The organism is Sphingobacterium sp. Lzh-3 (assembly GCF_046764375.1).
Taxonomy (GTDB): Bacteria; Bacteroidota; Bacteroidia; order Sphingobacteriales; family Sphingobacteriaceae; genus Sphingobacterium.
The window spans coordinates 57672-173014 of the sequence record NZ_CP177226.1; the positions used below are offsets into that span (position 1 = coordinate 57672).

At 39.6% G+C, this 115343-nt stretch carries 89 protein-coding genes and 2 tRNA genes (2 of these 91 cut by a window edge); 61 read left to right on the plus strand and 30 right to left on the minus strand.

Annotated elements, in window-relative coordinates; all coding sequences use genetic code 11:
- Window positions 1–1968, minus strand: the 5' portion of a protein-coding gene (locus ACLCDV_RS00305) for a TonB-dependent receptor plug domain-containing protein (RefSeq protein ID WP_411972593.1). The gene continues 717 nt to the left of window position 1, outside the view; the window shows 1968 of its 2685 coding nt (coding positions 1–1968); its start codon is at window positions 1966–1968; its stop codon lies beyond the left edge, outside the window.
- Window positions 1969–2091: 123 nt separating this feature from the next.
- Here ACLCDV_RS00305 and purD point away from each other — a divergent pair, with 123 nt between their 5' ends.
- The gene (purD, locus tag ACLCDV_RS00310) at window positions 2092–3366 is read left to right on the plus strand and encodes a phosphoribosylamine--glycine ligase (RefSeq protein ID WP_411972594.1); all 1275 of its coding nucleotides are present in this window, start codon (window positions 2092–2094) and stop codon (window positions 3364–3366) included.
- 89 nt (window positions 3367–3455) lie between these two features.
- Window positions 3456–3527: transfer RNA gene (locus ACLCDV_RS00315), tRNA-Glu, on the plus strand.
- A 65-nt stretch (window positions 3528–3592) separates the two neighbouring features.
- On the opposite strand, the gene ACLCDV_RS00320 is transcribed toward ACLCDV_RS00315, so the two are convergent.
- Genes ACLCDV_RS00320 through ACLCDV_RS00330 form a run of 3 tightly spaced genes read right to left on the minus strand, consistent with a single transcriptional unit; the run spans window position 3593 to window position 7641 of the window.
- The gene (locus tag ACLCDV_RS00320) at window positions 3593–5122 is read right to left on the minus strand and encodes a TlpA family protein disulfide reductase (protein ID WP_411972595.1); all 1530 of its coding nucleotides are present in this window, start codon (window positions 5120–5122) and stop codon (window positions 3593–3595) included.
- Complete coding sequence (locus ACLCDV_RS00325; protein ID WP_411972596.1) at window positions 5112–5879, minus strand: LytR/AlgR family response regulator transcription factor; 768 nt, start codon at window positions 5877–5879, stop codon at window positions 5112–5114. The genes ACLCDV_RS00320 and ACLCDV_RS00325 overlap by 11 nt, the downstream gene beginning before the upstream one ends.
- A 4-nt stretch (window positions 5880–5883) precedes the next feature.
- Window positions 5884–7641, minus strand: coding sequence for a sensor histidine kinase (locus ACLCDV_RS00330; protein WP_317668955.1), 1758 nt, complete (start codon window positions 7639–7641; stop codon window positions 5884–5886).
- A gap of 644 nt (window positions 7642–8285) precedes the next feature.
- Here ACLCDV_RS00330 and ACLCDV_RS00335 point away from each other — a divergent pair.
- The 8 genes from ACLCDV_RS00335 to ACLCDV_RS00370 all read left to right on the plus strand — a co-directional run bounded on the left by ACLCDV_RS00335 (window position 8286) and on the right by ACLCDV_RS00370 (window position 18703).
- The gene (locus ACLCDV_RS00335; RefSeq protein WP_317668954.1) at window positions 8286–9737 is read left to right on the plus strand and encodes an IPT/TIG domain-containing protein; all 1452 of its coding nucleotides are present in this window, start codon (window positions 8286–8288) and stop codon (window positions 9735–9737) included.
- A gap of 11 nt (window positions 9738–9748) precedes the next feature.
- Window positions 9749–12865: a SusC/RagA family TonB-linked outer membrane protein gene (locus ACLCDV_RS00340; RefSeq protein ID WP_411972597.1), complete on the plus strand. Its 3117-nt coding sequence runs from the start codon at window positions 9749–9751 to the stop codon at window positions 12863–12865.
- A 10-nt stretch (window positions 12866–12875) separates the two neighbouring features.
- On the plus strand, window positions 12876–14933 hold the full coding sequence (locus tag ACLCDV_RS00345) for a RagB/SusD family nutrient uptake outer membrane protein (protein ID WP_411972598.1): 2058 nt from the start codon (window positions 12876–12878) through the stop codon (window positions 14931–14933).
- A 15-nt stretch (window positions 14934–14948) separates the two neighbouring features.
- A complete protein-coding gene (locus ACLCDV_RS00350; RefSeq protein WP_317668951.1) occupies window positions 14949–15932 on the plus strand; it encodes a DUF4973 domain-containing protein in 984 nt (327 codons plus the stop codon).
- Between the two features lie 56 nt (window positions 15933–15988).
- Window positions 15989–16735 carry an aspartate/glutamate racemase family protein gene (locus tag ACLCDV_RS00355; RefSeq protein WP_317668950.1) on the plus strand — a complete coding sequence of 249 codons (747 nt, stop codon included), beginning with the start codon at window positions 15989–15991 and terminating at the stop codon, window positions 16733–16735.
- A 99-nt stretch (window positions 16736–16834) separates the two neighbouring features.
- Window positions 16835–17548, plus strand: coding sequence for a pirin family protein (locus tag ACLCDV_RS00360; RefSeq protein ID WP_411972599.1), 714 nt, complete (start codon window positions 16835–16837; stop codon window positions 17546–17548).
- Window positions 17549–17633: 85 nt separating this feature from the next.
- The gene (locus tag ACLCDV_RS00365) at window positions 17634–18278 is read left to right on the plus strand and encodes an MgtC/SapB family protein (protein WP_317668948.1); all 645 of its coding nucleotides are present in this window, start codon (window positions 17634–17636) and stop codon (window positions 18276–18278) included.
- A 47-nt stretch (window positions 18279–18325) separates the two neighbouring features.
- On the plus strand, window positions 18326–18703 hold the full coding sequence (locus ACLCDV_RS00370) for a hypothetical protein (protein WP_153845333.1): 378 nt from the start codon (window positions 18326–18328) through the stop codon (window positions 18701–18703).
- Here ACLCDV_RS00370 and xseB read toward each other — a convergent pair.
- Together xseB and xseA are read right to left on the minus strand one after the other, a co-directional pair.
- Complete coding sequence (xseB, locus tag ACLCDV_RS00375; RefSeq protein ID WP_411972600.1) at window positions 18695–18925, minus strand: exodeoxyribonuclease VII small subunit; 231 nt, start codon at window positions 18923–18925, stop codon at window positions 18695–18697. The two genes, ACLCDV_RS00370 and xseB, sit on opposite strands and share 9 nt — an antisense overlap.
- Before the next feature lie 42 nt (window positions 18926–18967).
- Window positions 18968–20254 carry an exodeoxyribonuclease VII large subunit gene (xseA, locus tag ACLCDV_RS00380; RefSeq protein ID WP_411972601.1) on the minus strand — a complete coding sequence of 429 codons (1287 nt, stop codon included), beginning with the start codon at window positions 20252–20254 and terminating at the stop codon, window positions 18968–18970.
- Window positions 20255–20449: 195 nt separating this feature from the next.
- Here xseA and ACLCDV_RS00385 point away from each other — a divergent pair, with 195 nt between their 5' ends.
- From ACLCDV_RS00385 to radA, 3 genes are all read left to right on the plus strand, one after another.
- Entirely contained in the window at window positions 20450–22174 is a 1725-nt protein-coding gene (locus ACLCDV_RS00385) for a serine hydrolase domain-containing protein (protein WP_411972602.1), read from the plus strand.
- Window positions 22171–23331 carry a dipeptidase gene (locus ACLCDV_RS00390; RefSeq protein WP_411972603.1) on the plus strand — a complete coding sequence of 387 codons (1161 nt, stop codon included), beginning with the start codon at window positions 22171–22173 and terminating at the stop codon, window positions 23329–23331. Before ACLCDV_RS00385 ends, ACLCDV_RS00390 begins: the two co-directional genes overlap by 4 nt.
- 241 nt (window positions 23332–23572) lie before the next feature.
- Complete coding sequence (gene radA / locus ACLCDV_RS00395) at window positions 23573–24958, plus strand: DNA repair protein RadA (RefSeq protein ID WP_333575972.1); 1386 nt, start codon at window positions 23573–23575, stop codon at window positions 24956–24958.
- A gap of 151 nt (window positions 24959–25109) precedes the next feature.
- On the opposite strand, the gene ACLCDV_RS00400 is transcribed toward radA, so the two are convergent.
- On the minus strand, window positions 25110–25793 hold the full coding sequence (locus tag ACLCDV_RS00400) for a TlpA disulfide reductase family protein (protein ID WP_333575970.1): 684 nt from the start codon (window positions 25791–25793) through the stop codon (window positions 25110–25112).
- Window positions 25794–25865: 72 nt separating this feature from the next.
- Here ACLCDV_RS00400 and ACLCDV_RS00405 point away from each other — a divergent pair, with 72 nt between their 5' ends.
- From ACLCDV_RS00405 to ACLCDV_RS00415, 3 genes are all read left to right on the plus strand, one after another.
- Window positions 25866–27014: a methionine aminotransferase gene (locus ACLCDV_RS00405; protein ID WP_411972604.1), complete on the plus strand. Its 1149-nt coding sequence runs from the start codon at window positions 25866–25868 to the stop codon at window positions 27012–27014.
- A 141-nt stretch (window positions 27015–27155) separates the two neighbouring features.
- A complete protein-coding gene (nagB, locus tag ACLCDV_RS00410) occupies window positions 27156–29084 on the plus strand; it encodes a glucosamine-6-phosphate deaminase (RefSeq protein WP_201669845.1) in 1929 nt (642 codons plus the stop codon).
- 162 nt (window positions 29085–29246) lie between these two features.
- Window positions 29247–31736, plus strand: coding sequence for a TonB-dependent siderophore receptor (locus tag ACLCDV_RS00415; RefSeq protein ID WP_411972605.1), 2490 nt, complete (start codon window positions 29247–29249; stop codon window positions 31734–31736).
- Between the two features lie 189 nt (window positions 31737–31925).
- Here ACLCDV_RS00415 and ACLCDV_RS00420 read toward each other — a convergent pair whose 3' ends face one another.
- Window positions 31926–34442: a family 20 glycosylhydrolase gene (locus tag ACLCDV_RS00420; RefSeq protein ID WP_411972606.1), complete on the minus strand. Its 2517-nt coding sequence runs from the start codon at window positions 34440–34442 to the stop codon at window positions 31926–31928.
- Between the two features lie 140 nt (window positions 34443–34582).
- Here ACLCDV_RS00420 and ACLCDV_RS00425 point away from each other — a divergent pair.
- From ACLCDV_RS00425 to ACLCDV_RS00435, 3 genes are all read left to right on the plus strand, one after another.
- Window positions 34583–34654 (plus strand) — tRNA-Glu (locus tag ACLCDV_RS00425).
- A 103-nt stretch (window positions 34655–34757) separates the two neighbouring features.
- Window positions 34758–35744, plus strand: a complete 987-nt coding sequence (locus ACLCDV_RS00430; RefSeq protein ID WP_317668934.1) for a phosphotransferase — start codon at window positions 34758–34760, stop codon at window positions 35742–35744.
- 82 nt (window positions 35745–35826) lie between these two features.
- Window positions 35827–36462, plus strand: a complete 636-nt coding sequence (locus ACLCDV_RS00435) for a carbonic anhydrase family protein (RefSeq protein ID WP_120335688.1) — start codon at window positions 35827–35829, stop codon at window positions 36460–36462.
- Window positions 36463–36660: 198 nt separating this feature from the next.
- Here ACLCDV_RS00435 and ACLCDV_RS00440 read toward each other — a convergent pair whose 3' ends face one another.
- From ACLCDV_RS00440 to prfB, 4 genes are all read right to left on the minus strand, one after another.
- Window positions 36661–38304, minus strand: coding sequence for a PQQ-binding-like beta-propeller repeat protein (locus ACLCDV_RS00440; protein WP_411972607.1), 1644 nt, complete (start codon window positions 38302–38304; stop codon window positions 36661–36663).
- The gene (locus ACLCDV_RS00445) at window positions 38301–38690 is read right to left on the minus strand and encodes a metallophosphoesterase family protein (protein WP_411972608.1); all 390 of its coding nucleotides are present in this window, start codon (window positions 38688–38690) and stop codon (window positions 38301–38303) included. Before ACLCDV_RS00445 ends, ACLCDV_RS00440 begins: the two co-directional genes overlap by 4 nt.
- A 205-nt stretch (window positions 38691–38895) precedes the next feature.
- Complete coding sequence (locus ACLCDV_RS00450) at window positions 38896–40341, minus strand: glycosyltransferase family 2 protein (protein ID WP_411972609.1); 1446 nt, start codon at window positions 40339–40341, stop codon at window positions 38896–38898.
- A gap of 453 nt (window positions 40342–40794) precedes the next feature.
- Window positions 40795–41878 (minus strand): peptide chain release factor 2 gene (gene prfB, locus ACLCDV_RS00455; RefSeq protein WP_157625830.1). Its coding sequence is split into 2 segments (ribosomal slippage): window positions 40795–41817 and window positions 41819–41878, totalling 1083 coding nucleotides; the frame shifts between segments, so codons are not numbered across the junction.
- 218 nt (window positions 41879–42096) lie between these two features.
- Between prfB and pgi the strand changes: the two genes are divergently transcribed.
- Complete coding sequence (gene pgi / locus ACLCDV_RS00460) at window positions 42097–43767, plus strand: glucose-6-phosphate isomerase (RefSeq protein WP_411972610.1); 1671 nt, start codon at window positions 42097–42099, stop codon at window positions 43765–43767.
- A gap of 111 nt (window positions 43768–43878) precedes the next feature.
- Here the strand turns inward: pgi and ACLCDV_RS00465 are convergent, their stop codons facing one another.
- On the minus strand, window positions 43879–45795 hold the full coding sequence (locus tag ACLCDV_RS00465) for a heavy metal translocating P-type ATPase (protein ID WP_411972611.1): 1917 nt from the start codon (window positions 45793–45795) through the stop codon (window positions 43879–43881).
- A 44-nt stretch (window positions 45796–45839) separates the two neighbouring features.
- On the opposite strand from ACLCDV_RS00465, the gene ACLCDV_RS00470 reads away from it, so the two are divergent.
- The gene (locus ACLCDV_RS00470) at window positions 45840–45983 is read left to right on the plus strand and encodes a hypothetical protein (protein ID WP_411972612.1); all 144 of its coding nucleotides are present in this window, start codon (window positions 45840–45842) and stop codon (window positions 45981–45983) included.
- 62 nt (window positions 45984–46045) lie between these two features.
- On the opposite strand, the gene ACLCDV_RS00475 is transcribed toward ACLCDV_RS00470, so the two are convergent.
- Window positions 46046–46387: a phage holin family protein gene (locus ACLCDV_RS00475; RefSeq protein ID WP_317668926.1), complete on the minus strand. Its 342-nt coding sequence runs from the start codon at window positions 46385–46387 to the stop codon at window positions 46046–46048.
- A 392-nt stretch (window positions 46388–46779) separates the two neighbouring features.
- On the opposite strand from ACLCDV_RS00475, the gene ACLCDV_RS00480 reads away from it, so the two are divergent.
- The 4 genes from ACLCDV_RS00480 (at window position 46780) to typA (ending at window position 52170) form a co-directional block, all read left to right on the plus strand.
- On the plus strand, window positions 46780–47205 hold the full coding sequence (locus ACLCDV_RS00480; RefSeq protein WP_411972613.1) for a DUF2147 domain-containing protein: 426 nt from the start codon (window positions 46780–46782) through the stop codon (window positions 47203–47205).
- A 154-nt stretch (window positions 47206–47359) separates the two neighbouring features.
- Entirely contained in the window at window positions 47360–48607 is a 1248-nt protein-coding gene (locus tag ACLCDV_RS00485; RefSeq protein ID WP_317668924.1) for an ABC transporter permease, read from the plus strand.
- A 488-nt stretch (window positions 48608–49095) separates the two neighbouring features.
- On the plus strand, window positions 49096–50286 hold the full coding sequence (gene kbl, locus ACLCDV_RS00490) for a glycine C-acetyltransferase (protein WP_075990514.1): 1191 nt from the start codon (window positions 49096–49098) through the stop codon (window positions 50284–50286).
- A 78-nt stretch (window positions 50287–50364) separates the two neighbouring features.
- Window positions 50365–52170: a translational GTPase TypA gene (gene typA, locus ACLCDV_RS00495; RefSeq protein ID WP_317668923.1), complete on the plus strand. Its 1806-nt coding sequence runs from the start codon at window positions 50365–50367 to the stop codon at window positions 52168–52170.
- A 95-nt stretch (window positions 52171–52265) separates the two neighbouring features.
- On the opposite strand, the gene ACLCDV_RS00500 is transcribed toward typA, so the two are convergent.
- Window positions 52266–52772 carry an ecotin family protein gene (locus ACLCDV_RS00500; protein ID WP_075990516.1) on the minus strand — a complete coding sequence of 169 codons (507 nt, stop codon included), beginning with the start codon at window positions 52770–52772 and terminating at the stop codon, window positions 52266–52268.
- 420 nt (window positions 52773–53192) lie between these two features.
- On the opposite strand from ACLCDV_RS00500, the gene uvrA reads away from it, so the two are divergent.
- From uvrA to ACLCDV_RS00525, 5 genes are all read left to right on the plus strand, one after another.
- Window positions 53193–55994 carry an excinuclease ABC subunit UvrA gene (gene uvrA, locus ACLCDV_RS00505; RefSeq protein WP_411972614.1) on the plus strand — a complete coding sequence of 934 codons (2802 nt, stop codon included), beginning with the start codon at window positions 53193–53195 and terminating at the stop codon, window positions 55992–55994.
- Window positions 55995–56135: 141 nt separating this feature from the next.
- Window positions 56136–57779, plus strand: coding sequence for an alkaline phosphatase PafA (gene pafA, locus ACLCDV_RS00510; RefSeq protein ID WP_317668920.1), 1644 nt, complete (start codon window positions 56136–56138; stop codon window positions 57777–57779).
- 90 nt (window positions 57780–57869) lie between these two features.
- Window positions 57870–58310, plus strand: a complete 441-nt coding sequence (locus tag ACLCDV_RS00515; protein WP_046673766.1) for an RrF2 family transcriptional regulator — start codon at window positions 57870–57872, stop codon at window positions 58308–58310.
- A gap of 217 nt (window positions 58311–58527) precedes the next feature.
- Window positions 58528–61317, plus strand: coding sequence for an outer membrane beta-barrel protein (locus ACLCDV_RS00520; protein ID WP_317668919.1), 2790 nt, complete (start codon window positions 58528–58530; stop codon window positions 61315–61317).
- Between the two features lie 8 nt (window positions 61318–61325).
- Window positions 61326–62108 (plus strand): GLPGLI family protein, encoded by a 783-nt coding sequence (locus ACLCDV_RS00525; protein WP_317668918.1) that lies wholly within the window; start codon window positions 61326–61328, stop codon window positions 62106–62108.
- A 75-nt stretch (window positions 62109–62183) separates the two neighbouring features.
- On the opposite strand, the gene metG is transcribed toward ACLCDV_RS00525, so the two are convergent.
- Window positions 62184–64253, minus strand: coding sequence for a methionine--tRNA ligase (gene metG / locus ACLCDV_RS00530; protein ID WP_333575942.1), 2070 nt, complete (start codon window positions 64251–64253; stop codon window positions 62184–62186).
- A gap of 323 nt (window positions 64254–64576) precedes the next feature.
- Here metG and ACLCDV_RS00535 point away from each other — a divergent pair, with 323 nt between their 5' ends.
- Entirely contained in the window at window positions 64577–65479 is a 903-nt protein-coding gene (locus tag ACLCDV_RS00535; RefSeq protein ID WP_333575941.1) for an LD-carboxypeptidase, read from the plus strand.
- Between the two features lie 39 nt (window positions 65480–65518).
- Here ACLCDV_RS00535 and ACLCDV_RS00540 read toward each other — a convergent pair whose 3' ends face one another.
- Window positions 65519–66349: a universal stress protein gene (locus ACLCDV_RS00540; protein WP_333575940.1), complete on the minus strand. Its 831-nt coding sequence runs from the start codon at window positions 66347–66349 to the stop codon at window positions 65519–65521.
- A gap of 241 nt (window positions 66350–66590) precedes the next feature.
- On the opposite strand from ACLCDV_RS00540, the gene ACLCDV_RS00545 reads away from it, so the two are divergent.
- The gene (locus ACLCDV_RS00545) at window positions 66591–66998 is read left to right on the plus strand and encodes a DoxX family protein (RefSeq protein ID WP_046673771.1); all 408 of its coding nucleotides are present in this window, start codon (window positions 66591–66593) and stop codon (window positions 66996–66998) included.
- Between the two features lie 171 nt (window positions 66999–67169).
- On the opposite strand, the gene ACLCDV_RS00550 is transcribed toward ACLCDV_RS00545, so the two are convergent.
- From ACLCDV_RS00550 to ACLCDV_RS00560, 3 genes are all read right to left on the minus strand, one after another.
- Window positions 67170–68000: a universal stress protein gene (locus ACLCDV_RS00550; RefSeq protein ID WP_317668914.1), complete on the minus strand. Its 831-nt coding sequence runs from the start codon at window positions 67998–68000 to the stop codon at window positions 67170–67172.
- Window positions 68001–68243: 243 nt separating this feature from the next.
- A complete protein-coding gene (locus ACLCDV_RS00555; RefSeq protein WP_317668913.1) occupies window positions 68244–70364 on the minus strand; it encodes a carboxy terminal-processing peptidase in 2121 nt (706 codons plus the stop codon).
- Window positions 70365–70572: 208 nt separating this feature from the next.
- On the minus strand, window positions 70573–71676 hold the full coding sequence (locus ACLCDV_RS00560; RefSeq protein WP_411972615.1) for a tetratricopeptide repeat protein: 1104 nt from the start codon (window positions 71674–71676) through the stop codon (window positions 70573–70575).
- 314 nt (window positions 71677–71990) lie between these two features.
- Between ACLCDV_RS00560 and ACLCDV_RS00565 the strand changes: the two genes are divergently transcribed.
- On the plus strand, window positions 71991–73271 hold the full coding sequence (locus tag ACLCDV_RS00565) for a replication-associated recombination protein A (RefSeq protein ID WP_317668911.1): 1281 nt from the start codon (window positions 71991–71993) through the stop codon (window positions 73269–73271).
- A 71-nt stretch (window positions 73272–73342) separates the two neighbouring features.
- Here the strand turns inward: ACLCDV_RS00565 and ACLCDV_RS00570 are convergent, their stop codons facing one another.
- Genes ACLCDV_RS00570 through ACLCDV_RS00590 form a run of 5 tightly spaced genes read right to left on the minus strand, consistent with a single transcriptional unit; the run spans window position 73343 to window position 79511 of the window.
- Window positions 73343–75199 carry a PepSY-associated TM helix domain-containing protein gene (locus ACLCDV_RS00570; RefSeq protein WP_333575932.1) on the minus strand — a complete coding sequence of 619 codons (1857 nt, stop codon included), beginning with the start codon at window positions 75197–75199 and terminating at the stop codon, window positions 73343–73345.
- 11 nt (window positions 75200–75210) lie between these two features.
- Window positions 75211–75486 (minus strand): hypothetical protein, encoded by a 276-nt coding sequence (locus ACLCDV_RS00575; RefSeq protein ID WP_317668909.1) that lies wholly within the window; start codon window positions 75484–75486, stop codon window positions 75211–75213.
- Between the two features lie 3 nt (window positions 75487–75489).
- Window positions 75490–75846, minus strand: a complete 357-nt coding sequence (locus ACLCDV_RS00580) for a hypothetical protein (RefSeq protein WP_317668908.1) — start codon at window positions 75844–75846, stop codon at window positions 75490–75492.
- A 57-nt stretch (window positions 75847–75903) separates the two neighbouring features.
- Complete coding sequence (locus ACLCDV_RS00585) at window positions 75904–77145, minus strand: DUF4374 domain-containing protein (protein ID WP_411972616.1); 1242 nt, start codon at window positions 77143–77145, stop codon at window positions 75904–75906.
- Between the two features lie 11 nt (window positions 77146–77156).
- Window positions 77157–79511: a TonB-dependent receptor plug domain-containing protein gene (locus ACLCDV_RS00590; protein ID WP_411972617.1), complete on the minus strand. Its 2355-nt coding sequence runs from the start codon at window positions 79509–79511 to the stop codon at window positions 77157–77159.
- Window positions 79512–79775: 264 nt separating this feature from the next.
- On the opposite strand from ACLCDV_RS00590, the gene ACLCDV_RS00595 reads away from it, so the two are divergent.
- A complete protein-coding gene (locus ACLCDV_RS00595) occupies window positions 79776–81275 on the plus strand; it encodes a S41 family peptidase (protein ID WP_333575927.1) in 1500 nt (499 codons plus the stop codon).
- 72 nt (window positions 81276–81347) lie between these two features.
- Here ACLCDV_RS00595 and ACLCDV_RS00600 read toward each other — a convergent pair whose 3' ends face one another.
- From ACLCDV_RS00600 to ACLCDV_RS00620, 5 genes are all read right to left on the minus strand, one after another.
- Window positions 81348–82262, minus strand: coding sequence for a hypothetical protein (locus ACLCDV_RS00600; RefSeq protein ID WP_411972618.1), 915 nt, complete (start codon window positions 82260–82262; stop codon window positions 81348–81350).
- Between the two features lie 190 nt (window positions 82263–82452).
- Complete coding sequence (locus tag ACLCDV_RS00605; RefSeq protein ID WP_411972619.1) at window positions 82453–84081, minus strand: ABC transporter ATP-binding protein; 1629 nt, start codon at window positions 84079–84081, stop codon at window positions 82453–82455.
- The gene (locus tag ACLCDV_RS00610) at window positions 84078–84347 is read right to left on the minus strand and encodes a PqqD family protein (RefSeq protein WP_317668902.1); all 270 of its coding nucleotides are present in this window, start codon (window positions 84345–84347) and stop codon (window positions 84078–84080) included. Before ACLCDV_RS00610 ends, ACLCDV_RS00605 begins: the two co-directional genes overlap by 4 nt.
- Window positions 84348–84676: 329 nt before the next feature.
- The gene (locus ACLCDV_RS00615) at window positions 84677–85135 is read right to left on the minus strand and encodes a S24 family peptidase (protein ID WP_411972620.1); all 459 of its coding nucleotides are present in this window, start codon (window positions 85133–85135) and stop codon (window positions 84677–84679) included.
- Window positions 85136–85138: 3 nt separating this feature from the next.
- A complete protein-coding gene (locus ACLCDV_RS00620) occupies window positions 85139–86050 on the minus strand; it encodes a DUF5106 domain-containing protein (RefSeq protein ID WP_411972621.1) in 912 nt (303 codons plus the stop codon).
- 365 nt (window positions 86051–86415) lie between these two features.
- Between ACLCDV_RS00620 and ACLCDV_RS00625 the strand changes: the two genes are divergently transcribed.
- From ACLCDV_RS00625 to rfbB, 27 genes are all read left to right on the plus strand, one after another.
- Window positions 86416–88956, plus strand: a complete 2541-nt coding sequence (locus ACLCDV_RS00625) for an SLBB domain-containing protein (protein ID WP_411972622.1) — start codon at window positions 86416–86418, stop codon at window positions 88954–88956.
- 10 nt (window positions 88957–88966) lie between these two features.
- Window positions 88967–90046 carry a lipopolysaccharide biosynthesis protein gene (locus ACLCDV_RS00630; RefSeq protein ID WP_411972623.1) on the plus strand — a complete coding sequence of 360 codons (1080 nt, stop codon included), beginning with the start codon at window positions 88967–88969 and terminating at the stop codon, window positions 90044–90046.
- Window positions 90047–90054: 8 nt separating this feature from the next.
- Window positions 90055–91242 (plus strand): UDP-N-acetylglucosamine 4,6-dehydratase, encoded by a 1188-nt coding sequence (locus tag ACLCDV_RS00635; RefSeq protein ID WP_411972624.1) that lies wholly within the window; start codon window positions 90055–90057, stop codon window positions 91240–91242.
- Window positions 91243–91244: 2 nt separating this feature from the next.
- Window positions 91245–92387 carry a LegC family aminotransferase gene (locus ACLCDV_RS00640; RefSeq protein WP_411972625.1) on the plus strand — a complete coding sequence of 381 codons (1143 nt, stop codon included), beginning with the start codon at window positions 91245–91247 and terminating at the stop codon, window positions 92385–92387.
- Window positions 92388–92431: 44 nt separating this feature from the next.
- On the plus strand, window positions 92432–93436 hold the full coding sequence (gene neuB, locus ACLCDV_RS00645; RefSeq protein ID WP_411972626.1) for an N-acetylneuraminate synthase: 1005 nt from the start codon (window positions 92432–92434) through the stop codon (window positions 93434–93436).
- Window positions 93437–94591 (plus strand): UDP-N-acetylglucosamine 2-epimerase, encoded by a 1155-nt coding sequence (neuC, locus tag ACLCDV_RS00650; protein WP_411972627.1) that lies wholly within the window; start codon window positions 93437–93439, stop codon window positions 94589–94591.
- Window positions 94588–95637 (plus strand): nucleotidyltransferase family protein, encoded by a 1050-nt coding sequence (locus ACLCDV_RS00655; protein ID WP_411972628.1) that lies wholly within the window; start codon window positions 94588–94590, stop codon window positions 95635–95637. Before neuC ends, ACLCDV_RS00655 begins: the two co-directional genes overlap by 4 nt.
- A gap of 2 nt (window positions 95638–95639) precedes the next feature.
- Window positions 95640–96347 (plus strand): cytidylyltransferase domain-containing protein, encoded by a 708-nt coding sequence (locus ACLCDV_RS00660; protein ID WP_411972629.1) that lies wholly within the window; start codon window positions 95640–95642, stop codon window positions 96345–96347.
- Window positions 96340–97635: a glutamate-1-semialdehyde 2,1-aminomutase gene (locus ACLCDV_RS00665; RefSeq protein WP_411972630.1), complete on the plus strand. Its 1296-nt coding sequence runs from the start codon at window positions 96340–96342 to the stop codon at window positions 97633–97635. Before ACLCDV_RS00660 ends, ACLCDV_RS00665 begins: the two co-directional genes overlap by 8 nt.
- Window positions 97636–97683: 48 nt before the next feature.
- Window positions 97684–98436, plus strand: a complete 753-nt coding sequence (locus ACLCDV_RS00670; protein WP_411972631.1) for an SDR family oxidoreductase — start codon at window positions 97684–97686, stop codon at window positions 98434–98436.
- 44 nt (window positions 98437–98480) lie between these two features.
- Window positions 98481–99653 carry a hypothetical protein gene (locus ACLCDV_RS00675; RefSeq protein WP_411972632.1) on the plus strand — a complete coding sequence of 391 codons (1173 nt, stop codon included), beginning with the start codon at window positions 98481–98483 and terminating at the stop codon, window positions 99651–99653.
- A complete protein-coding gene (locus ACLCDV_RS00680; RefSeq protein ID WP_411972633.1) occupies window positions 99643–101178 on the plus strand; it encodes a lipopolysaccharide biosynthesis protein in 1536 nt (511 codons plus the stop codon). The genes ACLCDV_RS00675 and ACLCDV_RS00680 overlap by 11 nt, the downstream gene beginning before the upstream one ends.
- Window positions 101179–101190: 12 nt before the next feature.
- On the plus strand, window positions 101191–102153 hold the full coding sequence (locus ACLCDV_RS00685; RefSeq protein ID WP_411972634.1) for a hypothetical protein: 963 nt from the start codon (window positions 101191–101193) through the stop codon (window positions 102151–102153).
- 6 nt (window positions 102154–102159) lie between these two features.
- A complete protein-coding gene (locus tag ACLCDV_RS00690; RefSeq protein ID WP_411972635.1) occupies window positions 102160–103356 on the plus strand; it encodes an O-antigen polymerase in 1197 nt (398 codons plus the stop codon).
- Window positions 103357–103406: 50 nt separating this feature from the next.
- On the plus strand, window positions 103407–104195 hold the full coding sequence (locus ACLCDV_RS00695) for a glycosyltransferase family 2 protein (protein ID WP_411972636.1): 789 nt from the start codon (window positions 103407–103409) through the stop codon (window positions 104193–104195).
- A 50-nt stretch (window positions 104196–104245) separates the two neighbouring features.
- Window positions 104246–104842, plus strand: a complete 597-nt coding sequence (locus tag ACLCDV_RS00700) for an acetyltransferase (RefSeq protein WP_411972637.1) — start codon at window positions 104246–104248, stop codon at window positions 104840–104842.
- A 137-nt stretch (window positions 104843–104979) separates the two neighbouring features.
- Window positions 104980–106110 carry a UDP-GlcNAc--UDP-phosphate GlcNAc-1-phosphate transferase gene (locus ACLCDV_RS00705; protein WP_411972638.1) on the plus strand — a complete coding sequence of 377 codons (1131 nt, stop codon included), beginning with the start codon at window positions 104980–104982 and terminating at the stop codon, window positions 106108–106110.
- 125 nt (window positions 106111–106235) lie between these two features.
- Window positions 106236–106757, plus strand: coding sequence for a 3'-5' exonuclease (locus ACLCDV_RS00710; protein ID WP_411972639.1), 522 nt, complete (start codon window positions 106236–106238; stop codon window positions 106755–106757).
- Window positions 106758–106862: 105 nt separating this feature from the next.
- A complete protein-coding gene (locus tag ACLCDV_RS00715) occupies window positions 106863–107327 on the plus strand; it encodes an adenylyltransferase/cytidyltransferase family protein (RefSeq protein WP_411972640.1) in 465 nt (154 codons plus the stop codon).
- Window positions 107328–107392: 65 nt separating this feature from the next.
- Window positions 107393–107815, plus strand: a complete 423-nt coding sequence (locus ACLCDV_RS00720) for an adenylyltransferase/cytidyltransferase family protein (RefSeq protein ID WP_411972641.1) — start codon at window positions 107393–107395, stop codon at window positions 107813–107815.
- Between the two features lie 5 nt (window positions 107816–107820).
- Window positions 107821–108819 carry a mannose-1-phosphate guanylyltransferase gene (locus ACLCDV_RS00725; RefSeq protein ID WP_411972642.1) on the plus strand — a complete coding sequence of 333 codons (999 nt, stop codon included), beginning with the start codon at window positions 107821–107823 and terminating at the stop codon, window positions 108817–108819.
- A gap of 268 nt (window positions 108820–109087) precedes the next feature.
- Complete coding sequence (locus tag ACLCDV_RS00730; RefSeq protein ID WP_411972643.1) at window positions 109088–109564, plus strand: hypothetical protein; 477 nt, start codon at window positions 109088–109090, stop codon at window positions 109562–109564.
- 397 nt (window positions 109565–109961) lie between these two features.
- Complete coding sequence (locus ACLCDV_RS00735) at window positions 109962–111782, plus strand: acyltransferase family protein (protein ID WP_411972644.1); 1821 nt, start codon at window positions 109962–109964, stop codon at window positions 111780–111782.
- A 150-nt stretch (window positions 111783–111932) separates the two neighbouring features.
- Entirely contained in the window at window positions 111933–112451 is a 519-nt protein-coding gene (locus ACLCDV_RS00740; RefSeq protein ID WP_411972645.1) for an ArsR family transcriptional regulator, read from the plus strand.
- A gap of 15 nt (window positions 112452–112466) precedes the next feature.
- Window positions 112467–113435: an SDR family oxidoreductase gene (locus ACLCDV_RS00745; protein WP_411972646.1), complete on the plus strand. Its 969-nt coding sequence runs from the start codon at window positions 112467–112469 to the stop codon at window positions 113433–113435.
- Window positions 113436–113465: 30 nt separating this feature from the next.
- Window positions 113466–114749 (plus strand): nucleotide sugar dehydrogenase, encoded by a 1284-nt coding sequence (locus ACLCDV_RS00750; RefSeq protein ID WP_411972647.1) that lies wholly within the window; start codon window positions 113466–113468, stop codon window positions 114747–114749.
- Between the two features lie 14 nt (window positions 114750–114763).
- Window positions 114764–115343 carry the 5' portion of a dTDP-glucose 4,6-dehydratase gene (rfbB, locus tag ACLCDV_RS00755; protein WP_411973957.1) on the plus strand. 473 nt of this gene lie beyond the right edge of the window, so 580 of the gene's 1053 nt are visible here — the first part of the coding sequence; the start codon lies at window positions 114764–114766; its stop codon lies off the right edge, out of view.

Sequence of the window (115343 nt, forward strand, 5' to 3'; positions counted from 1 at the left end):
TTCGCCAAGGAATTTTTGGCTATTTTTTAGTTGTGTTAGTAGCGTGGTATTGATGTCGTTAATCAGCAAGGGTTGATCTTTACTCGGATTTGGAGGAGGAGTGAGTGCGTTGTCGATAACGATATCAACTCTTTTTTTCTCTTTGGGGCCATCACCTGTCACAATAAACTTGACACTATCTGCAAATAAAAGTTCGTCAAATGAAAATCGGCCATTATTGTCTGTCAGTGTATCCACACTCAGCAACATATTGCTCGTCGGTATCAGCGTTACTTTGGCATTTGGCACCACAGCCTTTCGGGCCGTTTTCTTGATTGTCCCAGCGATCGTAAGTCCTTTTTCAGGAAGGAACGAAGTTGTTGATGTACTGGTATAATTCTTCCAGTCCAACTTGCGCCAACCTTGGATCAACATAAGATTGTCCAGTTCTGTCAGTTTAATGTTCGTTAAATCCTCAAAGTAATAGTTGGGGCGTTCAATAAAGCCACGAAGATCAGATTTCAATAGGAGCTCCGAGACAATAGATGAATAATAACGATCTGTCGTGGAATCAACCTTGCTGAGGTTTACCACAGAGGCCGAGAGGGCTGCAAATCTCGACGTGTCACTATCGTCATATTTGACGGAAAGATCTGCCATCACTTTCTCGCGTGTTGTGAAGCTGGATTTGTTGAGTGCTACGGAAACAGGAAGTAAGGTCGATGTCGTATTGTAGTTAAACACCAATCTTTCCGCAATAGGAACCATTTGATCTGTTAAGATAGATAATTGTAAAACTCCAGAAGGTAGGTTTTTTTTGGGGATATTGAATAAGATGTCTGTGCCATTCAATTTCTGCTTTGCGGCATGGAATACAAGGCCGTTATATTGAGCTACCAGATATATATCTTTGCCGTTGACCAGATCCGCTGTCGCGGATAGTTGTGCTGCAATCTTATCCTTTAGTCCGGAATTTACCGTAAGAACATATCCGGAATTCAGCACTGGCGGTAAGGCTGTGCTCGTGGAAGACCCGTCTTCGAAAAGGGCTGTAGCGACGTATTTTTTTCCTGCCTGTAGGACGAGCGGGATACTTCCCATCCCCAGTGAATTTGTTTCAAAGTCCGCAATAGTCGTTTGATTTTCTTCCACCACGATTATTTTGGCTTTTTTCCCCAATCCAGCAGGAGTAAGGATTTTGAAACCTGTTTTGCATAATATGTTGCTGATCAGTTCGCCACTTTCGGGGAAAATTTGAATGCTATTTTGGCTTTTTGGATCGGGGATAACAAAACTTTTTAGGATACGTCTTTTATCCAAAGAAAGAAATTGTAAAGACAGTGTTCCACCTTTAAAGTCATCTTTCAATTCCAAAGCTATTGTTCCATTATCGTTTGATTTTAATCGGCCGGATTTTTCTTTATTATTGTTTGGTTGTAGGGTATAATTGATGCTGTTATTAATTAGCGGGGCTCCCTGAATGGTTTTGAGATTAATCTGGAACATGTTTTCTGTTCCGTTTTTGACCAGTTCACTTTTGGTTATGATATTATCGGATCGGCCATTCGTGATCGGAATAACGCGTTCATAAAAATTCGCTATAGAGTCATTTTGCATCCACCTGGTAAATGATCTAACGCGATAGGAGCCTTCTTCCAAGGTGTCCGGCAGATTGAAGTCGCCAATACTTAGACCGAGTGTAATTGGAATTTTGATACTTTTAATGATCTTATTGGTTGGAGAAATCAATTCGACATTCGCAATTTTACTCATGTTGCTCAAATAATTAAAAGGGGCGGTGCTGCAGTATAATTTAAACCAGATGGTTTCTCCAGCCGAATAATCATTTTTGTCCAAATGGAGATAGATTTTTTCCTTAATGTGCTGGCTATGGTAAGTATCCAGTTTCTGCAACGTCTGATCGATCTGGGCCGATGCCAACAAAGCGAATAGGAGGCAGTTTACTAAAAGCAGTAATTTAGGGTACATATGACTAATGTTTTATGAAAATTAGAAAATATTTTCCTTTAATCAATTTATAAATCAAAATATTAGTCTCATTTTAAACGATCTGATACCTTAAAATTAGCATAAAAAAAATATCTTTGTCTTATGAATATCCTAATAATCGGTTCAGGAGGTCGTGAATCAGCCTTCGCCTATAAGTTGTCGAAAAGTCCACGTTTAGATCAGTTGTTTATTGCTCCAGGAAATGCTGGAACAGGTGCGTATGGTCAGAATGTAAATATTAAAGTTACCGACTTTGCCGCTATTGCTACCTTCGTTTTGGAGAATAACGTGCAAATGGTGCTCGTTGGTCCAGAAGAGCCTTTGGTAAAAGGTATTCATGATTACTTTTTAAATCGGGAAGATTTAAAGCATATCCCCGTAATAGGGCCACAACAGGAGGGCGCTCAATTGGAGGGTTCGAAAGATTTTTCAAAGCAATTTATGGATCGCCATGGCGTACCTACAGCCGCTTCAAGGTCGTTTGATGTGACATCATTGGAAGACGGATTGGCTTACCTTGAAACGCAAAAATTGCCGATTGTGCTTAAGGCTGATGGCTTAGCAGCAGGTAAAGGAGTGTTGATCTGCGAGACGCTGGAAGATGCTAAAGCTGAGCTAAAAGCGATGATTGCAGATTCAAAGTTTGGAGAAGCTAGCCGGGTTGTGGTTGTTGAAGAATTTTTAAAAGGAATTGAATTGTCTGTTTTTGTTTTGACCGATGGTAATTCATATAAAGTGCTTCCTTCTGCAAAAGATTATAAACGTATTGGGGAAGGTGATACAGGCCTAAACACGGGTGGTATGGGATCTATATCTCCGGTTCCTTTTGCCGATGAGACATTTTTAAATAAAGTAGAAGAGCGTATTATCAGACCAACAGTTGAAGGACTTAAAAAAGATGGTATTCCGTATAAAGGATTTATTTTTATCGGTTTGATGAATGTGGAAGGGGAACCTTATGTCATCGAGTATAATGTTCGTATGGGGGATCCGGAGACTGAATCCGTATTGCCACGTATTGAATCGGATCTGTTGGATTTACTGGAAGGTGTTGCACAAGGCAATTTGGATCAACGTTCCTATACAGTATCTCCTAAAACAGCCGTGACGGTGATGTTGGTTGCCGGAGGTTATCCTGGAGATTACGAGTCGGGAAAAGAGATCGCCAATATTGAAAACGTGAAAGAATCCATCGTATTTCAAGCAGGTACGAAGGAGGTGGATGGTAAGATTGTTACTGCAGGCGGACGTGTAATTGCTGTTACTACATTGCAAGATACGCTGTTTGAAGCCCTTCAACAGGCCACAGCAGATGCTGGGAGGATCTATTTTGAAGGAAAATACTTCAGAAGAGATATCGGTTTTGACCTTATTTAAAAAATATTTAATTTTTTTTTTGGAATACTGATTTTAAGATCTATATTTGCAACTCCAAAAACAACAATGTTATTGGAGTTGCATAAAAAGGCCCGTTCGTCTAGGGGTTAGGACGCAAGATTTTCATTCTTGAAACAGGGGTTCGATTCCCCTACGGGCTACTAAAGATAAAACCTGCAAATATTTTTGCAGGTTTTTTTGTTTTTAATGAATGCTGGCGGTTACACTATAAGAGCTTTTGCTTTAGCAGATCCAAACTCAATCCCTGTATGCTCGAAATCGACTTGTAGTCATATTGACCTCTAGGGGTAAGTAGGATATATGAGGGGAACCCTCCTTTGTCGAAGATATTCATGATCTCAGTCACAACTTTTGAATCAACAAAAATATGTGTGCCCGGCTGATTTAATTCCAATACTTTATTTTGCCATTTTTGTTCATTTGATCCCGAGGAGGTACATAGATATACAAATTCAATTGGTAATTCGGCGACTTGTGATTCAGCATGTAATTTTTTACTAGAGGGCATAGCTTGAATGCATGGAATACACCAAGTCGCCCATAGATCAATAATAACCAATTTTTCTGCGAAGACAGCCTTTAATGTCTTAAGAAGGTCCTCTCCAGACTTATGTTGATCAATATAAAGACTGCTGCCAGAGCCCGTCTTTATAATTAATTTTCCCAAAGTAGAATTCTTAGGTTGAAGAATTGCAGATGCAGCACTGATAGAATCAATTTGAGCGATTTTTCTTGCTAATGCCTTAATTTGTGAATCTAAATAATCTTTGCTCCAATCAGTATGTAGCGTCGGTCTTAATTGTTCATAGAGCTTACATTGTTCTTTGATATCTCTATCTTCAAATTGTATCTTTAGCAAATCTGCATAAAAGGAGGGCAGCACTTCGTCGTAATATAACGCTAGATTTATGAAACTAAATTTTTTCTTTGTTTTCTTAAAGCCTACACCTTGCATGTAATAATTCAGAAACTGGAAGTATTCATGCGAATCATTTGATATGGAATAGACAGGAGTGAGCAATTCACTGATTGTATCTACTTGTATTGAATTCCGAAATAAATATTTAAGCTTCTTTGCGTAGTAGCTTGATTTTGTTTCCCCATCAATCAATGTTTGATAAGTGTTGCTAAATTCAGTATAAAATTTCTTATTGATCTGTTGTTGAAAGGCAAAAATGCTATCTAATTTTGCTATATAGTCATTATCTTCAGTAGCGAGTGAACTTATTTTACCGGAAAAATTTTCATTATATCTTTTATTGAACAGGATATACTCATTCATAATCCGATTTTTATCACCATCTTTTCCTCCGAATTTTAGCCCATCACCTGTCATATAAACAGGTTTCTTCTTTAATTTATCTAGATCAAAAGTGATTTCAAGGTATTCATCACTATAGAGGCAGGTATATACATAATCACCAAATGTAAACCAGATCTGACGATTTGGAAGTTTATCGGGTAATGTAATAAGAAAGGATCCATCTTGATCTAGCTTGATGTTATAGGATGATTGCATTGGATTTCCGATATTTACAAGACTGTACTTTATCTTTATTTCCTGTAGATCATTAGCGGACCAATTGACTACGCGACCCTTAATTTGAGGGTATGACCTTTTCAAAGAATATTGACTATAATTAGGGTCCGTTATTGGAAAATCATCCGATTTCGTTTGCCCTAAGGTTCTTAAAGGGATAATAAACATGAGTAGGTAAAATAGATTAATTTTCATAATTTGTTTTTGATTTACTTAAAATCCGAAATACGTATTCCTTCTTTTGTCTTGCGATAGGCACTATTGAATTATCTTTCATTAAAATATAGGCGGATTGCGCCTTGTTGATCGATAAAATATGTTCTGAATTTATAAGATGGCTTTGATGTGTACGGATAAAACCGTATGCATACAACATATCATCATATTCTTTAAGTGTCTTACTGATAATGATCGGTCTACGGTCAGTAAGATATATTTCTGTGTAATTATTGTCTGCCTTACAGCGGATGATATTCGAAATAGAAACATATAGCGTTTCTCTTCCTGAAGGCAGAGCTATTTTGTGGGTCTTTCGCTGTTTGTTCGTAAGATTTTGAATCAGGTTTTCTAGACTTAAATTGTATTTTTTTAATTTAATTTTCGATATGGCTTTCTCTAATGCAGTTTCTAACTCGATAAAATTAAGTGGCTTTAAGAGGTAATCCAATGCTGAAAATTTAATTGCCTGAATACCAAATTTGTCATAAGCTGTGACGAAAATAACTTCGAAATCTCTGTTCTCTAGCGCTTGTAATAAATCAAAGCCATTTTTATCTGGCATTTGGATATCAAGAAAAACCAATTCAGGTTTTTGATCATTAATCAAAACAGTTGCCTCTTCAGCGTTTATTGCGGTGCCTACTAAATGTAAAATACCCTCAAATTTATCTAAGTATCTTTTTAATATCTCGATGTTGTTGATCTCATCGTCTACAATTATATAGTCAATCATGGTATTACATGTTAGTTATCCAATGGGAAATGACAATACAGATTTCTGTAATGTTTGAACTTGCTGTGATTTGTATTTGGAAGGAGTTTTCAGGATAAAGCTGTTCCAAAAGAGCCAATCGTTGTTTTGTTAATCTTAGGCCATACCCACCGGAGGCTTCGGTGGTCTCCGAATTAAATTTCGCTCCGTTGTCAGCTACGCCGAGTACTAGATCCTGCCCTTGTTGGTCGATTGTGATCACAATTCTTCCCTTAGAACCTAGCGTTGAAATGCCATGTTTTACAGCATTTTCTACAATTGGCTGAAGTAATAAGTTTGGAATGTCAATCAAATCGTTATGGATTTTTAAATTATTCAATATGTCATACTGGAACCCAAATCTCAATTGCTCCATCTGTAAGTAGTCATCTAGTAATTGGAGCTCTTCGCTGAGTGTATTCATTTCTTTTTCGGCATTCTCTAAAGTGGCCCTGGTTAATGAAGAGAATTTAGTCAGGTAATGATTGGTCCCTTTGAAGTCATTTTTTTGGATTAAGTTCTGTATAGAGTTAATGGCATTAAACATAAAATGAGGATTTAGTTGAGATTGTATATTTTTGATTTGAAGAGTAAGCGTTTGTCGTTTTTGCTCAACCTTTGCAAGACGTTTACGCGTTCTATATCGAAGTGTAAAAAAAACAATCGCAATGACTGTTAGGCTAATGAGAGTTGTCGGCCATAAGACGGGCCAGAGTGTGGAGGAAAATTGTTGTGGAGCCTGAACAATATGATAGGGTATTCTCAGAATCTCATTGGTATTATAGGTATTAATGTCCCCTGTTTTATGGATCAGCAATTCGTATTCCCCTATTTCATTCAGATATTTATTGGACACTTCAAAATTTTTAGCTTGTGTCCACCATTCAAGCTGAATGGTGTCAGCGCCGTTTTTTATCTTTTTGATCAATTGGATGGAATAAGGAGTCGTAGCATGGTTCTCAAATTCGAGATTCAGCGAAGTAATACTGTCTTTATTGAAAGTAAGATCTAACGGCGCGCCGGTATATTCGTCGTATTGATGTACATAACCTTTATTAAATGATCGATCGAGCAGATTGAAATAACCATATTCACTCGGTCCACGAGCAATGATTTGCTCGAGTATAGGGCGCTTGTTTTTCCGCCAATCCAAGATGTAGCCGTCTCTAATGCCGTAAATTTTCCTGTGTCTGACCTCAACTAAAATTAACTTTCCCGGATAATTGAATGTGCCAATTGAGCCATAGGGGACTTTGGCGCCATACTTCATAGAAAGTGTGGAGATAGGAGTCCAAGGTGTGAGTTCGATGCTATCATTTTCTACAACTCGATAAAGAAAATCCTTATAATTGTCCTTGTTGATACCCATAGCTATGATTGTAGCATCAGAACTGTCTGGTATAAAATAGCTATGATAGGTCTTAGAAAGATTTTGAACCTTAGGCGAGATAAAGTTTTTAAGCTTCGGGTTTAGTTTTATGCCTAAAAGAATCGGTGAATTAGGCATTTGCTTTAAGCCTTTGCCCGGCAGTGTTTTGTTGTTGTCAAAGTCCTCGAAGATATGCGATATATATTTATCAGATATTACAAAGACAATATCGCTTCTTACCATCATCCGCTTATCTGTAGAATAGCCATTAAAATGAAAATTTTCTCCAAAATAATAGTCATTGCCCTGAGAGTCTTGTGCTGAAGCGCTGAAAATGTGAATGAATAAAAATATTAAAAGCAACCTTTTCATCATTTATAGTTTATAAACCGAAAGTCCTCAAAATATATTGAAACTGCGAATAAGATTGAGGGATTGGAATGATTTGCTGAGTATTTGGAAAATAAACAGTTCAATAGCATCACTTTATTGATACAAATAAGCAGTTTATTGAGATAATTTTATAGTATCAGAATCTTTACAATCCCTAAATTTGAGTAATCAATTATAGAAAGAAAACCTTAGAGAAGCATTTAGAACGTCAAGATAAAATTTATCCATTCATTTCCTCGGTAAAAAGAAGAGCAGACAAACCGTCGAAATGAAAAAGGATTAAGGTCGACAGCTATTGTGAGTTTAAAACAGAAAATAAGTAGAAAAGTAATTTTAAAACCGGAAGACTTTGAAGCAATTGTCCTAAAGTCTTTTTTTAGCTAAAGATAGCTAATACCATTTAGCTATATATAAAAGTAACCAATTATGTGGAAATTAAAACCAAGCGTTCGCTCTATGATGAGACGGGTGTCAATTCGTTCATCCTAAAAATTATCCGATGAAATTGCTGTTATGCTGACGAAATTTTAATGGATATCACGCGATCAATGAGTTTGGGATTCACTGACGGTGATATAGTAACATTTATAGAATAAATTCTAACCAATTAAATAAACCTTATGATAATGAAACAAATAGCGACTAATAGTTGGTCTGTAAATCGGATGATTTGGGCCGTTATGGTGCTTATTTTGGGCATTGGAGGCTGTAAGAATGACAATCTTGGCAGTATTCCAGAAGGTGTGCCCTTTGATCCATCGCAACCTGTGATCGTTTCTGATTTCGCTCCCAAATCAGGAGGCATGGGGCAACGACTTGTAATCTATGGAAAAAACTTCGGCAACGACCCAAAAAATGTGGCTGTTTTTATTGGCGGGAAAAAGGCTGTTGTCATTAATGCTCTAGGGGAGTCGCTCTATTGTCTTGTGCCCAAACAGGCTTTCAAAGGTGATATTGAGGTGCGTGTTGGGGGCGAGGCCAAACCTGTCATCGGCAAGGCGGAAGCACCTTTTGATTATCAGCGTAAACTTGTTGTATCAACCTTGGCTGGTTATAGAAATTCACGTGGTGATGAGCCTTGGAAAGACGGAAAGTTTAAAGATAATGACCAAAACAAAATGGCCAGTGGTTTTTGGCTTTCTTCCTTCATGAAGTTTGATCCCCTTAATCCAAAGCATCTTTGGGTCACTTTTGATAATAATAATGGCCTTTATCTGATTAATTTCGAGGATAGTACCATCACAAAAAAACGTTCTGACTTTGATCGTCCGCGTAGTGTTGACTTTTCTTTAGATGGCAACTATATGATTGTGGCCCAAGATCGCGGTGGAGAAAATGATGAATCTACCTTATTATTTTCGCGCGCAAGAAATTTTCTGGATAAAGAAGTCCTGACACGAAGTAAACAATGTAATGGCGCTTCGATTCATCCGGTCAATGGTGAAATGTACTTTAATAGTTATGCGAAAGGGGAGTTTTACCGTTTTGACTTGAATCAATATTTCGTAGATAAAACGACTAAATCAGAGTTTCTTTACGTTATTCAGGATCCGGAATGGGAGTACCGCGCATTAATTCATCCGAGTGGAAATTACGCTTATATTTTAGTCATCAACCAGGGCTATATTATGCGTGCCGATTACAACTGGGAGAAAAAAAGGTTTAACCAGCCTTATCTTGTTTGTGGGAAAGTAAGGGAATCGGGTTACAAAGATGGTGTTGGTTCCTCCGCTCGTGTCAATCAACCTTATCAGGGGGTGTTTGTAAAAAATCAAGCCTATGTATTAGCAGGTAAGCCAGATCAGTATGATTTCTATTTTACAGACCTCATGAATCATGCGATCCGTGTGCTTACACCGGAAGGGGCTGTAACAACATTTGCTGGTAGGGGAAGCTCAAGTCTTAACAACAACCCTTATGGTTATGTCAATGGTGACTTGAGAGAAGAGGCGAGGTTTGACCGACCGTCGGGTATCGCATACAACGAGAAAGAAGGTGCTTTTTATATTGGGGATCGCGAGAATCGACGTATCCGCAAAATAGCATTGGAAGAAATGGATGAAAATAACCAAGATTAACCTGTGATAAGATGATGAATAAAATAGTACTTACCTGTATGTTACTCTTCTGTGCCACTTTCGGTGCACTGGCACAGGATATTTTGGAAGTAACGGGTGTTATTGTTGATGCGCAAAAAACACCAATTGTTGGTGTCAGCATCTTTGTTAAGGATGCGCCGGGTTTGGGAACAACAACTGATAATAAAGGAACTTATAAGATCAAAGTGGAGCGTTACAAGACGCTCGTGTTCTCTTCAGTCGGTTATAAAAGGCAGGAAATACTTGTGAAAGATAATCGCATAATCGATGTTACACTTAAAGAATCAGAGACCAGTGTGCTCGATGAAGTTGTCGTAACGGGTACAGGCACACAAAGAACACTGACATCTACTGCTGCAACCAGTAGTGTTGATGTCGGCACTATGAAAGGAAATCCAACGTCGAGCATAAGTAATGCATTGATTGGAAATGCACCCGGAGTTTTAGGGATGATGCAGTCCGGCCAGCCGGGGAAGAATATTACCGAGTTCTGGATCCGTGGTATTTCTACCTTTGGTGGAGGAGCGTCGGCTCTTGTATTGGTTGATAACATTGAACGCGATATTAACGATATAAATATTGAAGATATTGAGACCATTAATATCCTTAAAGATGCCGCTGTAACGGCAATCTATGGTTCGAAAGGTGCAAATGGTGTCGTTTTGATCACAACCAAGCGCGGTAAAGACGGTAAAATCAATATTAATTTCAAAGATGAAAATATTTATAATACACGTACCATTACACCTGAATTTGAAGACGGTGTTACCTATGCCAATCTCCTGAATGAAGCGCGTATTACGCGGAATTTTGCTCCAATTTACCAACCTGAGGAATTGGAAATATTGCGCTTGGGACTGGATCCTGACCTTTACCCCAATGTCAACTGGAAAGATTTATTGCTCAAAGATGGAGCGATGACTTATCGTGCCAATCTGAATATGACAGGTGGTGGGGCGACAGCGCGTTATTTTCTGTCTGGAAGTTATATCGATGAAGGCGGGATGTACAAAACGGACGAAACGTTACGGAACGATTATAATACGAATGCAAATTACAAAAGGTATAATTACCGCCTGAATACAGATATCAATGTAACCAAAAGTACGGTCTTAAAAATAGGCGTTGCCGGCTCCCTTGATAAAAGGAACAGTCCGGGGTTGGGAGATAATGATTTTTGGGGTGTATTATTCGGTTATTCGCCAATCCGTACGCCAGTGATGTACTCGAATGGTTATGTTCCAGCAATCGGTACAGGAAATCAGACCAATCCTTGGGTCGTTGCTACGCAGACCGGGTATAATGAAAATTGGCAAAACAAAATACAGACAAATATCTCTATTGAGCAAAATTTTGATTTTATAACCAAAGGATTGCGATTTAGGGGAATTATTGGTTACGATACAAATAATGATAATAGTATTTCCCGTCGAAAATGGCCTGAACAATGGCGGGCTGAACGAGCAAGGGATGAGAATGGAAATTTGATCTTCACGCATATTTCCAACCCGCAGGAGTTGTATCAGGCTAGTAGTGCAAGTGGCGAAAGGCGCGAATTTTATGATATGATGTTTAACTATGACCGCAGTATAGGAAATCATAATATTGGTGCAGTTGCCCGTTTTACGCGCGATGCGCTTATTCGGACAGTTAATCTTGGCGATGATATAAAAAATGGTATAGCAAAAAGAAATCAGGCCCTAGCCGGCCGCCTAACCTATAACTGGAAATCACGTTATATCGCCGATTTTAACTTTGGATATAATGGTTCGGAAAACTTTGCTCCGGGTCGACAATATGGTTTTTTCCCGGCGGTTTCAGCAGCCTGGAATATTGGCGAAGAACCCTTTGTGAAGGAAAATATTTCCTGGATGAACATGTTTAAGATTCGGTATTCCTGGGGTAAGGTAGGTAACGATCAATTAGCCGGAGGAGCACGATTCCCTTATTTATCTACAATTAGTGAAATCGGACATTTTAACAATGAAGGTATTTGGGTTCCTGAAGGCGGTTATCAATGGGCGGATTACGGCTTCAATCGATACTATGGGGGAATGAAATACAGTCAGGTATCCTCATCAAATGTGACCTGGGAGATGGCAACCAAGAAGAATCTGGGTTTTGACCTAGCACTCTTTAAAGATAAGATCATTGCTAATTTGGATTTCTTTAATGAAAAACGTACTGGCATATATATGGCACGAAATTATCTGCCGGCGCTGGTCGGATTGGAGTCCGTACCAAGCGCGAATGTGGGAGCGGTAAAGTCAAAAGGTTTCGATGGTCGTCTATTGTATAATCAGAAATTGGGGGAAGTGAATTTAACTGCCAGAAGTAATATTATCTATAGTAAAAATGAAATTACAGAGATCGATGAGGAATACAACGTGTATGGTTATCAAAACCAAAAAGGATATCGGGTGGATCAGGCGAAAGGGCTCATAGCTTTGGGATTGTTTAAAGATTATGATGATATACGTAATAGTCCCAAACAAACATTTGGTACTTATCAGCCGGGAGACATCAAATATAAGGATGTGAATGGCGATGGTATCATAGACGACGGTGACCGTGTTGCTATAGGTGCTACGCGACGTCCTAACCTGGTTTACGGTGTGGGGGCATCAGCGAGCTGGAAAAATCTTGATATCAGTGTTCATTTCCAAGGATCTGGTAAATCGACTTTCTTTACTTATGGAAAGACTGTCTATGCTTTTAGCGAAGGGGAATGGGGACAAGTATTGAAAGGAGTAATGGGCGATAACCGTTGGATTTCATCAGATATATCTGGCGACCCATCAACAGAAGATCCCAATGCTTCTTATCCAAGATTAAGCTATGGCGCAAATCCTAATAACTTTAGGGAGTCAACATTTTGGTTGAAGAATGGTCAATATCTTCGTTTGAAAACTTTAGATATTGGGTATACGTTGCCAAAACAATTAACCAATCAGATTAAGATTAATAGCATTCGTTTGTTTTTAGTTGGTTCAAATTTGCTGACCTGGTCTAAATTCAAGCTTTGGGATCCGGAATTGGCGACTCCAAGGGGCGAAGATTATCCATTGCCTAAGTCGTTTACATTTGGTATCAATGTCAACCTTTAAATTAAAAAAGATGCAAAGAAATAAAATATGCATTGCAATGCTGCTTGTGTTGGGAGCAAGTTTTGCTTTGTCCTGTAAAAAGGATTATCTGAAGTCCGACCAATATTTTAAGGATCGGCTTAACATAGAGAAGACCTTTAAAAGTAAAGTATATTCAGAGGAATGGTTGGCGCATGTCTTTGAAGAATTCCGGGGCGAAAATGCAGATGTTGCCAGTAAGGGGAATACGCCTCATTGTTTCGCAGATGATATGTATTATGGTGACCGGGATCGGGATTACGATCCTTCAAAAAATGAATTGTCCTACAATATGTTCAAAATGGGGCAGTACACCGAAAATGATAAGCAAGGAACATGGACTCAATCTTATCGCGGAATTCGCAATGCATCAACCTTTATTCAGAATATTTATATGAATGGCGAGATGTCTGCAGCTGAGATCTCAGACTATCGGGGACAGGCGCGTTTTGCAAGAGCTTATCTTTACTGGTTGTTACTCCGGAAATACGGCCCGGTTCCTTTATTGCCTGATGAAGGGTTAGATTATACCGAGAGTTATGATGATCTGGCAATCCCGCGAAGTACCTATGAGGAATGTGCAACCTATATAAGCGATGAGCTGTTACAGGCGGCCAAAGAAATGGAAACCTTGGGGATGAAGCGTGGGCAGGACGGTTCCGCACGGCCAACTGTTGGTGCTGCATTGGCTGCACGTGCCAAAGTACTACTGTATGCGGCAAGTCCATTGGCTAATGGCAATAATTCAGGGTATGCGGCACTGTTGGTAGATAAACAGGGTAAACGATTACTTTCAGCAGACTTCAAGGAAGAGAAATGGGCCAAAGCTGCTGCTGCTGCCCGAGATGTGATCGAACTAGGGGTGTATAAACTTTATACAGCGCCTTTTCAGGAAACAGGAGGCGATGCGACAGTAAAACCACCTGAGGATCATAATTTTTCCGATAAAAACTGGCCGGAAGGATGGGCAAATATTGATCCAATGAAATCCTATGCACAGGTCTTTGACGGTACATTATCTGCCTCGGGTAATCCTGAGCTTATATTTACACGTGGTAGTAATCAGCCCAATGAGGGGATTGACCAAATGGTTATCCATCAGTTGCCACGCTCTGCAACAGGGTGGAATACACATGGGCTTACGCAGAAACTGGTCGATGCTTATTACATGAATGATGGGACTGATGTACCGGGTAAAGATAAAGAGATAGGACGTGGTAATGGCTCTAACAGAAGTATGGGATATGTTACCCAGGAGGATTATGATGCAAAAAGATATAGACCATTACGCCCTGGCGTGTCCCTGCAATATGCAAATCGTGAGCCTAGGTTTTATGCGTCCGTTTCGTATAGTGGTAGTTTTTGGACTTTGCTCAATGAAACCAAGGAAGAAAATCGCAATAAACAAATTTTTTATTATAGTGCAGATCCAAAAGGCAATGGTTTTAACTCGGCCAATGGATATTGGTTACGCACAGGATTTGGGGTTAAAAAATTTGTTCACCCAAGTGATACTTATGAGGGCGGTGTGGGATCGCGTGTCGTCCCCAAAGCAGAACCCGCGATACGTTATGCCGATATACTACTGATGTATGCCGAAGCATTAAATGAACTAAGTAGTTCTTTTACGATTCCGTCCTGGCGAGGTGGAAGTTATACGATAAACCGCGACATCGCTGAAATTAAAAAGGGTATTCAGCCTGTTCGCATTCGGGGTGGAGTTCCTGATTATTCCGCGAGTGTATACGGAAGTAAGAATGAATTACGTAAGTCTATAAAGCGTGAACGGTTTATAGAGCTTATGGGTGAGGGACAACGCTACTATGATTTGCGTCGTTGGATGGATGCTCCGGTTGAAGAAGCTTTGCCGGTTTATGGGTGTAATGTCTTGATGAATGAAAAAGAACGTGATCTTTTCTACCAACCAGTCGCGATCTGGACATTGAAAACGATCTTTGCGGATAAAATGTGGTTCTGGCCGATTAGCCATACGGAGCTTAAACGCAACAAGAATTTAACACAAAACCCTGGTTGGACTTATAACGATTAATCAACTATGCAATTTATGAAAAAGTCATCTATACAGCTTTTGTTCCTGATGGTGTTATTCGTTTGTAATGCTTGCAACGATGAATGGAAAGAGGAACAATTTGAACATTACGTTTCATTTAAAGCCCCTCTGGAAAATGAGGGTGTAGCAAATATTTATGTCCGTTATAAAGAGGGGCAAAAAACTACATTTCTACAGCCGTTGGAAGTAAGTGGATCGACCACAAATAATACGGACCTTTCAGTACGTGTTGCGGTAGATCCGGACACATTGGGCATACTGAATTATGAGCGTTTTCAGACTAGAGAGGACTTCTACTACAAACAGCTGAATAACAGTTATTTTTCAATTCCCCAGACCGTGAATATTAAGTCAGGAGAAAACACGGCATTAATGGCGATTGATTTTTCGCTTAAAGGGATTGATATGGCCGAAAAATGGGTGCTGCCACTGACTATTTTAGAGGATCCGGCGGCCAAATACAAAATAAACCCCAGGAAATACTATAAGAAAGCATTGCTGCGTGTAAATCCTTTCAATAATTATTCAGGTACTTACAGTGGGACAGCCCTAAAAGTTGTGATGGATGGGCATGAAAGTGAGACTCCGATCGTCAAGAGTCAAATAAGAAGCTACGTGGTTGATGAAAACACAATTTTCTTTTATGCAGGGAACATTGACGAAGATCGTAAAGACAGGAAAAATTATAAAGTATTTGCAACGTTTAATGAAACAGGAGGGGTTACATTTCGGGCTGAAAATCCAAATATGAAATTTGCTGTTAAAAAGGATGCAAGTTATACTGTTTCTGAACAGATGGATGCTGTACGTCCATACCTATTGCATCGTTATATTACGGTAAATAATGTGGATTATGAATTTACGGATTATACCTTGGTTTCAACGACAGCCATTAAATTTAAGGTTTCGGGCTCATTGATCTTGGAACGGCAATTGAACACGCAGATTCCTGACGAAGATCAGTCCATAGAATGGTAATTTCTACAAACCATTTGTAAGGCTATTGGTTATATCTATGATATAAAAATAGTTTTATGATTGGAATAGTAGGTGGACTAGGCCCTTATGGCGGCTTGGATATTACAAAGAAAATTATAGATGAGACGGCGGCAAGATCCGATCAGGAACACTTGCCGCTATTGTTATTCTCATGTCCAAATTTAATCCCTGACCGAACGGCGTATTTATTGGATAAATCCAAGGTTAACCCTGGTAAAGCTATCGCTGCAATTTTAAGGCAGCTTGAAATGGCCGGTGCGACCATTGCGGCGATTCCGTCCAATACGGCACACGCAGAACCTATTTTTTCTGTTGTTCAAGATGAGATGGCTCGTATGGGGAGTGCGTTGAAAATAGTGCATATCGTTCATGAAACGGTCCGGTTTGTGGACGAAAACTATCCCGATACGGCAGTAGGTATTTTGTCTACTGCTGGCGAGCAGATCTGCAGTTTATATCGGGAAGCATTTATTCGAAAAGGTTTCGTTGTTGTCGAGCCAGAAGGGGCGCAGCAAGAAAAGGTAAATAATGCAATCTATGATGCGGACTATGGCATAAAAGCACAGCCGGTACCGATCGCGAATAAAGCAAGGGAGGATTTATTGTTGGTCATCGATGACCTGAAGAAAAAGGGTGCACAGATCATTATTTTGGGTTGTGCAGAGTTGCCTTTAGCTATTCCGGAACGGGATTATAATGGTATGATTGTTATTGATCCGAATAGAATTCTTGCGCGTGCACTCGTTCATTCGCTTGCTCCAGATAAATTAAAGCCACTATAGTCCTCTCTTTTGACAAATTGTCAGATTTTGGGTTTATATTCCTGTTGGTATGGGTTTTGTCTCCTGATAGTTAGAAGCTTATGCAGTAAGGAGGACAACATGCAAAAGATTATACATCGGGAAAGTGATCGTGGCCACGTCGATTTCGGCTGGCTGAAAAGTGCGCATTCATTCAGTTTTGGACAGTATCTTGATCCCGAAAGGATGAATTTTGGTGCCCTGAGGGTATTGAATGATGATCAGGTGGAAGGTGGTCAAGGTTTTGATCGGCATGGACACGACAATATGGAAATTGTTAGCATACCACTGGAGGGGGCACTGGCACATCAGGATAGTATGGGCAATGGCCGTACGATCCAAACAGGTGATGTGCAGATTATGTCTGCAGGTACCGGGGTGCAGCACGCCGAGTTTAATAGCGATCAGAAGGATCTTGTTAAATTTCTACAAATTTGGGTAATCCCCAACGAAATAGGGTTGGAGCCCAGATACGATCAGAAATCCTACCTTCAATTAGATCGGCACAATAAATTTGCAACGATTGTTTCTCCGGATAAAATGGATCACAATGCTGTACACATACATCAGGATGCATATTTTAACTTGGCAGACATAGAGGCGGGTAAAAAGATACAATATACCGTTCATTCAGAGAAAAATGGGCTTTATCTTTTTGTTTTGGAAGGAAAGATCGCTGTAGCAAATGAAATGCTTTCAAGAAGGGACGCCATTGGTTTATACGAAACAGAAAAAATAGCGATTGAAGCTTACTATGATACATCATTACTGCTAATTGAAGTACCAATGTATTAGGTCGAAGAAAAATCATTCTTTAATAGGGAGGTCATTTGATAGATCTCCCTATTTTTCTTAAATTGGATGAAGAAGAAATAAACTCATGGATAACCTATTACAGCCCTTCCAATCGCGCGACGTCTTACTGATTATGTTATCAGTCTTAATAGGTCTGCTGATTGGGATTGAACGTGAATATCGCAATAAATCCGCAGGTCTGAGGACGTTTATATTGGTGAGTTTTGGATCTTGTCTTTTTACTATTCTTTCGTTAAAAATTGGATTGGCAAATCCAGATCGATTGGCAGCAAATATTATTACTGGTATCGGTTTTCTAGGAGCAGGTGTGATTTTCAAAGAAGACAATAAAGTAAGTGGTATAACGACCGCTACGACAATTTGGGCTGCAGCTTCTTTGGGCATGTGTGTTGGTGCCGGATATATATTTTTAGCGTTTATTGGTGTAGGGTTGGTTTTGGCGATTTTGGCATTGTTAACGTATTTACAGACCTATATTGACAATTGTCACAAAATAAAAGACTATGAACTGCAGACCTCATCTGAGGCAGATTTTGAACATACCGAGCAGTTAATCAGACGGATGGGTTTTAAGGCAGTCATTGTCAGTCAACGCTATAATAAAGAAAGTTTGAATACCATTTGGCGATTGACCGGAAATGTGACCAAACATCGGGAGTTTGTAGAAACAGTACGCCGTGATAGGCAGGTCGTGGCTTATCAATATTAACAAGCTTTAGGATAAGCTGAAATGTATTAGGAAATGATAGCTATATTATGAGTACAGTTAAAATTGAAAAAGGACAGGCTTTTTGGTTAGCGGATCCCCAGGAACATGACTTCCCCGCAGCTTACGATTATTTGGAGCTTTTATTTGTTCCGGAAGAATGTAAGGCCTTTGTTGACAAACTTAGACGAGCAACTACGATAAAAAAGAAATCCAAGGATATTTTGCGGGCTAGTGCACTTCCGCTGCTTCCTGATACCAATCGCCACGTCAAGGAAAATCTAAGAAAGATCAAGAAGAAAGAAAAGCTATCTCCAATTCTGTTGGTTCGGGCAAATGGGAAACTTATCATAGCAGATGGTTACCACCGCTTATGTGCCAGTTATTATTTTACCGAGGATCTTGATGTGCCTTGTCGTTTAGTTTAACGATTCGTCATCATCCGTTTCCTGAGCAGGGGATATTTGCTGTAATAAACTGTTTACTTCGTCCTCTGTCGCTGTTAACTTGGCTTTGCAGACTTGAATGAGGTCTGAAGCTCTCCTGATTTTTCCAGCGAGCTCATCAATATTTGTTGTGCCATTCTCAATTTCCTTTACGATTGTTTGCAACTCGTTAAAGGCATCTGTATAGGTATAATTCTGTTCCATTATGATATGCTTTCTTTAAAATTTTGTGTACCGATGGCCGGATTAAGCCTGGTCCGCATCCAAACCTTCTTTCGGAGATTTATCCGTTACAGTACTGGTAAGTTCGCCATATTCGAGTATCGTCTGTATCACATCGCCCGGTGATACCTGTGTCACCGACTGCAGTAGTTTTCCGTTAACCTTAGTAATTGAAAAACCTTGTTTCAATAACCGAATTGGATCAGAGAGCTGAATAATTCGTTCGGTATGAGCCAAAGCTGTTTTGTGCTCGTAAAACCGCAATTTTATCAAGGAGTTCAGCTCACGTTGAAATTGCTGAACAGCGGTTCTCGAGGTCTGAATTTCTCTTTTTCCGATCCATTGTATATGCGTTGCGAGCTGAGATAGTACATTGCGCTCTTCTTTAAACCGAGAATGAATAAGTTGCTGTATACTTTCCGATGCCTTATCGACCGGAATAGCAAAGTTATGAAACTTCTGAATCAGAAAATCGGCCAGCTCACTGGGCGTAATCGCGTTTTTATAGGCGACCATTTCACTAACCGTGTAATTCGTCGAATGCCCAATGCCCGTCAATACAGGGATTGGGAAGATAGCGATAGCACGTGCCAATAAGTAGTTGTTATAACTGGAAAGCCCGACCTCACCACCCCCTCCACGTATGATGGCGACGACATCGTACGTGTCGATTTTTTCAGCAATAACTGCAAGCTGATTGATAATAGAAGGTACTGACTTGTCTCCTTGTAATAATGCCGGAAAGAGCGTGCATTCTATGCGGTAACCCCAAGGGTTTTGATTAATGATTTTGTAAAAATCAGAAAGTCCCTTACTTGTTTCTACCGAAATAATCGCCAATCTTTTGGGAACCACCGGAAAGCCCAATAATTTATTGGACTCATATATGCCCTCTGCTTTCAGCTTTCGAATACTGTCCAACTTCTCCTTTTCAAGTTCACCTAAGGTAAAAGTCGGATCAATATCAACAATGCGCAAGCTTAATCCGTACATGGGGTCATAGGAAATACTTGCCTGAAATAACATTGTAATCCCTTCCCGCAAAGGTTCTTGGGCGACTTTAAGAAAATTGTTGTTGATACGATTGTAATCCGCTTTCCATAAGATAGACCGAATTTCAGCGACAATTTTACCATCCTGTTTTTCAACCAGTTCAGGATAACAGTGGCCAGAATGCGTATAATGATTGAGCTTGTTCATTTCGGCTTTGATCCAATACAAACTCTTATACCGCTCTGCAAGTGTCTTTTGGATACTGCGGCTGACTTCCAGCAGGGAAAATATTGTTTTATCTTGAATCAATTCTGGCATTAGTCAAACTTACAGAAAAAACCTACATGATGCAATCCGGGGATAGTTGAATCTGCAATGACCAAGGGAGACAGAATTTATTAACCCAGATAGTCAAGTCGGGTAACAAAATTGATTTTTTTTCTAGTGGTCATACTCCTTCGTTATTTAATTCGTATTTTTATTTGATAGAACCTAAAAAACGATAAAAGCAGAATGAAAAAACGATTTTTTGGGGCTTTATTTGCAGGTTTGTTCTGTATTAGCCCCCTGTTTGCTCAATATAAGTCGACGATCAAAAACGAAACAATACTGTTTAATAACCTCGATCAAGTGTTGCCTTTAAAGAATCTGGATCAACACCACATTGCAGTTGTCGTTCCTAACGCTGCAAAATATGCGATGTTCACAGAACAGTTGGCCCGCTATGCAAACACCAAAATCTTTGATTTTAATAAATTTGATGAGGACATCAAATATTATAACACCATTATTGTGGCTGGAAAGGAAGATGACTTAGATGCAGATTGTCTAGCACAGTTGAAGCAGGCCGTATTAAACAATAAAAAAGTTATCCTTTGTCATTTTTTTGAAAACGAAAAGAACAAAAAGAGTTTATCGGAGCACCCACAGTCTGATTTGATCGAATTACTTGCTCCTTTTTCAGAAATGGGACAGCGTCAGATGGCAATGTCTATTTTTGGTGGGATTCCTATAACCGCCGGTCATGTCAAAACCACACAGACAAGGCTGCAATATGGCGCTGCATCAAGTTCTAATCTGAACCTGACCAAATTGACGAAGAAAATTGATGCCATTGCACAAGAAGCCATCGATAAGCAAGCAACACCGGGGGCTGTTGTCATGATTGTGAAAGACGGGCAAGTACTCTTGGAGAAATCTTACGGATTTCACACATATTCCAAAGATGTTCCCACCAAAACAACTGATATTTTTGATCTCGCATCTGTGAGTAAGATTGCCGGCACCACTCCTGTCATTATGCGTCTTGCCGAGCGGAATATTATTAATTTGGATAGTACCATGGGACATTACCTATGGCAGGCAAAGTATACCAATAAAAAGGATATCAAGCTTCGTTCCGTGATGTTGCATGAAGCAGGATTTACACCTTTTATTCCCTTCTATAAATATCTGAAAGCAGGAGACGTTGTTTCAGTGCGCGATGATAACCATCAAGTAAAAATGGCAGACAATAGCTATATCCTCAACAATTATTACCGCGATGTTATGTGGCCCGAGATGCTAAAATCGCCTGTAAAACCCACTGGAAATTATGTGTATAGTGATATCAGTATGTACGTGATGAAGGAAGTTGCAGAACATCAGACCGCTGAACCTCTGCAAGATTATGTGCAGGAGAACTTTTACAGGCCATTGGGGATGACGCGCGCGGGGTACCTTCCCCGAGAGCGTTTTGCAAAGGATGAAATCGTTCCTACCGAGCAGGATACCTCCTTTCGGAAAACATTGCTAGAAGGCTATGTCCACGATCAGGGTGCGGCAATGGCTGGCGGTATTGCTGGGCATGCCGGATTATTTGCTACAGCAAACGATTTGGCAATCTACGGTCAATTGCTATTGAATAGAGGAGAGTACGGGGGGGAGCGCTACTTTAAAACCGAAACAGTAGATTTATTTACCTCCAGGCAATCGACAAGCAGCCGCCGGGGCTTAGGTTTTGACCGTTGGGATCCAAACCCAAAAAATGAATATCCATCTAAGTTAGCGAATAGCTCTGTATTTGGACATACTGGCTATACAGGAACGTGCATCTGGATTGATCCGCAGAATCAACTGATCTATATCTTCTTGTCTAATCGCGTACATCCTCAGGTGAGTACCAAGCTGTTGGACCTGAATATCAGAAGCAGGATTCAGGACGCAATTTATGAAACGATCAATGAAAGTCAAAAATGATAAAAAGCCTGCTATTACTTGGACTAACAATGACGACACTCAACAATGTTGGATATAGTCAAGACTATAAACAGATACACCAAGATTTGGTGGTCGTCGACGGACACAATGATGTGATTTATGAATCCATTTTCCAGGGGAAAAATATCGGCCAGCGAATAAGTACAGGAGCTACAGATTTACCGCGACTGCGGGAGGGAGGTGTCGATGTACAGGTGTTTGCTGTTTGGTCTGATGATGCGAAATGGAAATCCGGGGCATTTAAGCACGCCAATGACCAGATCGATGCATTGGAAAAGGTGATTGCAGAAAATGCCGATAAAATAAGCTTGGCAAAATCTTCACGTGACATTGAGGCTATATTGAAATCAGGTAAAATAGTTGCTTTAATCGGTGTGGAAGGTGGAAATATGATTGAAGGAAAAATCGATAATCTCGTGCGACTCTATACGCGTGGTGCCAGATACCTCACTTTAACCTGGAACTACAATTTGTCTTGGGCGAGTTGCGCTGCAATGGAATCAGGGCGTATGAATCCCAAGGATAAAGGGCTGACAGTAGAAGGTCGAGCAATTATTCGGAAGATGAACGCATTAGGGATGATGGTTGATCTGTCCCATGGCGGAGAGCAGACTTTCTATGACGTGCTGGCGACAACGACCAAACCGATCTTGGTTTCCCATAGCAACGCCTATGAATTATGTCCACATTTCCGCAATCTGAAAGATGCACAATTGGAGGCATTGAAAAAAAATGGCGGCGTTGTTGGTGTCAATTTTTATTCAGGTTTTTTGGATCCATCCTATGAAACAAGACTTAAGGATTTGTATGTAGGCAAATTTGGTGATAAGGGGGATACAACATTGAGTACCTGGTCCATGTATGAAAAGTTGCCAAAAGAACTTCAACGGCAAGCCGATGCTCCACTTTCGAAACTATTGGATCATATCGACTATCTGGTCAAAAAAGTAGGTATTGATCATGTGGCTGTAGGCTCGGACTTCGATGGCATAGAATCCTCACCGCAAGGTCTGGAAGATGTTTCTAAATTTCCGCTACTGACCAAAGCGCTGTTGGAGAGAGGTTATACAAAAACGGATGTTGCGAAGATCATGGGACAAAATTTTTTGCGGATCTTAAAAGAAAATGAAGAATAAACACTTCGGTTTTTTTAAGGTTTGTGAGTAAGGTTCCAGTATACACGCAGCATTGTTCACGTATTGTTAAAATAGTGATGTGGTAGCTAGTAATACGTAATATACTGTATATTGACTTAAGCCGCCATAGGAGTAGCATTATGGAAAGGCTGATCAGTCCTTGCGTAATATCCTGGGTAATATAATAGGTATGGGGCATGATATTACGCTTTTAACAGCTATAAATTTGTAATTTCGTAGCATGGCAAAATCAAAATCAGCATACTTCTGTCAAAACTGTGGCTACGAGTCTCCCAAATGGATGGGACAATGCCCTTCTTGTAAGCAATGGAATAGTTTTGTTGAGGAAGTCGTCGAAAAGACGAGCTCAAAAGTGCCCGAATGGCGCAGTTCTACCACAGGTGGAAGCACGAAAAGAGCGAATAAAGCTGCAATCATCCACGAAATTGTCTATCAGGATGAATTACGGATATTGACTCCTGATCAGGAATTTAACCGGGTTCTTGGTGGTGGTATCGTTCCGGGATCCTTGGTACTTATCGGAGGCGAACCCGGTATTGGGAAATCTACGTTGATGTTACAGCTCGCTTTATCAATCCCCCAAGTCAAGACACTTTATATATCTGGGGAAGAAAGCGAACAGCAAATTAAGATGCGGGCCGAGCGATTGTCACAATCTTCTAAAGCAAATTGTTATATCCTTACCGAGACATCGACTCAAAATATTTTCAAGCAGATTGAGACTGTACAGCCGAATGTCATTGTCATAGATTCTATACAGACTTTACATTCCGCACAAATTGAATCGGCGCCAGGGTCGGTTTCTCAGGTGCGCGAATGTACCGCAGAATTGCTGCGGTTTGCAAAGGAAACCAGTACACCAGTTTTTATTGTAGGGCATATTACCAAGGACGGATCTATTGCAGGGCCAAAGGTTTTAGAACATATGGTAGATACGGTGCTTCAATTCGAAGGGGATCGTCATCATGTATACCGAATTTTACGGGCTGTAAAAAATCGCTTTGGATCTGCTTCAGAACTCGGCATTTATGAAATGCAGGGGTCGGGGCTAAGGGAAGTGTCGAATCCTTCGGAGATTATGATTTCCCAGCGCGATGAACCTGTTAGTGGCGTTTCCATTGCGGCGATGCTCGAAGGAATGCGCCCTATGATGATTGAAGTACAGGCACTGGTGAGTAACTCGGCGTTTGGAAATGCCCAACGCTCTTCTACAGGTTACGATACGAAGCGATTAAATATGCTGTTGGCTGTTTTGGAGAAACGCTTTGGTTTTAGGTTAAGTGCACAGGATGTGTTTTTGAATATTGCCGGTGGGTTGCGTGTTGAAGATCCTGCGATCGATTTGGCTGTTGTTGTTGCAATTATTTCTTCACAACAAGATATCGCGATTCGATCCAATCTGACTTTTGCCGGTGAGGTTGGTTTATCGGGCGAGATAAGGGCCGTAAATCGCATTGAACAGCGTATACAGGAGGCCGAGAAGTTGGGCTTTGATGGTATTTTTATTTCTAAATTCAATACCAAAGGATTGGATGCTAAAAAATATGATATTGCCATTCGTCCGGTTGCCAAATTGGAAGACATCTTCAGTGCTTTGTTTGGCTAAACGAGAAAAAGGGGCAATCAATCGTTTAATATCCTAATTTACTGGGATCATCTTAAAATAGATTTTTAAAGAAAAATGGGTTTTCCAAAGAATGAAAATAAAAAGACCATGCTTTTACTAAAGCATGGTCTTTTTATGGTTCGTCTATAGTTTATTTTTTCAGGACTTCTTTCAATTTCGCGCGTAAAGCATCACCATGTAAATTCTTGGCGACGATTTTCCCATTGGGATCGATCAGTACATTCTGAGGAATAGATTTTACGCCGTATAATGTTCCGACGTCATTTTGCCAACGTTTAAGATCCGAAACATGACGCCAGTGCAATTTATCTGCATGGATGGCTTTAATCCAGGAATTGCGATCCTTGTCAAAGGATATACCCAATATTTCAAAGTTTTCACCTTTAAATTGTTGGTATGTTTTTACAAGATCTGGGCTTTCGACACGGCAATCGGGACACCAAGATGCCCAAAAATCAAGGAGAACATACTTTCCTTTAAAGTCCGAAAGCTTTACAGGGTTACCAGTAGTGTCATTTTGCTTAAACGCGGGTGCTATTTTCCCAATTTGAACCGTTTCCAACGTATTTAAGTAGTCTTGGAACTCTTTTCCTTCACTTGAATTCTTGACATTTTTACCCAAGGTATTATAGAGCGCCTGAAGCTCGGTATATACTGGGTCATAACCGCCGACTCTACGCAAGTCAACCAATGTCGATATAGAATCCGGAGCAGCCTTAACGCGTGCAATATACTCCTCTTTGGTAAGTTCTTTTTTTTGTGCAGAACCAAAGAATGGCAGAACTAAAAAAAGTAGTGTGATGTATTTTATCATGTTATTATTCTTATATATATTTACAAATATAAGAAAATCCACTAATTTAGTAGATTAATAAAATGTCAAAAAATGAACTTCAACCTAACTTCTAAACTTCCACATGTCGGCACGACGATCTTTACCAAAATGACGATGCTTGCCAATGAGCAGCAAGCCTTAAATCTGTCGCAAGGTTTTCCGGACTTTGAGACCGATCCGAAGTTGGTTCAATTGGTGTCTAAGGCAATGGAACAGGGGTATAACCAGTATGCGCCAATGATTGGGGCACAGATATTACGTGATACTATCGCCAAAAAATATCGTGAAGTTTATGACGTGTCGGTTGATGCTACAACGGAGCTTACTGTGACGTCTGGCGGCACACAAGCAATTTTTACAGCTATTGCCACAGTTGTTAGGCCACAAGATGAGGTTATTATCTTTGAACCGGCATACGATTGTTATGCGCCGACGATCGAGTTGTTCGGAGGTAAAGTTATTCCCGTGCGATTATTAGCTCCGGATTTTCAGATTGACTGGGATTACGTAGCTACGTTAATTAATTCCAAAACCCGTTTAATCATCATCAATAATCCGAATAATCCAACAGGCAAAGTACTTGGTAAAGAAGAATTGTTTAAACTTGGAGATTTGTTATCAGGTACCAACGCACTGTTGCTGAGCGATGAGGTATACGAGCATATTGTTTTCGATGGTGTTTCGCCCCAATCGGTACTGGAGATACCCACCTTGCGGGAGCGAAGTTTTGTTATTGCTTCCTTTGGAAAGTTATTGCATACAACAGGTTGGAAAATTGGTTATTGCATTGCCCCGGCGCAATTAACGCAAGAATTTAGAAAAGTACATCAGTTCAATGTGTTTAGCGTAAATACGCCCATGCAATTCGCTATCGCAGCATATCTGGAGGATATAAGCTATGTCAAAGGCCTATCGGATTTTTTTGAGCGGAAAAGGAATTTGTTGAAGGATGGATTAAAGGGATCCCGGTTTAAGATTCTTCCTTGCGAAGGAACTTATTTCCTTAATATAGATTATAGTGCTATCAGTCAGGAGAAGGAATTTGAATTTGCATGCGCGTTAACCAGGCAGCACAAAATTGCAACAATCCCACTTTCTGCGTTCTATAAAGAAGCTACAAATCAACAAGTTTTGCGGGTCTGTTTCGCTAAAAAGGATGAAACGCTATTAAAAGCCGTCGAGATTTTGAATAAGGTATAACCCTATTATTGAGCTAATAGAATAGCTAAAAGGTTTTATTTAAAATATCGCTAAGAAAGAACGACTTTATTAAAATTTTACTTCAACTTGAGGTACTAATTTTATAAATTTGTAATTCACGTTTATCAACATACCCATAAAATGGCTAGATTAAATTTATTGGAAGAAACGCGCTTCGAAAAAGTCCCTGTGAGCGTCTATCCAGATCAAAATTCAGCTTCGAAAAACGTTGCAAATCGTATTGCTGAAATTATTCGTGCAAAGCAAGAGAAAGGTGAGAAAGCTGTTCTGGGCCTTGCTACTGGTGCCACACCGGTAAAAGTCTATCAAGAATTGATTCGTTTGCATAAAGAAGAAGGTTTAAGCTTTAAGAACGTGATTACCTTCAATCTTGACGAATACTACCCGATGCAACCTGACGCTGATCAGAGCTATGTGACCTTTATGAACAAAAACCTGTTCGACCACGTAGATATTGATGCAGCCAATGTAAATATTCCAGATGGTACCTTAGCTCCTGACCAAGTAAATGCATTCTGTGAGGCTTACGAACAGAAAATTACAGCTGCTGGAGGTTTAGATATTCAATTATTAGGTATTGGCCGTACCGGCCATATCGGTTTCAATGAGCCAGGTTCTGCACCTAACTCAGGTACACGTGTCGTAACGTTGGACGATTTGACCCGTCGCGATGCTTCACGTGCTTTTGGTGGAAAAGAAAATGTACCAACAAAAGCGATTACCATGGGTGTAGGTACAATTTTTAAAGCGAGAGAGATTATTTTGATGGCTTGGACCGAGACAAAGGCTGAGATCATTAAAAAAGCAGTTGAGGGTGAAATCTCCGCAGAGATTCCTGCAACTTATCTTCAATTATCAGATAACGTTGAATTTATTCTTGATGAAGCTGCTGCTTCATTGTTGACACGTTTTGATCTTCCTTGGTTGGCTGAAGATGTTACCTGGACACCTTCTTTAATTAAAAAAGCAGTTGTTTGGTTAGCTTTAGAGATCAAAAAACCAATCCTGAAACTTACCGACGAGGATTATAATGCACACGGGATGGCCAAGTTGGTTACAGAAACCGGTCCGGCATATAATATCAACATCCGTATATTCAACGAACTCCAACATACCATCACAGGATGGCCGGGAGGTAAACCCAATGTTGACGATTCACAACGTCCTGAACGTGCAAATCCAGCGAAGAAAAATGTGATTGTATTTTCTCCACACCCAGATGATGATGTCATCTCAATGGGGGGTACATTTATTCGTCTGGCAGACCAAGGACACAATGTCCATGTTGCTTACCAAACTTGTGGTAATACAGCTGTTTGGGATGATGATGTGGTACGTTATCTGGAGTTTGCTGAAGATTTAGCAAAACAAATAGGGGCAGAGGCGGAAGCTTCTCAGATCGGTCGAATTTATGATGAGGAAAGAGCAATTTTTGCGACAAAAAAACCAAATCAGATCGATACTGAACTTGTCCGTAAAATCAAAGCATTGATCCGTAAGGGTGAGGCGATCGCAGGAGCTCGTTTGGTTGGTTTGCCCGATGAAAATATCCATTTCCAGGATCTACCCTTCTATGATAGACAGAAGTTTTCAAAAAATGTATCTTTTGAAGATGATATTCAACAAACAATGGAATTGTTGCGTCAGGTAAAACCACACCAGGTATTTGCTGCAGGTGACTTTGCTGACCCACACGGTACGCATAAAGTATGTTTCGATATCTTGTTTGAAGCATTGAGCAGATTGAGCAAAACAGATGAGTGGACCAAAGATTGTTGGTTATGGTTATACAGAGGAGCATGGCATGAATACCCAATCCACGAGATCCAAATGGCCGTTCCGTTATCTCCACAAGAAGTTTATCGCAAACGTTTAGCCATCTTCAAACACCAATCTCAAAAAGATTTACCTGTATTCCCTGGAGATGATCCACGTGAATTCTGGGTACGTGCTGAAGACCGTACAAGCGAGACCGCAGCTTTATATGACCAATTAGGTCTTGCAAATTATGAAGCTATTGAAGCGTTCGTAAGATGGAAATTTGACTAGAATAATTGTCTGACTATAAAATAACTGTCTGACGACATAAAAAAGTCCTGAACCTGAGGTGGTTCAGGACTTTTTTATTTTTAATCATTCTAAATAGGTTATTTTTTATACCTTTGCGGTGTTATTTAGAATAATTAAAAATAATTACCCAAAATTATTAACATGGACAAACACTTACTAGCTCTTGCTTCTACATTTTTAATCGGAGGTGCAGTATATGGTCAAACCTCGGGAATCGTCAAAGGTAAAGTCGTCGATACACAAAATAATCCCTTAAGTTCAGTAACCGTTTCAATCGGAGATAAAAAGGTCCGTACAGACCATAGAGGTCATTTTAGACTACATGGCATCGACCAAAATACGGTGATTAAATTCACTTATATGGGCTACCAAACAACCGTTATCGATTATGTTTTTAGCACGAAGAGCCCTGAAGTGATTATTGATCCAATCATCCTGGTGAGCAATGAGCAGGCAATTGATGAGGTAGAAGTGTTTGGTGAACGCAACAAAAAGCCAAAAGGCTTGGAAATGATTACACGTATGCCATTAAAACCTTCGGATCAAATTCAGAGTATTTCTGTCATCTCCAATAAGGTCATTCAAGATCAGGGTATTCTGACGTTGACAGACGCTGTAAGAAATATTCCGGGTGTAACTTTGTTTGGTTCTTATGGGGGTGTTAAAGAATCTTTGTCAACACGTGGTTTCAGAGGGGTTCCTGTATTAAAGAACGGTGTGCGGATGGACTCTCAATTTCAGACTGCATCTGGAGTCGTTGATATGCAAGGTGTGGAGTCTATTCAAATGATTAAAGGGTCTGCTGCGGTTACACAGGGTGTTATTACGGATATTGGTAATGCTGGTGGGGTAATTAATGTGGTCACTAAAACTCCTAATTTCACTAATTCTGGAGAGATTGGTGTCCGTGCAGGAAGCTGGGGGCAATTCCGCCCAACCTTTGATTTCCAAACGGTACTAGATAAGAAAGAGACCGTTGCTTTTCGAATGGATGGCGCTTATGAACGTAGCGATAGCTACCGCAAAAGTGTATCCTCCAACCGTGTTTATCTAAATCCATCCTTAGCTTGGAAACCAACGGATAAGACGACAATTACTTTGGAGGGTGATTATTTTAACGATAATCGCACGCCGGTTAATTCTGCAGTCAATTTAAATCCTTCGCAAGGCGTGAATGCGTTATATGTTATCCCGAACAATAAGTTTTTGGGCTTCAATTCCGATAATAATAATACAGAGATGAAGAGCTTTATGGCTCAGATCAATCATGAATTGACCGATCGCTGGAGCATCAGAGCTTCTATTGCAACATCATCTTATCAGGTTGATAACCAATCATCTTCTTCCTCATTGATTAAAGACGATGCAAAACAATATAATACATTCTCGCGCTCAATGAGCAAAAACCTGCGCGATGACAAGAATAAAACTTTTCAGTTTGACTTGATCGGAAAAGATCTTTATACGGGCAAAGTAAAACATTTGGTTCAGGCTGGGGTGGACTATCGTATTGCTGATGCGACAACAACATCTTTTGCAGGAAAATTAAGTCCACTGGAGAAAAATATTCTTTTGAAAAAAGCCGATCAAAATAGTTCTGTAATTGATATTATTGATATTCACGGCGATTGGGTAAATGATCTATCCGAGGTTGTCTATGTCGATTCATTGGGTAACCAGCGAAAAGGAAAGCAAATTGCTTATACGGCAGGAACTCCCGTACGAAGTTATTATTCTTCTATCGGATTTATGGGGCAGGATGTTATTGAATTTAATAAATACATTAAGGCTGTATTAGGTTTACGTTATTCCGAAATTACAACAAAAGATTTCACATCAAACGGTAATAAAAGGGAGTCTGCATGGAATCCAATGGCGGGGGTGATTGTTACGCCATTTGAGAATTTTAATGTATTTGGGTCTTATACAAACTCAACGAATTTAAGGAATGCTGCGAATCCGTTAACCGATGGTACAGCAGCAGGTGCTTCTAAAACCGAACAATTTGAGGGGGGAATTAAATCCGATTGGCTGAATAATCGGTTACGTTTCAATTTAACCTATTTCCATATTTATACCTCTAACTTGACCAATGCGGAGTATAAGGCCGGAACCAATGATCCTACAGGATTATACTTTAAGGCTGGGGATTTGGTACGCGATGGTATTGAGGCTGAGTTGAACGGTCGCGTATTGGAAAATTTGACTGTGATGTTGGGCTATGCCTATTTAGATGCACGATATAAAAATTCACCATCTTATATGGATGGATCGGCACCGATGAATGCGCCAAAACATACGGCAAATGCATGGATACAATATGTATTTGATCAAGGAGCTCTTCGGAACCTGAGTTTAAGTGCGGGCGTTTATTATGTTGGAGACCGACCTGTCAATGAATATAGCTTAACGCCAAATGGACATGGCGAATATTATGGTACAGAACCTTTCAATATGCCAGCTTATACCACATTAAATGCACAGGTGGGATACAAATGGCGCAAATTTGATGCGAAAGTCTTTGTGAATAATATCACCAATGAGATTGGATTGAATTCATACTTCCGAGGTGGTTTTATTAATCAGATCGATCCAAGAAATGCTGCTGTTGCATTGAGTTATAAGTTTTAAGGATACAATATCTATATAAAACAGAAGGGCTGCCCAAAGAAATTGGACAGCCCTATTTTTATTCTATTTTGCCTTTATCAGCTTAAGTGCCAGTTCAAACAGTCGATTTTTGAAGTGACTGATGTTATTTTAGGCAGCTTTTTTTTATTGTCAACGCCAATAGCGTTTATCATTTTGCGTCCCAATGAATTAATAGCTGATTACATCACCTGATCGTCCTTTGGCATCAAATACCTTAAATAAGTATTTCTTTCCAGTCTGGAATGGTATTGGACCGTTCACAAGTTTAGATTTCAAAGTTGGCGTAGTGCCGTTGTCACTGTAATAAACTTTGAAACCGGGATAATCGGTATTGATAAGGAGTTGGCTACCCTCTTTCTTGATTCCAATTTTAGGAAGTCGATAGGTATAGCCTCCATTTACCCGATCCAGTTTTCTCAATTCATCCTCACCTAATTTTTTGATAAAGGAAGTATACGATTTACGATAAGTGGCCTCGTCAAAAGAGTTTCCTTTTTCCCAGGTTTGTTCAGGTGCCCACGCGCGATCAGCAATCGCTATTAAACGTGGAAATATCATTTCTTCAAGACGTTGGTCAGTAGATACCTTTTCTGCCCATAAGGCGCCTTTGATACCGAGGAGGTTTTTCTTCCCTTCCGCTGTGAGCTGTTCTTTATTGGTGTATGCCTCAGGTCTAAGATCTTTTCCGGTGTCATCCTTGCGCAGATTGATGAAGAAATTTTCAGGAGAAAATGAATATGTTCTATTTAGATTAACGGTACCGACCCAACTGTGCCCAGGATCAGCGAAGTCACGGTCCCAAGACATATCCAGGTAGTTGTTTGCAGCGCTCGTGTAAACAACTTTATATCCTGCATTTGCCAATCGATAAGCGAGGTCTTCCTGTCCTTGGCCAGGGAGATTGTTCCAAACGTTCAAATGGATGCCGGATTTTCCTAGATCGGCATTGACAACCATGCCTTTTCCTTTATTGCGCATACCCATTTCTTCCCATCCAGACATCGTCAACCCTTTTTCTTGAACAAGGGTATTAATTTTGGTAATATACAGTGGCCATACATCGAGTACATTAGCGATATTATTTTCCTTCATAAAGGCCAATACCTTTGGCGATTTTTCCCAAACACCACTTGGCGTCTCGTCGCCTCCCAAATCGATAATTTTCAACGGAACTCCAGCTTGATCATGCATCGCTTTGATTTCATCGATCACCTTGCTCAGGAAGTGATAGGTTGAAGGTAGGGCAGGGTTCATGACATTGTCATTCCAGTTTTGTGCAGAATTGTAAACGGATTTGTCCTCTGCATCGTCCAGCAGGAATTCCTCCGCCTTTTGTTTATCGCCAAGTTTTGAGTAATGTGCAAAACGCGCGCGCATTGCTTTGATCGCTGCGCGGGCATGACCAGGAGTTTCTACCTCTGGTATGACGTCTATATGTCTTGCCTGAGCATATTTTAAAATTTCGATATAGTCAGCAACACTGTAGAATTGATGCGGCTTAGCGGTAGCGCCAGATCCATAAGCAGACTGTATTGCCTTTCCATCTTCAAAATTAGCCGAACGGTTGGCTCCGATAGCCGTTAATTCAGGTAAAGATGGGATTTCCAGTCGCCAACCTTCGTCGTCAATGAAGTGGAAATGGAACTTGTTCAATTTGTAGGAAGCCATGAGATCCAATATTCTTAAAACCTCGGCTTTGCTATGGAAATTACGGGCAGCATCAAGCATAAATCCACGGTAACCATAGCGCGGGCTATCTTCAATGTTACCGAATGGTAATGTGATCGATTTTGTGGCTTTATTCCATTGGCTGTGATTGATCAACGATTTTAACGACTGTATGGCATAAAATGCACCCGCTTTATCAGAAGCCTCTATTCGTATACCTTTAGCACCAATCGTCAAGTGATAGGATTCGGGCTTTAAGTTGTTTGTTTTGACAATTTCAATGCCGCCTTGTGGACTGGATGAAGCTACTAGCTTAACGCCTGAATAGCTGGTCAGGAAATCTGTCAGAAAGCCTCCTTCGCTAGCAAATTCATGGTCAACAAACAGTTTTGTACCCGCCGATAGGTTGAATTTCTCGTTATTATTGATGCTGATATTGCTTGGTAAAGGGATGATATGCTGTGCTACTGCACCCTCTACCAGCTTGTTTTGGTCGTATTTATAAGCAAAGTAAGCTGTTTTTTCAGCTTCCGACTGGGGAGCAATTTTAACCGCAGAATAATCCGAAATATTTGTTGCAAGCCCAGTCTTATTATTTTTTAGGTATAGACCAATTGGCCCATCCGTATAATTGACCAGTCCAGTCGTGATAAAATCGATGTGGACTGTATCTTGCGCATTTAATAAAAAGTTATTTTTCTTAAAGCTAACCTGAAAGAGATCTCCGTTTCGGTGGTCTATCGCAAAACGTTTGTCGACCTTATCGGGATCAATAGAGCGAATAAAATTAAACCAGAGGCTCCAGTCGTTGAGTTGAACAGCACTTTTCCCCTTGTTTTTTAAAATTAGGGTGGATACCGGATTTTTACGGATATTCTGTCCGTCTTTGACCTTCCAGGTGAGTTGCAGTTGATCTGCGATAGCACTCGATTTCTGGGCATAGGCTTCCTGACTTAATAAAGCCAAGCCTAGTCCGGCATAGAGTAGCGGTTTTTTGATTTTTTTAAAATTAGTCATGTTGGTTACTTTTTCAATGACTCTAAATATAGCTATTCTAGAGGGTTTTATGATCTATTTTAAAAAATATGAATAAAAAAAAGATAAAAATTTTGACACATTTATAAATATTTCTATATTTGCACACCGAAACAGAAAACGGCCCGTTCGTCTAGGGGTTAGGACGCAAGATTTTCATTCTTGAAACAGGGGTTCGATTCCCCTACGGGCTACAGATCGAAAGATTAAAACTTAAAAAAAGCTTGCAATTCATATTGCAAGCTTTTTTTGTCTTTTAGTATCTAAAAAAACCAATACTAACTTCCAGAAAAAAAAATGACAACATTTCCGGTTATAGCCTCTACTCTTTCTGCCAAACAATTAGGAGATTTTGTGAAAGATAGATATGGCCTAGACGACAAATACAATTGTACCCTATTCAGAACAGGAATGAATCACACGTATTTTCTTTCCAATACCGAAACGAAATATGTTTTGCGCGTTTATAGTCATAATTGGAGGTCAAAAATCGAAATTATTGAAGAGATTGAACTTTTGAAGTCATTGAAGAATAAAAATTTAAGTGTTTCTTTTCCAATTGAAGATAAAGACGGAGCATTCATTCAAGAAATAAATGCACCTGAAGGAATCCGATATGTTGTACTTTTTTCCTTTGCTCAAGGTGAGAAAATTCGATTTATGGACAAGGAAACTTGTTTTCGAATAGGTGTTCTAATGGCGAATATGCACAACCATACCGAAAACAAGAACATTAACCGAGTATCTTATCATAAGACGTCTCTTATAGAACTACCTTATGCGTATTTAAGACAATTCTTTTCAGACAACTTGCCAGAAATGGAATTCATTAGGGAGTTTGGAGAAAATTTTCAAAATTCAGATTTCGATAATACGAAAACCGGAATTATACATATGGATATATGGTATGATAATATGGCCATTACAGACGAAAAGGAGATTACGATTTTTGACTTTGACTTTTGTGGAAATGGATGGCAAATTTTAGATGTTGGATATTTCTGTAAACAACTGTTTTTCATAGAATCAGATAAAGCGCAGTATGAATTAAAAATGCAAAGCTTCTTGCGGGGGTACCAGAGCACTAGATTTTTATCTGAAAAAGAGCTCAGCTTAATACCAAAAGCCGGCGCTTCTATTTTTATTTTTTATCTGGGCGTACAGGCACAAAGATTTGATTGGTCCAACATATTTTTGACAGAAAACTATCTTAAAATGTTTGTTGGAAGAATTAAAGCTTGGATGGATTATTACACAAAGAACGAAATCACTGGGGCTATGTAAGAAATTACAGGTATTTTCTCCTATTGGTAATTAAAATGTAACGTATTAATTTTACCTTTAATATTCCAAATAATAAAATTTTATGAAGGCACATACGTACGAAACACAATCGACGATTACACCTGAAAAAGCATTAGATTTCCTGAAGGAGGGAAACCAGCGCTTTGTTAATAATCTGAAAGCTAACCGCGATCTACTCGAACAGGTGAACGCTACGCGTGAGGGACAATGGCCATTTGCCGTGGTGCTAAGCTGCATCGATAGCCGTACTTCAGCTGAACTTATATTTGATCAGGGATTGGGCGATATCTTCAGTATCCGGATTGCCGGAAATTTTGTCAACCAGGATATTTTAGGTTCGATGGAGTTTGGTTGCAATGTGGCCGGTTCTAAACTTGTTGTCGTTCTAGGGCATACCAAATGTGGAGCATTAAAAGGAGGATTGGATGCGGCACAGATCGAGGGCATGGGAATGGATAACCTAAATCATTTGATTAATCATTTCGACCCGATCATTAATGAGGTGATCGATCAGGGGGAAGAACGTTCTTCTAAAAATAGTGTGTTGCTTGAAAAACTAAATCAACAGAACATTAAACATGCGATCCGTGACATTCGCAGACAAAGTTCAACGCTCCGTAAACTTGAAGAAGAGGGTAAAATTAAGATTGTTGGTGCAAACTATGACGTTGAGACCGGTAGCGTAAGTTGGTTGTAAGTTGTAGAAACTGACAAGCAGGTTTTGTCGCTTATAAAAGATGAACAACCGTAGCTAACTTTAGGTAAGATTAGGTATCCCAAGATTCGCTGATCATAAGTCGAATGGGAGTGTACACTTTTTAAGAATAAAAGAAAAAGGGAGGTGCTAACTCATTTTAAAGTTAGCACCTCCCTTTTTTGGTTCTATGTATAAATGTTAGAGTTTAAAGCACGAAACATTTCCTGCGAAATCAGCCACATAAATCAAATCGCCATCCACTGTGATGTCTGAAAATATAGGCGAACCCAGGTTGAATTTTGATAGGAGTTTACCCGCTTTATTAAGGACGTAGACATAGCCGTCTGAAGCACCAAAAACTAACTTGTCTTTGACTTCAATAACTGCAGATTCAACTGTGCCGACCAGTTTATGGTTATCAGGACTACTGTATGCAGAAGAATAAACTAGCGCTTCTCCAGTGGGAAAATGCCACTTCTCTTCCAGAGTCTGTAGATCATAGGCTTTTATTCCGTTGGTGGAAGTTGGCATAACCAAAAGGTTTTCACTGATCTTTGGAGCAGTCATCACCTTAAAATCGTCGGTCTTAATGCTCTTCTTTAGGATTTCTCCCGTTTTTAGATCGATCTTAAAGATGCCATTGAGGCCGGTCGTATAGATGTAATCCTTTTGAGCTGTTACCCCGCCACTTCTAAAACGTAAACCATCTTCCTGACGTTTCCAGAGCAGTTTTCCGGTATGGATATCATAAGCACAGAGTGCATTCCAGTTGTATCCAGCTAAAAGAACTTGACCGACAACCGATAGCTCTGCTGGAGTAGCCTCTCCGCCTGACGGTTCTACACCTTCCCATAACGGTTTTCCTGTATGAATATCAATCGCAGACATTCGTTTTCCTAATCCAGTATAATAGATCCCGTTGTCAAGCGCAGCGCCAGAAACAAAGGTCGGGAGGTTTGGAGCCGAAGGTTTCTTTGTCCACAGGATTTTACCTGTATTTGCATCTATCGCATAGACATTGGTTTCAACATCGGTGGCCAACAATATACCATCACTGAAACGTAATTTATGCTTAATGGAATTTATCGTTGGCAGAGACCATAATACTTTTCCACTCCGTCTATCCAGGGCTTTGATTGCATGATTGGTTCCTATGCCATCATCCATTGTGGCTATAAAAAGTTTATCGCCAACTACCAGAGGGCTTGTTTTCCAGATATTTCCATTGACTGAAGTGGACCACTGTAGTTTGATCTTATCATGTTCTGCTGGCGCGAGGCTAAACGTTTCTTTCTTTAAGGTCTGTTCGCCATTCTCGTAGCGAATCGTGATAAGTGCATCGTATTGTCCTTTGTGATTTTGTTTTTGGAAAGGAACATTTGCTTGCCATGTCCAATCTTTGGAGGCTTTCAGCGAAATCGAGCTTATGCGATTTCCGGTCTCATGTGCGTATACCGTGAGGTCTACGCCTTGTATTTGTCGCTCACTATCGTAGGCGTTGACCAGTATAGGCAGCGTTTGGTCAGCATTTAACGACTGATTGCCCACGGGCCGTACCAACTGGACGTGATCACGTAGGTTTGTGTAGATCGGCTTGATATTCTTGATACCTTGTTTGTCAATATCGACGACAACAAACTGTGCGGCAGAATTATCAATACCACCTTTGTTAGGGGCATTGGAACAAACCACATAGACACCATTTTGTTTGAAGACGAAATTGTTGTGCCAGTGTCCATAGAACCAAGCCTTAAGGTTATATTGCTTTAAATCGATCTGTTCTTTTTCTCCTTTAAGGACAAAGTCAGGCCCTACAAAGTAGTCATGGTTAATAAAGATCACACAAAGTGAGCCGGCCCGGCATCGAACGAGTAATAAGTAGGTCCAAATAGATCTTCAAATAGCTTGTCGCCATATTCACCTTTGACAAGATCATGATTGCCGACGGTATAATAGGTCGGTCTGCCCATGAGTTTACTGTTGACCTGCTTGGCATGAAAAAGCATACCCGGTTCGTAGCAGATGTCTCCGGTATGCATGATCAAACTTGCACGCTGTTGTTTAGCGTAATTTCTGACATTATCAATCCAAGGTCCATACAACGGCGTTTCTGTATCCGTAATTTGGATAAAGCGTAGAAAATCGTTTTGTTGAACCGCATCTTTGACTAAAGCGAAGTCTAGATTTTTGGCATCCGCGCGCAATGGAATATAATGTGTTTTCGTCACCTTGTAACCACTGGGTACAGTGACAGACAAAAAGCGGGCATTGGGGTTATAAGGTAGTGTGTATTAAGTTAGTATTAAAAACAAAAAATATGATAATGTTTTTTTAATCAACGATTGCATTGGATTTTTAATATAAAAAAAACGGCGGTTTTCCTGTTACATATCATAGAAAGTAACAGGAAAACCGCCGCGTGGTCTTATCATTTTAACCCCTTGTCAACCAACCTCTGCGTCCAGCTGTTGCAATGGCATAAGGTGTAATCCAAAATAAACTGAAGGCATAAAATATACTGTAACTATAAGCCCAGAAAGCTTCTTTGGCGTCGGAGTTTTTCGAAGCAAAGAAATAGGCCTGAATGCTGGAAAATATTAAGATACCGACCAACGTTGAGCTTAAGAACATCAATGGATAATGAAATACTGTCCATAGCATCAATAACATCATTGGGTAAGACAATAATACTTTTTTCCATTGCATAAGCAATAAGATACGGGCTCCCCATTTAGGTCCTTGACGGAAATTCTTAAACGCAAATTTACTCATTGCGATATTTTCGCGCACGTTGCTCCGTTCCCAACGGATAAACATCTTGTACAGATTTTTGTAACGTACAGGAGTGTCGGTATAAACGTATGCATTGGATTGAAATAACACATGATAACCTTGTTTTAGGATCATATTTGTCATCGCGCGATCTTCACCGATATCAGACGGTTGCCCCATAAAAGTCTGGTTGATCCAATCCTCCAAACAGTTCATGACAGCCTCTTTGCGATAGCCTGACAAAGCTCCTGGTGTACACATGACCGTGCCCAACATACTTTGCGCAGAACGTACAAACTCAAAGCTGAATACGAAGCTAACATTCAACATACGGGGTATAATCGCTTTTTTAGTATTCAAAACACGCACGTTACCCGCAACTGCTCCACATTCCTTGTTTGTTACAAAAGGACTCGCCATATTACGTATGGTATCCTTCCGTACAATAGAATCACTATCAACCGTAATAAAGATTTCTCCCGTACCTAATTTAAATCCACGGTACAAAGCATGTCTCTTACCCATATTCTTGGGCTGCTGATAAATTTCAACACGATCGCCCAATTCCATTTTGGCACGTTGTATCCAGGCAAAGGTATTGTCCTTACTACCGTCGTCAATAGCAATGATCTGAAGTTTCTTCTCCGGATAATCGCTGCTAGCCAAACTATGTAAGGTATCATAGACTAACTGTCCTTCGTTATATGCCGGAACAATAATCGTACAAGTAGGTAACTCATCGTCCGATACAGAAGCAATGGGCTTATATTTACGGTGAAGTACAATTAAAAAAATCAAAAAACTGATGGCAATAGCCGCTAAAAGTATCCCGAAAACAATCAAAAATGTTCCGCCAATACTGTCCAAACGTTGGAAACGTAACGCATCAAAATCAGGTTGAAGCATGTATACGCCAAAAACAGACGCAAATAGTATAAAAAAAGTCGCTCCAAAAATACCATATTCTCTTGGACCAAAGTTGCTTTCCTCGTTTTTGCTCACTGTATGATCAGATCGCTTTTCTCCTGCATTTACATCGTATACCGCAGGCTGCCATTGTTTGGTCATCTGCTTGGATACGATCGAGTTTTCTTTCATGTAATTCATAACCGTTCTATTTTAGATACACATTCGTTCATTCTATATTTAATCGATACCGCAATCGGTATCATTTGTAATGAAAATATTACGATTGCATAAACGCAAAACACATGCCTTTATTTTGTGCCAAAAATGACCCCACTGTTTAAATTGTAACGTTCTTGATACAAAATAATACTGAGTAAGTCATTCTTTTTCAGTGTTTTAATTTTATTTTGCAATAAAAATCGATTAAAATATAATAACGATATGGGCAGTAGACTTTTAAGGTTTTTTAACATTTGCCTGTTGAATGTTAAGAGAAATTGACAATTTTTGTGACAAACTGTGTAGGAAAGGGGGCAATCGGTCAGGTGAAGAATTCGGCTGAAACCAAATAAAAAAATGCAAGGGATGGAGAAAAAAAAAGACGCTCCCAAAAGAGAGCGTCTACACTATGATTGAGTTTCTAAATCGTCTTTATCCGCCAAATTCCATCAGATAATTTTTTAGAAAATCATTCAGATCACCGTCCAGGACAGCTTGTGTATTGGATGTTTCGTAATTGGTCCGTAAATCTTTAATTAACTTGTAAGGATGTAGGACATAATTTCGAATTTGGGATCCCCATTCTATTTTCTTTTTGTTTCCTTCAATAGCAGCGGTAGCTTCCTGGCGTTTACGCATTTCAATCTCATATAACTGCGATTTCAATAAGCGCATCGCATTTTCTTTATTTTGTAATTGCGATCTGGATTCCTGATTTTTAATAATAATGCCAGTAGGTTTGTGATGTAATCGAACAGCTGTTTCCACCTTATTTACGTTCTGGCCACCTGCACCACCTGATCGGAAAGTATCCCACTCGATTTCGGAATCCTTCACATCAATCTCAATATTATCATCAATCAAGGGATAGACATAAACAGACGCGAAGGAGGTATGGCGTTTTGCATTGGAATCAAACGGAGAAATCCGAACGAGCCTGTGTACACCGTTTTCTCCCTTAAGGTAGCCATAAGCAAAATCGCCTGATATCTGTAAAGTTACACTCTTAATGCCTGCAACATCACCTTCCTGCGAATCTTGTTCGGTCACTTTATACCCATTTTTTTCGCCCCACATAATATACATACGCATCAGCATGGCAGCCCAGTCACAACTTTCAGTCCCGCCGGCACCAGCTGTAATCTGTAAAATTGCATCCAGCTGATCTTCTTCGGCGCTAAGCATGTTTTTGAATTCGAGCTCCTCGACTTTCTCTAGAGCTAGTTTATATTGGTCGTCCACTTCCTTTTCATTTGCGTCGCCAGATTGGAAGAATTCATACATGACATAGGCGTCTTCAACCGCCGCTGCAACTTCGTCGAAGTGGTCTGTCCATACCTTTTGGTTTTTTATGGCCAAGAGTATTTTCTCTGCAGCTTTGGAATCATCCCAAAAGCTCGCTTCAAGCGTAATAGCTTGATCTCTTTCTATTTCTTCTTTGCGTGCATCGATGTCAAAGATGCCTCCTCAGGGAAGTAACACGATCCCTCAAGTCTTGAATTTGTTCTTTTGTCATAGCTGCTAAAGTAGAAATTTTAATTAACAAATTCGTGCTTCTATCGAATAACTTCGCACCCAATATAGATTGCCCAATAGGGATAATTTGACCTTTTTTTTTTAGTTTTGGTATTGTCAACGGAATAAACCTTCATTTAAGGATCTACACGATGTGTAACAATGAAATACTGAAGGCTCTTATTGATGTTTAAAACAAATAATTTCAGTAAAAACAGTATGTTCCCAAAAATTAATTTTACAAAGACTGAGGCCTATAAGAATCTAGCGCAGCATTTTGGTTCTTTTTCAGGCCTATCTAACAATAGCGAAAAAAATGATCTACGCGCACTTTTTGCCGCAGATCCCGCACGTTTTGAGAAGTTTTCGATCGCTTTCGAAGATATACTTTTGGATTACTCCAAAAATCGGATTACTGCAGAAACAAAGGCGCTCTTGGTCCAGCTGGCGAAAGAATGTGGCCTCGAAGAAGCGATGGCAGCGATGTTCTCGGGCGAGCGCATCAACGTAACCGAAAACAGACCGGTGTTACACACCGCTTTGCGAAATCAATCCGATCAGCCCGTTTATGTGGACGGAAAGGATGTCATGCCCGACGTTAAACGCGTGCTGGCACAAATGAAAGCCTTCACGGAAAAGATTATATCTGGTGAGTGGAAAGGATATACGGGTAAAGAAATTACAGATGTGGTGAATATCGGTATCGGTGGTTCAGACCTCGGTCCTGTGATGGTAACTGAAGCATTAAAAGCGTATAAAACGCGCTTAAATGTACATTTTGTCTCCAACGTAGACGGTACACACATTGCTGAAACATTGAAAGCTGTGGATCCTGAAACAACCTTGTTTCTGATTGCCTCAAAAACTTTCACAACGCAGGAAACGATGGCCAATGCGCATACAGCTAAAGACTGGTTTTTGGCGAGTGGAGCCCTTCAGGAGGATGTCGCTAAGCATTTTGCAGCATTGAGCACGAATACAGAGGCAGTACGTGCCTTTGGCATAGATACTCAAAATATGTTTGAGTTTTGGGACTGGGTAGGCGGACGTTATTCCCTGTGGTCTGCTATAGGTCTTTCCATTAGCTTGGCAATAGGCTTTGATAATTTCGAGGAACTTTTGAAAGGTGCCTACGATGCGGACGTTCATTTTAAGGAAACTTCCTTCGAATCCAATATTCCCGTGATATTGGCTTTGCTTGGTGTATGGTACAATAATTTTTTCCAGGCCGAGAGCCATGCAATTCTCCCTTACGATCAATACCTTCACCGTTTTGCTGCATATTTCCAGCAAGGGGATATGGAGAGTAATGGAAAATATGTTGACCGTAATGGCCAACAGGTGGACTATCAGACCGGACCGATTATATGGGGTGAACCTGGTACGAATGGGCAGCATGCCTTCTATCAGTTGATTCACCAGGGAACCAAATTGATTCCTTGTGATTTCATTGCGCCTGCCAATAGTCTGAATCCGATCGGAAACCACCATCAATTGCTATTGTCCAACTTTTTTGCACAGACTGAGGCTTTGATGAATGGCAAAACGGAGGAAGAAGTAGTTGCCGAATTCAAGAAAGCAGGCAAATCGGATCAAGAAATAGAAGCGCTTAAAGCCTACAAAGTCTTTGAAGGTAATCGCCCGACGAATTCCATCCTGTTCAAAATAATGACACCACGTACTTTAGGACGACTTATCGCATTTTATGAGCATAAGATTTTTGTGCAGGGTGTGATCTGGAATATTTATAGTTTTGATCAATGGGGGGTGGAGCTGGGTAAACAATTGGCCAATCAAATCCTTCCGGAATTAAGTGACGCCAATACGGTTACGAGTCATGACTCTTCTACCAATGGATTGATCAATGCCTATAAAGCTTGGCGGGATTAAATTTCTAACTAGGATCTAAAAGAGATTCTTGATACAACAGGACTGCCCTCAGAAAGTATCTAACTTTTTGGGGGCAGTGCTTTTTTGGGGCATAACATGATCGCTCGGTTTTTAAACTTTTTTATGCTGGATCCGAATGGCATTTAAAATCGCCAGAAGAGCTACCCCCACATCAGCAATGACTGCTTCCCATAGTGTTGCAATACCTCCGGCGCCCAGGATCAACACAATGATTTTTATTCCCATCGCCAGGATGACGTTCTGCCAGACAATGCTTCGGGTTATTTTACCGATTTTTATAGCAGAAAGGATCTTGTGGGGCTCATCGTTTTGGATCACAACATCAGCAGTTTCAATGGTTGCATCAGCTCCCAGTCCACCCATAGCAATACCTACATGTGCTAAGGCAACTACAGGGGCATCGTTTACGCCATCGCCGGCAAAGGCAACGCGGCGTCCTTGGTCAATCAGCTGCTGTACATGGCTTACTTTATCCTCAGGAAGAAGATCGCCATAGGCTTTGTCGAGTCCAAGTCCTTTGGCGACTTCATCCACCACCGCTGTTTTATCTCCAGATAACATGACTGTATACAAACCTTGAGCATGCATGGCTTGGATCACAGTCCTGGCATCTGGTTTAATTCGATCCGCAACAGTAATATAACCCGCATATTGACCTTCGATGGCAAGTAATACTATGGAGTAGGCCATTTGCCTTAGATCTGCCGGATAGCCAATATCGAATTTGTCCAGTAATTTACTGTTGCCCGCGAGTGTGGGCTTTCCGTTAACAGTGGCGAAAAGTCCGTGGCCTGCTATTTCCTGGATTTTCTCAGCTTGCAATGCGGCACTGCCGGGATGATAACTGGCGATCGCTTTCGCAATGGGGTGTGTTGAATGTGCCTCAATGGCTTTCGCATAGTTCAGTAATTCCTCTGGATCTCCATTGACGGCAAAAACTTCCGTTACCTCAAAGACACCGGCTGTAAGCGTGCCCGTTTTATCCATAACAACGGTATCGACCGTGGTAATGGCATCGAGGAAGTTCCCGCCCTTAAATAATATGCCATTTCGGGACGCTAAGCCTATACCACCAAAATAACCCAGGGGAATAGAAACGACCAGGGCGCAGGGACAGCTGATCACCAGGAAGACTAAACTCCGGTAGAACCATTCCTTAAAACTATAGTCATGAACAAAAAATAGGGGTACAATAAGAACTAAAAGCGCAAGGCCGAAAATAATAGGAACATATATCTTAGCAAATCTGGCGATAAACAATTGTGTTTTGGATTTTCGTGCCGTGGCGTCCTGAACCATTTCGAGAATTTTGCTCAACTTGCTGTCTTCAAATACGCTGGATACCTCGATTTCAACAACTGTTTCCAAGTTGATCATACCTGCAAAAACAGCATCACCAGAATATTTTGTATCGGGTTTACTCTCCCCAGTCAAAGCAGCAGTGTTAAATGCCGCTTTCTCAGTTTTAAGTTTGCCGTCCAAAGCCACTTTTTCTCCAGCTTTTACAAGGATAGTTTCGCCAATTGTGACAGTTTTTGGATTTACCTGATCTTGTTGCCCATTGCGTATGACCGTTACTGTGTCAGGGCGGATATCCAATAGCGATTTGATTGATTTCTTGGCATTGTCGACGGCAGTATCCTGAAACCATTCTCCGATTTGATAGAACACCATCACTGCGACACCCTCTTCAAATTCTCCAATGGCGAAAGCACCCAAGGTCGCTACCGTCATCAAAAAGAACTCATTGAAAATATCGCCACGGCTTGCCTTACGGAATGCCATTTGAATAACGGGGATACCGGCGAGAAGATAGGCGATGCTATTTACGGTCAAGTTGATGCCAAAGGGAAGGCTGATCTTAAAAGCATATTTCAATAGGAGCAACGTAAGTAGGATGAATAGAGCTATAATGAGCTTACTTTGAGCGATCCACCAAGGGCGATTCTTTGTCGAATGACAGTGCTCCTGTGTGTCATGGCTATGCTCGTGGTTGTGTTCACACATATATCAGCGGTTCTTTTAAAGAATTAAATTTAGCGAATTCTGCTGTGAAAAGCGAGGAAAATGAGGAGAAAATCACCCATAAGGACGATTATTTTAAAGGAATTGGAACAGTAAACAATCTATTTTTCAAACGACAGATGATGTCAACAGGGGAAGATGATGCCAGCAAGGAAGGGGACAATCGCTGAGCAATGAAAAGGCGTCCACATGTATTGATGTGGACGCCCGCTGCTATTTTATGAATGTATTTCTAATCTTTTGAAGTACTGCCAATGATCATTTCCAATATGGCGACAACAATAGCAAACAGCGCTGCAGTCCAGAATCCATCGACATCAAATTTCGAACCGAGGAGCGAATCAGACAACAAGACCATCAATACGGTAATAATAAAGGAAACCAGGCCGAGGGTAAGCCAATTCAACGGGAACGTAAATAACCTTAAAATCGATCCCACAGTCGCATTGACAAATCCAATGACGAGTCCTGTAACGATAGCCCAACCGAATCCAGCAACATGAGCGCCGGGGACAATCCAGCACGCAACAGCGACGACCACACCAGTAAGTAAAAGACTAATAATAAATTTCATAATATGTGCTAATTTATAAAGAGTAAATAAAGTAATAATATAATAACTATCGTGCAAACCCGATGCCAAACTTTGTTTAGATTTTGAATTTAAGTCTTTTGGAAAAATGGGCTTGGAGCAGCCTTCAATGTGAATTATTAGGGGCTGTCTGATCGGGAAGGACCAGTATTTTGAAATAAAATATATGCAAGCATAGTAAATATTTTGTATATTTATTCAGAAGTTATGTTGCTCTTGTCGTTTGGTTGTCAGTCATTATGCTTGTTAAGTAGGGCGACTGCTGCTGTCGGAAAAGTGTTGCCAAAAGGTGCTTGCTGAGGCGTTTGAACGAACGGTCAGATCGACAGTAACGTGAAAAATGGAAAGAATTAAGTTCATAAAATAATAGACCCATGAAGAAAATTATGATGTCATTCATAATGCTGCTGACTACAGTAGCATTATTTGCGCAAACAGATCCCATCATCGGAAAGTGGGAAAACCCAAGCGGTGAAGGTCGTGTTGAAATTTACAAAAAAGGAGATAAGTTTTTTGGCAAACTCTATTGGCTGAAATTTCCAAATAACGAAGCCGGTCAGCCCAAGAAAGATATAAAGAATCCAGATAAAGCGCTCCAAAGCAGAAATGTACAAGGACTCGAAATCCTGACTAATTTTGATAAAGATGGCAATACCTATGCTGATGGAAAGATCTATGATCCGAAGTCGGGCAAAACGTATAGCTGTAAGATGACCTTAAAAGGGGATAAACTCGACATAAGAGGCTACGTCGGTGTGAGCTTGCTTGGACGCACCGAGACCTGGAAAAGAATCAATTAAGAAGGAAAATGACCGCAAAATTAGCATAGTCCGCTTGCATGGATCGGTCTGGTTCCACCAAAAAGGCAATTTATTTCTACGAAGTAAATTGCCTTTTTGGTTTTGTGCTGGAATTACAGTATTTTCATCCCTACAAATTATAAATACCAGCTCTATGGCCGTAAAAATGTCTTATGTTGAAAATGTCAAGCTTGCGCTACAGTCCATTGTAGGGAATAAGCTGCGGACATTTTTAACAGCACTGATCATTGCCATAGGGATGATGGCATTAATAGGGGTGTTGACCTCCATCGATGCCATGAAAAACTCACTGACAGATTCCTTTTCATCGATGGGATCAAACTCCTTCAACATCCGCAACAGGGGGTTGAATGTTCGGATCGGCAATGAAGGCACCCGCTCAAAAGTCTTTGCTAATATCACCTATGCACAATCTGCAAGATTCAGACAGGATTTTCACTTTAATGCACTGACATCAATTAGTGCCAATGTGAGCTGGAATACAACCGCAAAATTTCAATCCAAAAAGACAAACCCCAATATCGGCCTGATCGGAACCGATGAAAATTATCTGCAGACATCAGGGTATGTTGTCAGTGAAGGCCGTAATTTTTCTACGCGAGAGGTAGAAACAGGTAGTGGCGTGATCATCATCGGTAGTGAAGTGAGTAAAATGCTTTTCAACGAAATTATTGATCCAATAGGACAGTTTATTACTGTTAACAATATCCGCTATTTGGTGATAGGAGTCTTAAAAAGTAAAGGTTCTTCTGCGGGTATGGGTGGAGATAGAGCCTGCTTTATTCCGCTGGTCAAGGCCCGGGCTGTGATGCAGGGTACAGAGCCCTCTTATGTAATAACCGTATCGTCGAATGATCCAATGCGATTGGAGGCAGCAATCGGAGAAGCGACAATCGTATTTCGAAATATTCGCGGACTGTCATCACGGCAGTCAAATGATTTTGAAATCACCAAATCAGATGCGGTTGCCCAGATGCTGATGCAAAATATGGCTATGGTTACTTTGGGAGCAGTCGTGATCGCTTTTATAACCCTTGTGGGAGCCTCAATCGGATTGATGAATATTATGCTGGTTTCTGTTACCGAACGTACCCGAGAGATCGGTATACGCAAAGCAATCGGTGCAACGCCGAGTGTTATACGTAAGCAATTTCTGATGGAAGCAATTGTGATCTGTATGATGGGGGGGATCGCAGGGATATTTATTGGTATCCTGATTGGTAATATTCTGGCGCTACAGCTCGGGACATCGTTTATTATACCTTGGGGGGCAATTATACTTGGTTTTGCCGTCTGTGGACTGGTCGGAATGCTGTCAGGTTATTACCCGGCCTCAAAAGCATCTAAACTGGATCCGGTCGATGCGCTTCGTTACGAGTAGTTCCTATTGGCGCATCTCGCTATATCGCTCCATCTTTACGAAATTTTTGTGGATAAAGTCTTTTGTTAGGCTATGGCTTGAGTCCGTTGGCTTTCGCTCCGATCTGTTATTAAAATTCCGGCACTTTTCATTTAAAATGCGAGAGCCCAAAGTTTAGATAAGGTTATACCAACTTCGGACTGCAGGCACAATGAGTCCACCTTGAGTCCACGTTGAGTCCACCTTTTTCATGTGGATTTACTATTGAGGCACCGCGCAAGCACCCTGCTTGCAGGGCGAAGATGTCTAGGGCTTATCGCCCAGTTGGTCGCTATCAAAGCAAGAGGAAAAATAGATCGATTGAAAAAAGGAATTTTATGCAATCGGTTTAATGTTACCAAATCATTGATTTGGGGTGAATTCTCCGTGAATAGCCCTTTTCTCGAAAGGTAAAGCAACTTATTCCAATGAAAAAACTGTAATATTGTATAAAAAAATAAAATCGAATTATGTACAATACATTACAACCAGTTTTAGAAAAGGAATTGGAAGCAATCAAAGAAGCGGGATTGTATAAACAAGAGCGGGTGATCGTTACTCCACAAGGAGCAGACATCAAAGTAAGCACAGGACAGGAAGTTGTCAATTTTTGTGCGAACAATTATTTGGGACTTTCTTCACATCCAAAAGTAATCGAAGCTGCTAAGAAAGCGATTGATACACACGGTTATGGAATGTCTTCCGTACGTTTCATCTGCGGTACCCAAGATGTGCATAAAGAATTAGAAGCAAAAATATCTACGTTCCTCGGAACAGAAGATACTATTTTATATGCGGCAGCATTCGACGCGAATGGAGGGGTGTTTGAGCCTTTATTTGGTGCCGAAGATGCCATCATTTCCGACGAATTAAATCATGCTTCTATCATAGATGGCGTTCGTTTATGTAAAGCACAACGTTTCCGTTATAAAAATGCGGATATGGCTGATCTGGAAGCGCAATTACAGGCCGCATCCGGTGCTCGGCATAAAATCATTGTTACAGATGGAGCGTTTTCGATGGATGGATCTGTAGCTCCATTGGACCAGATCTGTGATCTAGCCGATAAATACCAGGCGTTAGTGATGATCGATGAGTCGCATTGTACAGGATTTATCGGTGCAACTGGACGTGGTACACACGAGCTTTTCAATGTAATTGATCGTGTAGATATTATTACAGGTACCTTGGGTAAGGCGCTAGGTGGTGCTTCCGGTGGTTTTACTTCTGGTAAAAAAGAAATCATCGATTTGTTACGTCAGCGTTCTCGGCCCTATTTATTTTCAAATACCTTAGCACCCGCAATTGCAGGCGCTTCTGTTGCGGTCTTGGATATGCTGAGCGAGACAACAGCATTGCGTGATAAACTGGAATCCAATACGATCTACTTCCGTGAAAAAATGACAGCTGCTGGATTTGATATCAAACCCGGTTTCCATCCAATCGTGCCTGTGATGCTGTATGACGCGAAATTAGCGCAGGAGTTCGCAGCCAAGATGTTGGACGAGGGAATTTATGTGATCGGTTTTTACTATCCTGTTGTACCTCAGGGAAAAGCCCGTATCCGTGTGCAGATTTCGGCAGGACATGAAGTTGCTCACCTGGATAAAGCAATCGCCGCCTTTACCAAAGTAGGTAAAGAATTAGGTGTAATTAAATAAAATACACATAGTTATAAATTTTATGGTGCAAAATGTTTATCTTTGCACCCTAAAATTTTATAAAAATATTCTTGCTCAATGCAAAACATTAGAAACATTGCGATCATCGCTCACGTCGACCACGGTAAAACTACGCTTGTAGACAAAATTTTATATTTTACCAATCAATTCAGAGAAAATGAAAATGCTGGTGAATTAATCCTAGACAATAATGATTTAGAGCGTGAACGCGGGATCACTATTGTATCTAAGAACGTATCAGTAACATATAAAGGTGTTAAAATCAACATCATCGATACACCCGGTCACGCCGATTTCGGTGGTGAGGTTGAACGTGTATTGAAGATGGCCGATGGTGTAGTACTATTGGTCGATGCTTTTGAAGGCCCAATGCCTCAAACACGTTTCGTTACAGGTAAAGCTTTAGGTTTAGGTATCAAACCTATTGTTGTTGTCAATAAAGTCGATAAAGAAAACTGTCGTCCTGAGGAAGTTTACGAACATGTTTTTGACTTATTCTTCAACTTGGGCGCTACTGAAGAGCAATTGGATTTCCCAGTATTGTACGGTTCTTCAAAACAAGGTTGGATGTCTACCGATTGGAAAAATCGTACTGAAGACTTCACTGACTTATTGGAAGCTATCATCAAATATATCCCTGCACCACAAGTATCTGAAGGTACTTTGCAAATGCAGGTAACATCGTTGGATTACTCAACTTTCGTAGGACGTATCGCTATCGGTCGTGTTGCCCGCGGTACAATCAAAGAAAACCAACCGGTTTCTTTGGTAAAACGCGACGGAAAAGTTGTGAAATCAAGAGTTAAAGAGCTACAGGTATTTGAAGGCCTTGGTCGTATCAAAGTATCTGAAGTACATGCAGGTGATATCTGTGCTGTAGTAGGTATCGAAGGTTTCGATATCGGTGATACAATCGCAGATTTCGAAAATCCAGAGCAATTGGAAGTTATCAGCATTGATGAACCAACAATGAACATGTTGTTCACGATCAATAACTCTCCTTTCTTCGGTAAAGAAGGTAAATTGGTAACATCACGTAACATTTACGATCGTTTGCAAAAAGAGTTGGAGAAAAACTTGGCACTACGTGTAGTTCCTACAGAATCTCCAGATGCTTGGTTGGTATACGGACGTGGTATCCTTCACTTGTCCGTATTGATCGAAACAATGCGTCGTGAGGGTTATGAATTGCAAGTAGGCCAGCCACAAGTTATCATCAAAGAAATCGATGGTCAAAAATGTGAACCTATCGAAGAACTTGTTGTTGATGTACCTTCTGATGTCTCAGGAAAAGTAATTGAGTTGGTTACGCAACGTAAAGGTGAGTTGTTGATTATGGAAGCTAGAGGAGATATGCAACATCTTGAGTTCTCTATTCCTTCTCGTGGTATCATCGGTTTACGTAACAACGTGTTGACAGCAACAGCGGGTGAAGCTGTTATGGCGCATCGTTTGAAAGGTTACGAACCTTGGAAAGGTACAATTCCTGGTCGTTTGGCAGGTGTATTGATCTCTTTGGATACAGGTTCAACAACTGCGTACTCCATTGATAAATTACAAGACCGTGGTCGTTTCTTCGTAGATCCAGGTGTGGATGTATACGAAGGACAAATTTTAGGTGAGCACATCCGTGATAATGATTTAACGATCAACGTTACTAAAGGAAAACAGTTGACAAATATGCGTGCTTCTGGTTCTGATGATAACACACGTATTGCACCGGCAATCAAATTCTCATTGGAAGAATGTATGGAGTATATTCAAGCTGACGAGTATATTGAGGTTACACCACAATCAATGCGTCTACGTAAAATCTATTTGACGGAAAACGAGCGTAAAGTTAACGCGAAGAAATTTCAATAGTCAATAGCGAAACGCGATATAAAAAAAAGCCCTCGAACATTGTTCGAGGGCTTTTTTATTGCCTAGCTATTTGATGCGCCAAATAGCTTAGCAGTTTATTTTTTTGTTCTTACCTCTGCTGCACGGTAGGTGTCACCGTCAGTTGTATAGATTTTGAATTGCACATCGTAAGCTTCAGGTACATAAATCACAATCGGCATTCTGCCATTGTAACGTACAGTCTCCGGTTGAGCTGAAACAAAAAGGTTTCTTTTTTCTTTGTTTGGGCAAGCCATCATGGTGCTGGCGACATTGCCATTTGTTTTGAATACATAATAGTCATAACCCCAGCCTTGAAGATCCTTCTTCTCTAAAGTGCCCGATAAATTAAAGGTATTACATCCGTCTACTTCCATCCATTTTCCTACCGAAAACTCTATTTTTTTGTTTTTGTCACTTTCTGAATAGGGAACTTCAATCACCATTTTTTTATACCCTTTTTCAGGGCTAGGAAAAATGCCTAAGTCAATTTTGTCGATAACCATTTGCGCTTTACTAATAGTTGTTGAGGATACTAATGCGATCATCAATAGCATCATTACTTGAAATACATTTTTTTTCATATATGCAATTATTTAATTTTAATGGCCATGAAATATTCCGGTTTTGTATGTGTTTTAAACTCCAATATTCCATTTTCTTATTTTTATTTGTTTTTTAAACGCGCTATCTGCAAAAAATGCTACACGCTTATAACAGATATAACACCTATAGGACTGTATTGTTTTTGGAAGGATTAATCGTAAATCGCAAAATGTTAAAAAATAATTGTTTGGGAAACTAAATTGTTTGATGTATTTCATTTTATAGCTGGTCCTAGATTTGCCTGTTTGCCGTGTATGAAGCCTTTCATCAAAATTTTGCCGACTTTGGAACAGTTTCTCTTTTTTTGAAATTCAGGTGATAGAAAACCGAATTGCTTTTTAATTCGCAGGAATATAATCAGCCAATAATACGTAACTTTGTGTGAGATAAGGATTATTATGAGTAAACAGGTGGAGCACACTCCAAAAGAATATATTCAGATAAAGGGCGCAAGAGTTAATAACTTAAAGAATATTGACGTTGATATCCCTAAAAATAAATTAGTTGTTATCACTGGAATGTCGGGCTCAGGAAAATCCTCCTTAGCTTTTGATACGCTGTATGCCGAAGGACAGCGACGTTATGTCGAAAGTCTCTCTTCGTACGCTAGACAATTTATGGGACGGATGAATAAACCGGAGGTGGATTACATCAAAGGTATCGCCCCTGCAATTGCCATTGAGCAACGTGTCATTACTTCCAACCCCCGTTCGACGGTAGGAACATCCACCGAGATCTATGATTATCTGAAATTGTTATACGCCCGAATCGGAAAGACAATTTCTCCTGTATCTGGTCGCGAGGTGACCAAAGACAGTGTGAGTTCAGTGGTGGATTTTGCGCTTAATTTAGAAGAGGGGACAACGGTGACACTGCTCGCACCACTTATTCCTTCTCATGGGCGTAAACTCAAGGAAGAGTTGTCTCTTTTATTGCAGAAAGGTTTTGTGCGTGTCGTCTATGGGGATAGCATGCAGAAAATCGAAGCTATTATTGATGATAAGGCTATCGTCAATAAAGACCTTCAGGATGGTGAAGTGCTTATTGTCGTGGACCGGGTTCGCATTGAACAGGACGATGATACAGTCAATCGGCTTTCTGATTCTGTCCAAACAGGTTTTTTCGAGGGTAAGGGAGAGCTCTATATGGAAGAAAATGGGCAAAGACATCATTTCTCCCATAAATTTGAACTTGATGGAATAACATTTGAAGAACCTACACCAAATTTCTTCAGTTTTAATAATCCGTATGGTGCCTGTCGCCGATGTGAAGGTTATGGAAAGATCATTGGTATTGACCCTGATCTTGTTATTCCAGACAAAAGCCGGTCGGTCTACGATGGGGCAATTGCTCCCTGGCGAGGGGAGAAAATGGGGGAGTGGTTACAGGTGCTTGTTAAAAGTTCACTGAAATTTGATTTTCCCATACATCGTGCCTACATGGACCTGACCGCGGAACAGAAAGAGTTGCTGTGGACGGGAAATAAATATTTTGCGGGTCTTACCCAATTCTTTGAAGAGCTCGAAGCTCAGACCTATAAAATTCAATATCGGGTGATGTTGTCTCGCTATCGCGGGAAGACAGATTGCCCGGACTGCCGTGGGACCCGATTACGTAAAGACGCCACTTACGTGAAAGTAGGGGGCAAGTCTATCACCGATATCGTTTTGATGCCGCTTGAGGAAGCCTTGGAATTTTTTAAAACTTTACCACTGGTGGGTAATGAACTGGTCATTGCCAAAAGACTTCTTGCCGAAATTAATAACAGATTGCAATTTTTGTGCGATGTTGGATTAAGTTACCTAACCTTGAACCGGCTATCGAATACGCTTTCCGGAGGGGAATCACAGCGGATCAATCTGGCAACTTCATTAGGAAGTTCGCTCGTCGGCTCTATTTATGTGTTGGACGAGCCAAGTATTGGGCTCCACCCACGTGATACGCAGCGCCTCATTTCTGTGCTGAAATCTCTGCGCGATGTTGGTAATACGGTTGTAGTGGTCGAGCATGAGCAGGAGATGATGGAGGCGGCTGATTACCTGATCGATATCGGGCCAGAAGCCGGGATCAATGGCGGCGAAATGGTCTTCGCAGGTACATACCAGCAGATTCTGAAAGATACAAAAAGCCTTACGGGCCGATACCTTAGCGGAAAAGACCAGATTGAGGTACCCCAAAAACGTCGTCCATGGTCCAATAGTGTGACCATTAAAGGAGCACATGAAAATAACCTCAAAGGGATTGATGTGCAATTTCCATTAAATACGTTTACCGTGGTAACTGGGGTCTCGGGATCGGGTAAGACCTCTCTGGTCAAACGTATCCTGTACCCCGCATTACAGAAATCTATAGGAAACTACTCTGGCGAGCAAACAGGTGTTTACGATACAATCGAAGGCGATATTGCCCAAGTCGAACAAGTTGAAATGGTGGATCAGAACCCGATCGGTCGTTCTTCGCGATCCAACCCGGTGACTTATGTGAAAGCCTGGGATGAAATCAGGGCTTTATATGCCAACCAGGCACCTGCCAAGGCTGCTGGATTGAAGCCGGCCGCATTTTCATTTAATGTTGAAGGTGGACGTTGTGATGTCTGTCAGGGCGAAGGTGAAGTTAAAATTGAAATGCAATTTATGGCCGATATCGTTTTGCCATGTGAGGCATGTGGGGGCAAACGATTTAAACAATTTGTGCTTGATGTACACTACAAGAACAAGTCGGTGGCCGACATACTCGAGCTGAGTGTTGATGAAGCGATCGTATTCTTTGCAGACCAGCCTAAAATATTGGCAAAATTGCAGCCTTTACAGGATGTTGGACTAGGCTACGTTAAGCTCGGGCAATCGTCAAGTACATTGTCTGGCGGTGAAGCACAGCGGATTAAACTGGCCTCCTTCCTCATTAAGGGAAATAACAGCAAGAAGACACTTTTTATCTTTGATGAGCCAACGACAGGCTTGCACTTTCAGGATATTAAGAAGTTATTGAAATCATTTGATGCACTGATTGCCCTCGGAAATAGTATCTTGGTGATCGAGCATAATATGGATATGATCAAATCGGCAGATTGGGTCATCGATATTGGTCCTGAGGGCGGCAATAAAGGCGGTAAGCTAGTCTTTGCGGGGCTTCCGGAAGAACTTATTCATTGTAAAGATTCTTATACAGGCCAATTTTTAAAAGCACATTTAAAAGATTAAACCCTACTTTAGCAAAGTGAAGTAATCTGAATCAGGGCAACTGGGCTGCCAATAAGTTCCGATTTATTGTTCCTGTTGTTAAGGTATGATAGAATACTATGCAGTAAATAAAAAACTAATATTTCAATACTTAATACGATTATGATTAAAAGATTTTTTTTAAGTGTCGTCCTTGGAATAGCGGCGCTTTCGTCCATGGCGCAACAACCGGAAAGACCAAAATTGGTTGTCGGCCTGATGGTGGATCAAATGCGTTGGGATTATTTATATCGTTTTGCAGATCGATATGGAAATGATGGTTTCAAACGACTTTTGAAAGAAGGATTCTCCTGTGAAAATACGTTGATTAATTATATTCCGACATATACCGCTATTGGACACAGTTCGGTCTATACAGGATCCGTTCCTTCCATACACGGAATTGCAGGCAATGACTGGATTGAAGAACAGACAGGGAAGAATATGTACTGTACGCAGGACGATAATGTCGTTGGTGTCGGTACCACTGCGAAAGAAGGACAGCAGTCGCCACGTAATTTGCTTGCATCGACCGTAACGGACCAATTGAAGCTCGCCTCTAACTTTAAGTCCAAAGTGATCGGTATCGCCATCAAAGACCGTGGCGGTATTCTACCGGCGGGGCATTTTGCCGATGCAGCGTATTGGTTCGAAGCTAAATCAGGCGATTGGATCACCTCTAATTTCTACATGGATAAACTGCCAAAATGGGTGGTAGACTTCAACAAGAAAAAATTGGCCGAAAAATACCTGAAAGGCGACTGGAAACCAATGTATGATATCAGCACCTATGCTGCCAACAGTATTGCAGATGATAACATCTACGAAGGGAAATTCCCCGGTGAAGAAAAACCGACTTTGCCGCGTGCGACTTCCAAGCTAATGAAAGACGAAGGCTATGAGCTGATCAAAACCACACCAATGGGAAATCAGTTTACGTTGGATCTGGCTATGGAAGCAATTAAAAATGAGCAGATGGGAAATAACCCGACTAAAAATACCGACTTCCTTTGTGTGAGCCTTTCGGCGACAGACTATGTGGGGCACCGTTACTCATTGACAGCAGTGGAGATTGAAGATATCTATCTGCAGCTTGATAAACAGCTTGCTGATTTCTTCAACTACCTCGATAAGACGGTGGGCAAGGGTAACTATACGTTCTTCCTGACAGCAGATCATGGCGCTTCTTACAACTCTCGGTTCTTTATGGATATGAAAGGAAATGGTGGTTATTTCTATTCCCGTCAGATCATCACAGGACTTAACAAAACCCTTAAAGAAAAATTTGGACAGGAGAAGCTTGTTAAAAGCATGATGAATTACCAGGTGCACTTAAATAATCAATTGATTGATTCTTTAAACTTGGATCGTGATAAAATAAAAGAGACCATCATTCGTGAGCTTCGCCATACCGAAGGTGTCGCTTATGTTGCTGATATGGAAAAAGGGGAAAGTTTGATGATCCCGGCGCCTATTCGCGAAAAAATGATCAATGGTTACAACTTTAAACGTAGCGGTGCTATTCAGATTGTTTGTGAACCACAATGGTACGACGGTACCCCGCGCTCGACTGGTACAACACATGGTACCTGGTCTGGTTATGATTCCCATATCCCTTTGGTATTTATGGGTTGGGGAATTAAACCGGGTGTATCGAATACAGAAGTACATATTGTGGATATTGCACCGACAATTTCTTCGCTCTTGCACATTACAGAGCCCAATGGTAGCATCGGAAAACCGATCACGGCGGTATTGGGGCAATAAGGAGACTGTTGCTGCAAGCGTGAGATCATGAAGGTTTTATTCTATTGAATAAAAAACGTAAATTTGCAATTCAACAGGGGGTTAACAAATATGCTTTCCAAAAAGACAAAATATGCAATAAAGGCACTGATGGTGCTTGGTCGTAATTACGGTAATGAGCCTATGCAGATCGTGAAGATTGCGCAGGAGGAGAATATTCCAAAAAAATTCCTGGAACAAATTCTACTTGAAATGCGAAATGCCGGAATTCTCTATAGCAAAAAAGGTGCTGGAGGTGGTTATAGCCTCAATAAGGCTCCCGAAGATGTTTTTTTATCGCAGGTGATGCGCCTGATTGATGGCCCCATAGCCTTGCTGCCATGCGTGAGCTTGAACTTCTACCGCTCCTGCGAAGAGTGTACACAAGAGCATGCCTGTGGCATACGCGATACTTTTGTAGAGGTGAGAAATGCCATGTTGCAGATTTTAAATGATACGAGTATTGCCCATTTAATCAATAAGGAAAAAGAATTGAACCTGAATGTAGATTAAAGGAAATAAAATATATTCTTCTATTTAGATTGGAGGCGTAACAAATAAGTTACGCCTCTTTTTTTATGAGATAAAATTACTGGTATAGAGTGAATTATCAGGTTTTATTTGCGCGGAGTAAGGTTAATTTATTAATTGCATAATTATTTAACATTATTTTACGAATTTTCCGTAGCAACATTTATATATTTACTTCGACAATATATAAACGAAATTTATGAAACTAACCTATTCCCTAGTTTTGTTTCTTTTATTATCCGTACTGAGTTCCAAGTCTTATGCGCAACATAAACTTGTGGGATCGGTGGCCGATATCAAAGATCTTGCAAAACTACACCAGGCTTCAATCGCGCTGCTCAGTCCCAAAGATTCGATTTTGATTAAATTTGGTCGAACGAAAGAAAACGGGACATTCCAAATTGCCAATCTCGACACAGGCAGCTATAAAATGGTAGTTTCCTATCCGCAGTATGCTGACTTGGTAAAAGATATCCATGTGGCCGCCGAAGATTTAGATATTGGTATTGTAAAACTATCTAAAGCAGCTCTACTATTGGAAGAGGTCCAAGTGAACGGCAAAATTCCTGTGGTTATTAAAGGCGATACCGTCGAATATGATGCCGCTAGTTTTAAAGTCGAGAAGGATGCTAAAGTAGAGGACCTGTTGAAGGTTTTGCCGGGTATTACGATGGATGGATCAGGTAAGATCATCGCGCAAGGCAAGGAAGTGAAAAAAGTGCTGCTCGATGGCGAAGAGTTTTTTGGCGATGATCCAACGTTGATCACCAAGAACATCCGTTCAGATATGGTCAGCAAAGTACAGGTTTATGAAAAGAAATCAGACCTTGCTGTACGCACTGGGGTGGATGACGGTGAACGTACACAGACGATTGATATCAAACTCAAGGAAGATAAGAAAAAAGGAATGTTCGGCCAGGCTGTCGCAGGAGCTGGTACAGATAAATATTATGGCGGAAAAGTCATGCTCAATAAGTTTAAAGGCTCACAAAAAATTGCCGCTTATGGTATTCTGGCAAATGATGGAATGGTCGGATTAGGATTTGAAGATAGCCAAAAATATGGTGTGGGCGGAAGTAGCAATGTGCAGATGATGGACGGTGGTGGCATTATGATTTCCGGTGGTGATGGTTCTGATGGGGGATGGGATGGTAAATACTATGGTGGTGGCGTGCCCAAAGCAATAAATATGGGGGCTAGCTATTCCGACAAATCCAAAGATGATAAGCATAAGATCAATGCAAACTTCAAACGCAATCAGATCAATGTCAACAATACAAGTACGTATAACGCGCAGAATAACCTTCCTGAACGCGCACAGGTCGATAATAATGTGACAGCATCTGAAACCGAAACACAGGCAAATATTGCAAATTTACGATATGATCTGAAGTTAGATTCACTGTCCGATTTGACCATTAATATGGGATTCACCAAATCTAGCCGCGACAATTTATCCAATTCAGAAGCAGACCAGCGTAAATTGGATAGAACATTGATTACACAGACCTTATCTACCACTGATCAAAATAGCGATCAGGATAAGTTCAATGTAAATGCAATGCTTACCCGTCGTTTCAAAAAGGACCGTCGCTCTGTAACCTTTAATATCAATGCAAATACTGATCAAAATAGGTCAAAAACGCAATATTTTTCCCAGAACTATTTCCAAAGTTCGGGCGATACGACACTGATCGATCAATATAAAAATGATAAGTTGGGCAACAATATGTACGGGGCATCGGTAACTTATTCTGAGCCTTTGTCAAAACGACTGACTGCTGCTATTGGCTACGCATTCAATAGCAATAAATCGGAGACCCTTAATCAGTCCTTCGATAAAGATCCTGTTACAGGTAAATACACTGTACTGGATCAAAATCTATTAAATGATTTCGATTTTACCAGCTTGAAAAATGGCGTCAATGCTTCCCTCAATTACAAGTCTAGTACCTTAACGGTTAATCTGAGCAACAGGGTCGATTTTGAGGATGTAAAGAGAACGTATAATAATCTAAATACAACATTGCAGCGTAATCAGACTTCGGTTAACCCAAATCTCTCTGTGAATTACAAGATCTCAAAAAGTAAAAATATCGGTTTCCGTTATAGTGGACGTACCATTCAACCTTCTTTGACTCAAATCGAACCCCTTAAGCAAAATGCACAGCCGCTTATCGAATATTTGGACAATCCAAACTTAAAAGCGGGCTTTAACAACTCCTATTCGATCAATTACAATAGCTATAAGCAGTTGAAAGACCAGGGATTCTATTTTTATGCCAGTGCAGATCAGGGCAAGAAGAATATTAACACCAATGTACGCTATAATCTAGACGAGGGGACGCAACAAATTTCCTATGTCAATATTGATAAGGACAACTGGCGTATTTATGGTGGCGGATCTTACAGTTTTGTGCTACAGAAGAAATGGGGTTTGAAAATGAATATCGGTCTCAACGGACAATACAATAGCCAGTTTAGTTATTTATCGTCGTTTAATGAAGAACCAAAGCTTAATAGAAATCAGACGAAGAGTATAACACCAGAAATCGGCTTTAATAGATATAAAGCAAATAAGATGGACTTTTACATCTCGTTGATGCCTGGCGTCGAGCAAATGAGCTCGTTTTTGCAGCCCGAATTGAACCGTACAACGTTTAAATTCCGTTCTTATTCGCAGTTCACTTATTATTTGCCAAAAGATTTCAAAATTTCGTTGTCTACAGATCAAAATTATCAAGCTGCGACAAAGACATTACAGTCCATTAATATTATCAATATGAATGGATATATTTCTAAGAAATTCTTGAAGGATAAATCATTGGAAGCGCAGGTATTTGTCAATGATATCCTAAATAAAAATAACGGCGTATATCGTTATCAAAACGGAACGTCATTTATCCAGACAAGCAACACTGTATTACGTCGTTATGGAATGCTAAAAGTAATCTACAATTTTACAACAATGAAAGGAGATGCCAAATGAGTAAGTCTATGAAGTTGATGATTTGGGTATTATTGCTGTGCATGAGTACAGCACAGGCACAGCATGCCTATTTCCCCAGTAGTGGAATAGTGACTTATGAACGGAAGTTTCATGTACAGAACTTTTTAAAACGGAATTATCTGAGCAAGCCGGACTTGGATACCTGGGATAAGCTGATGGTCGACAATGCCGTAAAAAATGGTCCTACGGAGGTTGTGACCCATCATATTCTGAAATTTTACGATAATGAAACCTTGTTTGAGACAGTTCAGGAAGACTATCCTGCGACTTACCGTAATGTGACCAGATATAATTCTATCCTTCCGGATTCAAAAACATATATTAATTTTCAAAATCAGGAATTCCTAAAACTACTCCCTTTCGGAGATGATCAGCTCTTGCTCAAAGATTCTTTGCCTACCGTAAAGTGGAAGTATACTGACGAATACCGCAATATCGCGGGATATGACTGCAGAAGAGCCAATGGAATCATCCAAGATTCGGTCTATGTGGTTGCCTTTTTTGCGGGACAAATACCTGTCTCCGGTGGTCCTGAACTTATACACGGTCTCCCTGGCCTGGTGATGGGGGTATCCATTCCTAGTATGAATGTAAATATGTTTGCGACAAAGGTCGAGATCACAAACGCCCCGGTTTCAAATGTGCTGACCAAAAAGAAAAAAGTTGTGGCAGAATCGAGAACAGAAGTCCTCAAAAAATTGAAAGAGACCGTTTATGATTATCTGGATGATAAGGAATTTAAAAAGCGTATGCAGAGCATATTCTTTTAGCCGGTTACAATGATAAACCAAAAAAGCCTGTTCGTATGAACAGGCTTTTTATATAAAAGGAATGCACGTTTTCTATTAACGTACTGTACTTCCTACTTTAATTGCGGTGTCGGGTTTAACAAAATCCAATCGACCATCTGCATCTTCGGCCATAAGAATCATGCCCTGTGACATAATTCCTTTTATTTCGCGAGGCTCAAGATTGACCAGGATGGATACCTGACGACCTACGATCTCTTCCGGACTAAAGAACTCTGCGATACCCGAAACGACTGTGCGTGTATCAATACCAGTATCGATTGTTAATTTCAACAATTTTTTTGTTTTCGCAACTTTTTCGGCTGCTGTAATCGTTCCGACGCGGATATCCATTTTAACAAAATCGTCAAAACTGATGTTTTCTTTCGCAGGAGCAACTTTTGCATTATCAGCTAGATTTTTTGCTTTTGCTTCGGCAAGCTTATTCAATTGGAAGTCGACTTGTTCGTCAGTTATTTTGTCAAATAACAATTGTACTTCACCCAATTGATGGTTGTCTTGAATTAAAGCATCTGAACCTGCGTCATTCCAGTTCCCTTGTGGGAAATTGAGCATTTCAAATAATTTGATCGCCGTTTTCGGTAAAAACGGCTGTGCAAGAACAGCAAGGTTAGCAACAATCTGTGCCGCTACATTTAAAATGGTTTTGACACGTTCTTCATCCGTTTTAATAATTTTCCATGGCTCCTCGTCCGCAAGATATTTGTTGCCAAGACGAGCAACACTCATGAACTCTGCCAAAGCTTCGCGGAAGCGGAATTGTTCTAAAGACGATTTAATAGAAGCCGGGTATGCTTTTAATTCATCCAATACCGCTTGGTCTACCGTTGTCAGTGCCGAACCTTTTAATACCTTACCATCAAAATATTTATGCGAAAGTACCATCACGCGGTTGACAAAATTTCCAAAGATAGCAACGAGCTCATTGTTGATTCTGGCTTGGAAATCTTTCCAGGTGAACTCTGCATCTGAAGTCTCTGGTAATATGGATGTTAATACATAGCGCAATTCATCCTGTTTGTCAGGAAACTCTTGCAGATACTCATGTAACCATACCGCATGATTTCTAGACGTAGATAGTTTATCACCCTCTAAGTTCAGGAATTCGTTGGCCGGAATATTTTCTGGTAAAATATAGCCGCCGTGTGCATGAAGAATTGCCGGGAAAATAATACAGTGGAAAACAATATTATCTTTTCCGATAAAATGGATCAGTGTAGAGTCGTCTGCGGGGTTTTCATGGGTTTTCCAATAATCTTCCCAGTTTTTACCATGGTCTAAGGCCCACTGTTTAGTTGCAGAGATATAACCGATAGGTGCATCTAGCCAGACATATAGCTTTTTACCTTGAGCTTCAGCCAAAGGAACATCAACCCCCCAGTCCAGATCTCTTGTCATTGAACGTGGTTGCAAACCGGATTTAAGCCAGGATTGACATTGGCCAAAGACGTTGGATTTAAGAATATTTTTCTTTCCTTCGATCAACCATTTTTCAAGCCAAGGTTGGTATTTATCCAAAGGAAGATACCAGTGTTTCGTCTCTTTCAACACTGGTGTCTTTCCACTTAATGTTGAAATCGGGTTGATCAGGTCTGTGGGACTCAGTGATGTACCACATTTTTCACATTGGTCCCCATAGGCGCCTTCGGACTTACAATTTGGGCAAGTTCCCGTAATGTAGCGGTCGGCCAAAAACTGATGGTATTCCTCATCGTAGTACTGCTCGGAAAATTTCTCCACAAATTCGCCTTTGTTGTAAAGGTTTAAGAAGAAATCCTGCGATAACTGGTGATGTATGGGCTCCGATGTACGGTGATATATATCGAAAGAGATACCAAACTCCTCAAAGCTTTCTTTGATTTGTTTGTTGTATTTGTCAATGATTTGTTGCGGGGTGATGCCCTCTTTTTTTGCACGGATGGTAATCGCCGCACCATGCTCATCTGAACCACATACATAAACTACATCTTTTTGATTCAGACGTAAATAACGGACAAAAATATCCCCTGGGATATAAGCTCCGGCAAGGTGTCCGATATGTAAAGGACCATTGGCATATGGTAATGCCGATGTGATGGTATAACGTTTTTTATCTAGAATACTCAATGCTTGAAAGTATATTAAAGTGTGTACATGTTTTCTTTGGCAAACTTAGATAAATTGCTGTTTATATGCAATATAAATGCGTGTCATATCGAACAATTTATTCTTGAATTCTTGTGCCGGCCGATTCCTCGGATTGTTGCAATCTGATCAAAATGCGCTTCTGTTTAATTGCTTGTTATCGTAGAAATATTATTCAAAATAGCGGTAGAAAACTTAGATAAATTTACGTTTATTTGTACATATAAGCACCATATATCAAGTAAATTTATCGTCGGACTCTATCGTGAGGAGGCGATTTTGTTTGATCATTAGCAATAAAAAATATGTCCAAAATACCTGATTTTCTGAAAGAAGGCGATAAAGTCGCTATTGTATGCCCTGCGAGTTTTATTCGTGGATCTATTGATGTAGGCATAAAAACATTGGAGAGCTGGGGACTGGAAGTTGTGGTCGGGAAAACCGTCGGGACATCGTTCCATCAGTTTGCCGGCGATGACAAGTTGCGGGCAGCAGATCTGCAGTGGGCACTGGATGATCCGTCGATTAAAGCTGTTTTTGCCGCGCGCGGGGGTTACGGTTGTGTTCGTATTGTCGATCAGATAGATTTTTCAAGCTTTGAAAAAGATCCCAAATGGTTGGTGGGCTTTAGTGATATTACCGTATTGCATAGTCATATTCAACGCAACTATAAAATTGCAACAATACATGGACAGATGCCCAAATCCTTTGAAACCGGGACAAAAGCCTCTCTTGAAACCTTAAGAAATGCATTGTTCGGTCATAACATGGACTTTACCTATGAGCAAACCTTATTTCCCAACCGCGCGGGTAAAGGCGAAGGCAAGTTGGTCGGTGGAAATTTGGCGATTTTATTATCTGTACTTGCGTCGGATTCGGATGTCAATTACAAGAATAAAATTTTATTTATTGAAGACGTCGGTGAAGCCTATTATTCCATAGACAGAATGTTATGGGCGTTGAAACGCGCAGGAAAACTAAAAAAATTAAAAGGTCTGATTGTGGGAGGGTTCTCTGCCATGAAAGACAATGATCCTACTTTTGGGCAAAGCGTTGAGGAAATTGTGTGGGATAAAGTGAAAGAATATGATTTTCCGGTGGCTTTCGGCTACCCTGCCGGGCATATTGATGACAATCATGCCCTTGTATTTGGCCGAAAAGTAACATTGGAAACTACCGATAATTCTGTTCAGTTAACTTATTTGTAAGCCTAACTGAACAGAACTTTTCCAGACCATATATCTTGATTAACCCGAATGTACGGGGATGACCATCATCGCAGCATGGCTTTTCCAAGCCATCTTCTGCGCTATACTTGTATTGAATATTCTGCTTAATAAGCCCTTGTCCCGATGGAAAGTGACCATCATGTCGATATGATTTTCGTTGATGTATTGGTTGATTCCAGAAGCAATGTCTGCATTGAGGATATAACTATAGATGGGGTGATAAGGCGCCAGTAAATCTTGCATGGCTGTTATTTCGGCATTTACCGCCTTATTTGCAGGGTCTTCTTTGGTCACATGAACCACATAGACCTCACTTTTACGTAAGACTTCTGCGGCATTAACCAAAAGACGGTTTAATTTCAGTTTTACCTCTTTGAGATTGGTGGCGATCAACATCTTTTTGGGTACCCGAAATTCTGCCCGTGCGGGGACCACCAGCAATGGTGTGTGACAATTTTCGATCAGCTTGAGGGTATTGCTACCAAGGAGTAGCTTTTTTAAGCCGCTTTTACCAGCTGTCCCGACGATGACAAGGTCAATGTCCTCCTCAGCACAGGTGCGGTTTACGCCGTAGCTAAGCTCGTATTCCTCAAGAACTGATTTCCAGGCAATGCCCTCAGGGAAAAGTAACATCAGTTCCTGCTGCCAGGTATTGAGATCCTTTTGCTTTTCTTCCAAGATTTCTGAATTGCTTATGACAACAGGTTCGGTTCCCACGGTAGGGATTACTTCGTATGTATGGTATAAGACAACCTTTTCAATTCCCCAGAGCGGAGCCAATTGCGCGGCATAGCGCGCAGCAGCATAGGCATTGTCCGAAAAGTCTGTTAACAAGAGTAGATTTTTCATCCTTTTTCGTTATTTGTTTGTCCATAACCCTTAGCTAAGGTGTTTTTACACGTTCTTAGACAGGATATATGTTGAGATTCATCGCGTTATAATCGGGTCTATAGCCTTTAAATTACACATTAAGTATTATAAATGCAATAGTTTTTATGAAAACCGAAGCTGTTAATATCTGCTCAATCTAAATAATTTCATTAATTTAGGGAGATCGGTAATTTAAGTTTTAATAAATTAAACGTTTTTTATGGCAATTTGGAATTCATTGGGTAAATATCGGGATACAGGACTGTTGATACTACGTGTCGGACTGGGGGTGATGATGATCATGCATGGTCTGCCCAAGTTACAGGGCGGTCCTGAGCTCTGGGCAGGTGTCGGAAAATCAATGGGTAATATTGGTATTCATTTTATGCCTACATTTTGGGGTTTTATGGCTGCCGCAACCGAAACTGTTGGGGGGCTATTTTTACTGCTGGGACTCTTTTTCCGACCAGCGGCATTATTGCTTGCTTTTACGATGGTCATTGCTGGATTAATGCATCTTTCTAAAGGAGACGGTATCTCTGGAGCATCACATGCAATTGAGCTTTGCTTTGTGTTTCTAGGACTTATCCTTATTGGACCGGGTAAACATTCGGTTGACAAGAAATAAAAGACTTCCCGGTAAGAGATTTCCAGGAGGAAGAACGATACAACAAAAAAGCCGCAATTAAGGATAGATTGCGGCTTTGCTATTTTTTCTGCTTAGTCTGTTCCTATTCGTTCAAATAGATCTTTGGTTCACCAACATCAATGGAGCGCTCCTGCGAAACCATAACAGTTTCTACGATCTATCCATCGGAATAACCAGTAAGTTGGCCGCGCCATTCCAGGCTATCTTCTTAGATATGCTCGTTTTGAATAGGCTCGCTAATAGGCCTTGCTTTTTATGGAATGAAAGTATGAGATCAATATGTTTCTCTTTGGCATATTCTTCAATACCTAGTGCAATATCATCATGGCTGATGTAGTCATAAATCGGATGATATTTGTCCAGGCGTTCATGGAGGTGCTTTAGTTCCTGTGCTAGATCGGCTGCAGAGCCCTCTTTTTTAGCGACATTCAATACATAAAGTTGTGCGTCGAAGGTTTCCAACACCTGATCTAAATTGAATAAATCAAGCTTTCGATCGACTTCTTTGAGATCTGTTGTCGCCAACACATTTTTGGGGACGGCAGGATTTACCTTATGGGAAACGATCAGCATAGGCTTATTGCAGATATCCATCAATGTAATGGCATTGCTACCGACCAGGATCTTTGCGAAACCTGTTTGTCCGGTGATACCCAAGGCGACAAGGTCAATATGCTGGGATTTACACATGTCATTGACTCCCATTGGCAGATCAACATCTTCCATCTGATGAGATAATTCTACTTGCGGTGGAAACAATAGTCTAATTTGATCAAACCATGCTATGAGTTCCTTTTCTTTGCTCTCTTTCACTTCATCATTGACGATAACAATAGGTTCGTTATTGACAATGGTGACACTATTGTAAGTATGGTAGACAATAACCTTTTGCGTTTTCCAGGCTTCTGTACATAGGGCAACTTGTTTTGCTGCTAGTAGCGCATTTTCTGAAAAGTCAGTTAACAGGAGGATACGTTTCATGATGCTCTTTTTTATGTGTTTATTTTCTATAACCTGCCACTTCAAGTCGTCCAAAAGCTGTCGTGCATAATCTCAATGGATCATTTGGATCTCGTGTTGCGGTGGTATATTCCTAAAACAATTAAACTCGTGATAAGTTACAAAGAAAACGTGAATTTAATGTTAAACCCATCCTATTGTGATGAGTATCATAAAAAAAGGCAACCGCGATTACGGTTGCCTTTTTTGAGAAGAAAAGATCTTCTATTTTTTAGTTCCAAAATTGATGATATAATCGGTCATCACTTTGGCACTTTCATCTTTGACAAAGTCAAGATCTATTTTAGGTTGGGACTTACCTTCCTCCCATGCTGGTTTACCCTGCAATTTCAATAAAGCGTTGATGCGGTCTCTATTTTTCTTGAGGTTGTCATCTTTCTCTTTTTTGAATTTGTTGAGTTCCAATGGAATTTTAACATCCTCATCTTTTTGAGCTTCTTCAATATCCTCTTTTAGATACTTATATTCCAATGAGTTTTTAATGCGTGCTTCGTGCATTGCTTCTAATTTCTTGTCAACAGTACTTAGGTCAGCTACTTTTTTGAAGTTGCTCGATTGGATTTGATCCCAAGGGAGTGCTGATTTTTCTGAGCTCTCGCCAAATTTCTCTGCGGAGAACTGAGAAGGGAATACGATATCAGGTGTAACCCCTTTATGTTGTGTACTGCTACCGTTTACACGATAAAATTTACCCAATGTAATATTGATCTGTCCATATTGAGGAGCACCTTCTGGGGTATCTGGATCTTTTTCACCTGAGGCTTTTAGGAGTAAGCGGCTGGTCGGACTGATGACACGTGACATGTCGATCGCCGATTGCACGGTTCCTTTGCCATAACTTTGAGAGCCTAAGATAATACCTCTTCCGTAATCTTGGATAGCACCGGCAAAGATTTCAGAAGCCGAAGCCGAGAAGCGGTTGATCATGATGCCCAATGGACCATCCCAGGATACGCCGGCATTTTTATCTTCTTCGACATCGATGTTATTTTTTGTGTCTCTTACTTGTACAACTGGGCCTTTATCGATAAATAAACCAGTTAGATCAATTGCTTCAGGTAAGGATCCACCACCATTGAATCGCAAGTCGATGACAACAGCATCTACTTTCTCTTGTTTCAAGGTATCTAAGATTAATCTAACGTCTCTCGTTGTGCTCTTATAGTTTGGATCGCGTCTTCTGTACGCTTCAAAATCCATGTAGAACTTCGGAATATTGATGATACCTACTTTGTAGGTTTTTCCGTCTGCGCCTTTGACGTTCATAATCTCTTTCTTTGCAGACTCTTCTTCAACGACGATTTTCTCACGTACTAAAGAGACAATGCGCGGATGAGAGTTCATTGGCTGACCAGCAGGTATAATTTTCAGGCGAACAATGGTTCCTTTTGGCCCTTTGATTTTTGCTACCGCAGCATCAAGTCTCCAGCCAATAATGTCTTCAAATTCACCATCTTTTCCTTGGGCCACTGCAATGATCTTATCATTGACGTGAATGCTCTTGTCTTTGAATATTGGGCCACCCGGGATAATTTCGAAGATGCTTACAGCTTCGTTGTCGACGACAAGTCTTGCTCCGATACCTTCAAACGTATTGGCCATTCCTTCATTGAATGCCTGGGCAAAGGATGGATTAAAATAGGAGGTATGTGGATCAACAGCATCGGTCAATGCTTGCATGACCACTTGAAATGCATCGTTGGCATTGGTTTTCTTCGCCTGCGAGATCAAATTTACATAACGTTTTTTTAGTGTTTCCACCTGTTTGGTCTTCGCACTATCCGTAGATTTTCCACTGGCAGTTTCTAAGTTCAGGAGGTCGTATTTTACGCGTTTACGCCATTGATCATTGGCTTCATCAGCAGTTTTAAACCAGCCCAGTTTTTCACGATTAGGTTGGTAATACTCATCTTTTGTATAATCCTGTTTCTTGTCGATTTCTGAAAGCGCATATTGCATTCTGTCCAGGTATCTCTTTGAATAGACATTAAAAATATGGAATGCGGCCGAAAGATCTCCATTTTTGATATCCTGCGCAAGATTGTTTCTGTACGCTTGAAATTCATCAATATCCGATTGAAGTAAGTAATTTTTTCCTTGATCCAAACTTTTGATCAGATTATCGTATATGATGCCCGATATCGAATCATTCATTTTGACCTTTTTGTAGCTCGCATTTTCCAATAATCCAGAGACTTCTTTAGCGATAATCTGATGTTGCGTGCTCGGTTTAAGCCCTCCATCATCAGGAAGCGCTACCCGTGGTTTTGAGCCACAAGAAACAATGGATACAACAAAAAGTGCAAATATGAGTTTCCTAAACATATTTTCGACGGTTTTAATAATCATTTTTATTTAAAAAATATTCAGCTCTTATTGATAAGCGTGCTAAATTTAGTGAAATTCGTAGCACATTATCGCAGAATCTAAAAATTTATTTGATTTATCCTTCAATATTTACAAAAAGCTTAAAATCTCTTTGTAGACTGCTCTTTCAACAGACCACCAGAAGGGGGAGATTGTTTTAAATGTTTCAATTGTACAATTCATTTTTTAGCTGCGTATAGGCCTTGTAGGTCTGATCAGCCGACGGATAATCTTTTAGCACAAGATACACCTCGCCAAGTTTATCCAATATAGCCAGCGACAGTTGTTTGTTATTTTCATCTGAAGCTAGTTCTGCCGCCTGCACAAATTCTTTGATTGCAACCTTATAGTTACCATCTTTTTGTTTGGAGGAAGCTAGTAAATATTCAATTTCAGCAAGCTCGCTACTTAATTTTTTTGCATTGGCCAAGTCGCGGGCTTGTAGTAAAAACCACTGCGCCTCGGTAAATTTATTTTGCTTAAAATAAATTTCAGCAAGCATTTCCCAAGCAAAGATTTTTCCTTCATAGGCTTTGGACTTATTGAATAAGGGGATCGCACTGCGGATAATATTATTTTCGGCAGCTTTATAATTTCCTTGGCCGGCTCGTGCCATGGCAATTAAAAGCCAGGCGTTGGCTTGCTCTGCATAGCTTTTGCTCTTCATGGCGTAGGTATGGTAATTTTGTGCGCTCTCTTCGGCGCGTACAAAGTCTCCACTATACAGCTGGAAATTGCTGATGTTCATATTTATGGTCGCGATATCATCTCTGTTATCTGTCCGGTTTGCCAAGGAAAGCGCCTGATATAGAAATTTTGAGGCGTTGCTGCTATCGCTATTTTTAATTGAAAATAAGGCTGCTTCATTGGCAAGAGCATAACCCGCAATCCAGTTTTCAGCCTTCGTTTGTGCCTCTATAGCGCTATTCCAGTTATCTGCCGCCGTAGGCATGGGATTCATCAAATATTGAAAATGCCCCAAATTATTGGTGCTCCGTAGCTGTAAAAGCAGTCGTTGGAGCAGGAGTTTTCTGGCAATTTCTTTGCTGAAAGACTTCTTGTCGGCATAATTCTCCGCCAGTATTTCGTTGGCTGTTTTGGGCGGCGGTAAAAAATAAACCTCCGGACCAATACCCTTAAACGAGGGGTCATATTTTTTTATCGCACCAGTATAATCCTTATCGGCGCTTTGTGCCACAACCTGACTGGGTACATTCATCAATATGGTCAGGGTGGAAAATATAGAAATCCAGTATTTTGTCATTCTCATAAATGATTACGTCATATTTAACGTTTTTTATAAACTTAGCTATATGGCATTTTGAGCAAGCTATTGCTCTTTCGGATAAACTTGCAAGCTCGGTTATGCGCTGCCAAAAGCAATTTACATATATAATAGAGCAAATATGACGAAAAATTGTGTGAAAAAATGTTAAAGTAATATCGAATGGCGAATGATGCCCCTCAAAATTATGCTTGTGAAAGCTTGATGCTTATTGCTTTGCAGAACTCTCCATGGAAGACTTTGAATGAATAAAGCTAAAATATTTAGTCGCTGTACCGTTTAATTTTTAACTTTGTGTTATGGCGACACGAATTCCATTAGCAGAACGACTTAGACCACGGCAATTGAGCGATTACGTGGGACAACAACATATTGTGGGGCCAGATGCAGTACTCTATCATGCGATCCAGCAGAAGAATATTCCATCTATGATCCTGTGGGGACCTCCAGGTGTCGGAAAAACAAGTCTGGCCTTGCTGATCGCAAGGGAGCTGGACCGGCCCTTCTTTTCATTAAGTGCAATTCAGGCAGGGGTGAAAGATATTCGTGAAGTCATCGAAAAAGCCGAACGGCTGATGAACTTCAACCAAGATCAACCCATTTTATTTATTGATGAAATTCACCGTTTTTCCAAATCGCAGCAGGATTCGCTTTTAGGTGCTGTTGAACGCGGGCTGGTCACACTGATTGGTGCAACAACAGAAAACCCCTCGTTCGAAGTCATTTCTGCCTTGCTCTCGCGTTGCCAAGTGTATGTATTGGAACATCTTTCGGAAGAAGATCTTATTGGATTAATTCAAAAAGCGTTACATGAAGATGAATATTTACAGAAACAAGCTATTGTTGTCGAAGAATATGAGGCCTTGTTGCGGCTGTCCGGTGGCGATGCACGTAAATTGTTGAATGTACTTGAGCTGGTCGTTAATGCAGCGGTATTACATAAAGAGCCCATTACGAATGCGTTTGTACTGAAACAGGTACAGCAAAATATGGCCATTTATGACAAAGCAGGCGAGCAGCATTACGATATTATATCGGCCTTTATTAAGTCCATCCGTGGGTCTGATCCAAATGCAGCAGTCTATTGGCTTGCACGGATGATCGAAGGCGGGGAGGATCCGTCCTTTATTGCGCGGAGATTGTTGATTTTGGCTTCTGAAGATATTGGCAATGCCAATCCGAATGCCTTGTTGCTGGCCAACAATTGTTTTCAGGCGGTCAATGTTATCGGGTGGCCCGAATCACGTATTATTCTTTCGCAAACGGTGATCTATCTGGCGACTTCTGTCAAGAGCAACGCTTCCTACGAAGCAATCAATAAGGCACAGGCTTTGGTGAAACAAACGGGCGATCTATCAGTACCCTTGCATATCCGTAATGCGCCGACCAAACTGATGAAGGATTTAAATTATGGTGCCGAATACAAATATGCACATGCTTATCCGGGAAACTTTGTCGTTCAGGAATTTCTGCCCAAAGAAATCAGCGGTGTCAAATTGTATGAACCAGGGCAAAATTCGCAGGAGGAAAAATTAAGACAAAGTTTACGGGATAAATGGAAGGAGAAATACCGGTATTAAAGAGAGGAGATCGCATAAAATAGCAAAGGCGAGCTTTTAGGCCCGCCATTTGCGAATATGAACAACGAATTTTAGATCTCTGTCGCAGGTTTGTTTTTTAGGGCGAACGCTCTCTTAGGCGGCAATGGACTACCTGTACCTGTTTTACTGTCGCCATCGCTGCTATTGCCCGACTTCGTATGGTTTTTGTTAGTTGCTCCAGTAACTTTTTTGCCATTCGCATTTTCCTTTTTTGTCGTTTGTAACATCTTTGTAAAGATGAGTAGGCCGATGATTCCTAAAGACAACCAAAGAAGGTCCACCAGTAAAATGTCATTCGCGCCTGAGCGATAAGTTTCCCATATCCAGTTACCCGTTTTTATCCCATTCACAATAGGTACTGCTAAAGCCAATACCGAGCCGAGTAAGAGTGTTTCTAAGTTTGTTTTCCCTATGTTACGGCGGATGATATAAAAAACACCTAATACTAGCCAGCTATAAAAATAGACATGAAATATAAAGGGCTGGTCTACTTTAGTCGCAAGCTTAACGGCGATAAAAGTTCCTGCGGTGACGGGAAACATCGTTAGACAGCTGGCCATAAATACATTGGCTGCCCAAAAGTTAAAGACACGTTTGCGCTTTGGGATATTATTTTTGTCACGTGCCACCAGCCAGATTAGGATGCCCGAAATGATGACAAAACAACCCATGATACCTAAGACAAAATAAATAATTTTGACGGGATAGCCTCCAAAATCTGCCAGATGCAGACGGTAAATGAAACCCTTCATATAATCCAGATAAGAGCCATTTTCTGCGGCAGATTTTTCAAAGAGGATCTTGTTGTCAGCCACGCGATAGATCAGCCTGCCCGAACCAGCAAAGTTTTTATCAATGTCGGCATCGTATAGTGCTACGACATGCATGCTTTTATCGCCATAATTTTTGATAAAGATGCGGTTCATATGGCTGTTTGGCCATTTTTTTTCCAGTCTATCCAAAAAATCGCCCATATTAAAGGTTGTGGTGAGCGGTTCATACAAATAAGTATATTTTGTATTGTCGTTGTAACCGAGCGCAGCATACACCTCATCTTCTTTGCCATCGTATAGGTACTTGCTAAAGGGAATAATCAGTACCGAGTTCACAATTAATACGATCCCCGTAAGTGCATACATAAACTGGTAAGGGAATCCGATCACACCGAGTGCCGTGTGCATATCGGTCCATACCGTTTTCCATTTGTTTCCGGGCCTAAATACAAAGAAGTTGGATTTGATTTTATCCCAGTGAAGCATTAGCCCGGAGATCAATGCGAATAGGAAGATAAAAGAAACTAGTCCAGCCAACGTATAACCAAAGGGACGCCCGATATTGATTCCGATCTGGTTGAGCGGAGCAAGGAAATGGAGACGATACAAAAATTCACCCATGGTATAACCATCGCTGTAGTCCGAAGGTTTTTTCGTCGTCAGGTCATAAGAAAAATACATGGAATCGTCATTTCCCCTTCGACCGCGGCCACGTCTTTTCTTTTTTTCATCTTTGGCTTTTTCATCTTTTACCGCTGCGCCTTTATTTGTCACCGCAAGCCGTTTCTTTTCGGCCAATTCTTTTTGCGCAGCGACTGCTTTCGCTTTGTTCGCAACTATAGTATCCTGGGATGCGCCGATATTGACATAACTCGAATGACCATTGTGTTGCATATAAAACGTAATATCCCTACCCTTAAGTTCTTTGATCTGGCCAATAGAGTCCAAAAGGTGATCAAAAACAAGATTTCGGTACGTTCCGCCTTTGTCGGACTCGTTTTTTTGCCAGGCATTGATTTCATTTTTAAAAAATGAAAAAGAACCAGCGAAGAAAATCACATACAAAATGGCGCAGATGATTATCCCTGAAATCGTATGGGTATTGAAATAGATGTTGTAACGTCTTAGATTCATGATTAAGGTGGTTATAGGTACATAAAGATGCTATAGAATACAGCAATCAAGATTAAATAGATACCCCATATCAGCCAACCGTTTCGTGAAAGAAAGGCGACAAGCAATAATATTCCCCAAGCGATAAAACCAGTAACATAGGCTGTAATCAAAATATCTGTTTTATCAAATACTTTGGTTAGGCAAAGATGGAGGTATAACATCACAAAATAACCACCAAAGAATCCGGCGGTCAATTTGAGTGCACGTTGCAGTGGGCTGCTTAAGTATTTTTTATTGGCTGGCATGTTTTAGAAAATCAGGGTTTCAAAAATAAGTGCAATTAGAAAAACAATTGTCAGTTGTTTCCGCTGAAAGTAGTGGTAAGGCCATAAGAGTACAATCAAGCTGAAAAATCCCATGGTATAGGCACCGAAAGCTAGCGTTCCCGAAAGGATGCCTTGTAAGTATATGGTCAATATCCAGGCGAGACCGAGCAGGACAATAGCCAGTATCCTTGAGCGGTTTTTATCTTTTACAAGAATGAGTATGGATGGTGGACCTTGTTTTATATTGACTTTTTCGGAAGAACAGTACCAGAAAAAGCTCCCGGTGAAAACGAGCAAGAGTAAAAATGTGTACATAATGAGGTCTAATAATTTATACATATACCCGATATGCTATGTATTGGCATATCGGGTATGTGATTGTCCGTATAAAAAAGACTAGTCTAAGTGTTCGATTGCGGTAATCGTACCACCTTCAACTTTTAAGCCTTTGGTCGCTGTTGCAGCCGAAGCGTCGATCTTATATACATAGCTTTCTCCAGAAGTTAGGTTTACGCCAATGTAGCCTGTTTTGCCATCTTTCTTGCTATAGTTGTTTCTTTGGGTAAATGATTTTACCTCTTCTGCTTTTGGTAAACCCGATACAATTTTAAATGTTTTATCTACGACGTTTACAGCTGCAATTGTTGTCGCTGCACTATAAGTACTATCAGATTGTTTTTTCTTTGAACTTACGATAAAATTGTTCCCGCCAACATAGGTCCAGTTAACGATGTTGTAACCACCAGAAATTTCAGCCACATTGAAGAAATAGTTTTTGTCAAATTCCGTCGTGCCTGAAGGTATACGTAAGATTGCAGAGGGATTAGTTGTAGAGATTTCCGTTACAACTGAAGGTGTTGAACTTATTAATTTTTTAGCATTGGCAGCTGAAAACGCGTAGATATCACCATTTTCCACTGTACCAAGGCCGTTGGTAAAGTATTGACCTATATAGCTTGTACGCTCATCTGTGAAAACTTTTTCAAGCTTCATATCGGGATAAGAGAATACGGCAACCCAAGCTTTGTTTGGATATTTTGTTGTAAACGAAGAGTTCTCAATACAAAAGAATGGGGCATATACTTTATTGCCTACTTGCGTCAACCAGCTGAAATAGCCAATTTCGCCATTGTTGGCCAGTTCCAGCGCATTCAGGGATCCTTCTCCCACAATAGACAGGCTATTGGTGTTGACTCTGTACCAGGTATGTGTTGGTGTCGCCAGATTTCTAGACATTTTAGTCATTAATACGTCTTCTTTTACCGCTGCAAATGCTGCTACAGTTTCCGACTGGAAATTTGTCAATTTTTTTAACTTGCCATCGGTTAAATTATATGCCGTTACTGCTCCTGGATTACCTTGTCCGTATAAGAAGCTGAAGAATTTGTTGTTAGTTGTCAAATAATATCGGTAAGTCCCGTCTTGCTCGATTCCATTACCGAGGATCGAAACTGTTCCCTCATCAAGACTATTGGCTGTAACCAGATAGTCTGCTACGCCTGTGCTTGCAATTGGAGTTACTGCAACGATATATTTGCTGCCACCATCAGTGCTTTCGCCTCCAGAAGATTCGCTTTTGGAGCAAGATCCGAATAAAATAGCAGCTGCTAATAGGGAGAATAGAGATTTTGTTTTCATGATTAAAATATTTATAAATTATTTTGTTTGTTAAAGAAGTAACGTAAGTTGAGGTAGAAGCCACGGCTTGGTTTTTGTAAGCTGAAATTGTCGACCAAACGATTATCCGTTAGATTTTTGCCTTCCAAAGCAATATTGTATCGACCATTTGCGATGGAGTATACGATGTTGGCATCTAGACTTAACTGTGTAGGAATTTTTCTTTTCTCGGCATCTGCATCGGTTGAACCTAAGCCTGGCCAATACAACCAAAACTCATGCACATAAAGGAGGTTAGCTCCAACATTTAAACGGTTATTTTTGCCGCCAAGCTCTGGAAAAATGACTGACGCGTCTAGATTGCCAAATAGATAAGGGATATTTGGCATCTGATTTTTGTATAGTGGACTTATGCCGGTGTAACCAGGCTCTACTTTTTGCATATTCTTGACAGATTGATAAGTAGCATTTAATCCGGCCATAAACCATCTTTTGTAGGAGTAGCGAAGATCTAAATCACCTCCGATTGATTGTACGCCATCTCTATTGTCCGATACATATTTTGACTGATTGTTGTTCAACCGTTGATATATAAAGTTGTCCGCATGACGATAGAAAGCATTTGCTATTAAGGCGAAACGGTTGTCCGGATTAAGATGGAAATCGTAGAGTAATCCCAAGTTCATGTTGTTGCTTTTCTCGGGTTTCAGACTGGCATTTCCCTCGTAATTTTCTACATCACCAAATAGTTCTGTTGGGGTAGGCATTTTGGTGGTGAGTTCATAAGATCCCTTGATCTGTAAAGTTGGGGCTAGGTAATAAGAAAGTGTGGTCCCATAGCCTAATTTCGAAATGTTCTTTTCCAACTCGTTATTGCCGCTCGCATTATGCTGATTGTAATGTTTCAAAAAGGCATTTAAACTAAATCTATCTTTGATATCATATTGGTAGCCAAAAGAAAGAACATTTTTTTGACTTAACTGGGCGCGTTCGTTCGCTGCGTTTTGTGGGTTTACCTCATCCTGACCGCTGCGTTTGAAGGTATTAAATACGTCTGTCAGTGATAGACTTTGTCTTTCCGAAAGTTTATAATTAATAATGGCATTCGCTACTCCAGCATTGTTTTTGTATTTATACATTGAGTAAGAACGTTCGCCGCCCGGTCCGTCGAGATTTTTTCTATTGCCATACCAGTCGAAACGGGCATGAACAGTATCGATATTTTGGTTGCTTCCCAAATTGATGTTTCCATTAACGATCACATCAAGTCCTTTGGTAAGGAAGTCATTCTTTTTATATTTAAATGTTGGCATTACCGTGGTCCCTCTATTGTGCCAGCCACCAAAGACAGACACCATGCGGGCTCCTGTTTGTATTTCTTTATAGCTTTGCCCTAGGACAATGCCAAAAAGGAGTTTGTCTGCGTAAGGTTTATTAACCACACCGATATTCGCGATAAGCGATTCGTTATGGTAGGTATCATGGAATCTTTTAAGTTTAACTCCTTCTTTATAAACCCCAGTATTGATGTCAGCTACGTCGACGGTGACTTTATAATTATTGTCCGAATAATTTTGAAATGCATTCAACTGGAAGTATAAGCCTTTCTTTGTTGTATGAGCCGCATTGATCACAGTGCGGTGTGTATTAAAGGACCCAAATGAGTAACTTGCATCTACATAACTGTTCATCCGGTCACCTGTAACAATATTAACTGCCCCCCCTAAGGCATCCGAACCGAGCCATACAGGTACTACACCTTTATAAATCTCAATCCTTTCGGCGATATTGATTGGAATATTGTTAATTTGAAATGCCGACCCGAAGTTCTCCATTGGAATACCGTCGATAAAATAACGGATCTGATCACCATTAAAGCCGTTTAACATCAAATTGAAATTAGACCCAACACCACCCGATTCTCTGACGCGTACACCTGCAACACGGTCCAAGGCACTTGAAATATCCATTGTGGTATTATAAAGTTTTGTTGCATCGACCGCGGTGACATTAAAGGCTTGTCGATTCACCTCTTGGGCTTTCGTGCGGCCAAATACTTCGACCTGATCAATTTCTTTTTGATCCGATGTCAACTCAAGGTTTAAGCTATTCTCGCCCGTTTTAAGAACAATGGTTTTTGATAAGTTTTGGAAGCCTACAGCCGAAACGCTGATTGTAATACTTCTTTCTTTGATGTTTTTGATCTCATAGTATCCGTTTTCATCAGTCGATAAATTTATTTTCCCAACACGGATAGTTGATCTCGCAATGCTTTGTTGAGTTTGAGTTTTTACAAATCCTTTTAGTGAGGCTGTGAATTGTTGTGCCTGTACCGTGCAGGTGATAAAGAGTAGAAAGAGGATACTATGGAACCTTATGTTTTTCATGATAGATTGATCAGATGATCGTTTATGTATTTAAATATATTTATTTAGATTAATTATAAACAGTGCAAATGTAATAATAATCTTCTCTTTGACAAATCATTTGTTAAAAAATGTTATTTTCTTAAAACCGTATTTATTTGCGATTGTTATTATAATGTTTTTCAATAGGTAGTAAACACGCTAGCACTCCCCCCGAGGCCAGCGTGTTTTTTTTATTGTAGATCGACTTAAATTATTTATGTTTGTTTTACAAATGTTTCAACTATGAACTTAGCGCCATTAAAACAAACCGGACGTTTGGCCACTATAGCACTGACAGGACTATTAGTCTTCTCTTGCAAAAAGGATACCCCAAAACCGGAGCCTGAGCCCGAACCAGTGGAGCGTACCGAAGCGCAGCTGATCAAGGATGATATCTACAAGTATTATAAACTATATTCACTTTGGGACAAGTCCATTCCTGATTATACGAGCGATCCGGCTCAATTCACGGATAAATATGGTTCAGCCGACTTGGTGCTCGATGCGTTGAAGAAGATGACACCGGCACATGCCGCCTACGCAAATGGTGTCTTCGACCGATTTTCCTATATGCTGGGACTCGATGGTTATAATACCGGAACAACTGCTTCTGGCAGGCTTAAAATGGATACGAACGATGGATATGGCATCTATGTTCAATTGGGAACCGAAGATGGGAAAACTGCACAGCCTATTATTTATTTCGTAGAGGGTGGGTCCCCGGCGCAAAAAGCGGGTTTCAAGCGTTCTGATTTTATTACAGCTGTCAACGGTGATTCCGATTACTCGATCGCTGTCACTTGTACGACGACTGGCTGTACGATTAATGATGCAAGTGCGCGGGACAAGATGATGAATAAGTTGAATACGGCATTAGATGCAGGTACGCTTAAATTGCAGGTTAAACATCAGGATGGAACATCAACAACAAAAGATCTTGCATACGCGAATGGCTATACTATTGATCCCGTCTATAAAGATTCTATCTATACCTATAATGGAAATAATGTTGGATACCTTGCCTTATCGTCTTTTGAAGAAATTGAGAATAACAATGCCAATCAACAAAAGATCGATGCAGCTTTTGATAAATTCCAGGCTCAGCAGATTAAAAGTTTAATTGTTGATTTGCGCTACAATGGCGGTGGTTACGTGGATGCTTCTGCTTATGTTGCTGATAAGATTGGGGGAGCCATTACGAAAGGAAAGCTGATGCTAACCTATGAGGTTAACGATTATATTAAAGCGACGCCGAGCATCAATAGGATGTTTCAGGATACAAAGTTTGAAGGCAAGAGCAATTTGAGCTTAAATAAGGTCTATTTCCTGGTGAGTGACCGTACAGCATCGGCAGCCGAAATGTTAATTAATGTGTTGAAACCTTATTTACAAGTGCAGCTTATTGCATCTGGTACACGTACTTATGGCAAACCCGTAGGTTTCTTCGAGCAGGTTGTACAAAACAAAGTATCTTTCTGGCCTGTTTCCTTTCTTTTGAAGAATTCAGCGAATTTTTCAGATTATTGGGATGGCTTAGTTCCTGATAAAAGTAATATAACCGATTATGTGTTTGTCGATGTAGGTGACAAGAAAGAAACGATGTTAGCGACAGCACTGAATGATGCTGCACCGGGTATTACCACCAAAGCTTCTATCAATGCAGTAAGCCGAAAGGGCTACCGCACGCTTGACCAAGGCGAGGTTAATATACGACCAGACCGCGGCATGATAAAGAAGCGATAATTCTCAGATGTCAATCAAAAGATAGTTGTAAACCCCCAATTGTCGACGAGACTTTGGGGGTTTTTTATGGTATTATTCGTCCGGAAATAGAGCCGAATGACATAGTTCTGCCGCAGCAGCATCCGGCAAACATTTTAAGTAACCAACAGGAATCTGAGCAATGATTTTTTCCAGAATGGTGTTCATGTTTGCGAATAATTCCTTGTTCCATCGTATGGAAGTACAGCTGGGCAATACCGCGATAAAGCCTTTAAGCCCAGTTTGCCATTCGAACTCATTCATTGGAGCCTGTTGCAGACGAACAAATCCTTGTAAGGGTCGTTGTTCATTTTTATAACAAGGCGTCTTGCCACTCCAAGGTGTTCCATAAATTAACACCCCTTCGTTTGTAATGCGAACGGCAGGGTTATCGTCGTTAAGTAAAACTGTATTTGGAATATGTTTTAACCACAATCGGCTATGCGTACTCTTTCCTGTACCACTCTTGCCAAGAAATGCCACACCTTTGCCTTCGTGGTTGACAACTGACGCGTGGATCATGATCGTATTGTGTAAAAGACTTGCTTGTCCGAAGATCATCATGGCCATCCAGGTAATAACACCGCTCTGTTCATCAGCCGTGCTTGCGGGAACATAGAGTATAGAATGTTCAAAGTTTCGGTCACTTTGGAGGTACCAAACCGCATTGCCCTCTTCGTTGCGGATTGTTGTGATAAAAGTATCCTCTTTTTCATAAAAGCGGAATCGGTCTCCCCATGCAATAGACTCGTCTGTGCGAAGGGCACCCATATCGTTAGATATTGGGGCTTGCTCTGAACGGATATCGATTCTAATGTCGGTTTTTTCTGTAGCATCTAGCCATTGGAAGTCCCGAAAGGAAGGGAGAAGCTGAGCCAAAGTGAAATCCGAAGGATGGTTAAATTCCAGTATTAGTTCTGCGATGCGGTAGCGTGTTTGGGATAATTCGGATGATGTCGTGAAATTCATGTCTAAATAATTATTTCGTGAGCTCGCTATGCCCGATTTGTCTTTTAAAAATTTCTTAAATATTCAGGTTTAGTCTTTACCTGTCCTATCTGTTTATGTTATTGCTGTCTTCAGCTTCTATTTTTTATTTGTTAATGTTTACTGTATGAATACTCGTTTTGTTGATCCGCTATGTTTGTCCGGCCAATACTTAATCTAGATAAATACGTTGCTGGCATTTTTCGGCCAAGTGTAGGTCATGTGTTACAAACAAGCAGATTTTGTGCTTTCCATGTGTTAATAGTCGCTGTATTAACGTGTCAGATGTTGTTTTGTCCAGTGCAGAGGTCACCTCATCGAAGAGCCAAATATCACCGTCGTGCATAAGTGCCCGGGCAATGGCAACGCGTTGTGCCTGTCCTTCCGATAGGCCTATGCCAGATTCACCGACGACGGTATCGATTCCGTCGGGTAGGTCGAATACAAATTCTGCACAGGCGAGCCACAATGCTTTTTGCATATCCATTGTTCGCTCTTGTTCAACATGGAGAAGTAAATTTTCACGAATGGTCCCGCTAAAGAGCGAATTGCCTTGGGGAATATAAGCAAGATTGATACGATGGCTGGCCGTTAATTCCTGCTCGCCTTTCCGATCGATGAGTGTAATTGCTCCTTTCTCTGCTTTAAGCAGTGCGAGCAGCAAACGTATTAACGTCGTTTTCCCTTTTCCACTTGGTCCAATGATAGCAGTGGGCTCGCCAGCTTTTAAGGAAAGGTTTAAATTTTGTAAAACCCATTTATCTTCATAACGGAAGGAGAGGTCGTTTATCCGAAGCTCCTGTGTCTCATGAAGGCGTTGCTGCGTCACCTGTGGTTCGATTTCTCCTGCCTGCAATTCCAACAGTCGATCTGCAGATACACGGAATCGCACAAAGCCCGGAATATAGGCAATCAATGCGAGAATGGGTGACTGTATTCTTGCGACCAATTGTAGGAAAGCAGTCATTGTTCCGAATGAAATCTGGCCAGACTGCAATCGGTAAATACCCCAGATAAAAGCAACCAAATAACCGGCATTCATGGCGACCTTCATGGCTCCCTGTGTATATGTAGAGAAGTTAAGCTGGCGTATTTTCAACAAAAATAATTGGTGCTGGCTCGCCAAGAGTTTCTCTCTTCTTTTTGGGAAGATGCCCATTGCCCGAATGAGCAGACGAAAACGTAGGTTTTCCTGTAAAACCTTTGAGAAATTGCTTTCCTCTTCCTTGACTTCCTTACTGAGCTTCCGCATTTTGCGGAAGTACAATTTTGAAAAGACAAAAAGAGGGGATATGGCCAGGATCATCAACGCCAACATCGGGTCCATATACCAAAGAAAACCAACTGACGCCAATAGCTGGATTGTGGTCAATATAAAAGACAAAAATGTATTGGCAATGGTATTGGCGACTTCCTCACAGTCTGTCTGAATACGGATCTGAATGTCACCCGTATGCCAGTTTTTAATTAATTTCCAAACAGAGAGCATTTGGGCATCGAGCATTGTTCGCTGCAATTGAAGGGTGATCATCAATTTGATCTGCTCCATCATGCGCCCCGAGTACCCCTTGATGCCAACATTTAACGCAATACTGCCCACAATGCCAATAAGCAGCCATTTCAGGGGTAAATCTGCATGTGATGTAGCCGTGTCTACCGCTTTTTTGGACAGGAAAACGAAAGCTAGGGAAAGTCCAATACATATCAGTTCCAGTATGAAATAAAGGACCAATTTGCTTCGGTATCCCTGGCTAACCGACCAAGCCCAGCGCAGGTGTTGCTTCAGGCTATTGTTGTTCATTTTTCCAATAATCCCTGTTTTTGGAAGTCTTGAAGAAGGATTTCTGCATCGGATTTTGCCTGTTCGATGTCTACGTCATAATTCTCACAAAGTAAGTCAACGATTGTGTCATTATTGAATTCTTTTCCTTTGAGTTGTTCCCACAGCCATGCTGCAGAGCTATTTAGCGTATAAACTGTTGATAAGTCAACCATATCCTGGCTAGGATCCACAATCAAATGATCTGCACCAATTGTTCTCAAAACTAAATCCGATCTTAATTTCATATTAATAATGTGTTTTTAATGGGCATAAGCAGCGTCCAGATAATTCAAACTTGTTTATGCTTTAATGCTGGATGCGCGATATGTCATTGTTATGTATAAAGTAAAGCATATTCTTTCAAACTTAGATAAATTACTTTTATATGCAATATAATTGCGTAACATATAAAAGTAATTATTCATTCTTATCTGTTCTTCTGGAGCAATCGGGATAGCTTGGCAGTTTATCGATCCTTCCGCTACCTACCAATAAACTTATTTATCGCGAAACCATAGCAACCAGATTGTATACTCTTTTTGTTGTTTTAAGTCGAAGTTAACGATTTTTTGTCTTAGTGGTTCAATTTGGCGACTATACGACGTAACAACCGAATATGGTACCAGCATAAGCCACGTAACCTTGCCCAGGGGCCGTCTATAGCTATGGATTTATCTTTATCCTGTGGATAATGCATATAAGCAATGGCGATAATGTCTTTAGCAGCTATATATTCGCGGAGTACAAGATTTCCGTCTCCCGCTAATACATATTGGTTGTTTCTCTTGCCGACAAAACGGTGAAAGACAAATTTATCTTTGTCTTTGGCTAGTATATTGCTGCCTAAAGCAAGCGGTTGTCCCCGATAAGCCTGCAATAATACTGTATCCCCATCCTGGATAAATGGACGCATGCTATTTCCCTTCACGCGTATGCGGACCTCCTTGCCTTCACGAAGGACGCGTTGCACCTCGGCAAAATAGTCTTCATTTGAAATAACCCGTGTTTTGTTGTTGCTTGTGTTTTCAGCCATCAACTAAGAATTGGTTTTTACAAAATAAGCAATGACCTGCTGCAAATAGGTGTCTTTTAATAGGACCTTTTTATTTTCATCCAACAGGTAAATCGTTGGGGAAGCTTTGAGGTCGTATAAATTGAAAGACAGTATTTTACTTTCGCTGTCGAAACCATTGATCCATTGGTCGGACAGCTGTGATTGATAATTTTTCCACTTCGTGCGATCTCCCCAAGGGTCGATAGCGACTACCTGCACCTGTAATTGTGAAAAGAGCTGCACCAATTGTGGTGTATCACGAAGCTGATGAATAGTTTCTTTGCAATGCGAGCAATCCGGATCGTAAAAGATCAAGAAGGTATATTTTGATTTTGTATCCGATAATTGTTGTTTTTCCCCATTTGCTAGTTCATAAGTAAAGTCTTCGGCAGTTTTTCCCTCTTTATTTCGGAGCACCAATTTGTAAGTCGGCCTATAGGCTTCTTTCTCCAGATCGGAAAGTAAATCCGTTTTGATCAGATAGCGTAATACGGATTCGTAGACGATATCATTCCGCATCGGAGAATTGCCATCATACAGGTAATGTTCATATTGTTTAATGAAATAGTCAAAGCTTGTCCGATTGACTTTTGCCTTGTCCAGCATCAGATCGATCGCTTTATCTCTTGTTGCAGAATCTGGATGCTGGGCCAAGAGCTGAAGAAAATCAGCAAGCTGTTGTTCGCCTTTTTCTGGATTTTTTACCAGTGCAGTATCCTGCATGTCAAATTTATCCCAGAAATGAAATAAGGTGCTGTCTGCAGTGCTCACAGGTTTTTCGTCTTGTTTTACCAGATCGACTTTTTGTTTTCCTTTTGTATTGTCTTTGCAGGAGCAATAGAACAGGGCTACTACACCTATACATAACCAAAGACTAAAGTTTGGTCTTTTCATTTAATTTATGCTTAACTTTACGAAGTTAATAAAACTTTCAGGATTCTACTTGAAAGAATCTAATCCTATTCTGTAGGTTTTTATTGACCAAAAGAATAAGAAGTTATCATGTAGTAGTGCCTCGAACAGATTTGAAATATGTTGATGCACAGTGGAATATCGTTATTCGTATTTATTATAGTGTACTAATTAAAATCAGAAAGTAGCGAATCCCCCTGTAAGTACGTTATAGAAATTTGATAAATCCTTCACTCAACGAGGTTAAATGAGGTGTAAAATAGGAAAGAGGGCCTCTATTGGGTAAATTTTTAAACCATTTAATTAAATAGTTTTACTAATTTTGCGGCAAAATGCCGACATATCGAATGAAAAGAATAATATTATGGTTATGTATAGCAGGATTTGTGGGTACCATACAGGCTCAAACCAATCCGGCGAATATAAAAGTTGATAATCTTAGTGATGCTCAGATTGAGCAATATGTGAAACAGGCCGCATTAATGGGCTACGATGAAAGTCAGCTGGATGGTTTTGCCCGGGCACAGGGTGTGTCTGCTGTTGAGGTGCAGAAGCTTAAAGAACGGTTGGCTACAATTAAACGCAAGAAGCAACAGCCTGAGCAATTAAAAGGAAGAACAACTGGTGCTGCTAATGGCCGAAATAATGGCCGCCAAGTAAGCGGGAATTCCAATACAGACTCGTTGCAGAGCAAACAATTAAATAAACGGGATTCCATTGAAAATGAGGCGGGAAAGCTAAAAATTTTTGGTTCTGATCTCTTTAAGAATAACGCCATTACCTTTGAACCGAACTTGCGTATGGCTACACCAAGTTCCTATATTATTGGACCAGATGATGAAATCTTGTTGGATATCACCGGAGATAATGAAGCCTCCTATCAGCTCCCGGTAAGTCCAGATGGAACCATCAAGGTGGAATATGTTGGCCAGATCAATGTAGCAGGATTATCAGTGGCGGCGGCAAAAAGTAAGATTGAGCAGCGTCTGAGCGGGACTTATCCCGCGCTACGTTCGGGAAGAACCCAGGTCAGCGTTAACATTGGCAATATACGCACGATTCGTGTGACATTGACAGGTGCTGTTACAAAACCGGGAACCTATAGCCTGCCTTCATTGGCAACGGTATTTAATGCGTTGTATGCCTCTGGAGGACCCAATAAAAACGGAACGTACCGTAAAATTCAGGTGATCCGCGGCAATCGTGTGGTAAGCACCATCGATGTCTATGATTTCTTGGCAAATGGTATACAACAGGGAAATATCCGTCTGCAAGATCAAGATATTATCCATATACCCGTATATGGAGCGAGAGTGCAGTTTGAAGGCGAGGTAAAACGTCCGGCAATCTTTGAAACGGTGCCTGGAGAGTCGCTATCGGATATCTTGCGTTATGCTGGCGACTTTACAGAGAATGCGTATAATGCCAAAATTAAAGTACTTCAAACAACAGGTCGCGAACGCAGTGTTCAGGATATCTATGCTGACCAGTTTGCAAACTATACACCCAAAGGTGGCGATCAGTATATCGTAGAACCGATATTGGAACGTTTTGCCAATCGCATCAGTGTTTTAGGCGCGGTATTTCGTCCCGGGATCTTCGGTTTAGAACCAGGGATGACGTTAAAACAAGTCTTGGAAATGGCCGATGGTGTACGCGAAGATGCCTTTTTGGAACGCGGAATGATCAATCGCTTGAAAGCAGATAATACTTCGGAGCTGATCAATTTCAATGTAAGAGACATACTCGCTGGCACCACAGCGGATATTCCGCTCAAGAGAGAGGATAAGATTGAAATTGCCTCTATTTTTGACTTAAGGGATGAGTATAAATTCACTGTGCAAGGGGAGGTACGCTTTCCGGGTGATTTCCCTTTTGCGAGTAATGCAACTTTAGGCGATGTTATTCAAAAGGCAGGAGGGCTTACTGAGGCGGCAAAAAATGCACGCGTAGAAATTGCCCGTCGTATTCAAAACTTAGACGTTACTGATCATCGATCTTCGAAGACTATTTTGGTCGATATTAAAGAAGGTGTACTCACAGATCCTAATTTGACGCTGGAGCCTTATGATGTCATCTCTATTTTAGGAGATGCCGGTTTCCGTACCCAACGTCAGGTGAAAATCGAAGGTGAAGTGCTTTATCCGGGCTTTTACACCATTGCACGTGAAGATGAACGTATTTCGGATATTATTAAACGAGCAGGGGGGCTTACACCATATGCCTATACAGAGGGAGCTTCTTTGAAACGTACGGGGATGTCTAAATTGAAAGCAGAAGAGAAAAAAGAAAAGGAGCGATTGAAGAAAGAATTGGAAAAGGATGACTTAGATGAAGACGGTAATAAAAAAGATACTAGCCTAGAGAAAGTTGCTTATAAAGATATCGAAAAGAATAACGATGGTTCCAAAGCAAAAAACTCCGCTTTAGCGAAGGTCTCACAACAGGGGATGTCTGCTTCGGATATTGAACCGAGCGACCTTGTCGGGATTGAACTGAATAAAATTTTAGAGAAGCCCTATGAAAAAGGAGACCTTCTCGTTTTAGACGGCGATATTATTAATGTGCCGAAAGAATTGGAAACCGTAAAAGTTGTGGGGGAGGTCCTGAATCCAAACAACGTCGTCTATGTTAAAGGTAAAAGTTTAAAATACTATGTAAACCAGGCAGGAGGCTTTACGGATAATGCATTGAAGAAACGTGTCTTTGTTCAATATGCAAACGGAGCTGTAAAAGGCAAAGACGGTGGTTATCCTGAAGTGAAGCCGGGAGCTGAAATAGTGGTTCCAAAAAGGGCTCCTCGTGAAAAATTAACCTCACAGGCTTGGATTGGAATAGGTACAGGGATAGCTTCAACATTGGCTATTATCATTAGTTTGTTTAAATAAGTTAACGATAATGGCAACAGAGGCAAATAAAAAAGAGAAAGCACTTGGCGTAAAAGAGGTTATATTAGCTCTCCAAGACTGGGTAAAATATTTTACTTCTAAATGGTATATATTATTGATTGCTGGTTTTGTTGGAGCAGGAGCGGGGATTCTATATGCTAAATTTACCAAGCCTGTATTTACTGCAACGACTACTTTCGTTTTAGAATCCGGTGAAAAAGCTGCTGGCGGCCTAGGGCAATATGCAGGAGTTGCAGCTATGGTGGGCATCGATTTGGGCGGAGGTAGTGGAGGGATATTTCAGGGTGATAACCTTCTTGAGCTCTATAAATCCCGTAAGATGCTGGAAGCGGCATTACTTACACCCTTAAAGAGCGATAGTTCCAAACTTTTGATTGATCGTTATTTAGATGTAAGTGAGATGAAAAAGGATTGGAAATCTAAAAAGCCTGTCTTGATGGAAATTGACTTTCGAAAAAATAATCAGGTAGGTTTACAAAGAGATAGAGATAGTATTCTACAGAAAATAATTAAGGACATCAATAAAGGAAGCTTATCAGTAGCCAAACCTAGCTCAAAATTATCGATAATAAAAGTTGATGTTAAATCCGAAGATGAGATCTTTGCAAAGGAATTTAATGAGGCACTTGTAAACGAAGTAAACGCATTCTATTTAGCAACTAAGACAAAAAAATCATTAAATAATATTGAAATATTGCAGCATAAAACAGATTCGGTAAGGGCTGTCATGTACGGCAGCATCAGTACAGCTGCTGCTGTAATAGATGCTACTCCAAATTTAAACCCTACAAGGCAGGTTCAACGTATAGTCCCTTCCCAGAGGTCACAGTTTTCTGCGGAAACCAATAAGGCTATTTTAGGTCAATTGGTGCAAAATCTTGAAATGTCAAAAATGGCACTAATGAAGGAGGCTCCTTTAATACAGACTGTGGATACCCCCGTCTATCCGTTGGAGAAGAAAAAAGTAGGTCTTATTAAAGCGCCTGTAATTGGAGCATTTTTGTTTGGGTTGCTCGCCATAATTTGGTTTACAATAAAGAGATTGTATACAAGTGTAATTGCGAATTAAAAATCAAGATGAATATATTAAAACTTATAGGAAGAAGTCAAGAGCTGTTTGAGCAGGATATTAATACCTATGAATCGAGACTAAGGGAGATTGTTTCTCAATCTCGATTCCTTGTGATTGGTGGTGCTGGATCCATAGGTCAAGCTACTGTAAAAGAGATTTTTAAGCGAAACCCAATAAAGCTGCATGTGGTTGATATCAGTGAAAACAACATGGTTGAGCTGGTCCGTGATATTAGAAGTTCCTTTGGTTATATAGATGGTGATTTTCAGACATTTGCACTTGATATAGGCTCTATAGAATATGATGCTTTTTGGGAGGCAGACGGTGCATATGATTATGTATTAAATCTTTCTGCGCTGAAACATGTTCGTAGTGAGAAAGACCCCTATACATTGATGCGTATGATTGATGTAAATATATTCAATACAGATAAAACACTAGCTCAAGCAGCCGGAAAAGGTGTTAAAAAATATTTTTGTGTATCAACAGATAAAGCTGCTAATCCTGTGAATATGATGGGAGCGTCGAAGCGAATAATGGAAATGTTTTTGATGCGGAGAAGTGAGGATATTGTGATATCGACAGCAAGATTTGCGAATGTCGCTTTTTCAGATGGATCGCTGTTACATGGTTTTAATAAAAGAATTGAAAAGAGGCAACCAATTGTCGCGCCAAATGATATCAAAAGATATTTTGTTATTCCGAAGGAGTCTGGAGAGCTTTGCCTGATGTCTTGTATTTTTGGTGAAAATAGAGATATTTTTTTTCCAAAATTAAATGAGGGCCTGCACTTAGTCACTTTTGCTGATATTGCTATTCAGTATTTGCAGGAAAAAGGCTATGAACCTCATTATTGTAGTAATGAGGATGAGGCAAGGAGCTTAATGGATACATTGCCGCAGTTGGGGAAATGGCCGTGTCTTTTTACGGTTAGCGATACTACAGGTGAAAAGGATTTCGAGGAATTTTTTACAGATAAGGAAACATTGGATATGGAACGTTTCGAGAATCTGGGGATCATAAAAAACGAATTGAATGTCGAGTCCACCAAGCTGAAAGATTTTGAAGAAGCTATTTCAAAGATGAAAGGTAATCGCAAGTGGACAAAACAAGAGATTGTAGATTTATTTTTTTATATGCTTCCAGATTTTGGACACAAAGAAATGGGGCGGTACTTAGATGCTAAAATGTAGAGATGGAAAATATAAATCAGTTTGTTTCTTTTGTACAGGAACAATATAGAACCGATAAGTTTATTCCTTTACATGAACCTAGATTTCGAGGTAATGAAAAAGAATATTTAATAAATACAATAGATTCAACATTTGTATCTTCTGTAGGAGCTTATGTGGATCAATTTGAAGGTGAGATGGAACAATTTACGGGAGCGACAAAAGCTGTTGCTGTTGTAAATGGAACCGCATCTTTACAGGTCGCGTTACGATTGGTAGGCGTTTCCAAAGGAGACGAAGTTATTACGCAAGCGCTTTCCTTTATTGCAACAGCCAACGCGATCTCCTATAACAATGCAGTTCCCGTATTTTTGGATGTTGATCTCGATACGATGGGCCTGTCGCCAGAAGCTGTTAGAAATTTCTTGGAAAATTATGGCGAGTTAAGAGAAAACGCTTGTTATAATAAAATTACCGGAAATAAGATTTCCGCATGTGTACCTATGCACACTTTTGGTTTTCCTGTCCATTTGGATGAGCTGATTAGCGTTTGCTCAGCATGGAAAATTCCAGTGGTCGAAGATGCTGCTGAGTCGCTGGGAAGCTATTATAAAGGAAAGCATACAGGGACTATTGGTCAAGTCGGCTGTTTTTCCTTTAACGGGAATAAGACAATTACCTGTGGCGGTGGGGGTGCGCTAGTCACAAATGATCTTGCAATAGGGGCGAAAGCCAAATATCTTACAACAACAGCTAAAAGACCTCATCCCTACGAGTTTTTTCACGATGAAATAGGCTATAATTATAGGATGCCTAATTTAAATGCAGCCTTAGCCTGTGCTCAAATGGAAATGCTAGAATCCTTTTTGGCTGATAAACGAAAATTAGCGGGAGAATATGCCGACTTTTTCAGATCTGTTGGAGTTAATTTTAGAACTGAAACAACAGAAACTAAGGCAAATTATTGGTTGATGTGTGTGGAACTGGAAGATAAATCACAACGGGATCGCTTTTTGAGCGAAACAAACGAAAAGGGTATCATGACGCGTCCAATATGGGCGCTGACCTATCGCTTGCCTATGTATCAGCATTGCTACCGGGATGAGCAGGTAAATGCGGAATTTTTGGAGCAGCGTATCGTTAATATTCCAAGTAGTGTACGATAAATAGTATTTATTATAGAAGGGATGGCCTTCTAAAAAATGATGTAATGAAAAAAACATTGATTATTGCAGAAGCGGGCGTAAATCATAACGGCGATATAAATAACGCGATTAGGCTTATTGATGCTGCTGTTGATGCTGGAGTAGATTATATTAAATTTCAGACTTTCAAAGCAGAGAAACTGGTGTCTAAAAATGCAAAAAAAGCCGAATATCAGATTCAAAATATGGGCGGTGAAGAGGATTCGCAATATACAATGCTGAAAAAATTAGAACTTTCTCTTCAGGATCATGAAACGCTAATCAATTATTGCAAAAGTAAGGGAATACAATTTTTCTCTACCGCATTTGATTTGGATTCATTACAATATTTGAAAGACATTGGTTTAGAGTTGGTTAAAATTCCTTCTGGGGAAATAACAAACCTACCTTATTTAAGAAAAGCAGCAAAGTTGTTTTCGAAAGTAATATTATCCACTGGAATGTCGACAATGGATGACATCTCATCCGCAGTGGATGTATTCCGGGCTGAAGGAATTTCCAATATTACAATTTTACATTGTAATACAGAGTATCCGACACCTTTGGAAGATGTCAATTTAAAAGCTATGCTAGCTATTAAGGAACAATTTCAAACAGAAGTTGGCTATTCGGATCATACTTTAGGAATAGAAGTTCCAATTGCTGCGGTCGCTTTAGGAGCCTCTATTATCGAGAAGCATTTTACATTGGATAAAACTATGCAGGGTCCGGATCATGCGGCATCTCTGGAGCCTGTTGAGTTAGTTAATATGGTTGCTGCAATACGGAATATTGAGTTAGCGATGAAAGGAGATGGGCTAAAGACGCCTTCCCAATCTGAATTAAAAAATATCGCAGTAGCACGCAAAAGTATTGTTGCTGCAAGGAGTATCAAGAAAGGGGAATTGTTATCGGAGGATAACTTAACGGTCAAAAGACCTGGAACCGGAATTTCTCCGATGCATTGGGATGAAATTATAGGTAAAATAGCCAATCGAAATTTTGATGAAGATGATTTAATCGAGGTTTAGATGAAGAAAATTTGTGTTGTTACTGCTACGCGAGCGGAGTACGGTCTTTTAAGACCATTGATGGATTTAATTCAACATTCCGATAGGATGCTGTTGCAAATTATTGCGACTGGTACTCACTTATCTGCCGAGTTCGGACTTACCTATAAGCAAATTGAGGCCGATGGTTTTTTGATTGATGAGAAACTGGAGATTTTACTGTCTTCAGACACCTCTACAGGTATTGTAAAAACAATGGGCTTAGCTTTGAATGGAATGGCAGAGATCTTGCCGAGGCTCAAACCTGATATATTGGTACTTTTGGGTGATCGTTATGAAATGTTGGCTATTGCCTCTGCTGCTACTATGTTTAAAATTCCTATAGTTCATATTCATGGAGGAGAGATTACCGAAGGCGCTTATGATGATGCTATCAGACATGCCCTAACCAAGCTCAGCCATTTACATTTCACGTCAACACGAGAATACAGAAATCGCGTGATCCAGATGGGGGAAAATCCTGAAACCGTATTCAACGTCGGGGCAATTGGATTGGATAATATTAAAAATTTAAATCTATTAACCCGGAGAGAGTTAGAAAGCGAATTAAATATCACATTTAGGCGATACAATTATCAAATAACATTTCATCCAGAAACACTCGGGCAATTAAGTTCTGCGGAACAGTTTCAGATCTTACTAAAGGCAATAGATCAACAGGAAGATAGTTTTTTTGTTTTTACTAAAGCCAATGCTGATACGGATGGAAGAGTAATAAATCAAATGATTGATAAATATGTTGCTGATAATCCAGGTAAAGCGGCAGCTTATGTTTCATTAGGCACGCTGCGGTTTCTATCGCTAGTCAAGGTTTGTACTGCTATAGTAGGAAATAGTTCTAGTGGTATTCTGGAAGCACCTTCTTTAAAAACACCTACAATAAATATTGGCGACAGACAACGTGGACGTTTACAAGCGGCAAGTGTAGTAAATGTATCTTGTGAAGAAAACGAAATATTGAATGCTTTTGAAGTCATCAAGACTTTCAGTTTCCAAGAGAGTTTAAATAATGTTGTCTCTCCGTATGAAAATGGAGGTGCTGCACAACAGATTCTGGCTGTTATAGAGTCCCATCTTGATCTTAAAGCCGTTAAAAAATTTCACAATTTAATATGAATATCGTAGAGAAACATACCATTCACCAAGATTTGTCCATCAGAGATGCCTTGATTAAGTTGGATCTTATTTCACCCTCATCGATTTTATTTGTTGTGGATGAAAAAAATTTATTGCTTGGATCTTTAACTGATGGAGACCTGCGTCGTGGGTTTATTAGAGGTTTGGACTTTGAAAATAATTTGTTGGATTTTGTGCAGCCCAATCCGGTTTTTATCCGTGAGCGAGAATACGATCTCAATAAGCTGGACCAGTTTCGGAAAGATCATTTAAAGATTATACCAATTGTTAATGGCGAAAAACAGATTATCGATATACTCGATTTTAGTCAGCGTAGGACCCTTATTCCTGCTGATGCGGTATTAATGGCTGGTGGGGAAGGAAAACGCCTGCGTCCACTGACTGAGAAGACGCCCAAACCCTTGCTTCTCGTCGGCGAAAAGCCAATTATTGAATATAATATTGATAGGCTAAAGGAGGTTGGTGTCCATACCATTAATATTAGTATAAATTATTTAGGAGATCAACTCGAGCAATATTTTGGAGATGGTAGCCAAAAAGATATTCGAATCAATTATGTACGGGAGACCAAGCCTCTAGGGACTATAGGGTCGGTTCTACTTGTTGAAGATTTTGAACATGAGGATATAATTATCATGAACTCTGATCTATTGACAAATATTGATTTTAATGATTTTTTCAAAACATATCAAGAAGCTAAAGCGGACATGATCGTTGCCACTACGTCCTATCATGTAGATGTGCCTTATGCCGTGTTGGAAGTAAGTGAAAATAATGCAGTCAAATCATTAAAGGAGAAACCTAGATATACCTATTATTCCAATGCAGGTATTTATATTTTAAAGAAAAATTTACTTTCTATGATCCCGCAGGATAAATTTTTCGATATCACGGATCTTATGGATCGTATTATCGAAATGGACCTAAAATTGGTGACTTACCCGATCAATGGTTACTGGTTGGATATTGGGAAACATGAAGATTTTAAAAAGGCTCAGGAGGATATTAAACATATTAAATTTTGAAAATGAGAAAAAAAATTTTGTGGATAATTCCTGCTCGATCTGGCTCTAAATCTATTGTAGATAAGAATATAAAAGATCTTGGCGGATATCCTTTAATGATCCATAGATTTTTAGCCGCTAAATACAGCGCTTTTACACATGATATCTGGCTAAGTACAGATTCAGAGATATACAGAGTAATAGCTAAGGAGTACGGATTAGAGGCTCCTTTCTTAAGACCGGAAGAACTGTCTACTGATCATGCTAGTTCTAGTGATGTGGTACTACATGCCATGCAGTTTGCTAAAGAAAGAGGTTTGGAATATGACCTTGTCGGCTTATTAGAGCCTACTTCACCATTTATAAAAGTAGCTGATATAGACTCCGCCATTGACGAGCTGGAGCAAGATTTAGAAGCACATGGTGTTGTTGCCGTTAAAGAACAGCGACCTGCGACAATATTCGTGCAGAAAGATGCCAAATATCTGGATGAATTTTGTTCTAATATTAATGAATACCAAAGGCTAGGTCGACAGAATTTTGTTAAAGAGATAACTCCCTCCGGAGGGTTTTATATATGCCGGTGGGAGAAATTTCTGACGGAACATACGTTTTATGGGAATAAGACAATCGCATATGAAGTAGATGAGATCTCAGGTCTAGAGATAGATGAACCTTTGGATTGGGAATTTGCAGAGTTTATTATTGAAAGAAAGAAACGTTATGAATAGTTATAAAGATAGATTACATGAATTAATTCCTGGTGGAGCACATACATATTCGCGTGGAGACGATCAGTTCCCGGAAAATGCACCATCAATATTAGAAAGAGGGGAGGGCTGTTATGTTTTCGATGATCAGGGACGTAAATTCTTAGATTTTGGAATGGGATTACGTTCCGTTAATATCGGATATGGAAATAAAGAAATTGCTGACGCATGTTATGCTGAAATTCTAAAGGGAAATAATCTGACGCGGGCCTCTATGACGGAGCTAGCCGCGGCTGAATTAATGGTGGATTTATTGCCTTCCGTCGAGATGGTCAAGTTTGCCAAACATGGCTCTGCTGTTACTAGCGCTGCGGTAAAGCTTGCGCGTGCTTATACAGGTCGAAAATATATTGCGGTTCCATATGAACAGCCATTCTTTTCTTATGACGATTGGTTTATCGGTTCAACCGTTCTGGAACGTGGAATTCCAAGCGAATTCGGTCAATTTACATGCAAGTTCCACTATAATGATATCCAGTCATTGCAATTATTGTTCGATCAATTTCCGGATCAAATTGCAGGTGTGATTATGGAGCCTACAACGACGGTAGGGCCAGTTAATAATTTTTTACATCAGGTAAAAGATCTATGCCATCGTAACGGAGCAGTATTTATTCTTGATGAAATGATTACTGGATTCCGATGGGACCTAAGAGGTGCGCAATCTTATTTCGATATAGAACCCGACCTCTGTACTTTTGGCAAAGCAATGGCGAATGGTTTTGCCGTAGCGGCATTGGGGGGGAAGAGAGAAATAATGAAAATCGGCGGCATTTTGGAAGAGGGAGCTGAAAGGGTTTTCTTAACTTCAACGACGCATGGAGCAGAAATGAGTGCTTTGGGTGCATTTATTAAAACAGTGGAGGTTCTTCAACGCGACAATGTTGTGCAGCATTTTTGGGATTTTGGAAAAAGATTGACAGATGGAATGAATAATATTTCCAACGGTCTAGGTCTCGCAAATAATTTCTATGTTGAAGGATTTGCCTGTTCACCAAATTATGTTGTGAAGGATGCTGAGCACAATGTTTCTTTACCGCTAAGGACATTGTTCGCGCAGGAAATGATCAAAAATGGCGTAATGATGCCATATTTGGCATTGTCATATGCCCATCAAGATAAAGAGCTGGCGCTAACTTTAGATGCTGTACAGGCTTCTTTGGAAGTAGTTAAAAAAGCATTGGAAGGTAACATTGGGGAGTTTTTAAAATCAAAAGTTATTAAACCTGTTTTTAGAAAATATAATTAGTCGGGCCCATAATTGGGACAATATAGTTTTAAATAAAAATAGGTAATTATGAGTTCATTAAATAGTAAAGTAATTATTGTTACTGGTGCTTCAGGTTTAATTGGTTCGCTGACAGTTGCAGATTTAATAAGAAAAGGAGCTCTTGTCATAGGCGCAGATATTGTTCAGCGGACGAACGCGGAGAGCAAAGTTGACTTTTTTAAGAGCAATGTTGCCCAAAAGAACGATATTGACCGATTGGTGACGTATGTATTGAACAAATATGGTAAAATTGACGGATTAGTCAATTTGGCCTATCCGAGAACGGCCGATTGGGGAACCAGATTTGAGGATATTCCTTTTGAATCTTGGCAGGAAAATGTTGATATGCAACTCAATGCTGTTTTTTACATCTGCCAACAGGTATTAGAGGTTATGAAGGGCCAACAATCAGGTGCAATTGTAAATATCGCGTCCATTTATGGTGTTGTCGGCAATGATTTTTCGCTCTACGAGGAATATGGAGGCACTTCACCTGCAGCTTATGCTGCAATAAAAGGAGGCGTGATCAACTTCTCTAAATATTTGGCCTCGTACTATGGAAAGCATAATGTGCGCGTGAACTGTGTCTCGCCCGGCGGTATAATAGACGAGAAAAACCAACATCCGTCTTTCATCAAACGATATAGCGAAAAGTCGCCTCTGGGCAGGATGGGACGTCCTGAAGAGATTGCACCTGCAATTAGTTTTCTATTGTCGGACGATGCTTCTTTTATCACGGGACACAACCTAATGGTTGACGGCGGATGGACTGCGATCTAGTCGACAGGGAATCGAAGGAATAATATGTAGAATTTTGACGGGGAATGATTAAAAAAGTAATTGTAATCGGATATCAGCCATTGACAGATAAGGTCGTGAAAGATTTTTATTTTTCGATCCTAAATGATAATGGCTTTCAGGTGGAATATTGGGATCTTAGTATGATCTATTTCCCCAATGTTCTCCATGATCGCGTGGTTGATAAAAGAATTATAAAAATTAGCGATAAAAACGAGCTAGTGCTTAAGTTAGATGCATGTCAGATAAAGGAATGTTTTTTTGTATTGCATATTACTTACGAATATCGTGTTCTTGATCTATTCCGGCTGCTGACCAAATATGACTGTACGATTTCATTTTTTGCGCGTGGGGCGTTGCCAGTTTCGAATCGCGAAAGTACCTGGGCAGAGAAGATTTTGAAGAGCTTAAATCCAGGTACCTTAGCAAGGTTTGCGAAGAATAAATATGCTGGATTGTTAAAACGGATAGGTTATATTAAATCCTATGATATTGTATTTTCTGCGGGTAATTTTGGCTATCTAACCGTTGGAATAGCAGCTGATATAGAAAAGCAACAATCAAAAATCATAGCAATTAATTCTCATGACTATGATACTGCACTGGAAAATCTTTCCGAAACACCGATAATCGAAGGGAAGTTTTGTTTATTCTTGGATGAATACCTTCCTTTCCATCCTGATTTTAAACTTTTAGGAATAAAAAGCGTGGATGCGGATGAATATTACGCGACACTAAATAGATTTTTCGATGTTATCGAAGAAAAGTATCAGCTGCCTATTGTGATTTCTGCACATCCAAAGGCGGAGTTGTACAAATCGAAGAACCCATTTAATGGACGAAAGGTCATTTTTGGAAAGACGAGCCAATTAACAAGTAATTGTGAATTTGTTTTGGCACACATTTCGACATCCCAAAGTTTTGCTGTTTTAAATAAGAAACCGGTAATTACCTTAACAACGGAAGCAATTAAAAAAATAATGCCCCAATACGATTCTTTTATTGCTCATTTTTCAGTTAAACTGAAAAGTGCCTTAGTCAATATAGATGATTATTCATCTTCTGAGGTTAAGATCAATAGAATTGACGAGCATGTATACAATGCATATCTTTATGATTACTTGACATCGTCTGAAAGTGAGCGGACAAGATCCAGTGAGATTTTTCTAAAGACGTTAAAAGAGTATCATGGCAGGTAATTATACCATAAATTATATTAAGATATACCTTTGGCAAGGGGTCTCGATGGTTTTGAATTTTCTTTCCATGTTTGTCGTGATCCCTTTTCTGTCGTCCAACCCGCAGCTTTATGGGGTATATACGATTTGTATCTCCACCTCAATTTTTTTGGCTTATGCAGACTTGGGTTTTATTAATGCAGCTCAGAAATATGCTGCTGAATATTTTTCTCAAGATAATAGAACTGAGGAAATTAAAGTCATTGGTTTTTCTAGTTTCATATTGTTTTTATTTCTACTATTGTTTGTCATTGGTTTTGCCTTATTGAGCTTAAAACCTGAGTTGATGATTAGCGGATTGGATGATACTACAAGTTACAAAACGGCCTCATCACTCTTGCTTATATTGGCTTTTTCGACACCATTGACGCTACTTCAGCGTATGCTTCAGATGATCTGTGGCATTCGTCTCGCGGATTACATTGTTCAGCGTACGAATACACTTGCAAGTATCATTAAAATTAGTGCAGTATTTTGGTTTTTTAGATCAGGCCATTATGATATCGTTGGCTATTTTCTGTTTACTCAAATTGTCACTTTGCTAACGCTATTAATTACGATGTATGTCGTAAGAAAGCGATTTAATTATGATTATGTTGCAGTGCTCAGATCCTTCCGATTTAATCAGGATATCTTCACAAAGACCAAGAGTTTAGCTTTTACAAGTCTTTTTATGACAGTTTCCTGGATACTGTATTATGAACTTGACTCGGTTGCCATAGGTAAAATTTTTGGTGCGAAAGAAGTCGCAATATATGCCATTGGATTAACACTTCTTAGCTTTAGCAGAAGTATATTTGGCATTCTTTTTTCGCCATTTAATGCAAGATTTAACCATTTTATCGGTAAAAATAATGAAGAAGGTCTGCGCGCATTTTATCTTCAAGTTACGTCATTGTTTGCTCCGGTCGTGATACTGCCAATTTTGACTGTATGTATGATGACAGGTCCTTTGGTTATGTCTTGGGTTGGGACAATGTATGAAGAATCTATCCTTATCGCTCAATATCTCGTTTTGTGTAATCTTTTGGCTTTTATTTCTTATCCCACGGGTATCTTACTAATGGCTACGGAACAAATTAAGAAGATGTATTTGGTCAACACTTTACTTCCTTTTATTTTTTGGATTGGAATATATACATCAGTTCACTACCTTGGACTTCGGTCCTTTGCTTTATTTAAATTAGTCGCTTTTCTTATTGCAGGAGCAACCTATTATTATTTTATGCTTAAATATCTGAAGATCTCATTTGCCATTTCATTCAAGCTGATTTTCAAACCAGTGTTGATTCCTTGCGGCTTTATTCTTGGATCAACACTGCTTTTGTTGCCTTATATGCAGACGGTGGAAAAGTCGAGAACAGATTTATTGCTTGTTGCAGCGCTTATTGGCGGACTTATTCTACTTGCTTTTATCCTGCAATATACAGTCTCAAAGCCTTTACGAAGCCGGGCAAAACAGATTATTAAGCAAGTGCGGACTTAATTTATAGATACTATGCAAATAGACTTAAAAAATAAAAATATTCTTTTTATAGGCCCCATTTTTTATAACTATCATGAAATTATAAAAGCAGAGCTAGAACGTCTTGGCGCTAAAGTTTATTTTGAACCTGAGCGCGACTATACTTTTAAATTTACTATTGTTAATAATTTCTTTCCCAGTAGTCTGAATCGATTTCAAGCAAAGCATTATAAACGTATCTTGAATCGGAGGAATGGAATCGAATTCGATTATTTGTTCGTAATAAGAGGATATAAGATGCCTAGCGAGTTTATAAATTTATTTAAAAAACGATATCCTTCAGCTAAGCTTATTATGCATCAGTGGGATTCTGAGAATAATAACTCGTTTTCTCATCTTATCGGTAGTTTTGACCGTTTTTTCTCATTTGATCCTCTAGATGTAAAAAAGTATCCTGCATTAAAGTATCTCCCAAATTTTTATTTGGAAGATGTTCATGATGGAAAGGTTAGTGTGTATAACTACGATATTCTTTTTTTAGTTTCTTATCTGCCTGAACGCTATGAAATTGTAAGTAAATTGAAGGCTTTTGCTTCCCAATATAATTTGAAGTTGAAAGCAATTTTAGTTATCTCCTTTTCCACGTATATCAAAGAATGGCTCCTTGGCAACAGGCTAGATAGAGATGTGCTGAAGTTTTCTCCACTCAAAAGATCCGACTATATGGATCTATTCTGGCAATCCAAAATGATTTTTGATATGGGAAGCAATTTACAGACAGGAATGTCACAACGAACGATAGAAACTATCGAAAGTGGAAAAAAATTGCTAATTAACAACACTTATATAAAAGAAGAAGCCATATTTAACGAAAGCCAAATTTTCGTAACTTCAAATGATTTTTCAAAAGAAATAGTAGATTTTATAGATAAACCATTTGATGTTAAACCGACTGGTTATTCGCTGGAGAATTGGATTAAAACCATATTTGGATAGTCTATCATGAAAAATTCGATAATTGCTATTGTTCTATACTTTTTGGTGCTCCATGTGTTTATACCTGGCTCCTACTACGTATTCAATGGATTTAGACCAATTTATTCGGATTTTGCTGATCTGCCAGCGTTGATTAAGAGCTTCTTTTTAATCGTGGTTCCTTTATTGGTATCGGTCATTATATTGCTTTTTCTACCGAACCGTGATGATATTATCTCCCCAAACATTGATGGCCATCCCATTACAATTCTGTTTTATTTTTCCGTTTTGTTCAAACTGGTCGTCGTTTATATGACGGGGGGATTTGCTGCTGCCATTAATGGAGAGCTGAACGGTACATTGGCCAACTATATATCAATTTTTCTGAATCCTTTTACCTTGCTTTTGGTCATGCTTTTTGTTCAAAAGAAACGGTCCAATATTATTTTGGCGGTACTATTCTATGTACTTTCTGTCACTTTATCGGGGAGTAGAAGTGGTATAATCAGCATGTTTTTTGTGTTTTTTATTGGGTTTTCTTTTGTGGCATTTAAAGATTATAAGAAAAAACTATTTGTTTTTTTGAAATATGGTATGCTAGTAACTCCTTTCATTTTCGTCCTTGCTACCCGTATGCGGGACGCAGAGTATGATTTAAGTATGGATTTTTTATTAGATCAGATTTTCGGGCGTATGTCAACATTGGAGACCTCCATGTTGCCTGTTCATTATTATGATAATAATTTAGACCTTGAAATATTCTACGATAAATATAGTGTATGGAATCAACTGAAGCTAGGGATGGATGCGATACTGCCGGGGCAGATATTTGAATTTGATGTAATGCCTAACAATTATTATCGGTTTTTCTTCCTAGGGTATGACCAGGAATTTGTGTTCGAAAACTACATGTCGGTAAATTTGACTCTACCAATATATTTATATATGAAATATCATTATCTTTCGGGCCTTTTAACCGTATTGTATATTTTAGGCTTTTATAAATTAGTCATTTGCTTTAAGAAATATCCACTCTTTGTTATTGTCTTATTAGGCGTATTTTATAATGTGATTTATTTCTTCGATTGGGTCATGGTATTTACTCAGTTTTATACAAGTTTACTTACAATAGTTACATTAAAGTTTTTCGTTTGGTTACTTGAAGCGTTTAAAATTGACTCGAGAAAGTTAAAAGAGGAAACAAATTCTAAAATAGAACCTTAATACTGTTTATAGAGAGCTAATAGTCGGAAAATGCAATTAAAATTTAGAGAATGAAAATATCTGTTGTCATACCAATGTATAATGCTGAAAAATCAATATTACAGAGTCTTGATTCTATTTATACACAGACTTGGAGAGGAGACCTTGAAATAATTGTAGTTAATGATGGATCGAAAGATAATTCAAAAGCTTTGGTAGAGGCATATATTCGGGATAATAGTCGAGATAATATCTTATTAGTGGATCAAGAGAATGCAGGCGTGTCAAGAGCCCGTAATGAGGGGATGAGACGGTGTACGGGGGATTGGATTTGTCTATTGGATTCTGATGACACTTGGCTACCAAATAAATTAGAAAGGCAATTAGAGGTGTTAAAAGATTCATCTATTGATTTTTTGGGAACAACAAGAAATGGAGAATATTTTTCGCAATTGGCTTTCCGCAGGCTTGACAAGATCAATCATATATCAGCTAAGGAATTGCTTTTTAAGTTTGTTTTTGTTACGCCTACTGTAATTTTTAGGCGGGAAATTATTGATAGAGTGGGATATTTTGACGAGAGCCAACGGTTTGCTGAGGAAGGGAATTACTTTATCCGAGTTGCAAATGCCTGCAATTGCTATCTATTAAATGAAAGCTTGGTAATTACAGGTGGAGGTAAGCATGATTTTGGGGAATCTGGTTTATCTAGCAATCTATGGGAAATGGAAAAGGGAGAACTTAAAAATATTCGAATGGCGTTTAGGATCGGAGTAATTAATATCGCTGAATTCCTTTTCTTTAATGTGTTTTCTTTTTTAAAGTATGGGAGAAGGGTGTTAATTGTATTGGGGCGTTAGGTGTTTCTTTCCGTCAAGGGAGTTAAAATAATAATTAAAAATGATTTTATATGGAAATGTATAAACGTTATGGATTTTTGGGTGGGATACGTTTAATCGTCAGTATATTACATACAAGACTTTTTTATCGTAGATCCAGACTTCTCCGTTTACCTTTTGATATTCGAAATCGAAGATTGATCGACCTCGGGAATAAGTTAACGACAGGTTTTGGCTGTAGGCTGGAAGTTCATCCGGTGGAAAAAAGAGAGCAGAAATATCTAATTTTTGGAAATAATGTACAGTTGAATGATTATGTGCATATAGCAGCAGGAGAACAAGTTGTTATTGGAAATGATGTGTTGATCGCAAGTCGTGTGTTTATATCCGATTTAAATCATGGCTCCTATTCTGGAGATCATCAGGATAGCCCTTTGACCAAACCCAATGATAGACTGTTATCCACAAAGCCAATTTATATTAAAGATAACGTTTGGATTGGAGAGAATGTATGCGTTCTAGCTGGTGTTACTATTGGTCGTGGTAGTATCGTAGGCTCTATGTCAGTAGTTACAAAAGACATTCCTGATTTTTCTATCGCAGTAGGTGTCCCTGCTAAGGTAATCAAACAGTTTGATTTTAAAGAGAATAAATGGGTTTTGGTATAAAACTCTAGAAAAAAATAGAAAAGTATTAAAAAAAAACTTTTTTCAACTGTAGCGATTAAAATACAAATCACGTTTGTTAAATAAAACTTAATATTATTATATTTGCACAGCTTTATTTGACTCACTAATTATATTTTATGATTTATATTTTTACGCTGATAATACTTTTTGTTCTAGAGCTACTCTATTTGAAGATTGCAGATAAGTTTAATATCATAGATAAACCGAATGAGCGTTCTTCTCATACCAAAGTTACAATCCGTGGCGCGGGGATTATTTTTTATGTCGCTTCGGTTATATATTTTGTGACTAATGATTTTGAATACCCCTGGTTCTTTTTGGGGTTGACTCTTTTAACTTATATTTCATTCTTGGATGATATTCGTGGCGTACATCCAACTGCAAGATTGACTGTACATTTGGCCTCAGTGCTACTCATGGTTTATCAGTTTGGTGTGTTTAGTTACCCTTGGTACTACCTTGTCCTAACATTTGTATTCGCTATTGGTGTTATCAATGCCTATAATTTTATGGATGGTATCAATGGTATGACAGCTTTTTGCAGCTTGATAATGGGCGGGCTTTTACTTTATGTGAATACCAAGGTTAACTACATTGAACAGGATTTCTTAATTTATACCTTATTGGGAGTCGTAGTTTTTGGGTTTTTTAATTTTCGCAAGAAAGCAGCTTGCTTTGCAGGTGATGTGGGACCGGCCGTATTATCCTTTATGTTGTTGTTTGCCTTGGGAAAACTTATACTAAAAACGGGAGACTTTACTTATATTCTTTTCCTCGCAGTGTATGGCATTGAAATAGGCTGGTCTGTAGCAAGGCGCGTTTATCAAGGTTACCATATTTTTGAACCGCATCGTACGTTTTTACTGCATATGCTAAGCAATGAGGTTGGTTATAACAGCTTGATGGTTTCCGCCGGATATGGCCTGGTCCAGCTGGCTCTCGGGGCTTCTGTAATTTATATCGTGCAATTTGGAGCATCCGTGCAGTGGTCCTTTGTTGTTGTTGCTCTTGCTGGATTGAGTACATTTTATCTTATCTGGAAACAATATATTTTCAATAACTACTATATTAAAGGTGAGGAGCGCTACGCTATACGACATCGCCGTTTAAGAAAGCTGAAGGCGCGTAGAAACAAAAAAGCATATCTTGTTCCGGAAGTTAAATTGACTCAGGACGTGAAAATCATAAATATGCCAAGAAAGGAGAATAGGGAGGATTTGTTGCGGAGTGGGGCACGGTCTTTGTAATATTCATTGCAAAGCAACTATTTTAGAATTATTTATGCCAACACTAATATGCATATGATTTAGACAGTGAGTTTGGGTAAAATGAAAAAAGTAGTAATTTTACCGCAACTTTAGGAGAAGTGATTATGCAATCAGGATTAAGTTTTACAGCAATAGATTTCGAGACGGCGACAGCCAACCAAAATTCAGCCTGTGCCATTGGGCTGGTGGTAGTTGAACAAGGAGTTATTGTTGAAGAGTTTTATTCACTGATTCAACCGCCCCAAAACCAATATATGTGGCAAACAACGCGTGTTCACGGCATCAGGGCTAAGGATACTGCGCAGGCGCCCACATTCAAAGAAATATTTCCGCGCATCTATCCTTTCATCAACAATCGGATCATGGTGGCCCACAATGAATTGTTTGACCGAGGTGTTCTTCGCAAAACAATGGGGTATTATAATTTGTCCTACGATCATTTGGGACTGATGGAAAAATGGGAATGCACATTCAAGATATATCAGGGAAAAGGCTTTAAGCCAGCACGATTAAATGCCTGCTGTGAAGTTCTTGGTATTGAATTAAACCACCATGAAGCATTATCTGATGCTCGTGCTTGTGCGCAATTATATTTAAGGCATGCCGATATTCCCTCTTTGGTCTAAATTTAAAATGTAACGAACGAAATTCCACTATTCGTTGTTATACTAATATATTTTATCTTTGATAGATGAATCAAATTTCTCTATTCTTTTAAATTCAATGTGATTATGATAAATTTACCAGCAAAAGGCATGCGCGTTGGTATTACGTTTAGTGCATTTGATCTACTGCATGCCGGGCATATTAAGATGCTTGAGGATGCTAAAAGGCAATGTGATTATTTAATCTGTGGATTGCAGACGGATCCAACGCTGGACCGACCAGAGAAAAATAAACCTACTCAAACAGTGGTTGAGCGTTACATTCAGCTAAAAGGCTGTAAATATGTGGATCAGATTGTTCCATATGCAACCGAGCAAGATTTGGAGGATATTCTTCGATCGTTTAAAATTGATGTACGCATAGTTGGAGATGAGTACCGTGAAAAGAGCTTTACCGGGCGTATTTACTGTGAAGAAAAAGGGATTGAATTGTATTTTAATAGTCGAGACCATCGCTTTTCCAGTTCTGGATTACGTAAGATTGTCGCGGAAGCGAATCTAGAAGATAGTGCGAGCTCACTTCGGTCATAAAAACAAATAATTAGATGAAATCGAGCTTGTAAGCTCTTATCAGCCATTAAAGGATAAATTATACGATGAAAATAGGAATTACTTTTGGCGTTTTTGACTTATTGCATGCAGGGCATATTATGATGTTGGAGGAAGCGAAGCGGCATTGCGATTATCTGATTGTGGGGCTTAATACCGATCCTTCGGAAGTGTTTCCTGAGAAGGCAAAGCCTACGCAGACCATCGTTGAACGTTATATTCAATTGGAAGGTTGTCGCTATGTGGATGAAATTATTCCTTACGAGACCGAGCAGGATCTAATTGATATGATCAAAGCTTTGCCGATAGACATACGCATTATTGGCGAAGAATATCGGGATACCGATTTTTCGGGGCGTTCATATTGTGTGGAAGAAAATATAGAGATCTATTATAACAAACGTACACATCGGTTTTCGAGTGCAGGGTTACGAAAGGTTGTCGCCGATAAAGAGGCGGAGAAACATTGATTATTATGAGCAATATTATACATGTTATTTTGACGGGTGGTGTAGGCAGTCGCTTATGGCCTCTTTCACGTAAAAGCTATCCTAAACAATATCTTGATTTATTTAAAGATGGTTCATTGTTTGAAATGACCGTTAAGCGTAATCAATCCCTCTGCGGACAAGTGATTGTTGTGGGCAACTGTGACAATCATAGTTTGAGCCGTGAAGTCATGGAAAACAATAAGATCGACTATATTGACATTGTAGAAGCGACGCCCCGTAATACAGCCGCTGCTATCGCTTTCGCAGCTTTTGCCGCTCAGCCTGATGATATATTAATTGTGACTCCATCAGATCATGTGATTGTTGGGGAGGAGGCTTATGCTCAAGCAATTAAAGCAGGCATTGAAAAGGCCAACAAGGGGTATATTGTTACCTTTGGTATACAACCAACACGTCCGGAGACTGGATATGGTTATATCGAATATAAGGATGATAAGGTTTTGTCATTCCGTGAAAAGCCCAACCAGGATACAGCGGAGGATTTTATTGAACGCGGTAATTTTCTATGGAATTCGGGGATGTTCTGTTTTCGGGCGGATACATTTCTTACAGAGTTACAGACTTTTGAGCCTAAAGTGTATGCAACGGCTTTCAATGCCTGGAAGCACCGTAAGGATGGCGAGTTAGATCTACAATTGTCTAAAGAGATTCCTTCCATTTCGATTGATTACGCCGTAATGGAACGCTCCAAGAAGATTCGTGTTGTAGCCACTAGTTTTCAATGGTCTGATTTGGGTTCCTTTGAATCAATGTATGACTATTTAAAACAAACTGGACATCCTGTGGATGAAAACGGGAATATGGTTATTGGTACAGATGTCTATACTGCTTTTGTAGGTTTACGCGATAGTATTCTCGTACACACTAAAGATGCCATTTTGGTCCTGCAGAAAGAGAAATCGCAAGATGTCAAAAAAATATATAATACCCTTGAGCGTCATCAATCCAAATTGATTGACTAAAGTTATTTAGGGAGCGTGCTAATTTCGCTCCCAATTCATCTTTCCTTAACCTAAATTCATCTTTTTGTTAATTTGTTTTCCAAAAGAACTATTTGTTAACAATAAAATAATATGATGTATTTGCTTGATTATTAATATTTTGTGAAATGTCCCTTGTTTGTCCCTGGCAAATTTTGATGATAAAGGAAGCTGTTGAACTATATTTGAATGTAATCGGATTCATATACCGACTGTTGAAAAGCCATTTAAAATTATTTAACATATTCTTATGACACCTGCTATCACGATATCTATCTTAGTACTGATTATCATTTATCTTTTGCTCCGTAAAAAACAGCTGGAACAGCGGTTTAATAAAAGAGTGGGCATGACCGTCAATTATATGTTTCAGGAGCGGCCGGGTCAATATAGTGGTGACCGAAATGTGAAGAGTGGTGTATTTGTATTTAAGGCCGAAAGAAATGATGATAAATTGAAAAATATCGTTATCCGTAAAGTGAAGCCATTACATGGTGCTTTAGATGTCAATTTGGAACAGATCCTAGTAATTCCTTTTGAGCAGAAAGACACACCGAATTCAGATGTTTCAGTTCGATTCAAAGTGATCAAACGCGGAGCAAGGATTGAAGATTTAAAAGGGGGACGAATAAGTATTTCTGGCGTAATGAATTTTGAACAAAGTCGATCTGAGCCATTTACTGCAACATTACCAATCACGGATTTATATCAAACTATAAGACCATAACTTTCTAATTGTCTTTTTCTTGTGTTTTCGATTTTTAGACCTTATTAACATCTAGATATTTCTGTTTTCCAGTTAATTGTCTGGATTGTTCCACGTGGATAGAAATAGTATCAGGCTTATATTGAGTCTGATGTATTCTTTTTTGTGATTGTTAATTCGAATATTTGTATCTAGAGGGTATTTAGTTATACTAAAAAATGATTATTATGATACTTTATTATAAATCATTTGCTCGTTGGTGAATTCTATGAAACTAGAGTGTTTTAATGATAAAGGAATAAATCAGGAATTATTATTTTATATTATCTTTGTTTGACGTTTTAAAACATTTAATTACAATTTGATCTACACACTCTGTGTTAGACGAAAAAGTCAAACTTTTACTAACATTAACATTATGCAATACAGAAAAGATATACAGGGTTTAAGAGCTATAGCGTTCCTGTTTGTTTATATTTTTCACATTAATTCAAACTGGCTTCCAGGTGGTTTTATTGGGGTTGATATGTTTTTTGTTATATCGGGGTTCTTGGTATCGTCTATAATTTTAAGTAAAAAAGAAAAAGGAAAATTTAATATTATTAATTTTTATCAAAGTCGTTTTAAAAGGATCGTACCTGCTTATTATTTTTTATTGTTATTTGTTACAATAGCAGCTTTGTATTTTTATCTTCCTTTAGACCTAGGCTTCCTCAAAATAGCACTTTTATCCGCTTTTTTGTTTGTTTCGAATATTTATTTTGGCCTAGGCGATTCTTATTTTGGAGCAAAATTGCATGAAAATCCAATTCTTCATACTTGGTCGCTTGGTATTGAAATGCAATTCTATTTTTTTCTACCACTATTATTAATCTTTATAAGACGAAAGGCTCTACCATTTGTAATATGCGCTATTATTTTGGCAATCACATTATACGTTGAATACGTTTTCCATAATTATGGATTCTCTTCTAAATTATATTTTTCGTTATTATCTCGTATGCCTGAGTTTCTCATCGGCGTTTTGTTTGCTTTAGTTCCTAAAAATATTGGTGAAAAAATTAACGTGTGGATTTCTTTATTGGGAGTGGCTCTTTTAGTGTATAGTATATTCTTTATTAATGAAAATTCTGTTTTTCCTGGAATGTTAGCGTTTATACCCTGCATTGGGATTGGAATTATTCTGCTATCTAGCGACAATTTTGTAACAAGCTTTTTGTCGTCTAAACCTTTGGTTTTTATTGGTGAATTATCCTATTCTTTGTATTTATGGCACTGGCCTTTAATGGCATTTCTGAGGTATAAGTATGGGGTTCATGAAGGATACGAATTTTCTATATTTGAAATATTAATTATTACTGCTTTGACTATGATAATTTCTTGGATATCTTACTCTTATGTTGAAAATATGTTTAGAAAAGTTAGCGATAAAAAATTTTTATACACTTTTTCACCTATTTGTGTGTGTTTGTTGCTGGTAATTTTTTCGACGGCATACTATTCTGAAAAATGGAAAATTCCTAAAGAATATACTCAAGCAACCTTCGCAATTAATTCTCATAATTCGACAAGCGTAGACACAATTGGTGCTTTAGGTGCTATCCAGCCAACTGTCTTTTTAATTGGAGATAGTCATGCTAATGTATTGAAGCCATTCTTTGGCGAGGTGTGTGCTGAATTGGGGGTAAAAGTCCGAACTTTGACTTGTGATAGCTATCCAGCTTTAAGATATAGTCCGGATGGAATTGCTCCACTTGATTTAAAATATTATAACAACTCACGAAACTTGGTTCAATTGACATCTGACATTATTCATGAGAGCAAAGTTATAATTATTGTTTCAAATGGGCTTGACAAGACGAGAAAATTACCTGAGTCTATAGGTAAATTGGCCGATAGTCTAAATGCTAACCAACGAATTATTCTTGTAAAAACCTTTCCGATATTAGATAAAAATCCCCTTCGTATAAATAGATCTTCTATTAAAAGTAGTGATGAGAAATTTACTATTAAAGATAGAAGCAAAAATGCAAGATTAATAGATTCATTAGCCCAAAAACATAAAAATATTTATGTTTTTGATTTAAGCAATAGTAGGATATTAAATAATGCACCTTACAATAAAAATAATGAGCTTATGTATTATGATGATAGACATTTAAATGTTTTTGGTGCTAAAGCGCTGGCCGTTGAAAAATCTAAGGAATTTCGTGATATTTTTAATAAGTCAGCTAACTAAATTTTCAAGCCGTTTCAGTAATAAAGATATTTTTTGTTTGGATATTTTGTATAAAAGGCGTTAATACACTTAACTTCGAAGCTTAATATATTCTTAATTTGCATGAGTTATTTGTATTGAGTACTTTTGTTACTCAGTTTAGACTAAACCATGCTGGAATCTTTAATTACATCTAAAACCCGTCTAAAATTGCTGATCAAATTCTTTGTGTCAGCTGGTAATCAGTCCCATTTACGAGGGCTAGCGGACGAGTTTCAGGAGTCTACGAATGCCATACGTAAAGAACTAAATCAATTGTCAGAAGCGGGTTATTTAGAAAAGAGTACAGACAAAAACAAAATCCTATACCGGGCTAATACTAAAAATTCTTTATTTAAGCCAATACAAAAATTAATTCATACCTATTTGGGAATTGATGAAATCGTAGATAATATTCTACAAAAAGCTGGAGATATCCAAGAAGTTAGCTTGATTGGAGACTATGCTGCAGGTGTAGATTCCGGTAAGATAGATGTGTTAATTTTAGGTGAAAATATAAATCAGGCATATTTATTGCTGTTAGCGGACAAGGTTGGGAAAAAATTAGAAAAGAAAGTGCATATTTCTTTTGTCAAATCTAAGGAAGAACAGCGTTACATCAATTTGTATACAAACAATTCTAAGATATAATTATTTCAAAATAAGATGAGCAAAATATTAATTACCGGAGGAGCAGGATTTATTGGTTCTAATCTGGTTGAACATTTTTTAGGCAAAGGACATCAAGTGGTCGTACTAGACAATTTTGCCACTGGACATCGCCATAATATCGCACAGCATGAAAACAATTCAAACTTCCATTTGATTGAAGGTGATATCCGTAATAATGCGGATTGTGAAACAGCCGTAAAAGGTGTTGATTATGTGCTTCATCAGGCAGCATTGGGGTCAGTTCCGCGTTCGATCAAGGACCCGCAAACTTCGAACGAAGTAAATGTGACAGGGTTTTTAAATATGCTGGTCGCCGCTCGTGATGCGGGCGTAAAACGTTTTATTTATGCGGCATCATCTTCTACCTACGGCGACTCCGAAAGTCTTCCAAAAGTCGAAGATATCATTGGCAAGCCATTGTCACCTTATGCTATTACAAAATACGTCAATGAACTCTATGCTGATATCTTTTCAAAAACTTACGGTTTAGAGACTATTGGCCTTCGTTATTTTAACGTATTTGGCCGTCGTCAAGACCCAAATGGCGCTTATGCAGCTGTTATCCCATTGTTTGTCAAGAAATTTATGAGTCATGAAAGCCCGGTAATAAACGGTACAGGTGATTACTCACGTGATTTTACTTATGTAGATAATGTGATTCAGATGAACGAGCTTGCCATGACTACAGTTAATTCAGATGCCATTAACACAGTGTATAACACAGCTGTTGGCGATCGTACGACATTAAATCAACTGGTTGGTTACCTAAAAGAGTTTTTGACTGAATACGATGCTGAGATTGCAAAAGTCGAGATCGTGCATGGGCCCAATAGACAAGGAGATATTCCGCATTCACTTGCTTCAATTGATAAAGCCCGTCAATTGTTGGGCTATGAGCCGACACATGTCATTCGTGAAGGGCTGAAAGAAGCTGTAAAATGGTACTGGGATAATTTGAAATAGAAGTTAATCAATTATAAAGACAAAAAAGAAATGAAAAAAATAGCTGTAATTGGATTAGGATATGTAGGTCTGCCTTTGGCAAGATTATTTGGTACTAAGTTTCCAGTTGTCGGATTTGATATTAATCAAAAACGTATTGATGAATTGCGTGCAGGAAAGGATTTAACCTTAGAGGTCGAAGATGATATTCTTCAAGCTGCATTGGTAAATAGCAATCCCTTTTTGGACAATGTCAATGGATTATATTGTTCAAATAAACTTACTGATATTGAACAGGCAAACTTTTATGTTGTAACGGTGCCTACACCTGTCGATAAAAATAACCGTCCTGATTTGACTCCGCTATACAAAGCATCAGAAACTGTTGGTAAGGTGTTAAAGAAAGGTGATATCGTTGTTTACGAGTCTACGGTGTACCCCGGAGTTACAGAAGAAGAATGTATTCCTGTCTTAGAAAAAATTTCTGGATTGAAATTTAATGAAGATTTCTTTGCTGGTTATTCACCAGAACGTATAAATCCAGGTGATAAGCAACATACTGTCGAGAAAATTCTAAAAGTTACTTCAGGTTCAACACCAGAAATCGGGCGGGAAGTTGACTCCGTATATAAAGAAGTGATTACAGCTGGCACACATTTGGCACCATGTATTAAAGTAGCTGAAGCAGCAAAGGTAATTGAAAATTCACAGCGTGATATCAATATTGCCTTTGTCAATGAGTTGGCGAAGATCTTTAATATTTTAAATATTGACACTCATGCCGTATTAGAGGCAGCAGGTACTAAATGGAATTTTTTACCCTTCAAACCAGGGTTAGTAGGGGGGCACTGTATTGGAGTTGATCCTTATTATTTGGCACAAAAGGCGCAAGAACACGGCTACCATCCAGAAATTATCTTAGCAGGTCGTCGTTTAAATGATTCGATGGGAGAGTATGTTGCTTCTCAGGTTGTGAAAACAATGATCAAAAAGGGTATCAATGTAAACGGTGCCGAAGTGTTGATGCTTGGTGTGACGTTCAAGGAAAACTGTCCGGATGTTCGTAATACTAAAATTGTGGATGTGATTCGGGCTTTGGAAGATTATGGAATTCAAGTGACTACTTATGACCACTGGGCAAATCCTGCTGAGGTAAACCATGAATATGGTATTGAAAGTGTCAGGGCCTTACCAACGTCTAAATTTGATGCAATAGTATTAGGAGTTGCCCATGCTGAATTTTTAAATATTAATTTTGAAAATTTGAAAAAAGATAATGCAATTATTTATGATGTAAAAGGAGTTATTTTTGATCAGGCTGATTCTCGTTTGTAATTAGTAAAAAAATGATGGAAAAATCAATAATTATTACTGGCGGAGCTGGATTTATAGGGTCTCACGTTGTTCGGGAGTTTGTATTAAAATATCCCGAATATCATATCATTAATCTTGATTCGTTGACGTATGCGGGTAATTTAGCTAATTTAAAAGATATTGAGCATTTGACCAATTATACTTTTATAAAAGCAGATATCACGGATGCGCAGCATATTTTAGAAATTTTCCAACAGTATCAACCTGATGGAGTTATTCATTTAGCAGCGGAATCCCATGTAGATCGGTCGATTACGGATCCATTAGCATTTGTGATGACGAATGTCATTGGAACGGTCAATTTATTAAATGCGGTGCGAATTATTTGGAAAGATAACTTTGAAGGTAAGCGTTTTCATCACGTATCTACTGATGAAGTATACGGAACATTAGGGGTATCCGGTCTATTTACTGAAGAAACTTCGTATGATCCACATTCACCATATTCTGCTTCAAAGGCTTCTTCAGATCACTTTGTTCGTGCATATCATGATACTTATGGTTTACCCGTCGTTTTAACGAACTGTTCAAATAATTATGGTCCAAACCATTTCC

Bases quoted from the DNA above. Each gene is read 5' to 3' on its own strand.
- purD (WP_411972594.1), top strand. From the start codon at position 2,092: ATGAATATCCTAATAATCGGTTCAGGAGGTCGTGAATCAGCCTTCGCC.
- ACLCDV_RS00320 (WP_411972595.1), bottom strand. From the start codon at position 5,122: ATGAAAATTAATCTATTTTACCTACTCATGTTTATTATCCCTTTAAGA.
- ACLCDV_RS00325 (WP_411972596.1), bottom strand. From the start codon at position 5,879: ATGATTGACTATATAATTGTAGACGATGAGATCAACAACATCGAGATA.
- ACLCDV_RS00330 (WP_317668955.1), bottom strand. From the start codon at position 7,641: ATGATGAAAAGGTTGCTTTTAATATTTTTATTCATTCACATTTTCAGC.
- ACLCDV_RS00335 (WP_317668954.1), top strand. From the start codon at position 8,286: ATGAAACAAATAGCGACTAATAGTTGGTCTGTAAATCGGATGATTTGG.
- ACLCDV_RS00340 (WP_411972597.1), top strand. From the start codon at position 9,749: ATGATGAATAAAATAGTACTTACCTGTATGTTACTCTTCTGTGCCACT.
- ACLCDV_RS00345 (WP_411972598.1), top strand. From the start codon at position 12,876: ATGCAAAGAAATAAAATATGCATTGCAATGCTGCTTGTGTTGGGAGCA.
- ACLCDV_RS00350 (WP_317668951.1), top strand. From the start codon at position 14,949: ATGAAAAAGTCATCTATACAGCTTTTGTTCCTGATGGTGTTATTCGTT.
- ACLCDV_RS00355 (WP_317668950.1), top strand. From the start codon at position 15,989: ATGATTGGAATAGTAGGTGGACTAGGCCCTTATGGCGGCTTGGATATT.
- ACLCDV_RS00360 (WP_411972599.1), top strand. From the start codon at position 16,835: ATGCAAAAGATTATACATCGGGAAAGTGATCGTGGCCACGTCGATTTC.
- ACLCDV_RS00365 (WP_317668948.1), top strand. From the start codon at position 17,634: ATGGATAACCTATTACAGCCCTTCCAATCGCGCGACGTCTTACTGATT.
- ACLCDV_RS00370 (WP_153845333.1), top strand. From the start codon at position 18,326: ATGAGTACAGTTAAAATTGAAAAAGGACAGGCTTTTTGGTTAGCGGAT.
- xseB (WP_411972600.1), bottom strand. From the start codon at position 18,925: ATGGAACAGAATTATACCTATACAGATGCCTTTAACGAGTTGCAAACA.
- xseA (WP_411972601.1), bottom strand. From the start codon at position 20,254: ATGCCAGAATTGATTCAAGATAAAACAATATTTTCCCTGCTGGAAGTC.
- ACLCDV_RS00385 (WP_411972602.1), top strand. From the start codon at position 20,450: ATGAAAAAACGATTTTTTGGGGCTTTATTTGCAGGTTTGTTCTGTATT.
- ACLCDV_RS00390 (WP_411972603.1), top strand. From the start codon at position 22,171: ATGATAAAAAGCCTGCTATTACTTGGACTAACAATGACGACACTCAAC.
- radA (WP_333575972.1), top strand. From the start codon at position 23,573: ATGGCAAAATCAAAATCAGCATACTTCTGTCAAAACTGTGGCTACGAG.
- ACLCDV_RS00400 (WP_333575970.1), bottom strand. From the start codon at position 25,793: ATGATAAAATACATCACACTACTTTTTTTAGTTCTGCCATTCTTTGGT.
- ACLCDV_RS00405 (WP_411972604.1), top strand. From the start codon at position 25,866: ATGAACTTCAACCTAACTTCTAAACTTCCACATGTCGGCACGACGATC.
- nagB (WP_201669845.1), top strand. From the start codon at position 27,156: ATGGCTAGATTAAATTTATTGGAAGAAACGCGCTTCGAAAAAGTCCCT.
- ACLCDV_RS00415 (WP_411972605.1), top strand. From the start codon at position 29,247: ATGGACAAACACTTACTAGCTCTTGCTTCTACATTTTTAATCGGAGGT.
- ACLCDV_RS00420 (WP_411972606.1), bottom strand. From the start codon at position 34,442: ATGACTAATTTTAAAAAAATCAAAAAACCGCTACTCTATGCCGGACTA.
- ACLCDV_RS00430 (WP_317668934.1), top strand. From the start codon at position 34,758: ATGACAACATTTCCGGTTATAGCCTCTACTCTTTCTGCCAAACAATTA.
- ACLCDV_RS00435 (WP_120335688.1), top strand. From the start codon at position 35,827: ATGAAGGCACATACGTACGAAACACAATCGACGATTACACCTGAAAAA.
- ACLCDV_RS00450 (WP_411972609.1), bottom strand. From the start codon at position 40,341: ATGAATTACATGAAAGAAAACTCGATCGTATCCAAGCAGATGACCAAA.
- pgi (WP_411972610.1), top strand. From the start codon at position 42,097: ATGTTCCCAAAAATTAATTTTACAAAGACTGAGGCCTATAAGAATCTA.
- ACLCDV_RS00465 (WP_411972611.1), bottom strand. From the start codon at position 45,795: ATGTGTGAACACAACCACGAGCATAGCCATGACACACAGGAGCACTGT.
- ACLCDV_RS00475 (WP_317668926.1), bottom strand. From the start codon at position 46,387: ATGAAATTTATTATTAGTCTTTTACTTACTGGTGTGGTCGTCGCTGTT.
- ACLCDV_RS00480 (WP_411972613.1), top strand. From the start codon at position 46,780: ATGAAGAAAATTATGATGTCATTCATAATGCTGCTGACTACAGTAGCA.
- ACLCDV_RS00485 (WP_317668924.1), top strand. From the start codon at position 47,360: ATGGCCGTAAAAATGTCTTATGTTGAAAATGTCAAGCTTGCGCTACAG.
- kbl (WP_075990514.1), top strand. From the start codon at position 49,096: ATGTACAATACATTACAACCAGTTTTAGAAAAGGAATTGGAAGCAATC.
- typA (WP_317668923.1), top strand. From the start codon at position 50,365: ATGCAAAACATTAGAAACATTGCGATCATCGCTCACGTCGACCACGGT.
- ACLCDV_RS00500 (WP_075990516.1), bottom strand. From the start codon at position 52,772: ATGAAAAAAAATGTATTTCAAGTAATGATGCTATTGATGATCGCATTA.
- uvrA (WP_411972614.1), top strand. From the start codon at position 53,193: ATGAGTAAACAGGTGGAGCACACTCCAAAAGAATATATTCAGATAAAG.
- pafA (WP_317668920.1), top strand. From the start codon at position 56,136: ATGATTAAAAGATTTTTTTTAAGTGTCGTCCTTGGAATAGCGGCGCTT.
- ACLCDV_RS00515 (WP_046673766.1), top strand. From the start codon at position 57,870: ATGCTTTCCAAAAAGACAAAATATGCAATAAAGGCACTGATGGTGCTT.
- ACLCDV_RS00520 (WP_317668919.1), top strand. From the start codon at position 58,528: ATGAAACTAACCTATTCCCTAGTTTTGTTTCTTTTATTATCCGTACTG.
- ACLCDV_RS00525 (WP_317668918.1), top strand. From the start codon at position 61,326: ATGAAGTTGATGATTTGGGTATTATTGCTGTGCATGAGTACAGCACAG.
- ACLCDV_RS00535 (WP_333575941.1), top strand. From the start codon at position 64,577: ATGTCCAAAATACCTGATTTTCTGAAAGAAGGCGATAAAGTCGCTATT.
- ACLCDV_RS00540 (WP_333575940.1), bottom strand. From the start codon at position 66,349: ATGAAAAATCTACTCTTGTTAACAGACTTTTCGGACAATGCCTATGCT.
- ACLCDV_RS00545 (WP_046673771.1), top strand. From the start codon at position 66,591: ATGGCAATTTGGAATTCATTGGGTAAATATCGGGATACAGGACTGTTG.
- ACLCDV_RS00550 (WP_317668914.1), bottom strand. From the start codon at position 68,000: ATGAAACGTATCCTCCTGTTAACTGACTTTTCAGAAAATGCGCTACTA.
- ACLCDV_RS00555 (WP_317668913.1), bottom strand. From the start codon at position 70,364: ATGTTTAGGAAACTCATATTTGCACTTTTTGTTGTATCCATTGTTTCT.
- ACLCDV_RS00560 (WP_411972615.1), bottom strand. From the start codon at position 71,676: ATGAGAATGACAAAATACTGGATTTCTATATTTTCCACCCTGACCATA.
- ACLCDV_RS00565 (WP_317668911.1), top strand. From the start codon at position 71,991: ATGGCGACACGAATTCCATTAGCAGAACGACTTAGACCACGGCAATTG.
- ACLCDV_RS00570 (WP_333575932.1), bottom strand. From the start codon at position 75,199: ATGAATCTAAGACGTTACAACATCTATTTCAATACCCATACGATTTCA.
- ACLCDV_RS00575 (WP_317668909.1), bottom strand. From the start codon at position 75,486: ATGCCAGCCAATAAAAAATACTTAAGCAGCCCACTGCAACGTGCACTC.
- ACLCDV_RS00580 (WP_317668908.1), bottom strand. From the start codon at position 75,846: ATGTATAAATTATTAGACCTCATTATGTACACATTTTTACTCTTGCTC.
- ACLCDV_RS00585 (WP_411972616.1), bottom strand. From the start codon at position 77,145: ATGAAAACAAAATCTCTATTCTCCCTATTAGCAGCTGCTATTTTATTC.
- ACLCDV_RS00590 (WP_411972617.1), bottom strand. From the start codon at position 79,511: ATGAAAAACATAAGGTTCCATAGTATCCTCTTTCTACTCTTTATCACC.
- ACLCDV_RS00595 (WP_333575927.1), top strand. From the start codon at position 79,776: ATGAACTTAGCGCCATTAAAACAAACCGGACGTTTGGCCACTATAGCA.
- ACLCDV_RS00600 (WP_411972618.1), bottom strand. From the start codon at position 82,262: ATGAATTTCACGACATCATCCGAATTATCCCAAACACGCTACCGCATC.
- ACLCDV_RS00605 (WP_411972619.1), bottom strand. From the start codon at position 84,081: ATGAACAACAATAGCCTGAAGCAACACCTGCGCTGGGCTTGGTCGGTT.
- ACLCDV_RS00610 (WP_317668902.1), bottom strand. From the start codon at position 84,347: ATGAAATTAAGATCGGATTTAGTTTTGAGAACAATTGGTGCAGATCAT.
- ACLCDV_RS00615 (WP_411972620.1), bottom strand. From the start codon at position 85,135: ATGGCTGAAAACACAAGCAACAACAAAACACGGGTTATTTCAAATGAA.
- ACLCDV_RS00620 (WP_411972621.1), bottom strand. From the start codon at position 86,050: ATGAAAAGACCAAACTTTAGTCTTTGGTTATGTATAGGTGTAGTAGCC.
- ACLCDV_RS00625 (WP_411972622.1), top strand. From the start codon at position 86,416: ATGAAAAGAATAATATTATGGTTATGTATAGCAGGATTTGTGGGTACC.
- ACLCDV_RS00630 (WP_411972623.1), top strand. From the start codon at position 88,967: ATGGCAACAGAGGCAAATAAAAAAGAGAAAGCACTTGGCGTAAAAGAG.
- ACLCDV_RS00635 (WP_411972624.1), top strand. From the start codon at position 90,055: ATGAATATATTAAAACTTATAGGAAGAAGTCAAGAGCTGTTTGAGCAG.
- ACLCDV_RS00640 (WP_411972625.1), top strand. From the start codon at position 91,245: ATGGAAAATATAAATCAGTTTGTTTCTTTTGTACAGGAACAATATAGA.
- neuB (WP_411972626.1), top strand. From the start codon at position 92,432: ATGAAAAAAACATTGATTATTGCAGAAGCGGGCGTAAATCATAACGGC.
- neuC (WP_411972627.1), top strand. From the start codon at position 93,437: ATGAAGAAAATTTGTGTTGTTACTGCTACGCGAGCGGAGTACGGTCTT.
- ACLCDV_RS00655 (WP_411972628.1), top strand. From the start codon at position 94,588: ATGAATATCGTAGAGAAACATACCATTCACCAAGATTTGTCCATCAGA.
- ACLCDV_RS00660 (WP_411972629.1), top strand. From the start codon at position 95,640: ATGAGAAAAAAAATTTTGTGGATAATTCCTGCTCGATCTGGCTCTAAA.
- ACLCDV_RS00665 (WP_411972630.1), top strand. From the start codon at position 96,340: ATGAATAGTTATAAAGATAGATTACATGAATTAATTCCTGGTGGAGCA.
- ACLCDV_RS00670 (WP_411972631.1), top strand. From the start codon at position 97,684: ATGAGTTCATTAAATAGTAAAGTAATTATTGTTACTGGTGCTTCAGGT.
- ACLCDV_RS00675 (WP_411972632.1), top strand. From the start codon at position 98,481: ATGATTAAAAAAGTAATTGTAATCGGATATCAGCCATTGACAGATAAG.
- ACLCDV_RS00680 (WP_411972633.1), top strand. From the start codon at position 99,643: ATGGCAGGTAATTATACCATAAATTATATTAAGATATACCTTTGGCAA.
- ACLCDV_RS00685 (WP_411972634.1), top strand. From the start codon at position 101,191: ATGCAAATAGACTTAAAAAATAAAAATATTCTTTTTATAGGCCCCATT.
- ACLCDV_RS00690 (WP_411972635.1), top strand. From the start codon at position 102,160: ATGAAAAATTCGATAATTGCTATTGTTCTATACTTTTTGGTGCTCCAT.
- ACLCDV_RS00695 (WP_411972636.1), top strand. From the start codon at position 103,407: ATGAAAATATCTGTTGTCATACCAATGTATAATGCTGAAAAATCAATA.
- ACLCDV_RS00700 (WP_411972637.1), top strand. From the start codon at position 104,246: ATGGAAATGTATAAACGTTATGGATTTTTGGGTGGGATACGTTTAATC.
- ACLCDV_RS00705 (WP_411972638.1), top strand. From the start codon at position 104,980: ATGATTTATATTTTTACGCTGATAATACTTTTTGTTCTAGAGCTACTC.
- ACLCDV_RS00710 (WP_411972639.1), top strand. From the start codon at position 106,236: ATGCAATCAGGATTAAGTTTTACAGCAATAGATTTCGAGACGGCGACA.
- ACLCDV_RS00715 (WP_411972640.1), top strand. From the start codon at position 106,863: ATGATAAATTTACCAGCAAAAGGCATGCGCGTTGGTATTACGTTTAGT.
- ACLCDV_RS00720 (WP_411972641.1), top strand. From the start codon at position 107,393: ATGAAAATAGGAATTACTTTTGGCGTTTTTGACTTATTGCATGCAGGG.
- ACLCDV_RS00725 (WP_411972642.1), top strand. From the start codon at position 107,821: ATGAGCAATATTATACATGTTATTTTGACGGGTGGTGTAGGCAGTCGC.
- ACLCDV_RS00730 (WP_411972643.1), top strand. From the start codon at position 109,088: ATGACACCTGCTATCACGATATCTATCTTAGTACTGATTATCATTTAT.
- ACLCDV_RS00735 (WP_411972644.1), top strand. From the start codon at position 109,962: ATGCAATACAGAAAAGATATACAGGGTTTAAGAGCTATAGCGTTCCTG.
- ACLCDV_RS00740 (WP_411972645.1), top strand. From the start codon at position 111,933: ATGCTGGAATCTTTAATTACATCTAAAACCCGTCTAAAATTGCTGATC.
- ACLCDV_RS00745 (WP_411972646.1), top strand. From the start codon at position 112,467: ATGAGCAAAATATTAATTACCGGAGGAGCAGGATTTATTGGTTCTAAT.
- ACLCDV_RS00750 (WP_411972647.1), top strand. From the start codon at position 113,466: ATGAAAAAAATAGCTGTAATTGGATTAGGATATGTAGGTCTGCCTTTG.